The organism is Leptospira noguchii serovar Panama str. CZ214, from assembly GCF_000306255.2.
GTDB classification, from domain to species: Bacteria; Spirochaetota; Leptospiria; order Leptospirales; family Leptospiraceae; genus Leptospira; species Leptospira noguchii.
This window is the reverse complement of the sequence record NZ_AKWY02000034.1, coordinates 173,015-288,357: the sequence shown is the minus strand read 5'-3', so window position 1 is coordinate 288,357 and position 115,343 is coordinate 173,015. Positions and strand designations below refer to the sequence as shown.

103 protein-coding genes and 6 pseudogenes (2 of these 109 running past the window's edge) are annotated in these 115,343 nt (G+C 34.6%); 6 read left to right on the top strand and 103 right to left on the bottom strand.

From position 1 onward, the window contains the following. The 5 genes from LEP1GSC059_RS18630 to LEP1GSC059_RS24440 all read left to right on the top strand — a co-directional run. Nucleotides 1-660 carry the 3' portion of an LIC_12097 family sensor histidine kinase gene (locus LEP1GSC059_RS18630; protein WP_004429326.1) on the top strand. The gene continues 474 nt to the left of window position 1, outside the view, so only the last 660 of its 1,134 coding nucleotides appear in the window; its start codon lies off the left edge, out of view; its stop codon occupies nt 658-660. Further along, nucleotides 660-1,652: a response regulator transcription factor gene (locus tag LEP1GSC059_RS18625; protein WP_020981229.1), complete on the top strand. Its 993-nt coding sequence runs from the start codon at nt 660-662 to the stop codon at nt 1,650-1,652. The genes LEP1GSC059_RS18630 and LEP1GSC059_RS18625 overlap by 1 nt, the downstream gene beginning before the upstream one ends. An 801-nt stretch (nt 1,653-2,453) precedes the next feature. After that, nucleotides 2,454-3,878, top strand: coding sequence for an SBBP repeat beta-propeller lipoprotein, LipL53 family (locus LEP1GSC059_RS18620; protein ID WP_020981234.1), 1,425 nt, complete (start codon nt 2,454-2,456; stop codon nt 3,876-3,878). 517 nt (nt 3,879-4,395) lie between these two features. Further along, complete coding sequence (locus tag LEP1GSC059_RS24445; protein WP_020981257.1) at nt 4,396-4,911, top strand: winged helix-turn-helix domain-containing protein; 516 nt, start codon at nt 4,396-4,398, stop codon at nt 4,909-4,911. Beyond that, nucleotides 4,895-5,407, top strand: a complete 513-nt coding sequence (locus tag LEP1GSC059_RS24440) for an IS630 family transposase (protein WP_155243474.1) — start codon at nt 4,895-4,897, stop codon at nt 5,405-5,407. Before LEP1GSC059_RS24445 ends, LEP1GSC059_RS24440 begins: the two co-directional genes overlap by 17 nt. 72 nt (nt 5,408-5,479) lie before the next feature. On the opposite strand, the gene LEP1GSC059_RS18605 is transcribed toward LEP1GSC059_RS24440, so the two are convergent. The 70 genes and pseudogenes from LEP1GSC059_RS18605 to LEP1GSC059_RS18245 form a co-directional block, all read right to left on the bottom strand. Then, nucleotides 5,480-6,559, bottom strand: coding sequence for a hypothetical protein (locus LEP1GSC059_RS18605; RefSeq protein ID WP_002178688.1), 1,080 nt, complete (start codon nt 6,557-6,559; stop codon nt 5,480-5,482). Beyond that, nucleotides 6,556-7,812, bottom strand: a complete 1,257-nt coding sequence (locus LEP1GSC059_RS18600) for a nicotinamide-nucleotide amidohydrolase family protein (RefSeq protein WP_002178780.1) — start codon at nt 7,810-7,812, stop codon at nt 6,556-6,558. Before LEP1GSC059_RS18600 ends, LEP1GSC059_RS18605 begins: the two co-directional genes overlap by 4 nt. Beyond that, nucleotides 7,812-9,572, bottom strand: coding sequence for an arginine--tRNA ligase (gene argS, locus LEP1GSC059_RS18595; protein WP_002178561.1), 1,761 nt, complete (start codon nt 9,570-9,572; stop codon nt 7,812-7,814). Before argS ends, LEP1GSC059_RS18600 begins: the two co-directional genes overlap by 1 nt. Before the next feature lie 173 nt (nt 9,573-9,745). Continuing rightward, nucleotides 9,746-9,991, bottom strand: a complete 246-nt coding sequence (locus LEP1GSC059_RS18590; protein WP_002178517.1) for a hypothetical protein — start codon at nt 9,989-9,991, stop codon at nt 9,746-9,748. Further along, nucleotides 9,975-10,757: a DNA repair protein RecO gene (gene recO / locus LEP1GSC059_RS18585; RefSeq protein WP_002178870.1), complete on the bottom strand. Its 783-nt coding sequence runs from the start codon at nt 10,755-10,757 to the stop codon at nt 9,975-9,977. Before recO ends, LEP1GSC059_RS18590 begins: the two co-directional genes overlap by 17 nt. Beyond that, nucleotides 10,730-11,155 (bottom strand): rRNA maturation RNase YbeY, encoded by a 426-nt coding sequence (gene ybeY, locus LEP1GSC059_RS18580; RefSeq protein ID WP_085976773.1) that lies wholly within the window; start codon nt 11,153-11,155, stop codon nt 10,730-10,732. The genes recO and ybeY overlap by 28 nt, the downstream gene beginning before the upstream one ends. A 68-nt stretch (nt 11,156-11,223) precedes the next feature. Continuing rightward, the gene (locus LEP1GSC059_RS18575; RefSeq protein WP_017214763.1) at nt 11,224-13,638 is read right to left on the bottom strand and encodes an HD family phosphohydrolase; all 2,415 of its coding nucleotides are present in this window, start codon (nt 13,636-13,638) and stop codon (nt 11,224-11,226) included. 4 nt (nt 13,639-13,642) lie between these two features. Then, nucleotides 13,643-14,524 (bottom strand): annotated as a pseudogene (locus LEP1GSC059_RS18570) (PhoH family protein). A 109-nt stretch (nt 14,525-14,633) separates the two neighbouring features. Continuing rightward, nucleotides 14,634-16,439, bottom strand: coding sequence for an aspartate--tRNA ligase (gene aspS, locus LEP1GSC059_RS18565; protein WP_017214761.1), 1,806 nt, complete (start codon nt 16,437-16,439; stop codon nt 14,634-14,636). 32 nt (nt 16,440-16,471) lie between these two features. Next, complete coding sequence (gene dnaB / locus LEP1GSC059_RS18560; RefSeq protein WP_002178824.1) at nt 16,472-17,800, bottom strand: replicative DNA helicase; 1,329 nt, start codon at nt 17,798-17,800, stop codon at nt 16,472-16,474. A gap of 17 nt (nt 17,801-17,817) precedes the next feature. Continuing rightward, nucleotides 17,818-18,267, bottom strand: coding sequence for a 50S ribosomal protein L9 (gene rplI / locus LEP1GSC059_RS18555; RefSeq protein ID WP_002178506.1), 450 nt, complete (start codon nt 18,265-18,267; stop codon nt 17,818-17,820). Nucleotides 18,268-18,276: 9 nt separating this feature from the next. Next, nucleotides 18,277-18,588 (bottom strand): 30S ribosomal protein S18, encoded by a 312-nt coding sequence (gene rpsR, locus LEP1GSC059_RS18550; protein ID WP_002178577.1) that lies wholly within the window; start codon nt 18,586-18,588, stop codon nt 18,277-18,279. An 11-nt stretch (nt 18,589-18,599) separates the two neighbouring features. After that, nucleotides 18,600-19,049: a single-stranded DNA-binding protein gene (gene ssb / locus LEP1GSC059_RS18545; protein ID WP_002178655.1), complete on the bottom strand. Its 450-nt coding sequence runs from the start codon at nt 19,047-19,049 to the stop codon at nt 18,600-18,602. Next, complete coding sequence (rpsF, locus tag LEP1GSC059_RS18540) at nt 19,042-19,317, bottom strand: 30S ribosomal protein S6 (RefSeq protein WP_002178481.1); 276 nt, start codon at nt 19,315-19,317, stop codon at nt 19,042-19,044. Before rpsF ends, ssb begins: the two co-directional genes overlap by 8 nt. 60 nt (nt 19,318-19,377) lie before the next feature. Further along, entirely contained in the window at nt 19,378-20,577 is a 1,200-nt protein-coding gene (locus LEP1GSC059_RS18535) for a CapA family protein (RefSeq protein ID WP_002178575.1), read from the bottom strand. A gap of 571 nt (nt 20,578-21,148) precedes the next feature. After that, nucleotides 21,149-21,583: a TA system VapC family ribonuclease toxin gene (locus LEP1GSC059_RS18530; protein ID WP_017214759.1), complete on the bottom strand. Its 435-nt coding sequence runs from the start codon at nt 21,581-21,583 to the stop codon at nt 21,149-21,151. Between the two features lies 1 nt (nt 21,584). Beyond that, the gene (locus LEP1GSC059_RS18525; protein ID WP_020981174.1) at nt 21,585-21,839 is read right to left on the bottom strand and encodes a type II toxin-antitoxin system HicB family antitoxin; all 255 of its coding nucleotides are present in this window, start codon (nt 21,837-21,839) and stop codon (nt 21,585-21,587) included. Between the two features lie 1,225 nt (nt 21,840-23,064). After that, entirely contained in the window at nt 23,065-24,459 is a 1,395-nt protein-coding gene (locus LEP1GSC059_RS18520; RefSeq protein ID WP_017214758.1) for a DASS family sodium-coupled anion symporter, read from the bottom strand. A 40-nt stretch (nt 24,460-24,499) separates the two neighbouring features. Continuing rightward, nucleotides 24,500-25,348, bottom strand: a complete 849-nt coding sequence (locus LEP1GSC059_RS18515; protein ID WP_002178900.1) for a glycosyltransferase — start codon at nt 25,346-25,348, stop codon at nt 24,500-24,502. 210 nt (nt 25,349-25,558) lie between these two features. Continuing rightward, the gene (locus tag LEP1GSC059_RS18510; protein ID WP_017214757.1) at nt 25,559-26,470 is read right to left on the bottom strand and encodes a glycosyltransferase family 2 protein; all 912 of its coding nucleotides are present in this window, start codon (nt 26,468-26,470) and stop codon (nt 25,559-25,561) included. A gap of 4 nt (nt 26,471-26,474) precedes the next feature. Continuing rightward, the gene (locus LEP1GSC059_RS18505; RefSeq protein ID WP_020981253.1) at nt 26,475-27,449 is read right to left on the bottom strand and encodes a glycosyltransferase family 2 protein; all 975 of its coding nucleotides are present in this window, start codon (nt 27,447-27,449) and stop codon (nt 26,475-26,477) included. Nucleotides 27,450-27,996: 547 nt separating this feature from the next. Further along, on the bottom strand, nt 27,997-28,881 hold the full coding sequence (gene rfbA / locus LEP1GSC059_RS18500; RefSeq protein WP_002178630.1) for a glucose-1-phosphate thymidylyltransferase RfbA: 885 nt from the start codon (nt 28,879-28,881) through the stop codon (nt 27,997-27,999). Beyond that, nucleotides 28,882-29,931: a dTDP-glucose 4,6-dehydratase gene (gene rfbB / locus LEP1GSC059_RS18495; RefSeq protein WP_017214755.1), complete on the bottom strand. Its 1,050-nt coding sequence runs from the start codon at nt 29,929-29,931 to the stop codon at nt 28,882-28,884. Then, nucleotides 29,928-30,848 carry a dTDP-4-dehydrorhamnose reductase gene (gene rfbD, locus LEP1GSC059_RS18490; RefSeq protein ID WP_017214754.1) on the bottom strand — a complete coding sequence of 307 codons (921 nt, stop codon included), beginning with the start codon at nt 30,846-30,848 and terminating at the stop codon, nt 29,928-29,930. The genes rfbB and rfbD overlap by 4 nt, the downstream gene beginning before the upstream one ends. 3 nt (nt 30,849-30,851) lie before the next feature. Continuing rightward, on the bottom strand, nt 30,852-31,412 hold the full coding sequence (gene rfbC, locus LEP1GSC059_RS18485) for a dTDP-4-dehydrorhamnose 3,5-epimerase (protein WP_002178814.1): 561 nt from the start codon (nt 31,410-31,412) through the stop codon (nt 30,852-30,854). A gap of 291 nt (nt 31,413-31,703) precedes the next feature. Beyond that, on the bottom strand, nt 31,704-33,452 hold the full coding sequence (locus LEP1GSC059_RS18480) for a glycosyltransferase family 2 protein (RefSeq protein ID WP_020981200.1): 1,749 nt from the start codon (nt 33,450-33,452) through the stop codon (nt 31,704-31,706). A 766-nt stretch (nt 33,453-34,218) separates the two neighbouring features. Further along, a complete protein-coding gene (locus LEP1GSC059_RS18470; protein ID WP_020981233.1) occupies nt 34,219-35,040 on the bottom strand; it encodes a glycosyltransferase family A protein in 822 nt (273 codons plus the stop codon). Between the two features lie 290 nt (nt 35,041-35,330). Next, a complete protein-coding gene (locus tag LEP1GSC059_RS18465) occupies nt 35,331-36,128 on the bottom strand; it encodes a glycosyltransferase family 2 protein (RefSeq protein WP_017214752.1) in 798 nt (265 codons plus the stop codon). A gap of 103 nt (nt 36,129-36,231) precedes the next feature. Beyond that, the gene (locus LEP1GSC059_RS18460; RefSeq protein WP_017214751.1) at nt 36,232-37,323 is read right to left on the bottom strand and encodes a DegT/DnrJ/EryC1/StrS family aminotransferase; all 1,092 of its coding nucleotides are present in this window, start codon (nt 37,321-37,323) and stop codon (nt 36,232-36,234) included. Between the two features lie 2 nt (nt 37,324-37,325). After that, nucleotides 37,326-37,751, bottom strand: a complete 426-nt coding sequence (locus LEP1GSC059_RS18455; RefSeq protein ID WP_002178492.1) for a sugar 3,4-ketoisomerase — start codon at nt 37,749-37,751, stop codon at nt 37,326-37,328. A 231-nt stretch (nt 37,752-37,982) separates the two neighbouring features. Beyond that, entirely contained in the window at nt 37,983-39,005 is a 1,023-nt protein-coding gene (locus tag LEP1GSC059_RS18450) for a hypothetical protein (RefSeq protein WP_017214750.1), read from the bottom strand. A 410-nt stretch (nt 39,006-39,415) separates the two neighbouring features. Further along, nucleotides 39,416-40,309, bottom strand: coding sequence for a TIGR04325 family methyltransferase (locus tag LEP1GSC059_RS18445; protein WP_036057972.1), 894 nt, complete (start codon nt 40,307-40,309; stop codon nt 39,416-39,418). A 339-nt stretch (nt 40,310-40,648) separates the two neighbouring features. Continuing rightward, nucleotides 40,649-41,590 (bottom strand): glycosyltransferase family A protein, encoded by a 942-nt coding sequence (locus LEP1GSC059_RS18440; RefSeq protein ID WP_017214748.1) that lies wholly within the window; start codon nt 41,588-41,590, stop codon nt 40,649-40,651. A gap of 3 nt (nt 41,591-41,593) precedes the next feature. Then, nucleotides 41,594-42,943, bottom strand: coding sequence for a flippase (locus tag LEP1GSC059_RS18435; RefSeq protein ID WP_017214747.1), 1,350 nt, complete (start codon nt 42,941-42,943; stop codon nt 41,594-41,596). Nucleotides 42,944-43,085: 142 nt separating this feature from the next. Continuing rightward, nucleotides 43,086-44,330, bottom strand: a complete 1,245-nt coding sequence (locus LEP1GSC059_RS18430) for a DUF1229 domain-containing protein (RefSeq protein ID WP_020981311.1) — start codon at nt 44,328-44,330, stop codon at nt 43,086-43,088. A 71-nt stretch (nt 44,331-44,401) separates the two neighbouring features. Continuing rightward, nucleotides 44,402-45,667 carry an exopolysaccharide biosynthesis polyprenyl glycosylphosphotransferase gene (locus tag LEP1GSC059_RS18425; protein ID WP_020981251.1) on the bottom strand — a complete coding sequence of 422 codons (1,266 nt, stop codon included), beginning with the start codon at nt 45,665-45,667 and terminating at the stop codon, nt 44,402-44,404. A gap of 3 nt (nt 45,668-45,670) precedes the next feature. Beyond that, nucleotides 45,671-46,858 (bottom strand): glycosyltransferase family 4 protein, encoded by a 1,188-nt coding sequence (locus tag LEP1GSC059_RS18420; protein ID WP_017214744.1) that lies wholly within the window; start codon nt 46,856-46,858, stop codon nt 45,671-45,673. Nucleotides 46,859-46,867: 9 nt separating this feature from the next. Then, entirely contained in the window at nt 46,868-47,998 is a 1,131-nt protein-coding gene (wecB, locus tag LEP1GSC059_RS18415) for a non-hydrolyzing UDP-N-acetylglucosamine 2-epimerase (protein WP_020981182.1), read from the bottom strand. Continuing rightward, nucleotides 47,995-49,101, bottom strand: coding sequence for a UDP-2-acetamido-2,6-beta-L-arabino-hexul-4-ose reductase (wbjC, locus tag LEP1GSC059_RS18410; protein ID WP_020981201.1), 1,107 nt, complete (start codon nt 49,099-49,101; stop codon nt 47,995-47,997). The genes wecB and wbjC overlap by 4 nt, the downstream gene beginning before the upstream one ends. 6 nt (nt 49,102-49,107) lie before the next feature. Further along, on the bottom strand, nt 49,108-50,142 hold the full coding sequence (locus LEP1GSC059_RS18405) for a polysaccharide biosynthesis protein (protein ID WP_017214742.1): 1,035 nt from the start codon (nt 50,140-50,142) through the stop codon (nt 49,108-49,110). Nucleotides 50,143-50,165: 23 nt separating this feature from the next. After that, a complete protein-coding gene (locus LEP1GSC059_RS18400) occupies nt 50,166-51,296 on the bottom strand; it encodes a glycosyltransferase family 4 protein (RefSeq protein WP_020981176.1) in 1,131 nt (376 codons plus the stop codon). 76 nt (nt 51,297-51,372) lie between these two features. Then, nucleotides 51,373-52,677 (bottom strand): O-antigen polysaccharide polymerase Wzy, encoded by a 1,305-nt coding sequence (locus tag LEP1GSC059_RS18395; protein WP_017214741.1) that lies wholly within the window; start codon nt 52,675-52,677, stop codon nt 51,373-51,375. A gap of 321 nt (nt 52,678-52,998) precedes the next feature. After that, nucleotides 52,999-54,989: pseudogene (locus LEP1GSC059_RS18390) on the bottom strand (DUF1420 family protein). Between the two features lie 336 nt (nt 54,990-55,325). Then, nucleotides 55,326-55,614: pseudogene (locus tag LEP1GSC059_RS24925) on the bottom strand (IS5/IS1182 family transposase); the annotation flags it as partial. A 147-nt stretch (nt 55,615-55,761) separates the two neighbouring features. Beyond that, nucleotides 55,762-55,989 (bottom strand): annotated as a pseudogene (locus LEP1GSC059_RS24435) (IS5/IS1182 family transposase); the annotation flags it as partial. 1,039 nt (nt 55,990-57,028) lie between these two features. Next, nucleotides 57,029-57,766 carry a class I SAM-dependent methyltransferase gene (locus tag LEP1GSC059_RS18370; RefSeq protein ID WP_017214737.1) on the bottom strand — a complete coding sequence of 246 codons (738 nt, stop codon included), beginning with the start codon at nt 57,764-57,766 and terminating at the stop codon, nt 57,029-57,031. Nucleotides 57,767-58,604: 838 nt separating this feature from the next. Then, nucleotides 58,605-59,549 carry a glycosyltransferase family 2 protein gene (locus LEP1GSC059_RS18365; protein ID WP_017214736.1) on the bottom strand — a complete coding sequence of 315 codons (945 nt, stop codon included), beginning with the start codon at nt 59,547-59,549 and terminating at the stop codon, nt 58,605-58,607. An 82-nt stretch (nt 59,550-59,631) separates the two neighbouring features. Beyond that, nucleotides 59,632-60,195 carry a KdsC family phosphatase gene (locus tag LEP1GSC059_RS18360; protein ID WP_017214735.1) on the bottom strand — a complete coding sequence of 188 codons (564 nt, stop codon included), beginning with the start codon at nt 60,193-60,195 and terminating at the stop codon, nt 59,632-59,634. Between the two features lie 12 nt (nt 60,196-60,207). Beyond that, complete coding sequence (locus LEP1GSC059_RS18355) at nt 60,208-61,800, bottom strand: hypothetical protein (protein ID WP_020981216.1); 1,593 nt, start codon at nt 61,798-61,800, stop codon at nt 60,208-60,210. A 77-nt stretch (nt 61,801-61,877) separates the two neighbouring features. Then, nucleotides 61,878-62,654, bottom strand: coding sequence for a cytidylyltransferase domain-containing protein (locus LEP1GSC059_RS18350; protein WP_017214734.1), 777 nt, complete (start codon nt 62,652-62,654; stop codon nt 61,878-61,880). Continuing rightward, nucleotides 62,651-63,394 (bottom strand): SDR family NAD(P)-dependent oxidoreductase, encoded by a 744-nt coding sequence (locus LEP1GSC059_RS18345; RefSeq protein ID WP_017214733.1) that lies wholly within the window; start codon nt 63,392-63,394, stop codon nt 62,651-62,653. The genes LEP1GSC059_RS18350 and LEP1GSC059_RS18345 overlap by 4 nt, the downstream gene beginning before the upstream one ends. Nucleotides 63,395-63,421: 27 nt before the next feature. Next, nucleotides 63,422-63,940 (bottom strand): annotated as a pseudogene (locus LEP1GSC059_RS18340) (phytanoyl-CoA dioxygenase family protein); the annotation flags it as partial. Nucleotides 63,941-63,991: 51 nt separating this feature from the next. Beyond that, nucleotides 63,992-65,064 (bottom strand): IS3 family transposase gene (locus LEP1GSC059_RS18335; RefSeq protein ID WP_420323973.1). Its coding sequence is split into 2 segments (ribosomal slippage): nt 63,992-64,815 and nt 64,815-65,064, totalling 1,074 coding nucleotides; the frame shifts between segments, so codons are not numbered across the junction. Nucleotides 65,065-65,337: 273 nt separating this feature from the next. Continuing rightward, nucleotides 65,338-66,132, bottom strand: a complete 795-nt coding sequence (locus LEP1GSC059_RS18325) for an SDR family oxidoreductase (RefSeq protein WP_017214729.1) — start codon at nt 66,130-66,132, stop codon at nt 65,338-65,340. A 3-nt stretch (nt 66,133-66,135) separates the two neighbouring features. Then, nucleotides 66,136-66,918 carry an HpcH/HpaI aldolase family protein gene (locus tag LEP1GSC059_RS18320; RefSeq protein WP_017214728.1) on the bottom strand — a complete coding sequence of 261 codons (783 nt, stop codon included), beginning with the start codon at nt 66,916-66,918 and terminating at the stop codon, nt 66,136-66,138. A gap of 4 nt (nt 66,919-66,922) precedes the next feature. Continuing rightward, the gene (locus LEP1GSC059_RS18315) at nt 66,923-67,852 is read right to left on the bottom strand and encodes a putative sugar O-methyltransferase (RefSeq protein ID WP_017214727.1); all 930 of its coding nucleotides are present in this window, start codon (nt 67,850-67,852) and stop codon (nt 66,923-66,925) included. Between the two features lies 1 nt (nt 67,853). Next, complete coding sequence (locus LEP1GSC059_RS18310) at nt 67,854-68,273, bottom strand: CBS domain-containing protein (RefSeq protein WP_017214726.1); 420 nt, start codon at nt 68,271-68,273, stop codon at nt 67,854-67,856. After that, the gene (kdsA, locus tag LEP1GSC059_RS18305) at nt 68,257-69,135 is read right to left on the bottom strand and encodes a 3-deoxy-8-phosphooctulonate synthase (protein ID WP_020981237.1); all 879 of its coding nucleotides are present in this window, start codon (nt 69,133-69,135) and stop codon (nt 68,257-68,259) included. The genes LEP1GSC059_RS18310 and kdsA overlap by 17 nt, the downstream gene beginning before the upstream one ends. 9 nt (nt 69,136-69,144) lie before the next feature. Next, nucleotides 69,145-70,788, bottom strand: a complete 1,644-nt coding sequence (locus tag LEP1GSC059_RS18300) for a polysaccharide biosynthesis PFTS motif protein (protein ID WP_155243473.1) — start codon at nt 70,786-70,788, stop codon at nt 69,145-69,147. 95 nt (nt 70,789-70,883) lie between these two features. After that, on the bottom strand, nt 70,884-72,188 hold the full coding sequence (locus LEP1GSC059_RS18295) for a DUF4910 domain-containing protein (RefSeq protein ID WP_017214722.1): 1,305 nt from the start codon (nt 72,186-72,188) through the stop codon (nt 70,884-70,886). Between the two features lie 300 nt (nt 72,189-72,488). Beyond that, complete coding sequence (locus LEP1GSC059_RS18290) at nt 72,489-73,436, bottom strand: acyl-CoA thioesterase (RefSeq protein WP_017214721.1); 948 nt, start codon at nt 73,434-73,436, stop codon at nt 72,489-72,491. Then, nucleotides 73,433-74,998: an AMP-binding protein gene (locus tag LEP1GSC059_RS18285; protein ID WP_017214720.1), complete on the bottom strand. Its 1,566-nt coding sequence runs from the start codon at nt 74,996-74,998 to the stop codon at nt 73,433-73,435. Before LEP1GSC059_RS18285 ends, LEP1GSC059_RS18290 begins: the two co-directional genes overlap by 4 nt. Then, nucleotides 74,988-75,392 (bottom strand): VOC family protein, encoded by a 405-nt coding sequence (locus LEP1GSC059_RS20905; RefSeq protein WP_017214719.1) that lies wholly within the window; start codon nt 75,390-75,392, stop codon nt 74,988-74,990. The genes LEP1GSC059_RS18285 and LEP1GSC059_RS20905 overlap by 11 nt, the downstream gene beginning before the upstream one ends. A gap of 6 nt (nt 75,393-75,398) precedes the next feature. Continuing rightward, on the bottom strand, nt 75,399-75,641 hold the full coding sequence (locus tag LEP1GSC059_RS18275) for an acyl carrier protein (protein ID WP_017214718.1): 243 nt from the start codon (nt 75,639-75,641) through the stop codon (nt 75,399-75,401). Nucleotides 75,642-75,658: 17 nt separating this feature from the next. Then, nucleotides 75,659-76,459 carry an AAC(3) family N-acetyltransferase gene (locus LEP1GSC059_RS18270; RefSeq protein ID WP_017214717.1) on the bottom strand — a complete coding sequence of 267 codons (801 nt, stop codon included), beginning with the start codon at nt 76,457-76,459 and terminating at the stop codon, nt 75,659-75,661. Next, a complete protein-coding gene (locus LEP1GSC059_RS18265) occupies nt 76,437-77,690 on the bottom strand; it encodes a class I SAM-dependent methyltransferase (RefSeq protein ID WP_020981199.1) in 1,254 nt (417 codons plus the stop codon). Before LEP1GSC059_RS18265 ends, LEP1GSC059_RS18270 begins: the two co-directional genes overlap by 23 nt. Nucleotides 77,691-77,830: 140 nt before the next feature. Beyond that, a complete protein-coding gene (locus LEP1GSC059_RS18260; protein WP_017214714.1) occupies nt 77,831-78,343 on the bottom strand; it encodes a GNAT family N-acetyltransferase in 513 nt (170 codons plus the stop codon). A 35-nt stretch (nt 78,344-78,378) separates the two neighbouring features. Then, a complete protein-coding gene (pseI, locus tag LEP1GSC059_RS18255; protein WP_017214713.1) occupies nt 78,379-79,425 on the bottom strand; it encodes a pseudaminic acid synthase in 1,047 nt (348 codons plus the stop codon). A gap of 51 nt (nt 79,426-79,476) precedes the next feature. Continuing rightward, nucleotides 79,477-80,028, bottom strand: coding sequence for a GNAT family N-acetyltransferase (locus tag LEP1GSC059_RS18250; RefSeq protein WP_017214712.1), 552 nt, complete (start codon nt 80,026-80,028; stop codon nt 79,477-79,479). Between the two features lie 48 nt (nt 80,029-80,076). Next, nucleotides 80,077-81,426, bottom strand: coding sequence for a transposase (locus LEP1GSC059_RS18245; protein ID WP_420323988.1), 1,350 nt, complete (start codon nt 81,424-81,426; stop codon nt 80,077-80,079). Between LEP1GSC059_RS18245 and LEP1GSC059_RS24920 the strand changes: the two genes are divergently transcribed. Further along, on the top strand, nt 81,339-81,533 hold the full coding sequence (locus LEP1GSC059_RS24920; protein WP_420323987.1) for a hypothetical protein: 195 nt from the start codon (nt 81,339-81,341) through the stop codon (nt 81,531-81,533). The genes LEP1GSC059_RS18245 and LEP1GSC059_RS24920 overlap by 88 nt on opposite strands. Before the next feature lie 267 nt (nt 81,534-81,800). Here the strand turns inward: LEP1GSC059_RS24920 and LEP1GSC059_RS18240 are convergent, their stop codons facing one another. From LEP1GSC059_RS18240 to LEP1GSC059_RS18075, 33 genes and pseudogenes are all read right to left on the bottom strand, one after another. Beyond that, nucleotides 81,801-82,739, bottom strand: coding sequence for a glycosyltransferase family 28 C-terminal domain protein (locus LEP1GSC059_RS18240; RefSeq protein ID WP_020981230.1), 939 nt, complete (start codon nt 82,737-82,739; stop codon nt 81,801-81,803). A 52-nt stretch (nt 82,740-82,791) separates the two neighbouring features. Continuing rightward, nucleotides 82,792-84,822: an aminotransferase class III-fold pyridoxal phosphate-dependent enzyme gene (locus LEP1GSC059_RS18235; protein WP_020981175.1), complete on the bottom strand. Its 2,031-nt coding sequence runs from the start codon at nt 84,820-84,822 to the stop codon at nt 82,792-82,794. After that, the gene (locus LEP1GSC059_RS18230; RefSeq protein WP_017214709.1) at nt 84,819-85,688 is read right to left on the bottom strand and encodes an aldo/keto reductase; all 870 of its coding nucleotides are present in this window, start codon (nt 85,686-85,688) and stop codon (nt 84,819-84,821) included. The genes LEP1GSC059_RS18235 and LEP1GSC059_RS18230 overlap by 4 nt, the downstream gene beginning before the upstream one ends. 15 nt (nt 85,689-85,703) lie before the next feature. Continuing rightward, nucleotides 85,704-86,876 (bottom strand): UDP-4-amino-4,6-dideoxy-N-acetyl-beta-L-altrosamine transaminase, encoded by a 1,173-nt coding sequence (gene pseC / locus LEP1GSC059_RS18225; RefSeq protein WP_017214708.1) that lies wholly within the window; start codon nt 86,874-86,876, stop codon nt 85,704-85,706. Between the two features lie 11 nt (nt 86,877-86,887). Then, nucleotides 86,888-87,769 carry an SDR family oxidoreductase gene (locus LEP1GSC059_RS18220; RefSeq protein WP_201028152.1) on the bottom strand — a complete coding sequence of 294 codons (882 nt, stop codon included), beginning with the start codon at nt 87,767-87,769 and terminating at the stop codon, nt 86,888-86,890. Nucleotides 87,770-87,811: 42 nt separating this feature from the next. Then, nucleotides 87,812-89,053: a TIGR04372 family glycosyltransferase gene (locus LEP1GSC059_RS18215; protein WP_017214706.1), complete on the bottom strand. Its 1,242-nt coding sequence runs from the start codon at nt 89,051-89,053 to the stop codon at nt 87,812-87,814. A gap of 17 nt (nt 89,054-89,070) precedes the next feature. Then, nucleotides 89,071-90,849 (bottom strand): ABC transporter ATP-binding protein, encoded by a 1,779-nt coding sequence (locus tag LEP1GSC059_RS18210; protein ID WP_020981137.1) that lies wholly within the window; start codon nt 90,847-90,849, stop codon nt 89,071-89,073. Nucleotides 90,850-91,135: 286 nt separating this feature from the next. Further along, the gene (locus tag LEP1GSC059_RS18205; protein WP_017214703.1) at nt 91,136-91,330 is read right to left on the bottom strand and encodes a hypothetical protein; all 195 of its coding nucleotides are present in this window, start codon (nt 91,328-91,330) and stop codon (nt 91,136-91,138) included. A 108-nt stretch (nt 91,331-91,438) separates the two neighbouring features. After that, complete coding sequence (locus LEP1GSC059_RS18200) at nt 91,439-91,942, bottom strand: CatB-related O-acetyltransferase (protein ID WP_235592100.1); 504 nt, start codon at nt 91,940-91,942, stop codon at nt 91,439-91,441. A 193-nt stretch (nt 91,943-92,135) separates the two neighbouring features. Beyond that, nucleotides 92,136-92,837, bottom strand: coding sequence for an acetyltransferase (locus LEP1GSC059_RS18195; RefSeq protein WP_017214701.1), 702 nt, complete (start codon nt 92,835-92,837; stop codon nt 92,136-92,138). Beyond that, nucleotides 92,830-93,915 carry a DegT/DnrJ/EryC1/StrS aminotransferase family protein gene (locus LEP1GSC059_RS18190; RefSeq protein WP_017214700.1) on the bottom strand — a complete coding sequence of 362 codons (1,086 nt, stop codon included), beginning with the start codon at nt 93,913-93,915 and terminating at the stop codon, nt 92,830-92,832. Before LEP1GSC059_RS18190 ends, LEP1GSC059_RS18195 begins: the two co-directional genes overlap by 8 nt. 1 nt (nt 93,916) lies before the next feature. Beyond that, on the bottom strand, nt 93,917-95,167 hold the full coding sequence (locus LEP1GSC059_RS18185; RefSeq protein WP_017214699.1) for a class I SAM-dependent methyltransferase: 1,251 nt from the start codon (nt 95,165-95,167) through the stop codon (nt 93,917-93,919). A 2-nt stretch (nt 95,168-95,169) separates the two neighbouring features. Continuing rightward, nucleotides 95,170-95,694, bottom strand: coding sequence for a WbuC family cupin fold metalloprotein (locus tag LEP1GSC059_RS18180; RefSeq protein ID WP_017214698.1), 525 nt, complete (start codon nt 95,692-95,694; stop codon nt 95,170-95,172). Further along, the gene (locus tag LEP1GSC059_RS18175; protein ID WP_020981225.1) at nt 95,691-96,902 is read right to left on the bottom strand and encodes a methyltransferase domain-containing protein; all 1,212 of its coding nucleotides are present in this window, start codon (nt 96,900-96,902) and stop codon (nt 95,691-95,693) included. Before LEP1GSC059_RS18175 ends, LEP1GSC059_RS18180 begins: the two co-directional genes overlap by 4 nt. Next, entirely contained in the window at nt 96,899-97,783 is an 885-nt protein-coding gene (locus LEP1GSC059_RS18170) for an NAD-dependent epimerase/dehydratase family protein (protein ID WP_017214696.1), read from the bottom strand. Before LEP1GSC059_RS18170 ends, LEP1GSC059_RS18175 begins: the two co-directional genes overlap by 4 nt. Continuing rightward, on the bottom strand, nt 97,776-98,486 hold the full coding sequence (locus tag LEP1GSC059_RS18165; protein ID WP_020981272.1) for a class I SAM-dependent methyltransferase: 711 nt from the start codon (nt 98,484-98,486) through the stop codon (nt 97,776-97,778). Before LEP1GSC059_RS18165 ends, LEP1GSC059_RS18170 begins: the two co-directional genes overlap by 8 nt. Before the next feature lie 23 nt (nt 98,487-98,509). Next, nucleotides 98,510-99,943 carry a TIGR04372 family glycosyltransferase gene (locus tag LEP1GSC059_RS23790; protein ID WP_020981249.1) on the bottom strand — a complete coding sequence of 478 codons (1,434 nt, stop codon included), beginning with the start codon at nt 99,941-99,943 and terminating at the stop codon, nt 98,510-98,512. A gap of 253 nt (nt 99,944-100,196) precedes the next feature. After that, nucleotides 100,197-100,624: pseudogene (locus LEP1GSC059_RS18155) on the bottom strand (NUDIX hydrolase). 364 nt (nt 100,625-100,988) lie between these two features. After that, a complete protein-coding gene (locus LEP1GSC059_RS18150) occupies nt 100,989-102,089 on the bottom strand; it encodes a Gfo/Idh/MocA family oxidoreductase (protein WP_017214692.1) in 1,101 nt (366 codons plus the stop codon). An 18-nt stretch (nt 102,090-102,107) separates the two neighbouring features. Next, complete coding sequence (locus LEP1GSC059_RS18145) at nt 102,108-102,797, bottom strand: class I SAM-dependent methyltransferase (RefSeq protein WP_017214691.1); 690 nt, start codon at nt 102,795-102,797, stop codon at nt 102,108-102,110. Between the two features lie 35 nt (nt 102,798-102,832). Then, nucleotides 102,833-103,807 carry a glycosyltransferase family 2 protein gene (locus LEP1GSC059_RS18140; RefSeq protein ID WP_020981159.1) on the bottom strand — a complete coding sequence of 325 codons (975 nt, stop codon included), beginning with the start codon at nt 103,805-103,807 and terminating at the stop codon, nt 102,833-102,835. A gap of 6 nt (nt 103,808-103,813) precedes the next feature. Then, entirely contained in the window at nt 103,814-105,055 is a 1,242-nt protein-coding gene (locus tag LEP1GSC059_RS18135) for a class I SAM-dependent methyltransferase (RefSeq protein ID WP_017214689.1), read from the bottom strand. Next, nucleotides 105,055-106,725, bottom strand: coding sequence for a hypothetical protein (locus tag LEP1GSC059_RS18130; RefSeq protein WP_238323712.1), 1,671 nt, complete (start codon nt 106,723-106,725; stop codon nt 105,055-105,057). The genes LEP1GSC059_RS18135 and LEP1GSC059_RS18130 overlap by 1 nt, the downstream gene beginning before the upstream one ends. Before the next feature lie 19 nt (nt 106,726-106,744). Next, on the bottom strand, nt 106,745-107,869 hold the full coding sequence (gene rfbG / locus LEP1GSC059_RS18125; RefSeq protein WP_017214686.1) for a CDP-glucose 4,6-dehydratase: 1,125 nt from the start codon (nt 107,867-107,869) through the stop codon (nt 106,745-106,747). 3 nt (nt 107,870-107,872) lie between these two features. Further along, complete coding sequence (gene rfbF / locus LEP1GSC059_RS18120; RefSeq protein ID WP_017214685.1) at nt 107,873-108,655, bottom strand: glucose-1-phosphate cytidylyltransferase; 783 nt, start codon at nt 108,653-108,655, stop codon at nt 107,873-107,875. A 219-nt stretch (nt 108,656-108,874) separates the two neighbouring features. Further along, a complete protein-coding gene (locus tag LEP1GSC059_RS18115; RefSeq protein WP_017214684.1) occupies nt 108,875-109,540 on the bottom strand; it encodes a class I SAM-dependent methyltransferase in 666 nt (221 codons plus the stop codon). Between the two features lie 6 nt (nt 109,541-109,546). Continuing rightward, nucleotides 109,547-109,981 carry an NUDIX hydrolase gene (locus LEP1GSC059_RS18110; protein WP_017214683.1) on the bottom strand — a complete coding sequence of 145 codons (435 nt, stop codon included), beginning with the start codon at nt 109,979-109,981 and terminating at the stop codon, nt 109,547-109,549. 3 nt (nt 109,982-109,984) lie between these two features. After that, on the bottom strand, nt 109,985-110,377 hold the full coding sequence (locus LEP1GSC059_RS18105; protein ID WP_017214682.1) for an LIC12192 family sporadic carbohydrate cluster protein: 393 nt from the start codon (nt 110,375-110,377) through the stop codon (nt 109,985-109,987). After that, nucleotides 110,374-111,168: a sporadic carbohydrate cluster 2OG-Fe(II) oxygenase gene (locus LEP1GSC059_RS18100; protein WP_017214681.1), complete on the bottom strand. Its 795-nt coding sequence runs from the start codon at nt 111,166-111,168 to the stop codon at nt 110,374-110,376. The genes LEP1GSC059_RS18105 and LEP1GSC059_RS18100 overlap by 4 nt, the downstream gene beginning before the upstream one ends. Nucleotides 111,169-111,403: 235 nt before the next feature. Beyond that, nucleotides 111,404-112,200, bottom strand: a protein-coding gene (locus LEP1GSC059_RS23290; RefSeq protein WP_202900251.1) for an IS5 family transposase whose coding sequence is annotated in 2 segments (ribosomal slippage) — nt 111,404-111,855 and nt 111,855-112,200 — 798 coding nt in all. Because the reading frame shifts where the segments join, the coding sequence is not laid out codon by codon here. Between the two features lie 522 nt (nt 112,201-112,722). Next, on the bottom strand, nt 112,723-113,655 hold the full coding sequence (locus LEP1GSC059_RS18085; protein WP_020981179.1) for a transketolase family protein: 933 nt from the start codon (nt 113,653-113,655) through the stop codon (nt 112,723-112,725). Between the two features lie 8 nt (nt 113,656-113,663). Then, the gene (locus tag LEP1GSC059_RS18080; protein WP_017214678.1) at nt 113,664-114,458 is read right to left on the bottom strand and encodes a transketolase; all 795 of its coding nucleotides are present in this window, start codon (nt 114,456-114,458) and stop codon (nt 113,664-113,666) included. A gap of 11 nt (nt 114,459-114,469) precedes the next feature. After that, nucleotides 114,470-115,343: the 3' portion of a phosphotransferase gene (locus tag LEP1GSC059_RS18075; RefSeq protein ID WP_017214677.1), read on the bottom strand. It continues 743 nt past the right edge of the window; only the last 874 of its 1,617 coding nucleotides appear in the window; the start codon falls outside the window, past its right edge; its stop codon occupies nt 114,470-114,472.

Here is a 115,343-nt window from a genome sequence, read left to right as displayed (position 1 = left end):
GGTGTTGCACACGAGCTAAACAACCCTCTTACTGGTATGAGTTTAACCCTTCAAAGTCTTTTGAACAATCTTACTTCAATGGATCCTGACTTTTTTCGTAAACGTTTGGATATGATGAAAGAAGATCTAACAAGAGCCGCTATGATCGTCACCGATATTATCAGTTTTGCAAAACCGGATCGACTAGTAACTACAAGCGCAGATATTTATGAAACCATTCAAAAAGCAAGAGAGAACGTGATCTGGGTATATCCAGTGCTTTCTAAAAACATTTCTTGGGAAATTCTATGCGAACCCAGAACCACGTTTCAGTTTAATCCAGTAAAACTAGAAAGACTTTTTATCAACTTATTTAAGAACTCTTTACAAGCATTCGATTATGGAGAAGGAAAAATTCGAGTGGAAGTTCGTAAAACCAGAAACATGGTACATATCATTGTAGAAGACAATGCGGGAGGGATTCCGGACAATCTAATCGATAAGATATTTTCTCCTTTTTTTACCAAAAATAAAACCGGAATCGGTACCGGACTTGGGCTTTCCATCTGCCATTCTATCGTTCGAGAACACAAAGGAGAATTATCTGTCAAATCCTTTGAAAAGAAAACAAGGTTTAGAGTTTCTTTACCTTTTACACAATATCAAGAGCACATTTCCTGATGTATAATATATTGATCGTTGAAGACATCCATTCGATCCGGGAAGCGATCAAAGATTTACTCTCCTCTACCTACAATATTTTTGACGCTGAAAATTACGACGGAGCGATCGACATTTTAAAAAACGAAAAAATCCATCTAGTCATCACAGACATTCGTATGCCAGGTAAAACCGGACTAGATCTGATCAAAACCATCCAACATGAATTTCCTCACGTTCTCTACACTTTGATGACCGCTTACAACATCAATGACTACATCAACTTTGCATATAAACATGGAATTTGGAATATCATTCCAAAGTATTCTTTTCTAGATATTAAACTGATCTCCGTAATGGTTCACAAACTTCTTACTAAGGACATATTCGGAGTAGAAAAATATTTCGGAACCGATTTTGTAATTCAAGAATCAGAACCAGAAGATAAAGATTTTTCGGTTCCTCACCCAAACGGAATCGTCTTTAAAAGAATCTATTCAGACGAACAGAGAAATTTTATCTGCAATCGAATCGCCAAGTTTTTGATCGAGAAAGGAGCGCCTAACGCAATCAATCAGATTTTAGAAGAATTAACTTCCAACGTTATGATTCGAGCTCCTATAGATTCGAAAGGAAATTATAAATACCAATACGAACTTCCTTCCCGTGATCTTGTAATTCCTCTAGAAAACATTCAACTCGCTGAGTCTGATTTTTTCGAAATTGGTTATGGAATTGCCGAAAACACTTTTATCATCGTGATCCGAGATCATTTTGGTTCTTTAGATAAAAAAGAAATTTTAAAACGTTTGGATCGTCATATTACCGTCGACGAAAACACAGGATTTCCTCCGGGACTCGCAGATTCCCACGGTAGAGGTTTATACATTTGTAGGGAAATTTCTGATCAGTTGATTTTTAATATAGAAAAAGATGCCAGAACAGAAATTATCGCCTTACTCGATAAACAAGGAAACAAAAGTTATAAATCTCTTTCTATCTACGAAGTTTGAACGATTTTCAAATTCATCTAACTTATGTTTAACGTTAGAAATTAAACTTTTATAAAGAAGTTGTTTTAAAATCTAAAAATGTAGGAACTACTTTATTTTTAAATTTTAGATAGGAAAAGATTCAATACGAAAATAAAAAAAAGTTCACTCACTTGATTTTACTGTTTTTACTTAAACAACTTGAGTCTGGCGCCAGGAATCTGTTTCCTAAAATTTTATTTTACCCTCTGAAAAAATAGATGTGGGAACTCTTACAAAACTTCGAATATTGCCATAAACACTAAAAATGTGGGAACTAGCACAAATCACAATTTTACAAATCAATTCTGAAATTGTAGGAACTGCTACTTTTAGAAAATTCTTTTTCATTTTCTTTTGCCGAACTCACATTCAATACCAAAAACATGATTGTTTCTAAGTTCAATTTAATCTTTTTTCCGATAAAACAAACTTTTACGAAATTGATTTATAGACCGAACCTACGCCAACTACCATAACTTATAAAAGACTACCCAAAAATTTCCTACCAAAACAACGTTTTACGACAAAAATTTACGGCGTCCTATTTTATAGAGATCAATAAGCAGCTTTCGTCAATTCAATTATAAACGATGACTAAAACGCAAACGTTAAGTGTTTATTTCTTTAAAATACAAACATTACATTCCTTGAGAAAATTAAATCTACTCTTTACTTAAGTATATTAAAATAGGATAAACTACCCTATTTCTAATTAAACTTATATCCCAAAAATTAGCCTACACCTTATTTAGTTACTGTAAAATCTTAGGAGAAATTATCTTGGTGCGCTTTTTAATTTTTATTTTATTTTGGAATTGTTCACCTGCCAAGGCGCTTGGGATACCAGCCCCCGAAAACATTGATTATTGGATTCATTATCTACTGAAAATCCCGGATTTTCTTTTACAGAATAACGATCCACTTCAGCCAGATTCTCAATCGGATTTAGAATTAAATTGTACCTTGTTAATCGGAGCTGAACATGCCCAAACCGAAAGTAAAGGTATCGCCGTTGATCAAAACGATTTTATCTACGTAGTCGGCGAAACCAATGGAGGTGTTTACATTCCGAAACCAATCGGAACAAAAGATCTTATCTTAGGAAAGTATGATCCTTATAAAAATACAATCTGGACTCAACAAATTGGGGCTATTAACGTTAAATTGAATGTCAGTGCCATGACTGTCGATCATAACGGAAATGTATACGTTACCGGTAGTACGGATAATGAAGGATTCTTTTCAAACCCACTTCGTAGTAGAGAAGACATGTTCTTAATTAAATTTAATTCGGATGGAACCAGAGGTTGGACTACACAAGCCGGCCCACAGGAAAAAGAATCCAGAACAACTCCGACAAATATTTCTATAGATACATCTGGAAATATTTTTGTAGTCGGATTTTCAAGCGGACCTTTTGGAGGTCCAGAATTAGCGGCAAGCGGATTTGTAGCTAAATTTGATCCCCGTGGAAATGAAGTTTGGGTTAGACAGCTTTTCATTCAAAATGTTGAAATCTTCACACAAAGTGTCGCCTTCGACAGAGTTAGAGATATTTATGTAACTGGTTGGGGAAATGCAAATTTTGAAACGGGTCTAAAGATTGGCCGCGGCTCAGAAAATCTTTTTATTTTCAAATATGATAACAATAATGGAAATAAACAATTTTTCGCTCAACTTAATTCTAATTCTCCCTTAAGATCAATCCAAAGTAATGCTATAACAGTTGATACTTTAGGAAACGTTTTTGTAGGTGGAAGTAGCACTGCAGATTTTGGATCGGGGGCAGACGGAACGTCTCATCTTGCAACACTAGTGAAATACAATTCTTTAGGCATTCTTCAATGGATCCAACAATTAGGCCCGGCACAAAGCCAAGATCCTCAAAATAATTATCTTACTATTACTTCTTCTCTAGATACAGACGATAAGGGAAATATCTATTCAGTAGGTACTACAAATGGAAATATATTAAATGTACACCAACACCCTACCGGTATTCGAGATCTATTTTTTACGAAACACGATCCTTCTGGAGAATTAATCTGGTCACGACAACTAGGTACTCCTGATAGACTTAAAATTGGTAATGGAATAACACATGACTCAAATGGAAATTTATATTATGTAGGGAACACAAACGAACATCTACATGGAGAAGCCGCTGTGCGTGACATAGATATATTCATCGCCAAACAGAAATGATTACTTATTAGATTCTTGTATATTAGTAATTAATCAAGTGATTATATTATCTAGTATTACCTAATAAAGTATCAAATTCGATAGTTTATACTTCAATCCTGTGAATTCAGGTAAGAAAATTCGAGAGCACATTCGGCTGCCGGGCGCGCCCCAGTCAATAACCTATATAAAAGAAACGCAATACGATATTTCTTCTTTAATTTCAATTCATTATAGAACGCAATCCGTCGAGCGATCATAGAGACCTCTGATTTTGAAAGAGCGTTCTGCTAGGTTCCTACGCTTCGCTTTCGCATGGTTTTCTATCAAACTTACGTAAAATAGCACTTTATAATAATCTTCTATGCACTTAATTTTATAGAGATGAGTAAAATACAAGATATCCTTATAAATTTTAAACAATAAAAAATTTATTCTAAATTACGCAATTTTATGAAAATCCTTACATTACTGACAATTGCATAATATATTACCAAAAAGAAGTACCCAAATAATCTAATAAAAAAAGACTGTAGAAATGGGTAATATAGCGGGAGTGAAACGAGATTTCAAAGGATTAGAGAAACGTCGTTTAAAAGGCCTGAAGCTGCGAGGGGAAGGGATTAAAAGATCTGAAGTGGCGCGTCGTCTGGGAGTGACTCGGCATGCAGTAAGGCAGTGGGAGAAACAAGTAGAGGAAGGAGGCGAAGAATCTGTTCTTTGGAACGGTCGAGCCGGTAGACTTCCTCGCTTGACGGAATCGCGAGTAGAAGAACTCACGAGCATGTTAATCGAAGGTCCAATGAAACACGGCTTCGATACTCCGATTTGGACTTGTCGTCGTGTAGCAAAGTTAATAGAAAAGAAGTTCTGTATCCACTATCATCCGGATCATGTATGGAAAATATTACGTAGAATTGGTTTTAGTGTACAAAAGCCGATTCGACGAGCTAAAGAACGAGATGAAAAAGCGATCTCGAATTGGAAGAAGCGTCGTTGGCTGAAAGTTAAAAAAAGCCCAAAAAGAGCGAAGAAAGATAGTTTTTATCGATGAAAGCGGTTTAACGCAAATACCTACCGTGTTTCGCACATGGGCCCCCGTAGGACAAACGCCTGTTCTTACACATGTAGGGTCTTGGAAAAAGATTTCCGTAATCGGAGCAATTACACAAAGGAATTTATATTTTCAAATATTAAAGGGAGCGGCTAAACAAGAAGATATTATTTGTTTTCTTAAGTCCCTACTTCGCAATATCCCCGGGAAATTGATCATCATCTGGGATCGAATCAATATTCACCGTTCCTTGGCAGTCAATGAGTTCATTAACTCTTTGAATGGTAGAATAACAATTGAATTTCTACCTCCTTATGCTCCAGAACTAAATCCTGTCGAATATGTTTGGGGGAAATGGAAACGATATCTTCTTCCTAACTTTTGTCCGGAATCCTTTGAAACTTTGAAAAAAGAAGCTAAACGTTCATTAAGAAAATTGAAACGTAGAATTAATCCTGTTAAATCATTCTGGAATCAAACTCGGTTGTCTATTTAAATTGGTGATATATTATGCAAATGTCAGTAGTTAATTACAAATTCACACTATAAGGTCAAGATAACTTCTAAATCAAAGATTTCGGTAGAGAAATAGTTCTTTTTTTGTCTCCAACACTACCGAAGCGTTTTTACCGGAAGGGAAAAAACGCACCGGCAAATCAGAACCACGGATCTTTTCTTTTTTTAGAATTTTCCCAGCTTCATCAATAAAAAGGATTTCTTGATTTAACTCTGCGGCAAACCAACTTCCATTGTGGTATACCGCTTGGTATACACTATGATTATAATTTCGTTTTAAATTCAGTTTTTTTTGTCCAGAAATATCATAGAGTTCTAAACCATTTGGATTCGAGACGAGCACTTCTCCCGTATTAGAAATTGCTAAATTAACTTTATGAGGATAAATTGTATCTAAATCAAAAGAAAAAAATTCATCTCCCTTCTCCCCCAAAACTATCACCTTATCTCGGTTTGTATTCAAAAGATGAATCGCAATTTTACTTCCATCCGGCGACAAAGATATACTCTTAGCAAATACTGGATTTTTTTCGGAACCTAGATTTTTTTTGATCTGAATTGTACCTTTCGAATCTAAAATGAATAATTCTCCTCCCGAAAATAAAACTCCAGTTATCGGAGAGACAGACGCAAACGTATAATCTGTCAAAAATCGGCCGTCTATTTTTCCCTCTCCAGTAGTATTTCCATTGATGTCAGAAAGTAGAACCTGGTTATGATCCCCTGCAATTAACAATACAAGATTCCCGGAAGGTGAGATTCTAGGATAACTTCTATATTCTTTGGTCCAAAGTATTTCTCTCGAGGGAGAATAAAAATTCACTTCAGAACCTATCTTTTTATATTCTATATATCCTTTTGTATTGAGGGGATATTCAATTTTTATTATATCATCGAACACAACCCCGTTTGAAGAAGATAATGTATAGTAAGAATTTTCGTATTTATATCCGTTGATCTCGTCTTCCGGATTCCATAAAAATCTTGGATCGGGGGCCATTCCCGCATGAACCGATTTAGAAAACGCCCATACTTTCTGAATTCCGACCGCGGTATGGTATGGATTTCCTAGAAGATAAAAAAACAATATTAAAAAAAATAAACTGAATCCAGTTATAGACAACAGTTTCATGGCAACCTCTTCAAATGATTGTATAAAAGATAAATTCCAGTATGAGCCGCAAATTCTCGAAAAGAACTTCTGGGAAAAGGAAAGTAATGTTCGTAAGTTTCCGTTTTTCCATTTTTTTGTCCGACCCCAAAATAAACAAGACCCACTTTTTTTTGTGGAGTTCCTCCGCCCGGCCCTGCAATTCCTGTAACACTGATAGAATAATCAACCCCAAGAGCGACTAACGCTCCTTCAGCCATTTCTTTTGCGGTTTCCGCACTAACTGCCCCAAAGTCTTTTAAAGTATTTTTTTTAACTCCTAAAAGACCTTCTTTTACTCCGTTATCGTACGAAATTACTCCTCCATAAAAGTAGGCTGAAGATCCAGGTTTATCCGTGAACGTTTTTGAAATCAATCCTCCAGTACAACTTTCTGCCGTTCCTATGGTAATTTTTTTTTCGATCAATAGCTTAGGAAGTTCTTCAAACACATCCGGTGTAGATTTAGAGCCATATACTTCATCCAACTTTTGGAGTAGAGAATCAACTAACGCTCGTTTGTCGGATTGAAAAGTTACTCGGATATATCCCCTTTTTGCAGCTACTCCCCATACAACTTTTCCGCTCGTCACAGACTCTTCTTGAGATATAAATTCTTTTTGAAATTGAGATTCGCTCATCCACCAAATAAATCGAAAACCAGAATGTAATTCTCGTGTGGAATATTTCTTTAAAATCCAAGTAGAAAATTCCTCTCTAAACATTTCGGTCATTTCTCCCGGCACTCCTGGCATACATCCTAAATGTGCGTTTTCTCCGAGAGATACTATAAAACCTGGTGCAATTCCAACGTTATTGTTTAAAATCGTAGAACCTTCCGGTACGGATATTTGACGAATCGCAGTTTGCATTGATTCTTGAAAATTTTTTCCACGTAGTTTATAAAATGCCTCTATCCTTTGTCTTGCAATTGCACTTTCCACAGACAAAACTCCATTTAACTTACAAACCACTTCCAAAGTATAATCGTCTTCCGTTGGTCCTAATCCGCCTGTCATAATCAGTAAAATAGGATTCTCCTTTGTTGAAAGAGAGACTAACGTTTTTAATTCTTCTAAAATGACTACAGGATCGTCCGGTAAAACGACGAATTTAGAAACGGTAAATCCAATTCCAAAAAGTTCGTTTGCAATCCAAGAAGAATTTGTATCTTGGCTTCTACCCGATGTAAGTTCAGAACCGGTGGATAATACTACAATTTTAGGAGAATACATCAGTTCTCTTTTTCCATCCTTTCCGGCGCGGAGACTCCTATCAATCGTAAGCCTTCTGCAAGTACATTTTTGGCGGCAAGACAAATTCTAGCCAATCCTAAACGTATCTCCGGTGAGGCGTCTTTAAGTCTATTATCTTTTGCTAAATAAAAACTCGTAAAAGTTTTTGCAAAATTTTGCAGATAGTTCGTAACTCGATGCGGCTCCATAACATTCGCAGAATCGAATATTTCTTCCGGAAACTTTGCAATCCAAAAAAGAAGCCTCTTTCGTTCTTCAGACATTTCTAATATAGCTGCAGCTTCCTTAGAAGTTTGATTGCCCACTTCTTTAAAGATGGAACAGATCCTAGCGTGAGCGTATTGTAGATAAAAAACCGGATTTTTATCCGACTCGTCTTTAGCAAGATCCAAATCGAAATCAAGCGGGGCATCCAAAGAACGCATCACAAAAAAATAACGTCCCACGTCTTTGCCGTGTTTTCCTAAAAATCCGATAAGATCGCTCATCGTTTGAAAGGAACCGGCGCGTTTACTCATTTTTACCTTTTGTCCAGATTCTAGTAAATTGACCTGTTGAGAAATAATTACTTTAAAATTTTCTTTTTTATATCCAAGAGATTGTACTGCTCCGGAAAGTCTGGCGATATATCCATGATGATCCGGCCCCCATATATCATAAATTCTATCATATCCACGTTCAATTTTATCTTTATGATAAGCAATATCCGCAAGCAGATATGTAGGCCTTCCATCTTCTCGAATGACCACCCTATCCTTGTCATCTCCGTATTCAGTAGAACGGAACACTTTTTTTCCGTCTTCTTGAAATATCTTTCCGGATTTTTCCAAATCTTTCATTACAGCAAGAACTTTGTTCGTCTCGTGTAACGTGCGTTCGTTGAAATAGTTATCAAACTCTACTCCAAACGCATCCAAATCCTTTCTTTGCCAAATGAGATTATTTTCTACCGTCCAGATGGAGCATAACTCTGCGAGTTCCTTGTATTTTTTTTGTTTTAACAAACTTTCAATCGTTACGTTTTTTTCTGGATCCTTTAACAAAATACTTGCAATATCTTTAATATATTCGCCTCTATATCCTTCGGCAGGAAGTATGTTTTTTTCCAGAACGACTTCAATCGGAGTATCATCAGCCGTTTCTTGTTGAGTTCCTTCTTCTCCTTTTAATTCTCGAATTCTAACTAAAGTAGAAACTCCTAATAAAAAAACCTGGTTTCCATAGTCGTTGATATAAAATTCTTTATCCACATTATGACCAATCGCTTTTAAAAGAGAAGCCATTGCATCCCCATTTGCAGCCGCTCTTGCAGATACTATATTGAGCGGGCCAGTCGGATTTGCTGAAACAAACTCTAAATTGATTTTAAGCGGAAGATCCACTTTCGGATAATAATTTCCAGAAAGAATGGAGGTTTCTATATAGTTCAAAAGAAATGAAGTGGAAATTCTAAAATTTACAAAACCAGGTGGAGTAAAATCTACTTTTTCAAATAGATCCGTTCGCTTTTGTAGTATCTCTACCAATTCTTTAGACACTTGAATTGGATTTCTTTTTAATAATTTAGAATTTTCTAATGCAAATGAAGTAGAATAATCTCCAAATTTTTCGTCTCTCGAGTATTCGATTTTAATTTTGAGAGTTTCTTTTTCAACGTCTGGAAATGAACTAATTAAAAAATCAACACCTTCTTCTAGTGTTTTGAATACGATTTGTTTGAGTGTTTCATTTTCTTTCATTGTAGGTGATTTAATCTTTTATTTTCCTATTTTAATATTTTGAAATATAAATAACGTGTTCAGAAAAAAGAAAAAATTTCCAGTCGAGTTCATTCGTTTTAATTCTTTTATCAAAACCAAACTTATAAAACGATTTATAAAGTTTTATAGAAAACATTATTTTTAATAAGCTATTATTTACTTTCGTAGAAAACGTTTTTCTTCCGTAAATTTTCCCAACTTACTTCTAATTCTCTAAATACCATTTTTTTCAGATCCATCGTAGAAACAAGTATTGATCTTTTGCCAAGTTCCTCATTTTTTTCCACGACCAGAATTTGAACCGGAACTTTTTGATCCCAACGTATATCCAGTATAGTTAAGAACAAAAGCACACAAAAATAAAAGATAAAAAGTATCGTCTTAAGAAAACTTTCCAAGATTTTCTCCAAGCGCCTCGTATAAAGTCGGCGCAGATTTTAATTTCTTTCTTAAAATTGGTTCGAGCATTTGATTGCAAATTCTGTCTAAGTCCAAAATGTTTTCAACGGATATTTCTTTTTCTTTTAAGTCCCGAAACTTAAGTATTAAAAAAGTTTGAATCCATTGCACCCAGCCTAAATCGTTTTTATCTCCATGAAGACAATTTCCGCAGATCAATTCCAGTGGAGAAGTCTGTAAAGTGACAAATGTCATCTCTTTCAACTCAGCCCCGCAAGAGTGACATATAAGTTCCTTAGAAAGAAATCCTCCAGATACAAGAAGACGTAATTTAAAAAAAGGTAATATCAAAACGGAAACGCCGTTCTCTTCTAATTCTTCTAAGGCTCCAAATAATAAACGAAACTCTCCCGGATGTTCCGCTCCATCCGGTGTAAATGAAGACGCAAGTTCTACGAGATAAGATACGAGTACGGTTCCTAAATAACCGGACTTTGCGCGGTCAAATCGATTGATTAGAGAAATCTCTTTTACGTTATGTGTCTCTTTGTTTTTAGAATGATAATAATCCACGTCAGAGAGCGAACCCGGCTCCACAGAAGCGATTGGTCTAGTTTTACTTTTTCGAATTCCACGAACTCTAAAATTTTCTACAGAACCGGTCTCCGGAAGCAAACGAATCAGCGCATCTCCTTCCTGAATCGTTTTAGATTCTAATACAATTCCTCGGGTTTTTTTCAGAGCCCCTGGAGAATTTCCAGACATTCGTCTTCCTTCAATTTCATAATGTGTTCCTCTTTCTCTCCCCGTTCATGATCATAACCTAATAGATGTAAAAAACCGTGAACCAATAACCGATAAAACTCATCCTTTTCAGTATGACCAATTTCCTTTGCTTGTTTTTGAAGGGTATCGATTGAAATAACAATTTCGCCTAACGCAATCGGTGGAAGCGTCTTTTGATTAGAACTGACATTTTTCGGAAGTATCTTTTGTAAGGGGGAAAGATCAAACTCCAAAGGAAAGGAAAGTACATCCGTAGTTTTATCTTTTCCACGACGCAAACGATTGATTTCTTTCATATCTGAATCTCCAACGAGTAAAAGACTCAGCTCACATCCAGAATCACTCAGTTCTTTTCGAAAAAGAATCTTACAATTGATAATTACTTCTGATTCGTTCCACCAAGAAATTTCCCCATAGTCATTGGAGATAAAAACTAAATCAGAAATCAGTTTCTTCTTCCCGAAACGTTTTTAATCTGTTTATGTCCGTTCTCCATCGCATTCTTTTTTTCTAATGCTTTGGTGGCTTCCATACTAGGATATTTAGGTCTAGAATGCAGACTGGACAACAATACTTCTTTAAAAGAAGCCTTGACTACCTCCAAATCACCAAGAGTCAGCCCACATTCGTCTAACTGATTTTCAGCGAGTTTAATGCCTATAATTTTAGTAATCAGATTATCTAAAGATTCTGGAGTGATTTCATCCAAAGAACGAGAAGCGGCTTCAAGAGAATCCGCAATCATTACGATAGCGGTTTCTTTTCTCTGTGGCTTAGGCCCTGGGTATTGAAAATCCTGTTTTTTTAATTTCTTTTTTTGAGTCGGCGAAAGTTCGGACAAAGCTTTATGATAAAAAAACGCCATCGTGGAAGTTCCGTGATGCTCCGGAATAAAATCGATTACTTCTCTTGGAAGCCTTGCTTTCTTTGCCATCTCGATTCCGTCTAACACGTGATCGATGACAATCTTTGCCGCAAGCGCAGGATTGTTTTTATCTATGTTTTCCTTTTTGGGAATCAGATGTTGATTCTCTACAAAAAAACCTGCGTTTGGAATTTTACCTATATCATGAAAATACACTCCTACTCTCGTTAAAAGCCAATCCAAACCTAAATTTTGACAAGCACGTTCCGACAGAGCAGCTACCATAAACGTATGTGTGTATGTAGAAGGGGCTTTAGTAAGTAAATCCTGTAACAACGGATGTCCAGTATCTGCCAACTCCATCAATTTAAAACGAGTAGGAACATTGAATAAATATTCATAGATCGGAAGTAAAAACTGCGCGGCAGTAGAACAGGCAAAACCATTGATCAGGCAAAGAACATATAATTTGAATATATTCGATTCGACTAAATCCTTAATCAAAGAACCGCTTGGAATCGCCACCCAATAGTTACGAGAATCAAATAGATAACCGCTAGAAGCGATGATAATTTGAACCCCCGAAATATACAAACCTGCCTTGATAAAATCGATCCGCTTTTTTAGATTTCTACCGTAACTAGCGGACACAATACAAGAAACAAACCCCAACATAAACGAAGTAGGATTGTAGTGAGAAGCCATAAAAACAAAAAAGGAAAGATAAAATCCAATAGCAATCGAAAGTTGTTCATCGTAAATAAAACTGATGATCAGACAAACCATTCCAACAGGAACAAACAGAGCAAAATAAAAAATAGAATCATATTTAGTTTCGAAATTAAAAAAGATCTTAGAAGCAACCGTACAACTCAGTACCAAAACCCAGATCAGAGAAAAAACGATCACGTTACTCGAAACGTCGTTCAAACGTTTTGGGTTGTATTTTTTAAGAAAAATATAGATGATAACTACAAATACAGTCTGAATAAGTAAAATCGAAACGATCGAAGCAAAATTCGCTCGTGTTGCGTAAGTATTCACAATCTGCAATTTTTTGAATATTTCAGGAGTGATAATTTCTCCCGATTTAACGATCACTTCTCCGGCCAAAATCCGTGAATTGATTGGCTCAGCCCTGTCTGCGGCAAATTGTTTGACAGAAAGTGTTTCGTCCGGGTTATAAGAACAAGAAGGATTAGAATAGATATAACTTAAGGAAATTTTTTGAATGATCGGAAGGATTTCCGAGTCCATACGAGAAAGTTTTTCCTGAGCCATACGATTGAGTATATTGACGGTCTCCGAGTCTCTATATAAAAATGACCTAGGAACAATATAAGCACCTTCTAAATTAGAAATTTGCTCTTTGATTCCTTGATTGCGCACTCTCGCGCCCGAAGTTTTTAAAGCAGCGTAATCCGGAGGTAAATCTCGCAATATACAAAAAGAAGAAAATACTAAATTAGAATATTGTTGAATAACATCCTTGAGTTTTCCTTTGCCTGGAATTTTATATAAAAGCTCGATCTCTTCTTTGGAACGATTTTTCCATCTAGGAATAATTCCCAAAAGTTCAGAGTAAACCTTACCTTCGGCACTCGGCTTGAAGGAACGGAAATTCTCCATATCCTCTTGAATGGAATTATTGATCTGACCTTGCAAAACCCCATAGTCTCGATCAAATACGAAAGGAGCCGATTGATAAGCGGAAAGTTTTTTGGCCTTGGTTTTATCCTCGTCTTCGTAGACAATTTCTTTTGCAGAAACGATCTTTTCAGGTGCAGTTTTACCTTCCGAATACAATCCATCCGGAGAAAGATCCATTTTATCTTGACCAAAAAATGGAATGGCGAGCATCCAAGTTACTGTTAAAAGAGTAATAAGAACTAAAACGACTTGAAATCTTCGTACAAACCAAATCGAACGGACCCTAGTCAGGGTATCCGTAATCCAAGCCATAGCAGACTCTACCTGTTCTCCCGGACTGGACATACGATCACAACTCCTCAAATTTACGAACGATTACTTCCACAAGAGGATGTCTGGTAATGTCTTCTTTGCCAAAAAAGACCATTCCAATTTGATCCGTGTTTTTAAATAAAGTCACCACTTTTTCCAGCCCAGAACGTCCATGATCCAAATCAATCTGAGTAGAATCACCGGAAATACACATCCTAGAATTTCTTCCTAAACGAGTCATAATCATTTTAAGTTGAGCCAGAGTACAATTTTGAGCCTCGTCCAAAATGATAAACGCATTGGAAAGAGTTCGGCCTCTCATAAATGCAACAGGAGCAATTTCTATTTTAGTTAAAGAAATATACTCTTGGGTTTTTTCTGCTCCGATACATTCTCCCAAAGCGTCATAAACCGGACGTAAATAGGGGTCTACTTTTTGGTTCAGATCCCCAGGTAAAAAACCTAAATTTTCACCCGCCTCAACTGCGGGTCTAGTTAGAATGATCTTATCGATAGTGCCGCTCTGTAAAAAACGGCAAGCGGTTGCAACAGAAAGAAACGTTTTTCCAGTACCCGCAGGACCCAACGCAAACGTGATCAAATTTTCCTGAAAGGATCTGAAATAAATTTCCTGATTTCTAGTTCTAGGAAAAATATGTTTCCCTCGATATGTAGTAAGAATTTTATCGCTCGGTTTCTAAGGAGTAATTCTTTCGGGTTCAGTTTCCCTGGCCTTCTTTTTTCGAAGCTCCTTACCTGCATCTTTTAGAATATAAGCAAAATCGAATGAATCGATAAAATCCCGATCGGGACGTTCTATGTAATTGGCTTCTAGTTTTTTAAAAAAATCGAATGCAAATTCTACTTTTGCAGATTCACCCTCGATCTGAAATCCGTTACCTCTTGGGATAATATCCAACTCGAGCTGTTTTTCGAGAATTTTGACTCCTTCGTCGTTGATACCACAGACCTTACGATACAGATCCTGATTCTCGAAATTGAACTGTTCTTTGCGCGTAGAAATAAGCTTATACCTTTACGAGTTTGATCTTCAATTCCTGAAGTTGTTTTTCCTCAACTGGAGAAGGACATTCACTCATCAGACAAAGACCCTTTTGGGTTTTAGGAAAAGAGATCACGTCTCGAATCGATTTTCCTTTGGTGAGAAGCATGAGCATACGATCGATACCAAACGCCAAACCTCCGTGAGGTGGAGCACCGTATTCTAAAGCTTCGAGTAAAAATCCAAACTTTTCCTTGGCTTCTTCTCCATTAATTCCCAAAACCTGAAACACTTGATTTTGAATCTCTCTAGAATGAATCCGAATCGAACCACCTCCGATTTCTACTCCGTTCATTACAAGATCGTATGCTTTTGCAGTGGTATTCCCTGCGTTTTTTTGTAAGGTTTCCATAGATTCAAAAAATGGAATACTCTCATCCGAGGGAGAAGTAAAAGGGTGATGGAGCGCGTCCCAACGTTTATGATCCTTGTTCCATTCGAACATAGGAAAGTCCACGATCCATGTAATGTTGATTTCATTTTCTTTGGGAGTTTCAAAACGTTCTGAAAGTTTTAATCGAAGAGCGCCTAACGAATGATTGACGATCTCTCTTTCATCTGCCCCGAAAAAAAGCATATCTCCTTCTTTAGAACCACATAACTTGGAGATCGCCTCTAATTCTTCTTTTTTAAAACGTTTTGTAATAGTGGATTCCAAACCTTCGGTTCCGTGTTTCATATATGCAAGGCCTTTGGCTTTGTAATCTCTGTTTAACCATGCGGTATAATCTTCGATTTCTTTTCTAGAAATGATAGATCCGCCTGGAACACAAACAACCTTAACGGTTCCACCGTTTTTTACCGCGCCCGAAAAAACGTTAAAGTCGCAGTCTTTTACGATTTCGGAAACGTCCACGAGTTTCATACCAAAACGAAGATCTGGTTTATCGGAACCGTATTCTTCCATCGCGGTTTTATAAGTCATTCTCGGAAATGGAATGTTCAACTGAATATTAAAAACTTCTTTATAAATCGTTTCAACAAGCCCTTCAATTTCGGAAAGAATTTCCTCCTGACTAACAAACGAAAATTCCATATCTAACTGGGTAAACTCAGGCTGTCTGTCTGCTCGTAAGTCCTCGTCTCTAAAACACTTTACGATCTGGAAATAACGTTCCATTCCCCCGACCATCAAAATTTGTTTGAAGATCTGAGGAGACTGAGGAAGAGCGTAAAATTGATTTGGGTTGAGTCTAGAAGGAACCAGAAAATCCCTCGCACCTTCCGGAGTGGACTTGTTTAAGATAGGAGTTTCAATTTCTACAAACTTACGTTTGTTGAGATAATTACGAATTGCGAATATAAATTCATGTCTTTTGATCATCCGGTTTTTAAGTTCTTCTCTTCTAAAATCCAGATAACGGTATTTTAACTTTAGTTCTTCGGAAACTTCGTCAAACTCATCTAAAGAAAACGGAGGAGTTTTAGCAACATTCAAAATCTCTAATTGATCCAGAACAACTTCGATGGTTCCGGTTTGCATTTTAGAGTTGATAGATTCTAATTCTCTTTTTTTGAGAGTTCCACTGACCGCCAAAACGTATTCGGAACGAACCTTTTCCGCAAGAGAAAAAGAATCTCCCAAAAGTTCCTTACGGGCCACAACTTGAATGATACCTGTTCTATCTCTAAGATCGATAAAGATCACACCACCTTGATCTCTAAAACGAAAAGACCAGCCGTAGAGAACGATCTTTTTACCTTCTTGAGATTCGTTTAATTCTCCAGCCCAAGAACGATTTTTATAATTTTCCTGAATCCAATGTTTCAATGATTTCCGTTTCCTATCACAAACTTATAAAATTAATCTATATTATCAAATCTGCTAAGCTCTGGCCTAAAAGCAAGATGAAAAGAACCGATAGGACCGGAACGATTTTTAGCGATGATGATTTCGGCCTTACCTCGCATCTCCGGACTGATTTCGTCCTCCCCTTTTACTTTTTCTTCTCGATAGATAAAAGAAACGATATCCGCGTCTTGTTCAATTGCACCTGACTCCCGTAAGTCGGAAAGTTGAGGTTTTTGATCCTTGGATCTTTGTTCCACCGCACGAGACATCTGAGAAAGAGCAATGATAGGGCATCTGGCTTCTTTTGCCATTTGTTTTAAAGAACGAGAAATGGAAGCTACTTCTTGTTGGCGACCACCGTCTTTATTTTTAGGATCACTCATAAGTTGTAGATAATCCACTACAATCAGACCTATCTTTTCGGTGGTCAAAAGTTTACGAACTCTACCTTTAAAATCGTCAATCGTCAAACCACCAGAATCGTCTATGTAGATCGGAGCCGAAGTAACACGAACAATAGATTCTAAAAGTTTAGGAGCATCGGCGCGAGTAAGTTCCGATTTTTTGAGCTTCATCGATTCTACTTGGGAATCGGCGCAGACCATTTTAAGAAGAAGTTCGATCCGACTCATCTCTAATGAAAATATGACCACAGGTTGATTGTACACCAAAGCAACGTTAGACGCTATGTTTAAGGCAAATGTAGTCTTACCATTACCGGGACGAGCAGCCAGAATCATAAGCTCGTGCTCTTTTAGACCGGAAGTGGCCTCATCTAACTTAGTGAAATTGGTGCGAAGACCGGTGATCTGTCCCCGATTTTTCATGATTTCCATGATGTAATCGGAAAGAGCCGCCTTATCTGAAGAAACGGGTAAAAGACCCTTGGCGTCTATGTTTCTAGAAACTTCAGTTAGATTTTTTTCAACCGTATTAAAAACGGATTCGTTGTCTCCAGGTTCTTTGCGGATTAACTCCAAAGATTCCTGAAGAATCTTGGCATACATTCTTCTTTCAGAAAAACGTTTGATCCTAACCGCATAATAAGCAAGTGGTTGAGTAACTACAGTATCTCTGTAAAGAGAATAGATATAATTGAATTCTTTTTCTTCATCTTTAAGAAGAGAATTCTCTTTGAGAAAATTTAAAACGGAAACAGGATCGATAGTGATCCGTTTATCTACAAGATCTCCGATTGCTCGATAAACTCTTCTATGTAGATCCACATAAAAGTCTTCTGGAACAATCGGAATGTCGATTAAATTGTCTGCTCCTTTAAGAAGCAGGAATCCTAAAAAGGCTCTTTCGGATTCCGGTTCATATAAGGAGTCGGACTGCATGGTCCCTTAAATAAAAATCACTCTTCTTCTTTTTTAACGTGTAGAGTAATCGTAGGTTGAATTCCTTCTGCAAGACGGATCTTGATTTTATAAGAACCTAGATTACGGATTGGCTCAGCGATTTCGATTTTTCTTTTATCCAATTCAAAACCGCTCTTTTTCAGAACAGAAGCTACGTCGATCGGAGTTACGGCTCCGAACAATTTTTCTCCTCCACCGGTTTTTACTAGAATCTCGTACTCTTTACCACTCAAATTCCCGGCCACGTCTTCCATCGATTTTTTACGTTTCTCTCTTTTGAGTTCACCTAACTTCTTTTGGTGAAGAGCCGCCTTTGTATTTCCTTCATTAGCACGAACCGCAAGTCTTTTTGGAAAAAGGAAATTTCTAGCATAACCGTCTGCAACTTCCTTTAGATCTCCGGCGTCTCCTAAATTGATAACGTCTTTTTGTAAGATCACTTTCATGTTCGTACCTCAGTTTACCTTGTAAGGTAAAAGACCGATACTTCTCGCTTTGCGAATTTCTCGTGCAAGAACCCTTTGATAACGAGCGCTGGTCCCGGTAATTCTTCTAGGAATGATTTTACCACGATTGGTGATAAACCTTTCCAAAAGTTCGATATTCTTATAATTGATTTGTTTTGCAAGTTCTGGATCTGCAGTAAAACGGCAGACTTTTTTCTTGTATTTGTTTTGTTTTCTCTGCGGCTTACCTTCCATTTCTGCGGAAATGTCGCCTTGTTCCGATCTTTCGGAACGTTCTTCTTTAATTTCGTTCTCGCTCATAAATTACCTCATTAAAACGGTATGTCGTCGTCACCACCATCTGCGGCGTTATAGTATTCCGGAGAGGATGGATAAGAATTTCCTCCAGATACTGGAGGAGAAGAGGAAACAGAAGATCCGCTCGAAGAATCGTCTTTAGAACCTAGGAGTTGAAAATTCTCCACAACTATTCGAATTCGAGACGCTTTTTTGCCTTCTGGAGTTTCCCATGTATCTTGTTTCAATCTTCCTTCAATAGCAATCTGCTTTCCTTTTTTGCAGTATTGTTGAATGATATCAGCCGGTTTTCCCCAGACTTCACAATCGAAAAAGTGAGACTCTTCCCTTTTTTCTCCGTTAGACACATAGGTTCTACCATTTGCTAAAGAGAAGTTTACCAAAGAGGTTCCGTTGATCGATTTGAATTCAGGGTCGCGCGTAAAACGCCCGACCAGAGTCACTCTGTTAATATCATTAGCCATGAAGGCGAACGACCATAGAACGAAGAATGTTTTGATTGATTAAAAATTCCTTTTCCACTTTTTCAATGGCGTTTGGATCTGCGCTACATTTATAGTGGTGGAAGATTCCTTGCTCTTCATGTTGAATCGAATGCCAGAGTTTTCTTTGGCCCCAATCTTCTTCAGCTGTGACACTCACGGAATGTTTTTTCAAAGTTTCCTGAATTTCAGACTTTGCAACTTCCCGAGAGCTCACACGTGTAATCGTGGTGAGTTCGTAGTTTCTCAAAAGTTTCTCCTATGGGTTTAATAGCTCGTCTGCAGTTTGCGACGAGCAGAAGATTTTAGCCTATTTTTTGTGTTTAGAGACCGGGGTCAAGGTAGAATTTGTCGGAAGATCTAGAAAGGCTCGATCTCCTTCTACTCTGAGTTTTGTTCCCAATTCAGCAGAAAGAACTGCAATTTCATGTAAGAACTCCCGAGCTTCTGAACCCGTTACAGGTCGGATCTTATGATCTTCTTTTTGGAATTTTCCGAAAATTGGAACCAGTTCAACACGTTCCAATCGATTACGACGGATATGCAAAAGTGCAATTAGATTGTGATTTAGATAAGAATTTCTACTTCCAAAAATCAAATTCCCTAAAGAATATAAGATCACTCCTTCTTTATATACTTCCACACCTTGTGGAATATGAGGATGATGACCAATTACTATTTTTACACCGGAGTCGATCAGGGCCCTTGCTATTTTTCTTTGATCCGAAGTAGGAAACGGAGAATATTCCACACCCCAATGTAAAGAAACAATACGAATCGAAGTGGGATAATTTTTAGGAAGAATAGTTTTTTCTAAAAACGTAGCTTTCAACGAAGGAAATAAAAAAGGAGCCACACCAGATCTTGTAGAAGTAGCGTAGTGAGCTTGTTCAGCGATTGCGGTCACGGAATGAATTCGTAGGTCTGAACCTTTTAAATTTAGATTTAAAGGTTCCAAAACTTCAGGAAGTTTTTTTCCCGCGCCTACAAATAGAATATTATTTTTATTTAATATATCTAAAGTCTCGTTCATTCCTTGCTGCCCATGATCAAAGGAATGATTGTTTCCTAAAAATACCATATCCACTCCCAAATATTTGAGAGAGTTTAAATCTTTTTCGTGGGCTGTAAATATATAAGCCTTTTTAGATTCTTCCGTTTTAGAAGCAACTACAGGAGTTTCTAAATTGATCATCCTAAAATCTGCTTCGTTAAAAAGTGATCTAAGGCCTTCTACTGGCGCAATTTCTCCGTGTTTACGAATTGTATCTCGGATACCCCAATTGAACATAACATCTCCTCCGGCAAGTAGCTTGAGAAGTTCCGGGTCCTGATTGTGGTCTGGATGTAAAACGGAATCAATCTTGTCTTGAAGTATCCCAAAAGTAGATGAGGAATCGACCTGAGAATTTTCGGTACTAGACTCCTTTAAAAATCCAGGAAGACAGGATAAAAAGAAAAAGATAAAAATTGGTCCTAAAGAACGTTTAGAAACTTTTTTTGTTATCATAACTTAAACTGTAGAATTCAAAAACGAACATACTTTCATTGAAAACCTTCTGTTTTACACATTCGTATATTCTTGTATTAGAAATTCAATTTCCTACCTTTCTATTTTGAACTTTACCACCTAGACAATCCCATAAACTTTTTCTAAAAATTAGAACGTAGGACTCCTTCAAAAAAACCATAAACTTTGGTTTAAACTCAATTTGCGAACATTGATACATTTTTGTAAAACTGACAGTTCATTTTGATGAACCAGAGTAGTAAAATTTTAAAACACTGAGAGTAAACAATCAATCTTGTGCGAGATCTGTAAAATGAATTTTTATCTCTAAGAACGAGCATAAGAACCCCAATTTTACGCAGGAATTCGTTATTAATTAGAATCGTTGAAAAATAATTCCCTATCTTTGTCTGTTTTATTGAAATGGATGGTTGAAATAGTCTTGTTAATCCACTATGAAATATTTCAACAACTCTATTTTTAAAAATCATTTTTAAACACTGGTTCTTTTTGAAATTTATTCTAAAAGATCTTTATTAATTCAAATAATAGAATATACTAAAATATAAAATTAAGCGGCAATCAATTCTAAATGTTCTTTTCCACGATCAACTGAGTCGTAAGGAATTTTAGAATCGAAAGTAGCAAACTTGACTTTATGATGAACACTTAGAGCCAATAGATAAATGTCCGTAATCTGTTTAGAACTAACAGAAACTATATTGAGATAAAATAAAGAAGAATTGATAGAAATATTATCCGGAATAAAGCGATGCCCGTTTACTTTTAAAAGAGAATGTAAAATGGCAGAAACAACCTCAACTCCACCGGGGCTTCCCGGATAAGAGGAGTGACTCATAATTCGAACCAAAGCATTCTGAGTAATCGGACAAGTAGCCCAACCGTTCCTTGCCTTTCGATCAAACCATTTCCAGGCTTTTTCATGAAAAACATGATTGGAGTCACATAAAGAAATCAAAACATTTACATCTAAAAGATATTTCATTTTAACCTTCTTCCTCCTTGATTGTATTGATAACTTCGTTGGTTACCTTAACACCTTTCTTTTTAGAAAGAACGGGCCATCCATAAGAGTTCGTGACAAATTTAGATGCAGTCTCTTCTTTTTTAATAGCCTCTTCTACTTTTAAATTGTGTTCTAAAGCTTCGATCACAAAAGCACGCATGGAAATTCCTCTTTCGGCGGCTTTTATTTTCGCTTTTTTATACAGTAAATCCGGTATTTCCAGTGTAGTTTTCACATTTTTACAGTCCCATAAATATGGGAGATTGCAAGAAAAAAAAAGTTATAAAACTTTTTTGAGAGTTTTTAAGATTCGTTTTCAAAATTTAAAGTGAATTTTAATAAAATAAATTTCTTAATTTTATAATAATCGCCAAACAGAGATTTCATGCATAAATTTGACGTAGAAATGATTTTTTTGGAATTTTATAAAAGCTCTATTCAAAATCTTTAAAGTAGTTATATTCCGAAAATACTTTATCTTTGTTTAAAATGCCGATTTCAATCGTTTTAGGATAACTTAACTTCTATCATAAATTCTCATATCTAAACAACTCATATGCAAATTTAAGGTCCCGGTAATTTCTATATAATAGAGTTGTTATGAATTTGAAGACGATCTCTATTTTAGAAATCGAATTTTAAATATCTTATCAGAGTTATTGAAAAATTTTATAATTCAAATCAACAAAACTGCTTTAATCTACCGTTTCCATGAAACAGAAATTGATAGAGAATTAATTTTCCAACAACTTTATTTTATAGCTTTGGTTATAAAAAATAAAGGTATAAGAATTTTATGATTCTACTCAAGAGTTAGAGAATAGAGTGCCTCGAACTTTTATCGCAAATACTCATTTAAATATAAAATATTGCGAGTTCGTCTAAAAAAACTATCTAGCCTGACGTTATAGTTTCATAAACATGTGGAAACTCATACAATTTTTAAGTCAATAAACGTTTTGAGATATTTAATTTGCGGGAACTACCACAATTACATTTTACAGATAAATTTTGAAAATGTGGGAACTCATACCAAAAGTATAATCACAAAGAATACTAAATCATACAATACGACGGGCTCTGTAGGTACAACCATATTTCATTACTACTCGAACATATGAAAATAATATTACCATGAACTATTTCAAAAATTGGAATATACAAACTTCTTTAAAAACGGCCAACAATTCCAGATTAGACGCAACTTTTGAGGACTTCCATATTTTTGTAAAATGAACGTTTCGAGTATCATTTTCATGCGTCCGAGTCAGTCGAGTAGTAAGATTTAATTAACAACTTGTCTTAAAACCACAAATAATTTTTTAGAAATTTTTAATAAGATGCAGTATTCCTACAAATTAAATCTCAATGGAGAACCTTCGAGCAGTTCTCACATTGGACGGTTTTTGGGCGAGCTTTTAATTCATTCTAAGATTTTTAGATAGGTTTTTAAAAGAAAATTATAAAAATATAAAGTATCCAACCAAGACCAAAATCAATCCCAAAATTCCAATCGGTAAACCAACCTGAATCATATCTTTAATTTCAAATCCTCCAACAGAGTATGCGATCGCATTTGGAGGAGTACTTACGGGAAGAGACATTGCCAAAGAAGCAGAAAGTGCAATTCCTAAACACACTTCTAAAAGATACACGTTCGATCCGGGAAGAAGAATCGCGGAAAGTGGAAACGCAAACGGAACCAGAAGATTTGTAGCCGCAGTATTGGACATAAATGTACTTAATAAAAGAGCTAAAACACAAAGTAAAAACAACACGCTTGCTGAATATTCTGGTTTTATAATAGGTTTTAAAAATTCAGAAAACCAAAATTCCATTCCACTCTGTTGAAAACCCACTCCAATTCCAATTCCACCTGCTATCAAAAGTAAAACGGACCAATCTAACGAGTTGATATCTTTCTCATTTAAAATTCCGAACACTGGAAATAAAATTAAAGGAAGAAGCGCGATCACTCCCGCTGGAATTCCGTGTAAATTTTCTGTAAACCAAAGAAGAACCGTTCCCAAAAAAATCGCTGAAGTTATTTTGAATGAAAAAGATTTCGTTCCTCCTTCAGGCTCTTGAAACTCCACTACTAATTCAAAAAAATCTTTTTGCGGAAACAACTTCATAAGAAGCAACCAAGCAAATAAAATTAATACGACCACAACTGGAATCGCAAAAAACATCCAAGTCCCAAAAGAAACGACAATACCTTGTTGTTTTAAAATTCCCATCGCTATTATATTGGGAGGAGACCCAATTGGAGTTCCTACTCCTCCTATATTCGCCGCAAACGGAATTCCCAGTATCAAAGCTTTTCGAAAAGGTTCTTTTTCAGGCAACAATTGCAGCATAGGAAAAGAAAGAGCTATCATCATTGAAGTGGTCGCCGTATTGCTCATCCACATCGATATAAATCCGGTAGTGAACATAAAGCCTAAAAGCACTTGATGACTTCTAACTCCGAATCTACGAATGATTCTATTAGCAAGAAAACGATCCAAACCTGTTTTTACACAAGCTTTTGCTAATACAAATCCTCCTAAAAATAATACGATAGAAGAATCTGCCAAAGAAGAAAGAAAAATTGCAGCAGACGGGTTTTTATTTATAGGAAACTTAAAATAGGAAACACCGATAGGATTTGCAAAGAAAATAATTTCTAAAAAAATTACGAGAATCGAAGTGGCGTATCCAGGGATAGGTTCAAGAACCCAAAACACAGCAGCCAAAACAAAAATACAATTCATAATGGCGACATTTATAGGAAGCCTAAATCGAACCTGAATAAAAAATAGAATTCCGATAGAAAGTAAAGTCAAAACTATCGAAATTAGATTACGGTTCATTTAGATATATTAAATATAAAAAGTATAATTTTATAATATTTTAAATTAATTTCCAACCGAATTTCATAAAAAAACGGATTGCAGAAATGATAAAAAGTCTTACGTGCAAAAAACCTTTTTTAGACGAATTTCCACCCTTATGATAAATTTGAATCTTCGGAAAGTAATCCTTTCGTTTCAAACGCATAGAAAGATCAAAATCTTCAAAATACAAAAAGAATCTCTCGTCAAATCCTCCGATTTGTTTTAAAGATTTCGTTCTTGCAAAAATAAAACAACCACTGATCAGAGATACATTTTCTTGAGTTTGATTCCAATCCTTTTCCTTTAGGTCGTATTGATCTAAATACTTTCGAAATACTTTTTTTAAAATACTCGGCGCAAAAGATCTCAAAAATAATACAAAGACGGTGGGATAAGATTTTACTAAAAATTGTATATTCCGTTTTCCATCAGAATCACCCTCCCAATCCCAAACCGAAGGAACTACCGCGTCGCAATCTGGATGTTCTTCCAAATAACGAACACATAAATCCAATGTTTCCGGAATCATTTTAATATCCGGGTTGAGAACCAAATGGAATTCCATATTTGATTTTAAAATAGAACGGTTGTTGGCTACTCCATATCCAGGGTTTTCAGGAAAATGAAAATATTGAAATTTGATTCGATCTTTAAAGGAAAACTTTTTTTCTAAATCATTAATTATATTTTTTACTTCTTCTCCAAATTGTGGAGTATTATCTAATACTTCGATTTTATATAAAATTGATTTTGAAACATTAGAAATTTGATATGTAATTGAGTTCAAAAGAGACAAAAGTAATTCTTTAAAAATCGATACATTCGGTTTATATAATACGATTGAAATGGTAACTCCAAATTCCAAAATTTAATCCTCAAGTAAACTTTATCAGTTCAATATTTTCGAGTTGTGGGAAGGGAACTATTTAACAATTTGCGGATTTTACAGTTGAATTTAGAAATGTAGGAACTCACGCTTTTAGAAAATTCTTTCTCATTTTCTTACGACGAACTCGCGTCATTTTATTTTCAATTCTCAAAAATTCACAAATACGTATTTGAACCTAGATTTAATCTAAGTTGTGGAAAAAGTTTTACCGACAAGATGTTTATAAAAAGAAGATTCTCTCCCGGTAATCCCATCGCGAATTCCGCAAAGAATATGAAGATACGTCTGATATTTAGAATTAGAAAAAATAGGTAAGATCAAAAATCGAAAAATTGTCTTTAGAATTACTTCCAATTTAAATCGAAATGGAATATGTGACATTTTACAAATATACACTCCATTTCTAAAAAGAAAATACCACCTAAAAGGCGAATGAATTGCAACTTTAAAAACTCCGAATATACGTTTAGAATCGTTTCCTATTGAATGTTTCATTTTTACATCGGAAACAATTTTATGAACGTAACCTTTATTATTGGCGCGAAAACACCACTCGTAATCCAAATAGTCTATAAAAAAATCCTGATATAACAAACCTACTTCTTTTAAAACTTCTAATGAATAAAAACTTCCAGAAGTTATTAGAAACTCTGCATTCAAAATTCCAATTTCGTTTTTTAAAACTCGATAAATATTACGATTTTTAATTGTATCAAATATATTAGGGCCATAAGAAGCAACCTTCTCGTTTGGAAGTTTTTGATTCTCATATTCCTTAATTTTTTGAAGAAATACTCGAATAGCTGAAGTTTCCAAAAAGCTATCTTGATCAAACAACCAAACGTGCGTATATAAATTCAACCGGGCGTATTCAATTCCTCTGTTGAGAGCAAATCCCAAGCCCAAATTTAATTCGTTTTCTATAAGAAAATTCTGTTTTTCAATTTTAGAACGGATTGCAGACACGTTATTAGATCGGTTATCTACAATCAAAACTGGAATTGAGTTCGAATTTAGATTTTGTACATTTTTGTAAGTTAAATTTATATCAGGATTAAAAGTAACAATGACAGCTAACGGGGAAAATTTTTCTGACATATCTCTATTTTTTACGAAAAGGGGTAGCCCATCCTCTGCTCATCCACATTAAAATTTCGTCAGACTGATAATTTTGAACATTACGAATCTCTAATCTTTTACGAATGATTCCAGGTAACATCCTTAAAAAACCAAAAGGTACTCCTAATATTTTAGGACTCGTAAAAACTGCATGAAAACAAATACTTACTCCAAAAAAAAGTATATGATGAAATATATAACGTAAAATATAAGATAGCGGCATATTTTTCCAATAAACGACTAACGCATTTCTAAGACCATAATAAAGTGAAAAAGCACTCTTTTCTTCGGTAGATCCAAATCCGTGATGATAAACTTTAATGTTCGGACTAAAAAGTATTCGTTCTCCCGTAAGTCTGGCACGAAAACTTAAATCCACGTCTTCCATATAACAAAAAAAATCCGAATCAAATCCGCCTAGTCTTTCATATACTTCCGTTCGAATTGCCATCGCACCACCACATGCGGAGAAAATTTCAGATTCTCTCAAATACTCTTCAGAAAGAACTCTTTTATAACCCCTTCTCCATGCGGCCCCAGAAACGTGGTAAATATCTCCGGCCCCGTCTATTAACTCTTTTTCCTCTTGATTGTCTTTAAGCATTAAAAAGGAAATGATAGAATATTCCTTTCCTTTAGATTCAAGCGTCTTCTCGCATTCAGAGAAGAAATTGTCGCTCAGACGAGAATCTGGGTTGATCAGTAAGGTCCAATCTGACTTAGGCGCTACTTTGATCGCTTCGTTGTTTCCACCTGCAAAACCTAAATTTTTAGAGCTAAAGTGGATCAATCTTCTATCTTTTTTAGAAAGCAGTTTGAGTTGTTCTTGTGTGCCGTCTTTGGAATCATTGTCCCAAATTATCCAAGTCCAATTGAAAGGCAACTCCATGGTTTGGTCTAATGCAGAGATATATTTTCTAGAATTGTATGTAATTGTTATAATATTATAATATTTCATTTATTAGAATGAAGCCGTTTTTCAAACTCTCTGTTTAAACCTAGAGCTATATGACAAAATACCCGATTCAACAGTTTATACTTCAACTTAAGAAAATAGCGCGATCAACAAATTGAAGAACAAAAAATTTTCCTAAATTCAATTTATTATAGAACACGATTGTCGAACGACCCTGAAAACTTTTTGCATTGAGTTTAAGAAACGAGACTCTGAACTTGAAAGAGTTTTTTACTAAAACTAAAGAGGATTGTTGTAGAATGTTTCTTATATACAATTTATTGACCAGAACGAAGAGCCCGGTCGACTACCTATGATAAACTAGATTCGCCTGATTTTTTTTACATTAAATACAAATTATATAGAGCAAAATGATTTTTAAGCGCTGCTAAAATTATACACTGTTGCAAAGGAGAATATTAAGATTATATCAAATACCCTAAATTCAAAAAGTAAATACTTGTTATACGATCAAACAAGAATCAAAAAATGATATACTGATAGTAAAATTAAGAAGCAATTAGTTTAAAATGTATAGTCCCTATGAAATTTAGTAAATCTTTTCGTGAATTACTTTTACAAGATATTCTCCATAACCTGTTTTTTTAAGAGGAACTATCAATTTTTCTAATTGAGATCGATCTATAAAACCTTTTCTAAAGGCAATTTCTTCCGGACAAGCAACTTTAAGTCCCTGTCTTTTTTCAATCGTTTCTATAAATACAGACGCCTCTAAAAGTGATTCGTGAGTTCCAGTATCTAACCAAGCGTATCCTCGTCCCATCACTTGAACGTTTAAAATTCCTCTTTCTAAATAAATCTTATTTACGTCCGTAATTTCCAATTCCCCTCTTGCAGAAGGTTTAATAGACTTGGCTATATTCACAACTTCTTCATCATAAAAATATAATCCAGTGACTGCGTAATTGGATTTCGGTTTGGTAGGTTTTTCTTCGATCGAAACCGCACGTCTTTCGGAATCAAACTCCACTACTCCATACCTTTCCGGATCATGAACCGGATACGCGAACACTGTAGAACCGTTTGTCCTTTTAGAAGCGTTTTCTAAAAGAATAGCAAGATTATGACCAAAATAGATATTATCTCCAAGAATCAATACAGACGGATGTCCGTTGACGAATTTTTCTCCAATCCAGTATGCTTGCGCCAATCCTCCTGGTTCAGGCTGAATCGCATACTCTATGGAAATTCCCCATTGTTTTCCATCTCCTAACAGTTCTTTATACATAGGAGTTGCTTGAGGTGTAGAAATTAAAAGTATTTCTTTAATACCCGCTAGCATAAGCGTTGTTAGTGGGTAATAAATCATCGGTTTATCGTAAACTGGTAAAAGTTGTTTGGAAACTACGTATGTGACCGGATAAAGTCTTGTTCCGGAACCACCTGCGAGTATAATACCTTTTCTAGATTTCATCTAACGTTTCTCATACTGATTTTGATAATATTTTTTATATTGACCCGAAAGGATTTCCTTCCACCAAAGTTCGTTGTCTAAATACCAACGAACAGTTTCTTTCAGAGCTAATTCGAATGCGAATTTAGGTTTCCATCCCAATTCTTTTTCAATTTTAGAAGGATCGATTGCGTAACGAAAATCGTGTCCCGGTCTGTCCTTTACATATTGAATCAATTTAGAATGTGGGGCCCCCGAAGGATGTAACTCGTCCATGATAGAACAAATAGAACTCACTATGTCTATATTCTTTTTTTCATTTCTAGTTCCTATGTTATAGGTTTCACCTGGCAAACCTTGAAACAAAACAAGTCGTAGAGCCTCGCAGTGATCTTTAACATATAACCAATCCCTAATATTCTTTCCGTCTCCGTAAACTGGGAGAGGTTTTCCTTGTAGACAATTTAAAATGATCAAAGGAATTAACTTTTCTGGAAAATGATAAGGCCCGTAGTTATTGGAACAATTTGTAGTCACTACCGGCATGTGATAAGTATGATGATAAGATCTTACGATATGATCTGACCCGGCTTTAGAGGCCGAATAAGGTGAGTTAGGTGCATAAGGAGTTTCCTCTGTGAAATATCCGGTATCACCTAATGTTCCAAATACTTCGTCCGTGGATACGTGAAGGAATTTTTTTCCTTCATAAGATTCCTTCCATTGTAATCTAGCAGCATCCAAAAGATAAAAAGTACCAAGCACATTTGTTTTAATGAATTCTTCCGGACCCAAAATAGAACGATCTACGTGGCTTTCCGCCGCAAAATGTGCTACGAAATCAAAGTTATGTTTCTGAAAAATTGAAGATACATCTTCTTTATTGGCTATATCTGCCTTTACAAAAATAAATCTTGGATCTTTTTTCCAAGATTCTAAACTTTTTAAATTTCCAGCATAAGTCAGTTTATCAAATACGACTACCTGATATTCTTTGGTTTCGTTTAAAATGAGATTCACAAAATTGGAACCTATAAACCCAGCTCCGCCAGTGACTAAAATTTTTTTCATACTTTTTTTCCGAAAATTTCTGCAAGTTCTCTTAAACAAAGGGTTAAATCTTCCCTCCAATTTGGAACACTGCCGAAAATTTTTCGAGTTTCATCTAAATCTAAAATTGAATATCTAGGCCTAGGGGCAGGTGTAGGATAAGCTTCCGTAGGAATTGGAAAAATAGGTTTTGAATTCTCTATTAGAGAAAAAGAATATGAAAGATCTCGAACCGCGAGCGCAAAATCGTACCAACTAGCAACCCCTGAATTAGAAAAATGCATAACCTTAGGATAAGATTCTCCCTTTAGAATTCCAGAAATTAATAATATTACAAAATCCGCAAGTCGACCCGCCCAAGTAGGCCTGCCTAATTGATCCTCGATCACTTTTAATTCTGTACGATTGGGATCTTGTAAAAGTTTTAAAATTGTTTTTGGAAAATTATTTCCATGCGACGAATATACCCAGCTTGTTCGAATTATATTTGCTTGTTTAGAATTCGCAAATGTATCTTGAATCCACTTCTCTCCTTCTGCTTTAGACAATCCATAAATTCCTTTTGGAGAAAGTGTAGAATCCGGTTTCCAAAAACGAATCGTATCTCCGATCGTTTTCGAATTTGCATCGAATACAAAATCAGTGGATATATAAATCAGATGAATTTTTCTTTTTAGACATTCTTCCGAAATTTTTTTTACAGATAAGGAATTGATCTTGTAAACGTTCTCCGAGTCGGACTCCGCCTTATCCACTGCAGTATAGGCTCCACAATGAATTAAAATTTTCGGAGAATCTTTTAAAATTTTTTCTATAGAATCAAAATTAGTAAGATCCCATTCTTCTCTACTAAATCCTATAGATTCCAAATTCGAAAATTTAAATCTTTTGGCCAACTCCCAACCCAACTGACCATTTTTTCCAGTATAATAAATCATATTCTAATATACGAATGGACTTTTAAAGTCTGCAAGAAAAGGAGTTACTTGATCCCTTTGAGACACTATAAATTCAGAATCAGACAACCAAGTCTTCCAAGGAATGCCTAACGCAGGATCATTCCAACGAATCCCTACCTCATTTTGAGGATTGTATTCCTGAGTCACCTTATATAAAAAATCCGTTTTATCTTCTAAAGTTAAAAATCCGTGAGCAAATCCAGGAGGAACCCAAAATATATTTTTATTTTCCTCAGACAATTCCACGGAAAGCCATTTTCCATAATTAGGAGAACCTACCCTAACGTCCACTACCACATCCATCACCCTACCTCTTACTACTCGGACTAACTTTCCTTGTTCGTAAGGAGGAACTTGCAAATGCATTCCCCTCAATACTCCTCGAGAGGATCTAGAATGATTATCTTGAATAAAATGAGCAGGTATATTTTCTTTTTCGAAGATAGATGTTTTAAAGGTCTCCAAAAAAAAGCCTCTTTCATCTCCAAAAACCTTGGGTTCGATTAAAACTGGACCTTCTATCGGAAATTTTTTAAATTGCATAATACTTTAACTTATTTCAATTAACAGAGCTGTTTAAAAATTAAATTTTCTTAATAAAAAAAATTATTATTTAAAGTTTTATTATTTTTAAGATTATTTTTTGAAATAAAAAATTCAATAGAACTGTTGAAAAATTAATTCTCTATCAGTTTTCCGTTTTATAGAAACGATTGATTGAAGAAATTTTATTAATCGCTACTATGGAATTTTTAAACAACTCTAAATTCTAAAAATCTTTTTCTTTAAAACTAAAACACTTTAATAATTCCTAATGTTTAAGTATTTTTTTCATTAGATAGACCATTTTTTTTTCCAATACCATTTCAGGAAACTATGATTTAATCCCTTTGGAATCATGTCTTTCCCAACCAAATCAGAATGTGAAGAATAAAAATCGTCTACATCCAAAAAAACTCCCCATTTCATTATGAGTTTTTTACGATCATTTACACTTTCTAAAAATTTCGGATCTAATTCTTTAAAAATTTTATGATCAGAAATCGTCTGAATAAACTCTGAAAACGGATTACTAACCAACCTAAAACCTATTTTTCGAAGTCTCAGACATAAATCTATATCCCAATAGTATTTTTGAAAAGACTCGTCCAACCCGTTAATTAAACTCCAATTTTTTTTCGAAATCAACAAACAGTTTCCAGATATAGCAGAAACATTTTTTTCAACCCATTCTCCAGACCATATTTTTGTTTTGGATAAAGTAAGATTATTTCCGGACTTTCCAATAAATCCATTTTTTCCAAGAATTAGCGAAGAATAAATCAGTTCTCTTTTTTGATTCAGAACGATAGGTGAAACCGCTCCTATTTCGGAGAACTGTGCGTGTTGTAATAATTCGTAGAGCCAATTCTGGCTGTAAGGTTGAAACCCAGGATTCCAGAAAAAAACAAAATCTCCTTCTGTTCTTGCAACCACTCTATTCAACTCTCCAGAAATCAGAGAATTATTTAATAATTTATAATATTTTAATTTTATATTTTTATTTATCTCAACCTGATCCAATATACTTTGCTCCGGAAGCCAAAGTTCAATCTGAATGTCTAAAGAAAGAGAAAGAAAATTTTGTATACTTTGTTTGAAAGACCCTAAATTTAAGCTTTCGTAATTCCACACTACCACTGATACTATATATTTTTTTTTAAATTTACGAAGAACGTGATAGGTAAAAGGATAATTTCCAGGAACAATTTTTTCAACTTTTTCTTTTTTATCATTATAATATTCTAAAATAGCTTTCTTAGAACTTGCCTCACATACTTCCGCTTTTTTTCTAGAAAAACTTCCTCCATGAAGGCGCCATATATATAAGAAATATGGTAACCTTTTAATTCGATCGGTAAATCTAGATGCCCTAAGAGCGAATTCATGATCCTGGCTCCCGTCATATCCTTCTCTAATTCCACCCATTTTATATATTAAGTTTTTTGAAATTACTACAAAATGGCAGATATAATTATGAGAGATTAATTTTTCAGGTGAGAATTCCGGTTTTACAGAAAGTGAAAAAATTCCTGGAATTTTAGATTGAAATATTTCATCGGAATAAAGAAACTCAGGTCTATTTTTTTCTTCCTGCAGTGTGTTCACGACAATTGATAACGCATTTTTTGACAAACGATCATCGTGATCTAAAAATGCTACGTATTCTCCCTTAGAACATTCAAAAGCTTTTTGAGTTGTTAAACTAATTCCTCCGTTTTTATCAGAACGAAAATATAAAATTCTAGAATCGTTTTTGATTCTTTCTTTCAGATAATTTCCTGGATTTTCGTCCGGAGAAGCGTCGTCTACAAGTATTAATTCCCAATTTGTATATTTCTGTGAAACGACCGAGTCCACCATTTCCTTTAAATGATCAAGCCGAGTATTGTACACTGGAACTAAAATACTCAACAAAGGAGAATATACAAACTCAGATGATATTTTAGGTTCCTTGTATATTCCAAAATAATATTGATATTGTCTTAAAAGATATTTTAGCTTTCGATAAAACTCATCGATTTTTAAAGTTAACGTTAACATTTTTAAATATATTAATACATTCTAATTTTATAATTTTTTATTTTTACTGACATTATATAACATATGTCCAATATTCTACACTACTTAAGAACCAAGCAATAAAATATCTGATCTGATAATTTAACACTTAAATCATGTACATTCTACGCAAGAAAATCGGGGCGAATCCGGCGTTGCCGGACCGCGCTTTCAGCTCCAGTCAATAAATTGTATGAAAGAAACGTTATACAATATTCTACCCTTAATTTCAATTTAATTATAGAACACGATCTGTCGAACGACCCATGGGGAGTGAGACGCTTTAGTTCGAGAGAGCGTTTTACTGAGTTCAATTTTGATTCTAAAATCCTATTCAACTTGTGGGGTTGGTTATGGCTTCCTATGGGGTGAGGCGGGAAACTCAGCAACACCGCTTTCTATGGGGCGCGGCGGGAAACTCAGCAACACCGCTTCCTATCATAACCAACCCCACAAGTATTTGGATCTCAATATTAAATCTGTGGGAATTACGACCAATCCTCTGTAAAACTAAGTTCCCACCCTTATTTTTGGGTGGGGGCGGAGGTGGAGAAGTTCGGAAGACTTTTCTCTATCAGAAAAATATACTTTTTGCAAGTAAAAAGACTTATTCTTGTCGGAACACTTGAAAAATGTGTGTTTTTGAACTCAGCAACACCGCTTTCTATGGGGCGCGGCGTTATATAAGAATTTTATGTTGTACTAATTTATAACGCAGGAACGCCCAAACTTTTTTTATTAATGAGTCTCACTTTGCAAAAAACTTAAGACAACGAACTAAAAATTGTACAATTCCGTAAATGATTGGATTTTTAGTCAGTATTAAAAACTGTTCTTCTAATTCTCTTGCTTTTAAATGACGTATAAACAAAACTTCTGCGTTTTCAGTATATAAACGTCTATGATTGTTAAATAACTGCAAATAAAGCGGTAAATACGTTTCCATTGATCGACTAGAGCGAGATATGTGGCCTCTTCTATAATAAAACATTACCCGCGGTATTCTATAAACTTTCCTTCCCTTTTCAATCAACGAAAGCCAAAAGTCATAATCTTCCCATTCGTCTTTCATGTTTTCATTAAATCCGCCAACCTCTTTCCAATCCGATTTTCTAAATACTGCAGATACAAATATACAATTATCTAAAAGTATTTCCGGAAAACTATATTCAGGTAGATTCCATTTTCCTTTTATAGAACCAAAAAACTCTGCTTCACAATATACAATTCCTAAAGACGGATTTTTTTCATAAACAGAGACTGCTTCTAAAAGATAATCAGGATGAATTGTATCATCCGAATCTAATGGTAAGATGAACTCTCCTTTGGCTGCTTCAATTCCTACATTTCTGGCTACGGCTGGACCAGATCGGTCAATTTTAATTACTATATATTTTTTTTTGAGTTCTTTTAATTTTTCAATCGTATATTCATCGTTAGATCCATCGTCTACAATTATAACTTCCCAGTTTTTATAACTCTGTTCGAATATACTTTGAAGCGTTTGTTCGATGTATTTTCCGTAGTTATAACACGGTATAATTATGGAAACGATAGGATTATTATTCATTTTTAAAATAAAATTATTAAAGAATTAATTCGCCACTTAGTTTTTGTTTTATGGAAATAGTCAATTGAAGCAGTTTTATTGATCGTCACTATAAAATTTTTCAATAATCCTAATATTCAAAAATAGAAATATTAATTAATAATAAAACTGAATTTAAAAAATTTCTAGATTAATACAATTTAGAAGAACTTCGGCGTCTTTGTAAAAAACACGGTTTATTTTTTTATGTGTTTTCGTTGTAAATTGGATTGGGTAATTGTTTTAAATATTTTTTAGGTTTGTGCCAAATTTTATCTTTTTGGATTTAGAAATCTATAGAGCTTAAAAAGTATCTTCCAAATGAAAGTATCAGATAACTTTTCAAGTAGATAATTATTCAATTTATAAACTATGTAAGCCCAGATTGGAAAATACTTTCTTTTAATTTTTTGATATTCTTCTGCGATCCGTTTTCTATTTTTCGGTTGAGCGCTTACTCCATTAAAATCGTATAAAGTAACAAATACAGGAGCGTGTTTTATTTTTATATTTTTATTAAACCAAAATCTGTGAAAAAATTCAAAATCAGCAGCAAATAAATATTCTTCATTATAATATCCGTATAAATCGAAAAGGGCTTTACGAATAAAAGCTGCTTGATGGCATAAAGACTTTATCGACCAATAAAAATAATTCAATCGATCAGGATATTTTCTTTCAATAACACCATCATTTTTAGAATCTATCAGTATATTTCCATATACTAAATCAATATCTTGTTCTAAAAATTTAGAAATTTCCAATAATACATCTTTTTGTAATAAAGTATCTCCCGCATTTAAAAAGATGAGATACTCCCCTTTAGAAAGGGAGATTCCTTTATTTTGTGCATTATAAATTCCTTTATCTTTTTCATAGATAAATTTTTTAATTAAATCCAGATTTGATTTCAAATATTCAAAACTTCCGTCCGTTGAACCTCCGTCTACAACTATTAGTTCGAAATTTGTATAAGTCTGTAAACGTATACTTCCTAAAGTTTTGCGCAATCCTTCTAAATTATTTAAATTGATAGTGATTATTGAAATTTTTGGTTCCCTGGGAAACATGAATTTAAATGGATCTTAAGACTTTCTAAAACTAAATTTTAAATTTATCTAATATTATTTATAAGACATTTAAGTTTTATGAAATATTTATATTTAAAAATTTTTAAAATCTATTCATAATTTCTACAACTTTATAAATATCTTCTTTTGTATGAAAAGTTGAAACAGGAAGACTAAGAGTTGTGCGATGAATCTCTTCTGAAATTGCAAACTCGCTCTCTGTGTATGAAATTAAATCCTTCAGGGCTATTTGTTTATGAGGAGGAATTGGATAATGAACTTCTGTTTTTACACCGTTTTTTAACAGATACTCTCGCAGTTCGTCACGTTTTGTATGACGAACATTAAAGATATGATATACGTCGTAAACTTCTTCGCTAACCATTGGTTTTATAAAATCTTCTTTTAGGTTTTCCAGATAAATTTTTGCCAAACTTCTCTTATGTTCGTTCATTACATCTAAATATTTCAGTTTGATATTTAAAATTGTTGCTTGTAATTCATCTAAACGAGAATTATATCCAACTAAATCATTTTTGTATTTGATTGAAGAGCCGTAGTTTCTCAGTTTCCGTATCTCGTCGTGATACAAATCGTTATCAGTCACAACCGCACCCGCGTCTCCGATGGCTCCCAAATTTTTAGTAGGATAAAAACTAAATCCGCTCATTTCTCCAAACGTTCCGGTTTTTTTACCCTTATATAAGGCTCCATGAGACTGCGCGCAATCTTCAACTAAAAATAGATCATTTTTTTCTTTTATCTTTAAAATAGAATCCATTTCGCAAGGCTTACCATACAAATGTACAATTAGAATTCCTTTTGTTTTAGAATTTATTTTTTCTTCTATCTTTTTGGGATCGATATTATAGGTTCGAATATCCGGCTCAACTAAAACGGGTTTCAAATTTGCATGCAAAATTGCTAATATAGAAGCTATATAAGTATTTGAAGGAACTATAATTTCTGAGTTTTTTTCTATACCTAACGCTTTCAAGGCGAGTATCAGTGCGTCTAGACCATTTCCTACTCCAATACAATGCCTATTTCCATTGTATTCTGCAAATTGATTTTCGAAGTTAGAAACCTCTTTTCCTAATACATACCATCCGCTTTCTATGGTTTCCAAAAGTTTAGTTTTATACTCTTCAAAAAAACGAATATTTGTTAAACGTAAATTTTCGTATTCAATCATATTTAATCTTTATCAACCAACCTGATAAAGTCCGAATAATTTCTTATATAGTCGTCTTCTCTATAATAATCTGAAGCGACAACAAGAAGGATACAACCGGAAGAAAAATTCTCCATAGTATGCCAAAGCATCTTTCCTAAAAGAACTCCAACATTATCCCTGTTCATTAAAATTTCCTGTTTCGTTTTCCCATCATCTAATTTCAATGTAAAACTTCCACTAACACAAAAAATCACCTGCTCAATCTCTTTATGAGCGTGTTGTCCTCTTATACTTACAGAATTTTCTAAATTATTAATATAATAAATTCGTTTTATTTCAAAAGGCACATCTTTAATACCTTCTAGTATAATTAAATTCCCATCTCTATCGTCTCTGACTTTTTTTAGGTCTATATAACCTGAATTTTTAACTATAATTTTATCCATAATAATACCGTTTCTAAACTACACGAAACTCGAGTTGAATGTTTTAAGCCGTATCAGAATAAAATTTTATTTTACTCAGAACCTGTGCCAATAATGGCGTGTAATCTAAAACGCGATCTATCAAACGCCTATAAAAGTAAAACATTTTTCATAAAATTGTAAGAACCCTTACAATACTACGATTTCCGTGAAAACTAACATTTTACCTAAAAGATTCAAGATACTTTCTTTTCAAGCTTCTGGATAAACCTTTAAAAGAGAACGCCGAGCAATTTTTAGAACTTTTTTCAAAACTACAAAACCGTAAAGTAAAATGTTCCAAAAAACTTTCTTTAAAAAAGAATATGAATAAAAATTTCTTTTTTCAATCATATTACATATTTCCAGAATATTCAAATTTTTTAATTTTAGATTATAACGAGAAGCCACTTTAATTAATTGTTTTACATAAATTTTATAAATAACTTTTAAAGCGCTATAGTTCAATCCGTAATCGGAAATCCCGGTTCCAAAAATATTTCCTGCATAAAATTTAAACATATGAAAATGGTAAAATATAAGAGGATTGTCATCGACCAAAACCTTTCCGTCTTTCAATCCAATTTTATATTTTTCTACATTCCAAAGGGCAACTCCTGCTTGTTCGTTTTTTAACACACATACGTTTTTATAAGTTTGCGGCCATACGTCTAAATACTTTTGATCTCCCAAACGTCCTTCTTCTAATCGATTATAACACCATTCCAGACATTGTTCTCTCCAACGGTTGAGACATTGTATTCCAATCTCGTCTCGTTTAAAATATACCATTTGAACATTATAAATTCCATTGACTTCGAGATGTTTAAGACGATCCGGAAAACGATGTGGTATGATCATTACAGAATTTTTTCCGATTTCATTATAAACTGGTTCCACATCGGAAAAAAAATATATGTCTGAATCCAAATAGGTTATATGATCTATATTTTGATTTTTAGTTAAAACATAAGAAGGTAAAACTGGCGAGAGGGTCCAACAATATTCCTGCCAGGTTCGGTTTCCTTTTGCCACTAAAACGTCTTTGGACTCAACATCACCTAACGAAAGTATTGTAATATGATCAAAAGAATTTTCTTTGAAAAAAGCATAAGTTCTATCGTCCATTGCAAGGACCCAAAGATGAAAATCTCCAAAATAAAGTCGAATAGATTCATATAAGGATAATCCTAGAGGCAGATAATTGAAATCAAATAAAGTGCAAAGATATTTCATTATTAGCTATTTATTCTCAAAAGATATATAAAAATTTCATTAAATACTAATTTAATGTGAGTTCGACACAATCAATACAAAAACGATTTTTATGTTGAGTTTCCTAAACCAATCCGTCAAACGCTCACAGAAACGAGACACTGAGTCTGAGAAAGTGTGGCTTGAGTTTAAACACGATCCTTAGAGAACCACAATTACTTGAATCTGAAGATAAAATCTGTTGAAAATACAACAACCTTTCTTAAAAAAGTTAGCTTTGCCTTGATCTTGTTTGGGGAGCGGAAGATTCGACGAGGTTTTTCTATCAAAAAATGATACTTTTTACAAATAAAAAGACTTACTTTTGTCTGTCGGAATATTTGAAAAATTTGTATTTTTACTGCTTCTTAATTCAAAACATTCAAATTTACTTATAAAGATTCTCTAAGTTCAAAAATCATTCCTTTTTCTCTAGTTGATACACCTTCTAGTTCATTCGTAGCTTGTAAATAACTATCAAAATCTGTAACCAAGTCATACTTTGCCTGAAATAGAGAAATAAATTCATCAAAATTAAAAAACCAGGCTGGATAAGAGGCTTTATAAATTTCCGAAGGAACACGCTGAAGTGATACAATAGATTTAGGTAAATCTATAAAATAAGTTCTATCTATTATAATATACTGAAATTCGTATTGAATTATTTTTTTAATTAAAATAAACGGATCTTTTATATAAGGAAAAGAACTAGAAGCTAAAAATACGTTAATTTTCCGATTTTTATCACTAACGCAGGATTCGATAGAATCATAAAAACTTAAAACATCATCTTTAAAATATTTTTTACCTACCTGAACAAAATTCGGTTGTTCCACTATGTTCCAGGATAAATGTTTTATCCCTTTTAAAAAGTTTCGATTTTGATAATAACTACTTCCTAAAGAACCTCCAAAATCTAATATATTCAGTTTTAAACTGGACATGGTAGCTGCATAAAGTAGCCCAGAAATCAAAGGCCAAGAATATTGAATTTTGTCAAAAACAACCGAATCCCTTTCGTAAACGACTTCTCCTCGTTTTACTTTTAGTAAAGATTGTTTACACTTTTCTAAAATTAAATCGGAATCATAAGAACCACAGAATTGAGAAGCCTCTTCCCAAGTTTTATAAATTCCATTAAAACCGTCGTTAAAAAGTCCGTTGTGTCTTTTGAATTTGACCCATTTATGAAATTGCTCTTTTACGAACTTTAATAAACTCCAAAAGATGGAGGGTAAAAAATTATATGCGATTTTTTTTATGTAAATTTTAAAAATTGAATTCATAAAAAAATTTAGAAATTTTACTTTTATATCGTTTAGAAGAGAACACAAATTGGATCTTTTTCATACTCGAACTTTAAACGTTACAAATCTTTAAAGTTTTTCTTAAAATTTTTAAACAATGGTTCACGAATTTTGAATAAATTAAAAATCCACAAATTCTTATAATTTTTATGACATTACCGAGACAGTGATTTTACAAAGGATTTTATATTTATTTTTTTGGACTTTATATAAAACTTTTTGTCGTTTATAAAAACAAAATACATTTTAATTTTTATAAATATATTATTTCTACAAATAAACTTTAGAATAGATTTTTCCAATTCAACAATTTGAATTTTACGGCAAACTAGTTTTTCCCGGCCAAACCCTTATTTTCATATGTTTTAGAAATTGTTTCAATCGAACAAAAATTCGAGTTTTCAAATCCGATCGATTGAGTTTACGAAAATAATCTCTATATAAATTTCTAACGAAAACGTTCTCTTCGATTTGAATCGTTTCAATCCGAATCGGGGTTGAACTCAAGTCTACATCATACTGGTTCGTAACTTCGCAATGTGTTCCGGAAGCGTCCAATCCAATGTTAAAGACTAAAGATCTTGCTGGATACAATGTTAATTTATTTTGCAAAAAGGTGGAGGCATACCATCGTATCGCCCAGGAATTGTTTTTACCCGCAATTTGATCTTTTAACATTTGTGTATAAGGGTAAGATCCTTGCATATCAAATTGGTAAATTAGTTTTTCTGAAATTAGTTTATTTAGAAGTTTTTGTCCATCAGCTTCAAATAAATCCCAACCTCTTTTCCAAGTTGCCCAACCCCAACAATCAGCACCTCTTAAAAAATACGTTTCTGGGGTTTTTGCAGCAAGCGGCAATCGATAGGCATGTATGGAAGCTACCTGAGTTAAGTTTTTATAATATTCTAATCCATGATTTAAATAAGTCAAAAAATATTTTGAAGTTACCATATCATCTTCTAAAACTATAATTTTTCCATGTTTTGTTACTAGTTCGGTCACTCCAGATATAATGGATTTTGCTAAACCTAGATTAGTTTCATTTTCATAAACGATAACTTTTTTAAAACCGGTTGCTTTTTTGACAATCGACCTAACTTCTCTGATCTTGTCTATATTCGTATTGAGTTTAGGCCCATCGCAAAATACGAATAATTCCGATTGTTCCGCACAATCGTTGTTTGATAAAGAATCGATCGTTCTTTTTGTATGTTCCGGTCTATTATAGACAAAAAGTGCAATCGGTGCCAATGCCATCTTTCAACCATCCTTAAACAATCGATTTCTAAGTTGGTTGAAATGACTCAGTGTTCTCCAAAAAAAGATCGATTCCAATTGTATAAAAAATATTTCACGAGTACGTTTGAAAAATAGATTAAATAAAGTACTGGCTATAAATTGAGAAATGACTGTAGCAACAGCGGCTCCTTTAATTCCGTAGAGTGGAATTAAAAAATAATTTAGAACTATGTTCGCCAAACAACCGGATATACTTTTATACAATTCTCCCTTTGGTAAATTTTCAGTTAGATAATAACGGCTACTTGCCACTCCTAAAAAAACAAAAATTCCAGCCCAAATATGAATAGCTAATATGTCACCCGCTTCCGAAAATTTTTCTCCGAAAAACATTCGAATGATCGGATCAGACAAAAACGTCATTGGTATTGCTATCATCAAAGCTAGTAAAAACATAAAAGAATGTAAAAGACTTAATCTTTCCAAGTATAACTTTTGACTAAATTCTTTTGCTTTTAATATTGCTGGAAATATTGATGACGCAATCGTCATTGGAATAAAATACCATACTTCACTAATTTTAACAGCCGCGGTATATACTCCAACCGCTTCGTCTCCCATCATCTGACCGATCATAATCTGATCAATCCGCATATATACAATTACAGCCAATCCTGAAAGCAACAACATCCAACTATCTCTCAACAATGTTCGTGCTTTTTTCCAATTTGCGTGAAGTATAGACAAAGAACCATCATGATATTTATATAATAAAGAATAACCAAATAAACTAATAAACGATTCAATCAATCCAACCCATATAAACGCGAACACACCAAGTCCGTTTAAGATCAACAATACCCGTATTCCAGAAAACACGAGAAACAATCCGTTTTCAAGCCACACAAAGTATTTGGATAAAACTTGAGCCTCATACCAATATTTTATTACTCCGACCGCACGAAAAATGAGAGTCAACCCGACAAGAAATACCATCCAAAATAGATCCGACTGATTTGGTCTAAGAATCGGAATGAGTAAGATCGCTCCTCCATATGCAAATACTCCCGCGATAAGTTGCAATAAAAATGAGGTGGAAATGATCTCTTCTTTATGGGCTTTCTCTTTAATGAGTTCTCTTACGACAACCCCATCGAGTCCTAAATTTGTAAAACTACCGATCAACGCGATATATGCGATTACATAATTTAACTTTCCATAACTATCAGGACCTAGATAACGAGCTATCCAAACTCCTAAAAACATTCCCATACCCATTCTGAAAATTTTATCAAAAAAAAGCCAACCGCTATTATGCAGTATATCTTTCAAATTTGGATATAGAGTATAGAGTTTGTTGAGTAAAATCACGTGTTTGAATTTTATTTTTCTAAATTAACGTCTTTATTTAAAGGAGAAGTTTGTTATAAAATTTTACTAAAACGGAGCATTCAATTTTTAGTATATTTTATTTTAAGAATTTAGTTTACTTTATAACTTTTGAAACAAACTTCTAAATTTCAGGGGTTTGATCATTTACCGTTGTAATCAGAGCTCCCAAACCTGTAAACAATGCCATCATCTGCGATTCTGAGGATTCCCAAGGTATTGTTGTCATTAAATAGGGAATAAAACAAATATAAAAATGAAAATACCGGAATGATCTAAGATCTCTTTTTAAGGAATTTTTTAATGCAATTATAAAAATAAAAAACGAATAAATATACAATATCAAAGCGGTGATAGGACCAGAAGTTTTATGAGAGTCAAAAAATACGTTATGATACCAAAAGGTATATTCAGATCCAATTGTTATTTTAGGATATACAAAAAAATCTTTTTTAACTGTATTCCAATAATCAATATGGTGATTCAATTTCTCGGAATAAATTCCGTTCATAATTCTCTGACCAATATATGTTTCTTTTAAGAAAAGATAAATAGAAGAACCAGAAATTAATAGAGTTAAAAATCCAATGATAAACTTATAATATACGCTTTTATTAGGAATCGAATAAATTTTCCACAATCGAACTAAAACTAATACGATTATATTTGTAATGATCAGAAAAAAAAAGGTTCGTGCACTAAATAGAAATGAAATAGAAAGACTCATTAAAAAGACGAATATAAAAAAAACGTTTTGCCGTTTTAATTTTTTATCTACTTCTAAAAGATAACCGTTAAAACAAAAAAGAACGATAGGCAACATACTAGCCAAGATGGTAATCCCCGGTGAATTATATTCCATTTTATAAAAAAAGTGGTATGCTTTTCCGTAATAAGGAGGTTCTAAATAAACTAAAGTCGCAATGGAATTGGTGATTGCAAACACAAACATTCCCAATGCAATTCCTATAAAAAAAAGTTTTTTTTGTTTTAAACTTGGAAGCGCAAAAATAATAAAAAATGAAAATAAAGCTGGAAACGCCTTAAAAATATAAAGTATAGGATTCAACTTACCATTCAAATGTTGAGGCATATTTGGAGTTTTATAAAAAAAGAAATAAGTTAATAAGAAAGAAACAACTAATAACAGAGAGAAAGTTGAAGAGATATTCCACTTTGTATTTATTAATAATAAAATACTAATTATAAAAGACAATCCTATAACAAACAAAGAAAGGCGCCCATTTATAGTTCCAAAACCTATTAAAATCGCACAAATCCAACAAATAGCGGGAAGAGAAAAAAAACGAAATTTAAATAGATAATCTGTTATAATTGACACGCTTTTTAATGGGAAGTGAGCGCTCATAAATTTTTTCTCAATTTCATAAAATAGAATACTTTTTTAAAATCGGATAAATTTAACATACGTTAAATTTTCTATCGTGCCCCAAAACCGGTTAAGATCGTCTTAACGGTTTTAAAAGTAATTAACATATCCAACCAAAATGAAAAATTTTTTATATAATAAAAATCGTATTCTAACTTTACTTTCATTCCATCCACTTCAGCGGCATATCCCTGCTCTACTTGTGCCCAACCGGATATACCAGGCCTAACAATATGTCGATAAGCAAAAAAAGGAACATCCTTTTCATACCATTCTGAAAGTTCCATGGACTCGGGCCTGGGTCCGATAAAACTCATATCTCCTTTTAGAACATTAAAAATTTGCAATGTTTCATCAAGTCGATATTTTCGTAATACCTTCCCAATTTTAGTAATTCTTAAATCATTTTCCTCTTGAGTAAATCCTTTTCCTTTTTTCTCAACATACATCGTTCTAAATTTATAAAGAGTAAATATCCTTCCGCGATACCCCATTCTTTTCTGAGAAAAGATGACCTTTCCTTTACTTTCTAAACGGATAAGTACCGCTATTAAAAACATAAAAGGAAAAAAAATTGGTAAAAAGAATAAGGCAGCTATAAAATCTATGAACCGTTTTACTGTTTCATAAAATTTAGAAGGTAATAAAGAGCCGAATTCATTTTCAGAGAGGTAAGTAATTTTTACTCTCCCTGTCAATGACTCTATAATTTGTTTAGTATGATAAACAGGTATTCTAGATAAAGTGCACCTTGCTAAAAACTTTTCCCATTCGGGAGTCAAATTCTTTGCACGTAAGTCTGCCACCACTGCATCAAATCTTTCTTTTCCCAAGTCAGGTTTTTTCAAAAAAACAAACTGAGTTCCATGAGTTTCTCTAAACTCCAGAGCTTCTCCAAATGGAACCAATGCAAACCTTTGCAAGCGATATCGATGTCCTATAAAATATCCTATATAACACCAAGATAATGTAGCAATAAAACCCAACAAAATGACTTGAATACTGTATTCCGCTCGATTTATTAAATTAAATGCAACTAGGATTCCGAATACAATTGCAGTTGTAGGTAAAATGTAAGCAGAGGATTGAGCCCCGGGATATTTTAATAATCTCCTTAAGGAAATAAAGGTAATATTAAAAGCAATTAAAACTCCCATCGCCGAATTGAAGCTATTTTTATCAATACGATTCCAAAAGTCAAATCCCCATAACGGAACTATAGTAATACAAGAAACGAATAAACTACCTGCAGTTAATTGAAAGAGCGTACTTAAAAGTACTAGTTCATGAATTCTAGAATGCCTTCGAACGTACATAAATTAAGAAAGAACTTTTAAAACGGTCTCCGCAGCGTTATCAACGGAAAATTTACTCTTAAGAAGTAAATTTGCATTTCTACCCATTTGTTTTCTAGTTTTATCATCTAACAATACAAGTGCGTTTTTATAAAGTTTTTCAACATCACCTGCAATTGTGACCAAACCAGATTTAGAATCTTCTAATATATTTTTAAGATCATTTCCAGGATTTACGGCACCTAAAATTGGCTTTTCCTGGACCATATACCCTAAAATTTTGCCTGGAAAATTATGCGTTTTATGACCAAAGTGCAAAGTAAAAAGCCCAATATCAAACTCGGCTAGCATAAGTTTAAATTCTTCTTGAGACACAGGATCCAAGAGAATCATATTATTTAATTCTAAATCTTGTATTGACATTTTAACTAACTCAACTTCATCCCCTGCTCCAACTAACAAAAAGACAACATCTGTATGAGTTCTCATTTTTTCAGCTAAACGAACGATATTCATCATATCTTGGGCTTTACCAATATTTCCACCATAGAAAAAAACAATCTTTCCTTCTAAGTTTAACTTTTTGCGATAAAAGTGGTTTTTATTTAAAACGGGAGAATCGGTAGCCCAGTTGTAAAGAAGTTCAATATTCTTAAATTCAGGAAATTTCTTAGAAAACCATTCTATATTTGCAGGGGATTGTATTCCTATTTGATCTGCTGCTTTGTAATTTAGTTTTTCATAATATTTTAAAAAACATGCTATCAAAGACTTTTCACGAATCATTCCATTGTCAATAATCCATTGAGGAAAAAAATCTCTTAAAATTAGATAAGAAGGGACTTTCCATAAATTTTTTAAGCGAAACACTAGATTTCCCCAAAAAATAGAAGGAGAGTAATAAATGATTAGATCATGGCGATTTTGAATAAAATATTTTTTTAGATATTTCCAAGCCCTTCTGGAAAGTATAAATTCGTTGATAAGACGTTTTAGTTTTGAAACGTTTTTAATTTTACCCGATGAAAATTGTAAAATAGAAACTCCGTCTAAAGTATCTTTTTTATAATTTTGTTCCAAATCGGTTCCAGGTGTAATAACTGTTATCTCGTTTCCTTTCTCTTTTAATTTTACCGCCAATTCATGCATCATCTTAGCAGCGACTTTTGTACTTTTAGGAAGGTAATCGTCAACGATGATACAAATTTTCAAAATAGAATCCTAATATTTTTTCCAAACAACTCGGTTCACATAATCTGTATAACTATGAATGATTCGGACAACTTTTTCCGAAACATTTGGCATACTATAATCGCTAACGTTACGTAAAAGTTTTTCCTCACCTCTAGGTTGTTTTTCTAAAATTTGGAGAGCTTGTAATATTCTTTCTTTTTCCAAACCTACCATCATTACACTTGCTTCTTCCATTCCTTCTGGTCTCTCATGCGCTTCTCGAATATTCAAAGCCGGGAAATTGAGTATAGAAGATTCTTCTGTAATGGTTCCGCTGTCAGAAAGAACCGCTTTGGCAGATAACTGTAGTTTATTATAATCTTTAAAACCTAAAGGTTTTAAAAGTTGAACCAATGGATTAAAAGAAGTATTCGCCACATTGATTTTTTTTTGAGTTCTAGGATGAGTCGAAATAATAACTGGAAATTTAAATACTTCAGCTATTGTATTAATAACATCCACCAATTTAGCAAAATTCTTATCTGAATCTATGTTTTCTTCTCTATGTGCGCTTACGACAAAATATTTTCCTTCTGAAACTTTCAATTTTTCTAAAATATCTGATTTTTTAATTCCTTCCAAGTAATAATTTAAGACTTCAAACATAGGACTTCCTGTCTTGATTACCATATCAGAGGGTAAACCTTCTTTTAAAAGATATTCCCTAGCAATACTACTATAAGTTAAATTAATATCGGCGGTATGATCAACGATTCGTCTGTTGATTTCCTCAGGAACACGTTGGTCAAAACAGCGATTCCCCGCTTCCATATGAAAAATAGGTATCTTTCTTCTTTTAGCGGGAATTACCGCCATACAACTGTTCGTATCTCCTAAAACCAAAACAGCATCTGGTTGAACTTGAGCAAGTAATTCGTCCACTTTAATAATAACATTTCCGATAGTTGCCGCTCCTGAGGCACCTGCGGCATTTAAAAAATGATCTGGTTTTCTAATTTCCAAATCATTAAAAAAAATCTCATTAAGCTCATAGTCATAATTTTGACCGGTATGAATCATAACATGATCAGAATATTGATCTAGTTTCGCAAGAACTCTAGATAGACGAATAATTTCCGGTCTTGTGCCTATAATTGTAGAAACTTTTAATTTTTTCATAAATCAATTTTACAGGAGTATGTATCGGGTTTAGATTTATCGAAAATTTCACTGGCCCAAAGCATTACGACCATTTTTTCCTGACCTACATTGGTAATATCGTGTGTCCATCCGGGTATAGATTCTACAACCTGCGGACTATCTCCTTCCGTAAAAGTCTCAAAATATTCATTTGTTAGAATATGCCGAAAACGAAATTTTGCTTTTCCAGTAATAACAAGAAATTTTTCAATTTTACTATGATGATAATGCTCCCCTCGCGTTACACCAGGATAGGCCGTAAAAAAAGAAAACTGACCTGTATCCTGAGTTTTAAGCATTTCTACAAATACACCTCTTTGATCTTTATACTGGGGAATGGAGTATGAAAAGGAATTGGTATCTAAATAACTAGTAAATGTAGCGTACAAAGCACGTATCAAACCAGTTCCTACATTAGGAATTATTAAATCTTTACGGCTTTGTTTAAAAGATTGTAATATTTTATAGAGTTCACCTAAAGTTATTTTATAAGTAATAAGGTTTTGATCAAAGTTTTGAGACGAATTTTTTAAAACACTAATAAATTTATCTACTACATCATCGACATAGGCTAAGACTATATTTGTATCCGGATCGTTAATTTTTACAGGTAAATCTCTGGCAATATTATGACAGAACGTAGCAATTACAGAATTGTAATTAGGGCGACACCATTTCCCAAAGACGTTTGGTAAACGAAAAATAAAAACAGGATTTCCATTTTCAGATTGTAAACGTTTGAGAAAATCTTCAGCTTCTAATTTACTCTTTCCATATGCGTTATCCAATGTCGCTTGAATCGAAGACGAAAAAAGAATAGGAGTTTTTTTATTTTTTTCTTTTAATAAACTGCAAATAAATTCAGTTAAATCCGTATTTACTTTTTTAAATTCCAGATTTTCTCTAGGGCGATTCACTCCGGCCAGGTGAAAAATAAAATCTACTTCAGAAATAAATTGTGATAATTCCTCTTTAGTAGATTCTTTGAAATAAGAAAATATTTTAAATTCTTTTCTCTCTTTTAGATGAAGAATTAGATTTTTTCCAATAAAACCATTTGCACCCGTTATTAAAATATTCATGATAACTTAATCAATTACTTCTGCTGGTTTTCCTTCTATCACATTCCTAACAAATTGTAGCTTTAGCAACATTTCCTTCATTTCTTCTAAACTTAATCTTTTAGTATTATGCGAATTATAATCTTCTAATGTAGAAATCTTTTTTTCTCCCTGATCAAAGAATTTACCATAATTCAGATCTCTTAAATCAGGTGGAACTCTATAATAATCTCCTAAGTCTTCTGCATTAGCCATTTCTTCACGACTTAAAAGAGTCTCATAAAGTTTTTCACCGTGACGAGTACCAATAACTTCAACAGAATGATGAGGTTTATTAAGTAATCCTAATAAAGCTTTTGACAAAATCTCAATTGTTGCCGCCGGAGCTTTTTGTACAAAAATATCGCCATTATTGCCATTTTGAAATGCATACAATACAAGTTCCACCGCGTCTTCTAAAGACATCATAAACCGAGTCATATTCGGATCTGTTATTGTAATCGGTTTCCCATTTTTAACTTGTTCTATAAAAAGAGGAATCACAGATCCTCTAGAGGCCATCACATTTCCATAACGAGTTCCACAAACCATCATATCTGATTTTTCGATACTTCTAGACTTAGCTATCATAACTTTTTCCATCATAGCTTTTGATATACCCATTGCATTGATAGGGTAAACCGCTTTGTCAGTACTCAAACAAACTACCTTTTTGACATTACATTGAATAGCCGCTTCAATTACATTTCCAGTTCCTAATACATTTGTTTTGACCGCTTCTAATGGAAAAAATTCACAAGAAGGAACTTGTTTTAGGGCAGCAGCATGAAACACATACTCCACTCCTCGCAAAGCAGTTCGAACTGAATCTAAGTCTCTAACGTCTCCGATAAAAAACTTCAGCTTAGAATTATTATGTTTCTTTCTTAAATCATCTTGTTTCTTTTCGTCTCTGCTAAAAATCCTAATTTCGCTAATATCACTATTTAAAAATCGATCTAAAACTGCTTTTCCAAATGAGCCTGTTCCGCCCGTTATTAAAAGAGATTTGTTTTTAAACATTCAATTCAACTCCGCTACTTGTTCTACCTATTTAAAACATCATGAAAAAATTCGAAAGTAGAATCTGCAGTCTTTTTCCAATTATAAGCTTTACTTCTTTTATATGCGTTTCGAGCTAACTTCGTTCTTAGATTAGGCGACTCTATCAATTTACCTAAAGAATCGGCTATACTGGTTGGATCCTCAGGATTAAAATATAAAGCATTGTCCAATAATATTTCTTTCATAGATGACATGTTTGAACAAGCGATCGGCAAACCTGCAGCCATTGCTTCTGTTACGATTTGCCCAAAAGTTTCACAAGAAGAAGCAAAAACGAAAATGTCAGCAGAATGATATTTTTTTTGAAGTTTTTCATGAGCTACTTGGCCTAAATAATAAATATAATTTCCTGAAGGATCGTATTGGTTCATTTTGTTGATCAACAGTTTTAAACTTGGTTCGTAAGCGGAACCTACAAATTCAATTGAAACGGGAAATTTTAAGTCACGCAATATAGCAACAGCTTCAGAGACATTCCACTGATGTTTATACATATCAATTGTTGAAACATATAAAATTTTTAGAGGTTTTGAAAACGTGTATTCATTTATTTTTTTTTGTTTTTTTGTTTCTTTTAAAAACCTGGAATGAATGCCATGAGGTATAATTGTAGTTCTATTTAAAGATTTCTTAATAACTTTTTGTACTAAATCTTTTGCATACTTTGTTAAAAAAATAATACCATTCGCCTTTCGAAAAGTTCCAGACTGTAAAAAATAAAGAATTATATTTCGGACAAGCTGCCATGATAACCCATAACGTTTCATCTCTTTCCATTCAAAAGGTAGAAGATTTTGATTGATAGTAACGAAAGGTCTAAAATTTCCTAAATAATATCCGCCTGGTATAAATAATAAATCACAGTCTTTTACTTTTTTTCTAAGTATAAATTTCTGCCAATAAATCCTCCAAAGAAGAGATTTATCTAAAAAAGGCTCATGATTTTTTTTCAGCCAATTTCGATTTTCTAATTTGTTTAAGATTTTTTCTCCGCCCCATACTATTACTTTTTCAAAACCAAAATGAGTCGGATTAGCTGCTTTTAAAAGTTCAACTAAATGAGCAACTCCTCCCCCGCTATAAATATTTGAGGCGTCAATTCCTAAAATCATTGTGAAAAGTTAAATAAAGTTATAAAAATAAACTAATATTAATAAATATAAGAATTCTAAATTACTTAAACTAGAATTAATCAGTTTCATCATTTCGAGAAAAAATTTTATTTTTAATTCTGATAATTATAAAATTAGAATAATACAATAAAATACTCAAAATTATGGTGAATTCAAATATGTATTTAATCAGTGTATTCGGAAGATCTCTAAAAAAGAAAAAAGGAAGAAAAGAACAAATTGCTATATAAATACCAGACAAACTCTCATTTCTTTTTAAAAAATTCAAACCTAGAGATAATAAAAACATAAAAATCATAGAACCAATCAATCCAAAGTTTGCCATCAATTCTACATAGTTATGAGTTGTTCCTTGAAATACGCTGATTGATTTTCCCATCTCAGTTATGGCCTGAATATATTTAAATTTTTCCGGAAATATTATAGAAGGAATTATTCCAATGATATTACCTAATAAAGGAATCGGAAATTCAATAAAACTGAATTCGTTTCTAATCAAATGAGAAATTAAAGTCATTCCTACATATCCAGGTTCCATAAAAAAGCTCTGAATAATTTTGAAAAAGGTGACAGGATTCTGGGCGCGAATATGGCCCCAAGCAGAATTGAAAACGGCTAAAATACATATTATCAAAAGGATTGGTATAAGCCTAAAACCTTTAAGTACCTTTTGCAAAATCAGTATAATAGAAATTACTGATAAAGTCAAATACCCGCGATTTCCGGTAGAATACATTAAAAATCCAAACAATATAGAAATGATTAAGTATTGATTAAAAAAAATCCTTACCCTATCTTTCCACTTTCCTGAAATATCGTAAAGATCAACTCGACTAGACGCATGAATACAAAATAAGACTATCAAAGAAACATTTACGGATATAAACCACCCTCTTTGCAACGGCCACTCCGAAATTGCAGAATATCCTCTAAACAAAACTGGAAACATATATTTTAGAGATATAATGCCAAATAATACTAATCCATAAAAAAATAACTGAATTGGTGTCTTAGAAAAATTGTATTGTTTTTTTAATAAATTCCATTTATGGGATTGTTTTCTAAAAATGATTTCTCCTAATAAAAACGAAAGGATTAAAAGTACAGAAGTTATTAAATACCAGACTTTTGCTTCGTAACTTACTCGCTCGTAGAATTTTAAAACAAAGTCATAATTGGCCAAAAGTGATTGTTCTAAATTATTTGTTTCATAAGCAATGAATGGCAAATACCAATAATAAATAAAACCTAGAATAATTAGAAAGTTATGATCTATCTCTAATTTCGATCCTTTAATGTTAAATTTTATGATTAATAGTAAAAGAAATAGTATTATAAAAAGAACAAATTCAATAATCATAGGAAAACTCTTCAAAATAGAATGCTAAATCAAATAGATGACATGTAATTTTTTTCATTAGGTAATGATAATATTATTCTAAATTCTTGTATTTTATTGCTTAATTATAGAGGTGTTCATATCTTAATTTTTAAAATTTCGGTTTATAAATAAATTAACTTTTTGGTAATTTTAAAACTTAAAATGATTCATCACATTAGATAAAATTTAGAAATTGATATACTATGAGTCTTATATATCACAATTAAAAAACAATAATTTTAAAATTATTGTTTTTTAAATATTTAAGATATATTTCCACTATGCAGCTTAAAATCTTTATTAGAGCTTAAGAACAGAATTTGAACATTGTGATAACTTATTAATTCTGAATTCTGCAAGTATTGCTGTAAAATGATCTTTTTGAGCCAAAGGATTTCTCATTGCAATCTGACTTTCAGTTCTGCCAATTACATTCCCTATACATCCAAAAAATGGACTGTCTTTAGGTATATCTCCCAAAATCAAAATATGCGTTGTATTTTCGTCTTTAATTTCTTTTAAATAAGGACTTGCAACAGCAGAATTAAAATCCACAAATTTGACCCAGTCTAAAGATAGAGTTTTTCTTTGAGAAAGTGCAATTGATCTATGCTGCGATAATAATACAGCATCCTTAGGCAGCACTGAACCGGCCCACTTCATCAAGTTATATCCATTCGCATACTGATTCATTACTTTTTCTCTAGATTGAATCGAAAAAACACCCGGAAACATTTGATAAATACCTAAAAGAAGAATACTAAATGTTAACCCTGCCTGCAAAATTACTAAAAAACCTATTATATATTTAGCAAACTTGAAATCTAGAATTTTAACTGAATCTAGAACAATTAAAGAAATTAAAATCCAAATAAATGGTTCTAAAAAAAATCTAGAAGCTTTTTGTCCTAATAGAATGCCTAATATTATAAAAATAATTACTATAAAGTTTAATACAAACGTTTGCAAATTAGCAGTAGGTTTTACAAATATGACTAAAAATAATCCTGAACCAATTATAGTAGTAACAACTCCAAATGTATTTGGTATTAATAAAGATAGCGGAAAGTCTAATGTACTATCTTTGTAATTGCGAAGCACAGATTCAAATAATCTCACTCCCGGCATGAACCAGGTAAAGGTGCAGTCAACGCATCAATCATCGAACTATCAAAATTTTTTGCCTTCCAGAATACAGAAGGAAAAATTATTAAGATCAAGAGGAATATCCCAATTAAAACTCCATAAATATATAATCTTACAGAACCTAGTAAAACGAGAGAACAAAAGCCAATTAAAAACGCTGACAAAAAAAATGAAAATTTTGCCTGAGTAGCAGACATAATTAATATACAAATAAGAATAAAAATCAATAATTTATTTTTATCTGTTTTTGCTTTAGAAACAATTTCTAACATTAATACTACGGCAAAAGAAGTCATACCAATTTGAAGTAACTGCGGTTTCGACGAACTGACTAGAAAAACTAAAACCGGAGATGAAAGAAATGCTATTATAATGATTTTCCTCCATACTGAATCATCATGTAATGAGCTTTTTTCCACAAAAGAATAAAATGCTAATATTCCATAAATCCCTAAAAGACCTGAAAACTGAAGTAAAGAACCAAATTGTTCAGCTCCTATAGCAAGACCAAGCGCATTTAAAACCTCTCCACTCCCAGCCAATCTTCCATGAAACCAGCTTAAAAAAACAGGCATCTTTCCTTGATTTAAAATTTCAATTGCAACTCCAATATGATAGTCTAAAGAATCAGCATTTGTTATAGGACAGAGAGCTAAAAATCCGTAAGCGATAAGTAGTAGTTTTATAAATAGATTTAAAAATTTATTTATATCAAATAAGGCAAACTTGTTTATGAGGGGACATTTTTCTTTGAATAAGATAAACAATCTTTTTTGTTGTTGAAGATCTGATTGTATGTCAAGGTTTTGTTTTAAATTATTCAAAATATTTTTATTAGTTTTTATTTTTTTTATAAAACTTTTTATGTTAATAAGCCCTAAAATTACTAAAAGAAAAGCTATACTTTCCATAAAAGGACGGGGAGTAAAACCAAATAATGCTAAAGGATAAAGAGAAATACTCAATAATAAAGCTCCAGTTAGTGGAGCTTGCCACCGTATCCAAGTATTTTTAATTTTACCTAAGTGATTTTCGAATACTTTTAGAATATAAAATCCTAAAAAATCACAACCAAATATTAATAAAATAGAATATATAACAGAAAGAGGAGGATATGCAACATTTGTGTCTAATCCGAATTTCATGCTGAAAAATATACGTCCTTGAATTAACTAAAGAAGAAAACTATCCCCATTTTTTTAAACGAAAATCGAAGGCAATTGGAAATTAAAATTAATAAGAACACAAAAATTTACGTTTTGAATTCCTGCTGAGAATCATAATAGAGTATCCGACATTCTTTATTGAAACAGGATTTTGTGATTAAAATTTACAGCATTCAATTTTATAGGAATCAATATCATAAAATTACAACCCTTAAAAAATACCACCACTGAAAAAAACAAACAAAAATGACTTAAAATATATCAAAACAAAACACAAATAAAAGACCTTAGTCGTCCCTGAAAAAGTGAAAGGAATCAAATAGCGAAGATGAAAAAAGGAGAAATATAAGCTTTCAAAAATAAGGATAAAAAGCTCGAATGAGCTTAGAGAAATTAAACTTAGCAACAGCGAATAAAGTATTGATACGATCTTCTTCTTTACCTTTGAGAAAATTCCGAATCGTATTGTGATCGTATTTCAGACGAGAAATAACCAATTCAATAGCAGATCTTCGATCCATCCCCAACGAGTCATTTTATTTCTGCTTTTATTGGAAAGATGAACTTGCACATCCTCGGGATGATGATCGCCTTCTTTGTAACCCGTCGAGCGCCAATAGAAGCGAATGCTGAGTTCAAGAATGGTTGAACTATAAGGATCCTTTGAAAAACATTTGGAGTTTGTTAAAAAAAGACATTTTTATAGGGACCCTACTAAATTCAGACCGAGTCGAAATTTTAAAACATTCACATAGACTTTCTTCGGTCGGAAACCAACAATCTTTTCCATCTGATTGATGGCATCTTTCAAAGCATGACCATCATACGGATTTCGATACCATGCTTGAACTCCAACAATCCAATTGGATTTACTGGTGGTAACTAAACTTATTTTACAACCAAACTCATATCTCTTATAAGATTTACCTTTAGAAATACATTCCACTTCCGGAGAATGAATGCTGTAGATTAGATTTGTTGAAAAATTAATTCGCCACTTAGTTTCTGTTTCATGGAAACAGTCGATTGAAGCAGTTTATTGATCGCCACTATGAAATTTTTCAATAAATCTAATTTAAATACATAATTAAAAGGCAAAATGTATATGTTACAAAACAAATAAACATTAAAGTAAGCCAATTATTAATAGCTTACAGCTTAAGTTTTCGACGAGATCTAGATAAAACAATAATACTTACAAGCTAACACATAAGAAAAAAGAAAAACTTTTTTCTATCTGCGAAAATGAAAATGAGGTTTTGAAAATTACTTTAAAACACGATTTCTTTGCATACCAACTTTACACTTGTGTAAAAATAATAAGTACAAACAAAAAAAGAATTTCGAATATTACTTTTTTTTAAATTTGGCCATCAACCCAAAAAGTATTTTTTATTTTTAAAAATTAATCACAAATAAGAATTATAGCTGCAAAAATACCTAACATCAAACCTACAGCTATTTATAATAGGTAAGACAAATAATATAGGCAGAAGTCTTAAAATTGTTCTCGGAGCAGTGTTTTTTGAACGAATACCAGACACAATGGCTGCTCCGTAAAGAAGACCAAGCACGTTACCCACATAAAGATTTTGCAAACCGTATCCAAATATAAAGACCAGAAAAAAAGCAACACTTAGCGCAGCAAAAATTTGAATCCATTTACGCCAACCCATTCCTTCAATAAAAGTAACAACTCCGGATAAGATTAATAAAGACTGTGCCCAGTAAGTATTTCCTCGGACCAACCAATAAACTTAATTAACAAATACTGAGATAGAGCCATGGATATATCTTTAAAAATAATGCACTTTCAGCTATTGTAAATGAATTCTGAAAAAATATTTCCGGTGCAGTAAATCCCTAATGTGAAAACTCATCCCATTCAGAAAATAAAGACTGAGAAACTTTAATATAAAAGAAAAAGCTAAAAGAAAAAAAATGACTAATCCAGGATCAAAAAAGCGAATAAATAATTGCGACAGATTATTTCGCGTTGTATAAAGACTTAAAATTCCTCATATATTCAAATTAAGAGCCTTAGCCTTTGCTAATACGATCAGTGTTTCTCCTCCCAATAACCTAACACCTAAGTCTTTATGAATCCAATAGAAAATTTTTCTAGGGATTGACATCATCCTTGTCTTTAAAGATCGACTTGGAGAAAACAACGAAGCCTGAGTATAATTCCAATGCAAGATCTCGTAACCAGAATCTTTAAGTGTTTCCAAAGCTAAATCTTTAGTATAATAGTGCAAGTGACCAACTTTTTCGCGAACGTTTAGCAAAGGAGTATTCCTTAATACAGATAAAGCACTTAAATCCAAAGGAATATGAAAAACAAAGTATTTCGCAAATGTTAAAGACTTTTCAAGAAATGTAAACGGGTCTCTTACATGTTCGAAGACGTCTAACATCAAAATCAAATCGTATTTCTTTTTATTCAACGAATGAAAATCACCTAGATAAAACTTTAAACGATTTTTCAGAGAATTATTTTTTATATTTTCTTTCCAAAAAGGCGCAAGTTGTGGCGAGATATCAAAACCAAATAACTGAGCAAAGACAAATTCATTCCCTATATGCAACAAATTATCTCCAGTGCCGCAACCAATCTCACATATTGTTTTTGGCTTCATATCAAACTTTCGAAGAATTGCATTTACTTGTTCTACTTTCCAAGGAGAATCTTCTCTATCCCAACCTGGATTTTTTTGCAAATAGGATCCGTCAGTGTATCTTTTTTCAATTGCCATTTTTTATTTTTTCAAACTTTCTAATTTATAACCTTCATTATTTTGAATATTTAATGGTTGAAAAATACCATCAAACAACATCTCAAAGAAGATTTTAAAATATGGTAAAACTTTAAGTATTTACAAGAAATTGAATATACCTAAAAATCAATTTTAATGAATTTTTTAGCTTCATGTTCACCAGACAATAAGTTTTTACAGAAATTTGATCTTACTATAGATATATAACAGAGTGTTGTTATTTTTTATCTCTAAAGCCAATTTTTATTACAATGAAAAGCGTTTTAGTAACAAAGAAACCATTCTCATAGTAAATATCATGAATTTTAATACAAACCCTCATTTAGAGATAGAAACTTAGGTATTCTATTGTCCTGCTTTGAACAGTAAGAACCATTAATCTTTAGCTAATCTCTAAGGATCAACCCCAAAACTTTTAAATTATTACTGAGTATGGCATAGATTGTCGAAAACTTAACTTTTAAATGGCGATTCATACATAAATTAAAGATAATTTATTACACAGACATCAATAATATTCCAATGCAACTAAATCTGTAGAACTATAATCCAATACTTTATTAGAAACTTCTAAAATATTTTTGTTTATGACTTTTGAGCTTTTGGAACAAACCGAGTAACAATTCAACAAACATAAAACTACATCTCAAATTAAAAAAAATACTCCGTTACTATATATCACCAGCAATTCCTTTTGCAATCTAAACTTTTACAAATTTGGTTTAAGGTATTTCCAATTTCTTTTCTGAGTTACAACTTTTCATAATTCTAAAGAAACAAAACATTGTAAAAAAATTAATCAGACTTTTAAAAATCTCTAAGATACAATATCCGACAATTCTCTTTTTTTTAAGACTGAAATAAGAGCCAAACAAAGCCCTTTAATTCTACCAAACTCCATACCAAGCAATTTAAATTTAAACAAAATAAAATATTTTAGTATATTAACCAATGCAATTGCAAATAAAGCTATCGAAGATTTTAAAATGCTTAAATCTGAATATTGCGAAACAAAAAAAATCATCCAAACTGAAAGAATTTCACCTCGATACCAAAGTTGAGAAAAAGTAAGTTGACTCATTATTACGTCATCATGAATCACTTTTGATTCAGCACAAACATACATTGGATTCATCTTTCCAATTGGGTAACTGAAAATCAGATCCTCACAAGGGGCCCATTTAGCATCAATACTCTTCTTATGAATATTTGCAATTAATATATCCTGTCTCCAAGTAGTCGCCCCCCCATTTAACCATTCCGTTTTGATATTCTCTGTTACATTTGTAATAGAAGTTGGAAAACCACTTTTTAAAACAACTCCTGGTCGTTTTGAACTGAGATAAAACAAAATTTTCCAAAAACTGGATCGATGGGTTTCCATATTTGTAATGTTAAATCCAATTCCCGCGGTTTCAGGCTCTACCTGATTCCAAAATTTGATAATTTTTTCAACCGCATCGGATTCTAAAATGATATCGTCATCTAAAGTTGCGACAAGTTTAGTCTTTTCATTTAATTTCGAAACTCCCATCTTCCTTTGTCGAATTTGCCCTGCCGGTTCGCAATAATAATATTCAACCGGAAGTAAACTTTCGAAAGTGCGCACCAAAGCGGATATATCGGCTCCACTTGCAACGATGATAACACGACCGACTTTTTCCGTTTGTTGGGTTAAACTTTTTAGTAAATTAACGATTTTATGAGGACGGTCTTTGGTTGGAACTAAAACACAGATATCCTTGCTGATATATCGATTCATTCTTTTTTAGTTATATTCGAATTAGTGCAAAGTTAAGAAAAAGAAAAGAATTCTTTTCTTCGAATTTTTCATTTCAAAAAACTTAGACATTGCTCTTTGCGATTCCATTTGCGTAGTCATGAAATTTTCCTTTCGCTTCTAAAACAAGATCAGCGAACTCTCGAACTGCCCCGTTTCCGCCGGCCGATTTCAATATTAGATCGGACTTATTTTTCACTAATAAATGTGCATCCGAGGGGCAAACGAAAAGTTTTACCAATTGCTTAACTGATAGATCATTCAGATCGTCGCCTATGTAGGCGACTTCATCCTTACTTACCTTTAACTGATACATTAATGATAATAACGATTCCTTCTTGTTCTCAATTCCGATATAACAATGTTCTATACCCAACGCTCGCGCTCTCGTTGCAATTATCTCCGAAGGATTTCCGCTTAAAAAAGCTACAGTTGCTTCTTGGTGTAGAAGTTTTATTCCCAACCCATCTTTTACGTCGAAAATTTTAAAAAACTCTCCGCTCTCATTATAATATAATTTCCCGTCGGTTAAAACACCGTCGATATCAATAATAACTAATTTCAAGTTTTTAAGAATATCCTCGTTTCGAAAACGAATCCGAAAAATTCTTTTGAGCAGTTTTTTCATTGGGGATTATTATCAGCCGGAAAGAAGATAATTCACGGCAAACTTCCTCAATTCCTCGGTTTTATAAGGCATCATATATTGATAAATATACTCCCTTAGCATTTCCTTTTGCGAAACATATTCTTGAGGATTCATTTTTTCAAAAAAAGAAATCCCGTCCAATAAGGAATTTGAATCGTAAAATTCTTTTTTTAACGCGCTACAATATTTTAGCGGATCGTCAGAAAACCACCAATCATCCTTAAAACGTAATAGTGGAATTCCCATAAAACCCGCATACAACGCTGATGTAGAACCTTTATAAATTACCAGATCGGCTTGAAGTAAATCTTCTTCCAAAGATCGATTTTCAGAAACAATCACCTTTTGAAATAGCGGATGTTTTCGAACGGAGGTAAAGGAAGAATTCGAAATCGGATAAACGGGATGACATCGAACGTAGACTTGTTTATCCGAAGTATTTAGAATCGTCGTCATCGCTAATTCCAAAAGTTTCGGCATAGTATTCAAGCCTTCTAACAAAATTAAAATTGAATTTATTTTCTCATTCTGGCCGTTTCTATTTTTGATATTGAGAAGATTTGGCCCTCTCAAATCATATCCGACTTTTATCGTACTCCGTTCATATCCGTCGTGTTTTAGCAGAATATCTCTTGCATTCGGACCGGTAACTATAATCTCCTCTGGACTAGGTTTCAAATGCCATTCATCACGAAATAGCGCGTATTTTCTATGTGATTCTAAAATTGAACAATGAATAAACCCTACGTTTTTTTTTACTTTACTGGAATTTTCCTGGCAAGCTCTGTCAATCGCACGTTCCCACGAATTATTTTCGTAGGTATGAATAACAAAAGTTTTCTTATTTAGTTTCAAAAAATTCGTAAAGGATAAATAATAAGCAAAACTCCAGATTCTTTTTAAAAAAGATTCCCTAAACTCCCTCAAAATAAGTTGAGACAATATTTCTGTATACGGCGAATAGGACGAAGGAAGCTTTAATTCATTAAAGTATTCGTATATAACATTTATAATCCATTTTAAATACGAGCCGAAAGAAAAGTATTTAAACAAATTCGCAATTTCTAAGTTTTCCCGATTGCAAATATTCGATTTCCATACTATGCCTGGATCGGCGGGTCCCAAGATTGCTACTTTAGCGTTATACCCTATTAAAACGGAGGGTAATTCCCCGAAATAATGATCAAAAACGTTGTTTATATCAAAATTCGCCTTTAACGGATGTAATGGTCGAATAAAAGCAAAATCAAAATCCTTTCTTGAAATTAGAGCTACAAACCAGATGTTCCGGATTGAATGGTAAAGCAAAATTAACGCAAGTCTAACAAAATTTAAAAATTCTTTATAAATCGCTAATTTTCCGGAGTGTACGTTATGATAGAACGTCTTAGACTCGGATAATTTCTTTTTCTCAAAACCTTTTAAATTCTTAATGATTCCGACGTAACGATCCTGAACATCCGTACCAAATCTTTCTCTTGACGAAGAAGGCGTAAACCACCATGAAGAATCTTTTTTAAACAACTGATTACACAGATAAATGTAGTTGTCGTATTCCTTCTTTGCGTTTTCGTAATTATCCATATTTAAATTGGATTCAATATTACGGGTTAATTTAACAATTTAAAAAATCTAAATGAACGTATTTGCATTTCGTTCGGTTAAAATTTTAAAACCGAAGACAAATAGCGACTTTGTAATTCCGAAGTTTTAAGTTTTTGTAAAACCTCATCCACCTCACCAGGCTCGTTGATCGAAGGTAAAGTGTGTTCTAACGGAACTGAAACCAATTTAAACTCATTTTCTACAATTCTCATCTGTTCGATGAATTCTATGATTTCGAAATTTGCAGATTCCATTTTAGCCAACTGAATCAGAAAATTCTTTTCATAGGCGATGATCCCTAAAATCTTTCTTATCATTTTTTGGGTATCTTCAAATTTACCGTAACACGGGGATCTTCGAAAGCAGAATTGAATTCTACCCTGCGCATTTACAAAACATTTTACGAAAGAATGACGATCCAATTCTTCCGGATGTTCAATCGGACCGGTTGCATTCCATGCGACGGTATCGGAAATATCTTCTTGAATTCTCTTCACAAAAAACGTCAAATCTTCCGGAAGAAGTAAGGGCTCATCCGCTTGTAAGAGAATCACATGGGAACATTCCACCCTTTCTATCGCCTCTGCAACTCTGGTAGTTCCATTCTTATGCGTATTTGCAGTCCGAATAACTTTCCCCCCGAAACTTTCGATAAGCGATTTTATTTCATCGTCACAAGTTGCAACGATTACATCGGAGAAAGCACCAGATAATACGGCTCTTCTTCGAACGTGTTCGATCATCGGAAGCCCATAGATCTCAAATAAAACCTTTTTAGGAAAACGGACGGATGCTAAATGCGCCGGAATGACTGCGATAATTTTTTTCTTCATTGTGGGAACACCCCGCAATCCACGTTTATATTTTGACCTGTAATCGCCGAAGCAGCTTCAGAGGCAAAAAACAAACACAAAGAAGCAACCTCTCCGGAAGTCGGTAAACGTCCTAACGCTGAATTTGTTTTTGTAAATTCTGATAAAAATTTTTCGGGGTTTCCTTTTGCAGGGGAATCGGGTTGGTTCAATGCCTCCAACAATCCATCCGTTGAAACTAAAACCGGACAGATTCCATTAACTCGAATCCTTCGAGGGCCTAATTCCTTTGCGAGAGACTGAGTTAAGCCGTTCATCCCAAACTTAGAAGCAACGTATAAAGAGTTATTCGAACTTCCTCGTTTTCCCGCAAGGCTCGAAATATTAATGATGGAACCTCCCTCTTTTAGGTGAGAGGAAGCCACCTTTGAACCCCAAAAAGCTCCTTTTAAATTTGTAGAAATCATCAAATCGAAAAACTGTTCATCAATTTTTTCAATGGGTCTCCACTCGGAAAATCCCGCATTATTGATATACACATCGAGTCGACCGGTCCACGTAAGCGCCTCATCGGCCAATTTTTTATGATCGGCTTCGTTTCGAACATCTGCTTGAACGAAACGCACCTTATCGCCTAATTGAGAAAAATCCGTTTCCGAACGCGCTCCTACGATGACGTGATAGCCTGCCTCTAAAAAAACCTTCGTAATACCTAATCCGATTCCTTTATTTCCACCCGTGATAATAGCCGTTTTTGCCATTTTAACCTATATATCTTAATTTAATAATTAGCTTTTTTGAATAAATGACTTTGGTATATATTCTTTCTGTCTCTTCGAGAGACTATGAAACAGTTTTTTATCTATATTATAATACTTACTTTCCCAACTTGAATAAAAAGGATGAGGAACAAAAACGGCGAAACCTAAATCTCGAATTCCTTTTGTAGGAATTGTCGCTCGATGAAGTCCTCTGGTATCTTCCAAAATAATCGTTCCAGCTTTTACAATGGACTTGATCCTTCGATAATCATCCTTAGGATAAATGGAATCGACTTCTTCTTCGGAAAAATACGGTTTTCCGTCCAGTTGCCGATCAATAACCGAACCCGCAATGTATTCGTGCGGACCGTTTTCAATTTCACAATCCGTCAAAAAAAGGAAAGCTTTGAGTAAATGATCCGGATGATTTCTGTCTCGATGCCAAAAATGATTCATTACTTTATATTTTGCCGGAAAATTTCTTCGTATATATGCTTCAGCCAAATAAGGTCTAACTCCCATATACTGTTCAATTAATTCAAGAACTGTTTTGAGATGCCCCCGTTTTTAGTGCCAGTGTAATGAGTTAAAATCCTCTTAAGCAGAGCACCTTAAATATACTTCGGGAGTTCGTCCCCCGAGAGAACTATGTGGCCTCTCAGAATTGTAGAAGTTCCTCCAATCTTCGACAAGGCGTTGTGCTTCTTCAATATTTTTAAACCAATTTTCATTCAAACATTCGTTTCGCATCTTACCGTTAAAACTTTCGATGAAAGCATTTTCAGTCGGCTTTCCGGGAGTCGTAAAATGAATATCGATTCCTTTCTCCTGTGTCCATTTCAAAAAAGATCTTGAAGTAAATTCCGGACCGTTGTCTACGACGATTTGTTTCGGAAGACCGTAAACTTCGATTACTTCATTCAAAATTCTTACAACTCTCTCGGAAGGAATTGAGAACTCCGGTTGAGTCGCTATTGCTAAACGACCATAGTCATCGATTATATTCAAGATTCTGAATCTTCTTCCTGAATAAAGCGAGTCCGACATAAAATCCATCGACCATCTTTCTCCAAACGCTCCCGGTAAAAGTTTAGGAACCGTTGGCAAAGGCAATCGTTTGCGCCTTTGTTTGATTCGGTATTTCAAGCCCAATTCCACATACAATCGATAGATTCGTTTGTGATTCACTCTCTCTTCTTTTCGTATAAAATCATGGATTTGCCTGTAACCCGCTCTTTTATGTTTGTATGCCAATTCCCGGATGCGCTCTTTGAGTTCCTTATCTTTATCAAAGAATTTGAATCTGTTTCGAAAGCCGGTTCGAGATTCTTTCAGAAGACGACAAGATTTTCGTTCGCCAAGTTTTGGTTTGATGAGCATGATCGCTTCCTGTTTCTGTTCCCGGCTTACCACTTTTTTTCAAGTAACATCTTGATCGCTTCGTTTTCCAAAGCCAATTCTGCGTAAAGCTTTTTCAGCTTGCCGTTCTCTTCTTCCAAGGACTTCATTCGCTTTAATTCACTCAGCTCCATTCCGCCGTATTTCGAACGCCAGCGATAAAATGTATTTCCGCTGATTCCATACTTTCGACAGATTTCAGGGGTCGAGACCCCTGACTCCGATTCTTTCAACACTTTGTGGATTTGTTCTTCGCTATATCGCTTCTTCATTGCTTCCTCCAAATTTATTATACATCAGGAGGATTTTCACAATTTCAGCTGGTCCTTAATTCGGGGGCTAGGTCAGTTTCATTTAACCAAGTTCGAATATAGGTAGGATCCTGCGACAAAAATATCTTCAAACTTGATGACGCAAATTCTTTGATGACCTGATCATAACTTTTTATATCGGATAGTTCAAAAGTAATTCCTCTCCGAGCAATTTCATGATATTTTAATTTGTTATATTCTAAAGTAACCAAGAATCATGTATGTGATTTTCATTTAAATCGTCATGCAGGAGAAACCGCCATCAACCGCGATTTCCGCACCTGTTACAAAACCGGAAGCATCCGATGCAAGCCAAAGGATCGCACCGAGTAATTCATTCGGTTCTCCGAAACGCGCCATCGGCGTATGAGTAAGAATTGATTTTTCTCTCTCGGGGGAAATAAAGTTTTTTCGATTCCATTCCGTTGGAAAAAAGCCGGGACGAATGGCATTGACTCTTACACCCTTGGTTCCCCACTCTCTTCCTAAATTTTGGGTTAAGTTTTTGATTCCCGCCTTTGCGACGGAATATGTAAATGCTTTTGATAACGGGGGACCGGCAGAGGCCGAAGAAACATTGATGATCGATCCCTTTCCTTTCTGTACCATGTATTCTCCGAAAACTTGGCATCCTAAGAAAGTGCCGGTTATCTGAGAATCCAAAATAGAATTCCATTCTTCCAATGATATCTCGAAAAAAGGACTTGGTCCGTTTATTCCCGCCCCGTTAATCAGAATATCCAAATCACCGAATTCGGATAAGATTGCTTTTAAACAGGCTTGGTGCTCTTCCTTTTTTGAAACATCCAGAGCAAACGTTATAGGTTTCGCATAACCCTCCGCTTTAATTTCATCCGCTACCTGATCCGCTTTTTCCTTGCGCAAATCAATTACAACGACCTTACATCCCGCCCGAGCAAATCCTTTTGCCATCTCTCCGCAAAGATGCCCGCCACCGCCAATCACAGCCGCGACCTTATTCTCCAAATTAAATAAGTTTGTAATATAATTATTTTTTGATTTTTCCATCGTTCAACTCTTAAAAGACGACATCATTGTTTTCATGGATTCGGCCCATTTCCAAAGTACAAAAAGATCGGATCCTAAAATTGAGTACGTATACCCTTGATCGAAATGTTTTTCCAACGCATCTTCAGTTACGTCCGCAATTTGCGAACCGCAACTTTTTCCATATTTTTCACAGGCAAGAATTACTTTTTTAGAAGCTTCTAAAACTAACGGATGTGTTGTTTGCCCAGGAACTCCCAAGGATCCAGACATATCATACGGGCCGATCATAACACCGTCAACTTCTTCGAAAGCAAGCAAAGCTTCAATATTCTCCACAGCTTGAATCGATTCTATCTGAAGCATCAAGATGGAAGATTCATTCCATTCTTTTACATATCCATCGAATGTAAATCCATACTCTTGAGCTCGATTTACACCGAAGCTTCTTTTTCCCGTAGGAGGATATTTATTGATATCAGCAAGAAATCGAATTTCTTCTTTCGTTTGGACCATAGGATACAATATTCCGTCCGCACCAGAATCCAATAACGGTTTTGTCCAATCATTGGAATGTGAAACCGGTCTTGGCAAACAAATACATCCTTCCGATTGACTCGCAGCAATAATCCGCTGTGCCTGTTCTAACGATATGGTAGAATGCTCCATATCAATCGCAATAAAATCAAACCCTGCTTTCGCAAATGTTTCCGTTATGGAAGGATGAGCATAGGATACCCATCCTCCAAATACTCTTTCCCGATTTCTGAGTTTATTTTTAATTTCTTTTCTTTTTTTTGGAATCATAACTTTAATTTAATTTTACTAATCTGTGTCTGATCGGTCCGTCATATCTTCTATAAAAGGGAGGTCGTAAGGCGTAATATTCTTGGTGCCAAGAACATAACTCATCTATTAGAATTTCATCAGATTCTTTCCATGGATATTTTTTGAAAATTATCGCGGTTCCATCTGGTAGTGTTTTCTCTTCTCTATTACAACAATAAAATAGAATCTCTTTCTCTCTGGATATAATTCTCATGTCTTCAAAATACTGTTGAATAACTTCATGATTCATTTCTTGCATAGAAGCAATGTTGATAATTAAATCAGCTGGAATAGATTGTAGAAACTTTTGATTGGATGCTTGAATTGCAATAAAATCTGCAGTGCCATTGAAAATGTTTTTTAAATCCTCTTTTTCAGTTAGCAGGCAATAATTAAAGTTATAGTAACTTGAAATTCTAGAAAAATATTCTAAATCTACAAATAGAGTTTTAGATAAATTTATCGAAACAACTTTCTTTACAAATTTACTTACGAGTAAAAGCGAAGCCATAGAAGCAAATCCATCACCAATAACTACGGCTACATCTATATTTTTATAATTCTTTATATGATCTTTCAAAAAAGCCAAAGTTATAGTTTGCCTCAGTGCATCCAAACTATAAGCCCGATTTTGAAGATTCAAAATTTCAGACATTTTAGCATCTAAATCTTTAAATCCACTATATCTTTTTGCTATTTTTCTAAAAAATCTCTGAAAATAAGTATGAATAAGAATCTTGGCCCAAGAGTATTTTGTTTCTACATCCCCAAAGCCAATTATTCCATCGATTCCACCATCCTCATTCACATCAAAATCTTGATGATATTTTTTCCAATGAGAAGAGGTTACATTTTCATCATCTTTGAGATTTTTTATGAGTATTTTTTTAGATTCTACCCCAAAAAAAATCATTTTATTCCCCTAAAATAGAACTAATAGCAGGATGCAAATGTAACAAGCCTACAAGACTAAGATTATCATCTACTACTGGTAAATCCCATACGTGTTTCGCCCCCATCAAGTTCACACCATCAATTAGTTTGGCATCAGGGTTAATACATATTGGTGATTTTATACAGTGTTCTAAAGCATCATCAACGAAAAGTGCTGAGAAGGGTTTTTGAACTTTTAATAGTTTTCTACGAATATCTCCATCCGTCACAAGTCCTAATAACTTTAAATTAGAATCAACAATACAAGCTATTCCTAAATTAAACTTTCCCATCGTTTCTAATGCTTCTTTCAGAATTGTCGTTTCATTGAGTATAGGAAACGAATCTAATTTTAGCATAACTTCTCTTACTAGTTTATTACGATTAATTTCTGTGGACATTGTCTTCTCCCCACTTTGCTAAAAGTTCCAATCTTTGTTCGTGCATATGTTTTGCTTGAAAAAGAATTCTTTCCAAGTATTGAATATCAAGTACGGTGTTGGCATCCGATTTTGCGTTTTGGGGATCATTGTGAACTTCCATAAACAAAGCGTTGATTCCGCAAGCTGCTGCCCCTCTTACTAAATGAGGAATGTATTCTCTCTGACCGCCGGAAATATTTCCCATAGAAGTAGGAAGTTGTATTGAATGTGTAGCATCAAAACAGACCGGATAACCAGTTTCCGCCATGATCGGAAAACATTTGAAATCGTTTACAAGCATGTTATATCCAAAAAAAGTTCCACGATCCGTAAGCAAAATTTGATGATTTCCGTTTGCTTCGATTTTCCTTACCGAATTCTTCATATTCCAAGGACTCATAAATTGTCCTTTTTTCAGATGAATCGGTCTTTTTGTCAAAGCGGCCGCTCGTAAAATCGACGTTTGGCGACAAAGGTAAGCCGGAACTTGAACCAAATCGCAGACTTCACCGGTGGCCGCTCCCCATGAAGCATCGGAAAAATCGGAAGTAACGGGTATTCCAAATTCATCTCTTACATCGGCCAAAATTCTCAAACCATCGTCCAATCCAAGACCGTGAAAACTATCCGGCGCCGAACGACAATCTTTGTCATAACATGCTTTTAAAATCCAAGGAATTCCAACACGATTGCAAATTTCCTGAATACGCTTGGCCATCATAAATGTGTGCTCTTTAGACTCAATAGCACAAGGACCTCCAATAAAGACAAGAGGCAGGGTTTCACCTATTTTTACTTTTGATACATTTCCGTATCCAACTTCGATCATTTTTGGTTTCATATAAGTTTATTAATTTATCCTGTTTTGATTACAAATATTCGCTTCTAACCAATTTTTTAATTCCTTTTGACCAGATATGATTGGTATTCCATGTGCTGCTCTGTCATCTTTTTGTATTATTCCACTGGGGTCATAGTATATAGAGGGTTTGCCCAACCCTTCGGCAATCAATGCTGTAGAAGTAAATGGCATAGAAATTACTAGTGAACATTTTTCACACAATGCATATGCGGATATTTCTGAATCAATTGTATGAAAATGAGGGTGTAGATCTAACTTATTCAAAAAATTTCTGTATTTTGGATGAGCGAGTTTTCCTATTTTTCTCTTTCTTTTCAAAATCATATTTCCATCCATTTTGGAAATAGATTCTAAGATATCAGAAAGGAACCGAATAGATATTTCTGGAATATAATATTCTAAGTCCATTCCTAGAATTCGATACCGAGAACTACGTACCGGTTGTACATCAAAAACAGCAATACTAGGATTGTTGATCTTTGGTACCTCGACGACGCCACCTTGAAACCAAATTGATCCAACAATACTGATATTTGCGTAATTCCCTACTGCTTGGCGTACAAAATCTGCCTGGTATTTATCCCATACCAAATAATGAGGCCAAGACATTGCCTTCCAACCATGATTAATGGGCGGATAACCATTTTGCTTTTTAAAAGATTCTGAATTAGTAGAATAAAAATAGAAGGTGATTGCTGACCCTAGTTGTTCGGCTTCATACGTCCAAAGGGGACGATAGATCCAACCGGAAATATTAAACAAATAATCCTGTGCTAGTAAACCAGCAGGTAAATTGCGTACCTGAGCTGCAATTGCAGCCTGATTTAACAACAACGCATACCACCAACGACCGTGAAGGCAATGCAACACTGCAATCAAACTGGCACCTAATCCCCAAAAGAAATACCTAACAATTGATTGTATACCAACTAGTTCAGGTAATGGTGCCTGACGTGGCAAAATTGGGATACCTCCTACTACAGTAGGCAAAGCTTTCGTTACTCCATGGTGAATAACTTCAAGATCAGACGCTCTACCAATCCACTGTAGATACCAAGAAATGATATTATAACTTTCTCCACTATTGATCTTTTTAGGCAGATTGTCTATACCTAGATTTGCAAAGTAAGCGTAACGTTTCTGATATAAAACTGTTTTTTTTCCTGAAGTTATTCCCGCAAATGTAATTGCCCCAATCTTTATTATACCATAAAGCAAAAATATAACAACATACAGTTGCCAAAGAAGCGCAGATCTGAAATGGGCAACCTTAAAATCATATTGCATTAATATTTTACGCCATTCCTTAGGCAGCGGGAAAATTACTCGTTTATTATCTTTAGCTAAAGACAGTAACAATGCCCGATTAAGTTTGATATCTCCAACCCGAACAAGTAAATATTGCCTTATAACGATTTCTCCCAATCCTGCCCCAGATCCAATCACAAACGATGAAATAGTCTGGTTGTTCTGGTTTAAGTTGTGTTCGGTTAATGCTTGCTTAACTATTTCAATTAGGTTTAGCCGACTCGTTTGTTTTAACATTCGGTAACCGCGCATCATTTGACGCAACCTGCTTTGCTGGCGCTTTTTCATGACACAATTGAATATTGAACTTAATTTTCCGATCAAAAATTAGCCCTTATACTTCTTAGGATCTCAATGAATAATGTTTTATTCAATAAAAAGGAAGAACTATATTTTCTTTAGAAATATGCTTCTTCATCCTAATTGGTCTTACGTCCAAGTAAAAAAGATTTCTTCATTAATAATCCCTTTTGAGCAAAAGCATCAGTCCAATAAAAAAAATGACTAATTGGAATTTGTCGCAAATTCGCTAATTCAATTACTGAATGCACGCCATCTATACTATACATCACATCAAAAAAAGATTCCCAAAGTGGTATTAAAGAAGGATCATCTCGCCAATTTGGATATAAGCCATACCCAGATAAAAAGATCGGTCCTGGCTGATTCAAAACCGGAATATAATCTTCTTCAGCTAAATCGATAATTTCCTGAAGTAAATCTCGCGCTTCTCTGATCCGTTCTACGTCAATTAGCTCAATATTATCATCACTAGTATGGTATTCTGGATAAGGAAATCGCGTTAATGAAAAAGTTGGGATATCCACTCCTGGGCTATCCAATACTTTTTCATCATTGCATGCACTTTTTAAGAAACTCACAATTTTGTTTGGTAAATTTGAATTTGTTAAAACGTCTTCGAGAATTTTGTCCCAGTAAGTATCCCCCCGTCTTGTTCTCTGCCCAACCAATGGACCATTAGTGCCGAGCATCTCACTAAAAAAACCTCCGATTGAAGTATTTATTATTTCCGGGTGATTGGATAAATACGCTATGCTGCCAATCGTTTCCGGCACTACCATTATCAAATAGGAATACTTACGGCGCTCCCTAGCTAACAATCGTGAAGCAATATCCAATGTTACTGCGACTCCGGTCAAAGAATCATTGACCTGAGTTGGATGACAAATATTTGAACAAATCACAAATGTTTCTTCTGAATCACCAGGTATAAGTAGGGAAAGAGTATTCAGATTCCCATCATCGAAACGACTGTTAATTTCAACTTCATAGGTATCGCTAGTAAAGCGGCTTAACCAATCATGAGGGATAGAAAAACCCCATACTGGCTCGTAAAAACTGAAAACAAATGGGATTGCCTGAGAGCGCTCTGGGATTGTATGAAGATGTTTAAGTAGCTCTTCTCGCTCTACTGTCCCTTTAAATGGCTGAGAATAATTAATTACATGGAGCGGATTCCATGCAACATCTACCAGAGTCTCGCCATTCGCTCTAATCGTAGCACCATCTAATTCCCAACGGCGCGGAATAGTCCAAGACCAAGCTTTGCTTCCAGACGGAAAACCTTCAATAAAGGCACCAGGCAAAAATTCTGTAAGCATTTGCAATGCCTTATCGGTATCATTATTTGCAATCGTTCGTGCAAGAGGGGTTATTTTTCTTAGCAGGGACATCATGTCAATTTTGTCTTTATAAAGCTTCATACGTTATTAATCTTTTCCAATACAGGCCCTTATTCTTAATCTAAAGTGATTTTGAACTTCACACAATTCATGATAGAGACTATATAAAAAGTAAAGGGTAATTCCTCACAGAAAAGACTTGAACATACAAAAAGTATTAACACAACTCACCGACAATTGAACTATGCAGGTTTTATTGACTCTTTCTATACAATCTCTGTAGGAAAAACATCACTTTGCATAGTCCAAAGTATTTCCAGTCTTTTGCAAAGATAAACAGATTATAATTTTTTGAAGCGTTGTCCATTGCAAAATTCATTTTCAATTTTTTAATATTACACAATAATTGCTTTGACACCAATTCATTAACTCCGTAGGCGTAAGAACATCCATAGGTATATTGATACCGCCTAACTCCAAGGCATAAACGATCCATTCCACACAATTCATATCGCTCGGGTTTCTAGATCTTAAGTTTCTTAATCGACGAACGAAATCAGGTGCTTCCTCAGTCAAATGCCATCCTTTAAATTTCTTTTCTTGCTTAATAATTTCCAATGTAAGCAAACCCGGCTGTTGTAAAAAAGCCAAAGCATCTTCCGGAGTAGGTATTTCAATATCAAAAAAAAGACGCTCCCCTTTCGGTAATGAAGATCCATCCCATGAAATGATACGAGCACCTAACAACGAAAGATCAGCCAAACCATAATTCGGAATGGAAATGCCTACATGGTTTGGTTTCCCATTAACCGTAAAAATGACGATCTGCCATCGGTTTGAAATACTAGATTGAGATTGCTCCAGACCACGGAATATTTGGTTACTATTACTGCTATTTTTTTCAAATCGATCAGCCAAACCAGGCACAAGAAACCGTTTAGCTTTCATCATTGAATCTATATCCCAAAAGGCAGATTTTCTTGTAAATTTCGAAAATGCTGTCCCTCGTATATCGCAGACAGCACGAATTGAAGTACCACTACGAATGCGATGAGTGATAGTAATAAAGGAGGAGCAGACTGTGACAAAACCAGACCACACTTCCCATGACTCGCCTTCTAATAACTCCTTTCTGTGCTCGATAAAAATCCGCCCTGCCACTAAAGTAATTTCAGAATCAATTTCTAAAGATACAAGGCCAGATTGCTGAAGAAGTATGTTCGTGCTTTGGTCAAAAAGATTCATGTACGAAGATACATTCATATGACCATTCTGATCGATCCACTTTGTCAGGACAACGCCCGACATTGTTAATAAAAATCCCTTCATTCCTCAGAATCTCGCGCTTTATGACTAACGATTTCCTTAACTGCTTTTCGGTCTATTTTCGCATTGGCATTTCGGGGGAGCATATCTATTATAATAATTCGTTTTGGTACCATGTAAGCTGGGAGAATAGCCCTGAGATTTTTTTTGATTAAAAATATATCCAATGCTCTATTCATTTCCTTTGGCTCTAACGCCAACCACAACTCTTGATGACTTTCACCAACATCAAATACAAAACCACAAGCAAGATGAATTCCTGGAAGCGAAACAGCAGCAGTCTCAACTTCACCCAAATCAATTCGATAACCTGCTACCTTAACAGTTGAACCAATTCTACCAACAATGAAAAGATTACCGACATCATCAACATATCCAAGATCCTGCGTACGAAAAGCACGGTGACCCTCGAGTTCTATATAAGCCTGATTAGTCTTTTCAGAATCACCTATATATCCACGTGTAACACAAGCCCCAAGCATACAGATTTCACCCCTTTGATTTGGCTCATATAAAATCTTCGATGACTTATCTATCAGGCGAAATTGCATTCGAGAGTGAGCTTTCCCAACTGGTGCAGGGCGACCTTCCCGAAGAGGTTGAATATCTAGATGTCCGATTTTGTGCATTGTATTTACGATTGATGTCTCGGTAGGTCCCCATACATTAAAAATATCGACTGCAGGTAAACTCTCCATCCAACGAAGAACATGAGCAGGAGGGAAAAAATCCCCTCCTGCGATTATGCGTCTAAGTCCTGTTAGCCTAGAATCATTGATAATACCGTTGCGAAGCAATTGTGAAAAAAATGTAGGTACAGCGAAAATTGATGTTACACGAAAAGTAGCCGTTTCAGCAACGACTTGAGTCACATCGGATGGATTAGAAAAAATGGCAAGTGGGATATCGAAGTAAAGAGTTGTTAAGACATCAAACATTGAAATATCAAAGAAAAAGTTAGTAGCACATCCAATCACATCCATTGGGTACCAATCCAACATATCTATACTCCAAAGCAGAGTATTTTCGATGTTACCATAATCTGCAACAACTCCCTTGGGAACCCCGGTCGAACCAGAAGTAAACAAAACGTAAAAAAGTTGGTTTGAATCTGGTTCCATAGGTTGCGAAGGCAAACCAGATTCAATACTTTGTGGAACTGGAATCATATGACGAAGATTCGGAAAGGCTTGTTCACTTTTCTGACGTTCTTCTACTGTACCTAAAAAAATGACAGATTGAGCATTTAGAGAAGAAAAGCAATGTGCTAACCGAGAAGAAGGCTGTTGGGGGGATAACGGCGAAAAGCCCCTTCCTGAAATCAAAGCACCCAAAATAGCTGCAACAGTTTCGCCTGTTCGATCTACAAGAATTGGAACAATGGGAGTTTCAGCAGAGTTAACAGAAAAGGATCTGAGTGCCTCTGCATAACCTTGGGCACGCCAGAGCAATGAGCGCCAAGTCCACACTTGCTGGAAATCGCTGATAATCGGTTTCTCTGGATCTCTAACCGCAGCCTGCCAGATTCGGTTCCATAAAGTAATCTCAGTTCTACTACTTTTCAACTTTTACAAACTCCAATATTAAACCTTTAACAGCGATAAACAAAGTCCGAATTTTGCCACCAAAAGAATCAACGTTAATTTGATATCGCCCCAATACAAAATTTCCAGGTCGAGATGTATACATAGTTTCTATAGTCTCAAGATCTTCAGTAGTCATTGCCAGATGATGTAATCCAATACTGAATTTTTTGGCGAATTTGGCCGTACTCGCATCTTCAGCCCGCGGTTCCACAAGCTCAATCCATAAGTTGTTTTCAGGTAGATGAATGAAATGGAGATTGTTCTTTTGGTTAGTATCAAAAATCGTTTCAGTAATATTTAAACGACTCAGTCCAAGCGCAGCAAGAGCTTCATCCACATCTGTAACAACTAATCCAAGATGATGAATTTTCATTCTACTTCAATTAGTTATTAATTTCATTAAGGTATCGAAACGTCTTGCTGCACTAAATGTAGCTGGGTTAGTGAGGTCGATCTTTTTACCAAAATTTTGCTCTATAAACACTGCTAAACTTACCAAATCCAGAGAGTCAATGATTCCTGTCTCGATAAAATCAATCTCTCGAATCTCTTCAAGTATCCCATTCCCTTCACGTTCAACAAAAAATTGAGTTAGCTTTTCCTCTGCATCTGTAAATTTCAAAATTTTTCCTCTCCCACTTAACTTTTATACCCAATAAAATTCGATTTTATAAAAACACGAGGATCTTTATAAAATAAATCTAATAAGCAATCGATAGTCTGGTCATACCAATAAAAAGAAATATTACTCAACTCTATATCAGAACCAACTTGATTAATAAGTTTCTTGTCATAAAGCTTCGCTGTTGCTTTCGAGAAATCAAATTCAAAATTTTCACCCGGTAAATCTCTTCGTCTCAAGAAAGCAGAATAATCAGTGCCGATATAATGCTCTCCTCTAAAAACTTCGGTGCGAAAAGCAGTGTGTATTCGATATGTTGCCCCACACATATGCTCTACATAATGCAGTGCCGTATTGCCCATTGATACGGGGCGTCCAATATGAAGAAATGCTGCTCGTTTCCCTTGCAGTCTTGCAAATACACTATCATAACCAAATGCACTTTTGCCAATATTTTCGATAAAACCAGCTTCTGGCCCAAATGCTGCATAAGAAAATAGGGGATGTTCAGAGCGTTTAGCACCTAGTTGTTCAAGAATCCATTTATTCATCGCACCGAGGTTAGTACGTGACCCTAAAACATCGAATCGACCTTCAGCAGTATAGGTAAATGTTGTTAAAATAATAGTTTTCCCACGATCCAAAAAAGGCGCAACAATTGCATTACAAAACTCATTTCTATTTTTGTAGATAGTTGCACTATTACCAAAATATCTAAAATCAGTATAGATATATAAAATATTAGCGTCAAAAGCGCCAACTGATCGATATGCCTCATTAAGCATTTGTTCGAAATCAGTTGGAAGAACTATTGCCATAAATAGTAATCACCTCAACTTGCATTCCCACCAAAAAACGTATCTGTGCAACCATTTCATTTTCAAACTCCGCCGAAGAAACCAGCAAGCAATCCACTGATTTTAAAGTATTTTCATCCGGCTTTACAATTGGGATACCACACATAAATTTTCCATGCTTATTTGGGTTATTATCAAATATCTTACTCCAAGGAATATTTTCCTTTGCCAATAGTTCCAATACATCCATAGTATGAGGACCTGCTCCAAACAAACCAATGATTTTCTGAGATTTTTTTAGTCTCCGCAAACGTTGGCAAATTGATGCAAATAATGAATGAAAACAAGCGTCATTTCGTATTTTGTTTTCCAGATAAACTTGCTTTGCATATCCAGGAAAACTGTCCAATTCCATCGATTGCCCTGCAACACTTACTGCTCTCAGAACAGAATAAGCAAATCCAGAACCCACTGGATTTGCGTTAAATCTCTCACAAATAAGGGGACTAAATCCAGACGACCTTAAGTAGCTATTCAATATTTGGTTTGTAAAATAAAGCAGATGCTCATGATGATAAAAACGGGATAGAGATGGGGCTATATCCTGACTATCCGGTACCTCAATATACATAACTCCGTTTGGTGCCAAGATATTTCGAATTTTCTTTAAGCATTCTAAAGGATTGCTCAAATGCTCTAACACATGACGCATAACAATCAAATCAAATTTAAGGTCTCCAAATTCTGTTACTTCTAATGTTGTTTCAAAGAGTGTTACATTCGGGAGTAGCTTTTTTACTTGCTCAATATATTTTTCTGAGAGTTCGACCCCAAAAAGGCTTAGTTGGTTATTCGCTCGCTTATTAAGATTTTGTAAAAAAAAACCTTCAGCACAACCTATTTCAAGAACCTTCATACCTTTTTCTAAAGGTCTAATTTTCTCAATTAAATTTATCTGCATTTCTATAAGCAATGCAAACGGTGACCCAATTTCAATAGATTTCCGTGGAATCCTTGATTGCTTGGAATAATATTCAAATAATTTTTGCTGTCCCATTCGCGGATTCAAAAATGTAAGACCACATTGCTCACAACTGCAAACACCAATTGTAATGATCATTTCATCTGCACTGGTTAGAAATATTCTATGCTCATTTGCCGGTTCTAAGACTGTTAAAATATCATTCTTACAACCAGGACAAACAGCAACATATTCAATGTCGCCAAATGAGTCTTTTAAGTTATCATTCATATTAATACCTTATCAAAAAACTGAAAAGAAAGTAATTTAGTTGTAATTAGCCTTAGTGCTACTCTCATGAAAAGGAACTTCCTATCAAAAATATATCCATCTGAATAAATGCACTACTGGATTTCTTAATAATTAGAAAACTACAAGTGCCAAACCATCGTTAAATTTTCTGCTGAAACAGTCTGAATTAACGTTGTCAATTCTTCGACAAAACCAGTTTTTTGATATGCTCGAATTGCTGCAATATTGGCGCGATTAAGACCTAAGACAATTTGCTTAATATTACAGAATTGGCATAACCAATTTGCACTTGCCGAGATAACTTCTGTAGCTACGCCTTTTCCTCTGTAGTCAGCTTCGCCAATAAGGATACCCATAATAGCATAGCCTAATACTGAATTAACGGGTTCGTATTTGATATTTCCTATATGTAGTCTAGTTTCTTTTTCAAAAATTCCAAGAAACAAAGTATCCATTTGAGCATTACGCTTTAACACATATTGTCGAAGTTCATCAAGATTGAGCTTAGCAGTAATGTATTGACTCGTCACTTGATCATTTAACCAAGTGACATATCTTTCACTAACATCACAAACACTAAGTGGTCTTAGAATAAAACGGTTCGTTAAAATCTCAGTAAATGAGGACAGCATCAATATAACCTAAATCTTTTTATAACTTTGTATTTTCAGTCTAACAATCCCCATTTCAGTGCTGTTCCTCGTTTCAAATCCTGATTTACTCGCTTCCCAAGTACTATTTCCAAATACTTAGGAGGTAATCCATATCCCGGACGAATACTTCTCACATTCTTTTCGAAAATCAAATCTCCTTTTTTCATATCTTCAACTACGTACAAGGAACGTCTAAAAACCAAAGATGCTTTCTCTTTTTCAGTCGCATCATAACTTATCCTCCCTAAAGCTTGCCAAGCTCGTTCAGTTTCAATAACGAGCGCTTTCATTTCGTCTGGCTCCATAGAAAACGTAGAATCAACTCCACCTTCCACTCTACTCAATGTAAAATGTTTTTCTATTACGGTAGCGCCTAACGCGACCGAAGCAATAGCAACTCCGATCCCCAAAGTATGATCAGATAAACCGACTTCGCATTGAAAAAGATCTTTCATATGAGGAATTGTCACGATATTCGTATTATCGGGAGTTGCAGGATAGGTGCTCGTGCATTTAAGAAGAATCAGTTGATCATTTCCTTCCGACCGAACTGCGTCCACCGCTTCCGCAATTTCTTGAACATTGGCCATTCCAGTGGAAATAATAATAGGCTTTCCGGTCTTAGCTACTTTTCGAATCAATGGAATGTCTATATTTTCAAAAGAAGCAATCTTATAAGCAGGTGCATCCAAAGTTTCTAAAAAGTCCACCGCCGTAAAATCAAAGGGAGAGCTAAAACAAAGAATCCCCTTTTCTTTCGCACGTTTAAAGATCGGCTCGTGCCATTCCCAAGGTGTATACGCCTTTTTATAAAGTTCGTATAAAGTTTCACCTTTCCATAAACTTTTCGGATCTGAGATTAAAAACTCGCCTTCTTTTTTATCAATCGTGATCGTATCGGCAGTGTAAGTCTGCAATTTAATCGCATGAGCACCGGCAGCCGCAGCGGCATCTACGATTTCAAGTGCTCGATTCAATGACTGGTTGTGGTTCCCTGACATTTCCGCAATGATAAACGGTTTTTGATTTTTTGAAATTTGTATATTAGCGACTTTGATCATAACTTTTGTAATGAAAGGTCTGTGCCGAATTGATAACCATTTGACGACCGCCTATTTTTCTTCATTGAAAAAATATTTTGGATTAAAGCATCCTACGAGAATTCTATCTATTGGCTGCCCATTTTCTAAGTAATGTCCTTTTAAATTCCCTTCTATTACCCATCCTGCCTTCGTATATGCCTTTATCGAAGAAATATTACTTTTATACATACCACCGAACAATTTCCTAATATCAAACTTATCAAATGCTATTTTATTTCCGAGAGCTATGGACTCTGATGCCAAACCTTTACCATGATAATTTTTGTTCCCTAATAAAACAACTAGATCAGAAATTTTATGCACATGATTGATCGGACCTAATTTAACCGTTCCTATGCATTTATTATTTTCTTTATAGAAAATCCCAAATGTATAAGAACTTTTGCTCTCTTCTCCTTCTTTAATGCTTCTCAAGAGCTCTTCCTTATCTATTTTTCTTTTCAAATTCGTGTAATACTTCATTAATTCTTCATCTTGAAACCAGTCCAACATTTCACTATCCACATCGGCTACTTCAATTTTACTCAGATATACATTATCACCAATAATTTTTTCCTTCATCTTTTATTCTTCTATATTAATTAGTCGTTCCTGAAAAAGTGCAAATGATCAAATTGCGAAACTGAAAGAAGGCGAAATATAAGGTTTCAAAAATAATACAAAGAAAGCTCGGAGGAGCTTGCTAAAATTACACCCGGCAGCAGCGAAGAGAGCATTAATACAATCACCTTCTTTGCCTTTGAGAAAATTTCGAATCATTTTGTGATCGTGTTTCAAATGAGAAATAACCGCTTCAATGGCGGATCTTCTATTCATCCACATCCTTTCCCAACGAGTCATATTCTTTCTGCTTTTATTGGAAAGATGAACTTGAACATCCTCAGGATGATGATCTTTTCCTTTGTAACCTAAGTCCACATAGACCTCCTTCGGTCGAAGACGAACAATCTTTTCCATCTGGTTGATGGCGTCTTTCAAAGTATGACCGTCATACGGATTTCCATGTAAGGCTTGAATTCCAACAATCCAGTTGGATTTACTCGTGGTAACTAAACTTACTTTACAACCAAACTCATACCTTTTATGAGATTTTCCCTTAGAAATACATTCAACTTCCGGAGCATGGATACTATAGATTTTATTTTTGCTATTTTTACTTTGTGTTAAGATTCGTTCGGAGATTTCTAAAAGCGATTTAAGTCGTTCATTAGGATTTTCTACTTTTCGCTCTATATCCCGTTTTACGCAGCCCAAATACGTTTTTAAGCGTTTCGTTTCCTTATTCGCTCGTTTTATTTGTTTTGCATGAAAGTAGCGACCTTGTTTAATGAATACTAATTTACTCTTTCGTTTATAACTTTGTCTTAATTGGATCTTTGCTTTGAACACTTCTTTCACTAAAATTTGTCGCATTTTACAGCGCGTATCAAAACTCAGATCTATTTTATTAGGAAGATTAAGCTGCAAGGTTCTGCCCTCACCAGTTTTTCTTACGAAAAAAACTGGTGAGGGCGGGTTCTTATGATACAGTCTTGCATCCGTCGGAAAGGAGATCGCTTTCTCTTGCACGGTTGTATCTACATTCACTCTGCGAAATTCTTGATCTTTTATCTCCCCTTCGCGTTGCCCTAACAAGATCGTCTCTTCTAAAAATTTCTCTACTCCATCCGAACCAATTCGTTTTCTCCACTTTACTAAACTCGTTGGATCACAAGGTAAATCGTGTTCGAAATATTCATTCCCGCAGAAATATTGCCAATACGGATTCTCTAAATAACCTTCTACTCTTTCATCGGACACGTTATACGCATGCCTCAAGTAATGCAAACCAACTAACAAGCGGATTCGTAATCCGGGTCTCCCGGTTTTCTCTGTGTAATTCTTTCCGAATTCTTTCTCAAATTTTTCCCAGTCTATCTTGTTCGACATTTGATACAATGGATGTCTATGATCCAGGATCTGGTCTAATCTGTTGCGAAATAGTTCGCCTTGATTTTCGTGTTTTGAGCTTTCTTCTGGTTTCATTTTCACCGGCTTTTACGTGCTTTCTCGATACTTTCTGGTGATTTTGTTTTTGACTCGATCCATCTGGATAGCGCTTTATTTGAAATTATACGTGAATTCTACACTTTTTCAGGGACAACTAAATAATTCTTATACTTAGATGACTTCCTTGTTTTCGTGTTAATCTATACAGACTACTGCAGCTATATTCAACTCTCTAAATAGGCTATTTGAATTCTATGACTATCTATTCTTTTAAATCTTTATACACTATAGGAAAAACCGAAAGCAATAACGTTAATTACGATTACAACTGTTCCATTTTTCCATTAACTTAGTAATATTGCATTTAACCTCTGCAGCAAATGATTATTCTGCAAGTGAGTAAATTTCTCACGTTGAAAAATTCTTTGATCTTTTGATTCCAGCTTACATAAAATTTCAGATAATTGATTTAAAAATTCAACATTATCTTCATATCCTAAAAGATTATAAATTCCCAATTCACTAAATCTTCGAATATTTTTTTCTTGATTTTTCACAACTTCTACAATTACCATCGGTATGTTACATTGCACCAATTCATAAGTTGTTTGACCACCGGCAGTAATCGCCAAATCTACAGATAACAACAACTCTCGCATTGTATAGGCATTCAAATTTTTATGAAAATAAGTATTTTTATCTTTATAATTTAGTATTTCATCTAAATTTTTGAAAGCCGGGCCTATTACGATTTGTTTTTTCTTATTTGGATATTTATCCTTTAGCAAATTTAAAATTTTAGGAACAATATTTAAACGATCTTCCCCACCGACAGTAATTAATATAGATTCAATATTTTCTCGAAGATCGGGAATTACAAATTTTTCTCTAAAGGGTTTACGTAACAAAACGTATTCAGCACCAGAAAAAATTTGATTTCTATAAGTATTATATTCTATATAATTTCCTCCAAATCCAGGATTTAAAATTGTGGAACCGAATGGATAACTAATTCTATTTGTATCATCAATCGATATTAATTTTTTTACTTTTTTAGAAATGATTTCATAAATATTTGCTTCTGCTAGATAAGAATCCACAAAGGCAATTGAAATATTATGCTTATCTAATATCTTTTTTAAAATCACTACATTCTTCCAATCAAAGACATGGACGGGAAAATTGGCATTTTTCTCCGTTCCCGTTCCATCTGAATGTAAAATCATTTCAACCTTGTAGTTTAACTCAATTAAAACTTCTGCGAGCGCTGTACAACGTCCCAAGTGACCAAGTCCAGTATGAGATAGGCTTTCAGTGAATATGCATATCAAGTTTTTAATTCAATCTCTTAAATCCTGCGTGACATACAGGGCCTTTTAGTAAAGAAAGGATATCTCTTCCTTCCTCACATTCACGAATCGTTTTAAAAATAGGATCCAGGTATTCGAAGTATTGATCTATAATTTCTTGAGTATGTTCGGTGCAAATATATACGCTATTTCCGGCCAAAAATCCTTTTTCGAGCATTTCTTGAGTGATTAGTGTTTTGTATTCCAGAGAATTCTTACTTTGAATCGTAAAACCAGCCAAGGCAGGCAATCCCCATAAATCAATCGAAAGCGCGTATTTCTCTGCTAAACGTTTCCAACGATCCTTGATCGAGTTTCCAATTTTCGTAATCGTTTCCCACGATTTCGTTTTTTCCATTATTTCCAACGTCTTGAGAGCCGCGGTCGGTCCGATTCGTTCCGTCCAAAATGTACTGCTTATAAAAGTGGATTGAGCCGCTTCCATTATGGACCGTTTTCCTATCGTCGCAGTAATTGCATAACCATTCCCCAGAGCCTTTCCGAACATCGCCATATCCGGTTCGACTCCGTACAACTTATGAAGCCCTCCGAATGTTTGCCGAAAACCGGACGTACATTCATCGAATATTAGAATTATATTCCGTTCGGTAGCAAGCTTGCGAACCTTATGTAAAAAATGATCTTCGGGTCCTTGATTTCTAGAAACCTCCATTTTGATAACGCCAATGTCATCATGCTGGTTTACTAAATTTTCCAATTCGTTAAAACGATTGTATTGGAATGGAAAGACAGTACCTTTTAAATTCTTAGGTACTCCATTCGGATCCAAACCTGGCAAAAGATGTCCAGACAAATGATCGTCTTCCGCTAAATTTGCAGATAGATACCAATCGTGCCAACCGTGATATCCACAAATCGCCACTTTATCCTTCCCGGACGCGGCACGTGCGATCCGAATTGCAATCGCATTTGCTTCTCCGCCGGAACGCGCAAATCGAACCATTTCCGCCCAAGGATGAATTTCAATAAGTCTTTCAGCCAAATAAACTTCTTCCGGACAATTGAAGGTCGACATATTTCCTTGTTCGATTGTACGACGAACGGCATCGTCTACTTCTGAATTTCCATAGCCAAGAATATTCGTTCCGATCCCCATAATACACATATCGATATATTCGTTTCCATCCAGGTCCCAAACCTTGCAGCCTTTCGCTTTGCTAAAATAGGCAGGCCATTGTTCTGGTAAAAACATTTCAGCCCTTTTCGAAAGAAGCATATTACCACCCGGGATAACTTTTTTAGCTCGCTTCCACAATTTTTGTCCGGTTCCCATATTTGCCCCTTCGTTCCGAACGATATGATTGTTTATTGAAAATATCTCCGGCTTCATTTTATATAATTCCAAAACTTCAAGCCAACCGAATTTGATATCGGGATGAAAGTGATCGAAAACTTTCTTGATAACCTCAAAGTCCGACGGCTCATCCACTGTCCATCTTAGATCAGAACGATTTTCATGATATTCTAATGAAGATTTTTTGAATTCATCGGATTCGCGGATCCAAGGAGTAACGTGTTCCCGATAAAAAGTTTCCTTTTTTTGCAACCAATTTTTTTCAAGACTTTGAAAACTAAAAACTTCAATATCCAATCCATCCGGAAACGTGGGTGGACTAGCATTCGAACAATAGTCAACTTGATCTCTGAAAAATTTTTCGATGACATCGTCCACTAAAACCGCATCGACCAAAGGACAATCACCTGTAATTCTTACGACTACGTCCGCTTTTTTTTCCTTTGCAGCTTGATAATATCGATCAAGAACATCACTCTCGCTTCCCCTAAAAACCGAATATCCTTGTTTTATGATCGTTTCTGTTAGAATATCATTTGCCTGAGAAATCGAAGTGGCTAGAATAATTTCGTTTATCAATTTTGATTCGGATAATCTAAAAAACAGTAACTCAATCAACGAATTACCGTTTATTTTTTGGAGAACTTTATTCGGAAATCGAGTGGATCCTGTACGAGCTTGAACGATTGCTAAGATTTTCAAAGTAAATTCCAATTGGAAGGGTGAATCAACATTTCGTCATTTTTAGAGAAATGATCAGGTACGTTAATAGTTTTAGTGGAATTCATGATTTGAATAATTTCATTCAATTGAAGTTCCGATTCAATCCCGATCACAAATTTGTCCACATTCGAAAAAGACTTTATAAATCCTATGCAGGCTTCTAAGGCAGATAAATTCGATTCAGACAACCATTGATCCCATTTTTTCCAAAGACCTTTCCATAGATCGAATTTTTTCGGTCGGGTGAGCGGAGTCATTAATAGGAGACCTTGAAGAAAAATGGATCGAACATGAATTTCACAACCGCCCGATTTTAATTTTTCCAACCATCCTGAAATTTCCAATCTCCGATCCAATACGTTTAACGGCGCTTGTACGATTTCCAATTTCAATCCTTTCGGAATTCTCTCCAACTCATCGGGAGAATAAATCGAGATTCCAAATTTCTCTATAATGCCGGAATCTTTCAATTTATTAAAAATATCTAATAAATGGGATCCATATTTTGAATATAAAATCTCAGGTCTGTGAAGCAATAAAGCGTAGAGTTTTTTAATTTTTAAACGAGATAGACTGTTTGTAAGCTCCGTATGAATCTGCTTTTCCATATCCGTCTCGGATAACTGTCCGATTTTAGTAACGACTCGCCATGATTCCACGCCGATATCACCTAACACTGTCTCACTATTTCCGTACAAAATAGCCGTATCAAGGGTGTTAATTCCAAACCTTTGAGCGGATGTCATGATGTTTTTAGACTCGTTAAACGATACCTGACCATTTTGATTGGAAACACCGTAGGAAAGGCCAAATTGGGCCGTGCCGATAGCGATTTTTGAAAACATTGAATTGAGTCGTTTTTAGAATAAAGTTTGGTGACCGATCGGAGTGATCAAGACACTCTTTATAAAATCCAATTCTTTAGAAGTTAGTCCCGGAAACATCGGTAAACTAATCGCTTCCGAATAATATTTTTCCGACTCAGGAAACTGAGTAATATCATACTTAAATTGTTCGTAATACGGCTGTCTATAGATAGGAATATAATGAAGATTGACCATAATTCCACTCGATCGAAAGCGTTCGAAAATTTCCCTATGACTGGCCGCCATCTTTTTTTTATCGATACGGATTATATATAAATGAAACGCGGAATAACAGTCCTTATTTTGATAAGGCGTTACAACGGGTAGATCTCGTAAAATTTCATCATAGTAATTACGAATGACTTGTCTCCTTGAAACAAACTCATCCAATCGATTCATTTGGCTGCTTCCCAATGCGGCCTGAATATCCGTTAATCGGTAATTATATCCAAGTTCCAACTGTTGATAATACCACTGACCTTCGGGCAGACGTGTCATTTCCGCAGGCGTTCTGGTTATACCGTGGCTTCTCAGACGATACATTTTATTTACTAGTTCAGGATCGTTGGTTACGGCCATTCCCCCTTCACCCGTTGTTATTATTTTAACAGGATGAAAGCTAAACACCGATATATCACTAAATTCACAAGATCCTATCTTCCTACCCTTGTAGGCTCCACCAATTGCATGCGATGCGTCTTCAATGATTTTAAAATTATATTTTTTGGAAAGAGTATGAATTGCTTCCATATCTGAACTTTGACCGGCGAGATGAACAGGAATCACTACTTTCGGTAATGTTCCTTCAATTTCCGCTTTTTCCAACTTTTCCTTTAAACAATCGACACTCATATTATAAGTTTTCGGATCGATATCGACAAAGTCTACGCTTGCACCGCAATACAACCCACAATTGGCACTGGCGACAAAAGAAATGGGACTGGTCCATACACGATCGCCCGGCCCTACTTCTAAGGCTAAACAAGCAATGTGTAAAGCAGAAGTAGCACTATTCGTCGCTATTCCAAATCGAGCGCCTGTATATGTGCAAACAGCCGATTCAAATTGCGGAACCGCCGGTCCTTGCGTAAGGAAATCAGAACGCAGAATTTTTATCACCGCCTCAATATCTTCTTCAGAAATGGATTGTTTACCGTAAGGAATCATAATTGTCCGACTTAATTATTCAATGTAGCAATGCTAGTCCGAATATCGGACATAGGTTGTCCAAATAATTTTTGTATTTTTTCGGTTGATAGACTCATATCTAGAGGTCTCCGCGCATAGAGTGTAACGTCTTTTATCGAAATCGGATTAATAAGATTGATTGATTTATCGAGCGTTTTAGCGATCAAGATTGCAAATTCAAATTTCGATATTCGTTCGCCTCCAACGACATGATAAACGCCATCCACTTGTTTTTGAATTAATCTTAAAATCGTATCAGATAAATGAAATATAGAAATCGGTGTAAAAAAAACATCGGCAAAAGCATTAATTTTTTCATTCCGATTTAGAGAATTGATAATCCAGTCTGAAAGAGATTGTCTCCATTTCAAACCCGGACCAAAAAAGTTGGTTCTAAGAATCAACGATTTTGGATTTGCGGATAATACGGCCAATTCCGCTTCCGCTTTGGTTTTACCATATACGTTTAAAGGACAAAAAGGTGTTTCCTCTTTAATCATAGCCTTGGTTCCATCCCAAAGATGATCCGTGGATATATGAATCATTTTTATATCTAACTCTACTGATATTTGAGCTACTAATTGACTAAGATCAACGTGAATTTTTTTTGCTAAAGATTCATTTTTTTCACACTCGTCAACGTTCGTTAAACCGGCGCAATGTATTACGTATTTTGGCCGAACCCGATTGAATAAGTTTTTTACGGCTGCAAAATCCAAAAGGTCAATTTCAATCTCTTCTACGCCACTCAAATTCAAGGAATGATTTTTTCTAAGAGAAATAACATTGTAATTATTTCCTAAAAAATATTTCGACAGGTAATTCCCAAGCAAACCGCTTGCACCTGTGATTAATACTGTATTTGGTTTCAATTTTTTATTTTGTGAAGAATGGAATTTAGCTAATATGTTTATTTAAATAAGAAAATCATACTTATTACTTTTCAACCAAGTTGCTCCGATTCTACATTTTGGATGAATCCAATCGTGTCTCTTGGTGTAATCAGGCCATTCCTTCAAAATTTCCCAAAACTTTTTTTGTCGCTGAATGTCTTCAAGACTATCTACCCAATTATCTTCAACTCTCTGCCAGCATTCTTTTGTAGCATCCAATATTTCGTCAGAGGATAAATCTTTCACTATAATTCCAGCTTTCTCATAATCATCTGTTCGGGCATAATTATGCTTCAAATGCTCCCTCCAGGTAAGCGCTTTCCCAGTTGTTTTCCAAAAAAGATGCTTGGGTATATTTAAAGAATCGCACCACGACCAAATATGACTCAACGGTATAAAGTTTACAAATAGTATAGGTTTGTTGTAAAATTCAGTAATTGAATCCAATCCACTTCCCGTACTAATACAGAGATCGCAGTTAGCAAATAACCAGATATCCAAAAGTTCATTTTTACTTAGGTGAAATGCATAATCAATCACCCTTGAATGGTTCGTGGGAATAGGTTTAGCCATAACACTTCCCATTCTGAGTACCCAGATCCCCTGCCCGGCCAACCATTCCACTGCCGGCACATAATCAGAAATGTCCGTATCTCTATAGCTATGGTAGTCCCAATTTTCATTTTTCAACAAGGGGGAAATTTGTAAATAGGAACTATCGCGAACTAACAAGCAAACGAATTTCTCGTGATCCTTCCAACCTTGTGCCCGTAACCAATCTTTTGCTTGTGTTACCTCTTCAGGAAGGAATTCAAATGGAATAACATTCATTTGCTTTAACTTGCCTTGTATATCCCTCGTTGTAGGCTTTAAGATATGGTCCTGTCCGCCCGATATTTTTTTGTTCCAATGATCTAAATAATAAACACTCCAATGAATTTTTAATTTTCGCCTTGCCATTCTTTCCCATTGGCGATTTGAAACTTTCTCTGAAAACCAAAAAAGGTCGACTGTATTAATCGGCTGTTCTTGTAGAGAAGTCCAGTACATCACGGATTGTGCATTAAAATGGCCAATCCGAGTGGAGTCTATAATTCCAAAACGAACTAGACAATATGGTTTTAACTTGCGAATAATTAAAACTAAAGGAATTGCCCAAAAGGAAGTGGAAAGTAATTTTATTTTGTTTATAATTCTTATAAATATATGCGTTCTGGAATTTTTACTCATCTTACGTGCCAGTGCTCTTACGTCTTTTTCCAAATGTTCTCAATTTCTTTTTATATTTTATCAAATTCAAACAATTCATTATAAGTTCCAATTCTGGCGATTTTACCCGATTTCAATTCAATGATCCAGTCACAATTACGAACCGTCGTCAATCTATGTGCAATCAAAAGGATTGTTAAATCTTTCCCCAAGTTGTCAATTGCTTCCATAACGGCATTTTCGGTTTCACTATCTAACGCGCTTGTGGCCTCATCAAATACAATCACAGATGCATTTTTATACAACGCTCTAGCAATACCGATTCTTTGTCTTTGTCCTCCAGAAAGGCGAATTCCCCTTTCTCCAACAAATGTATAATAACCTTCTTTTAAGGAAGTGATATGCTCATCGATTTGAGCTTGTTTAGCGGCAAGTTTTATTTTATCAAAATCAATGTTATCTAAACTCGTACCAAAAGCAATATTCTCGGCGATTGTCGCATCGGATAAAAATATACTTTGCGGAACATGTGCAATATTCATTTGCCATGTCCTCATCGTTTTAGCGTTTATATTTTTTCCATCCACGTTAAGACTACCGATAGTGGGCTCCAACAATGCCATCACAATATCCAAAAAAGTACTTTTACCACTTCCCGTGTTTCCGACAATTCCGATTCGTTTACCTTTTGGAATCTCAATGTTTAAATCTTTTAAGACCCACGGACCATCGGAAGAATATTGAAAAGACAAGTTCTTAACTTCGATCTTATCAGAAAAAACTATAGGTTCGGTTACGGATTGGTTCAAATACACAGGCAAGGGCTGATCGAGTAAATTTAAAACATCCCATAGAGTGGCTTGTCCTCCCTTTATGTTAACCCAGGCATTATAAGATTGCTGAAGAATCGGTAATAAGCGTTGCGCACCTAAAGCTAAAGAACCTAGAATTGGTAGAGCCGATGTAATTCCTCCGAATGATTTAGAAAGAAAGTAGGCAAATCCTACCATCATAACCATGCCCATTGATTCCATAATATACCTGGGACTTCCAGCTATGAAACCGCTTTCGGCATACGCCTTTCTTAGTTTGTGATCGGATATTTGATAGATGTTACAGTAGATATCCTGACTTCCATCCAAAAGTACGTCTCGGATTCCGCCCAAACCTTCTTGCAACGATTTGTATACCTGCGTATATTCGAGTGTGACAATTTTTCCGTTCTTTTCGACTCTCTTCTTAACCACAACTGAAATCAAAGCATACAAGAACCCAAATCCTGCAAAGGCCGAAATGGAGATCACGGGATCGAACAAAACCAATGTCGATAGTATGGAAATGCTCATAATTGACGAGTTGATTAACGTAACAATGGGAAGTATGATCTTACCAACTAATGAATTAGTCTTCGCTGTAATTCCGCTAATAACTTCGCTACTATTTCTTGCAACATGAACCCTATAAGGTTGATATAATGTTCTTTTATAAATATCTATACTTAAATCCGCGCCTGAAGCATACGACAGTCTAGTACTTACCCAAAGAAGAAGTAATCGCATGAGCATAGAAATAAAAACTGCAACGATAAAAAATACAGTAAGTAAAAAGATAAATTGTTCCGTATTTTTGATGTCTATTAGTTTAACCACAAACTGGGGAATAGGCATTTTAAATAATAGCTCAGGTGAAGTTAAGACCGTTAGAAAAGGAACTAAAGTCCCTATACTAACTACCTCAGTAAACGCCGTGAAAACAACGAGAAACATTAAAAAAAAGTATTGTTTACGCCTTTTAGGCGTAAATTTATTCCATAATCGAAAAATAAGATTTGTTAAATTATTTGAGTTCATGCGTGAAAAAATACGAAAATGTATTGGCTGTCAGCAATCCTATTTTTTACAAGAAGCCTGGTATCAATAGATCTCTGCAAATAATCGAAAATCGATTTTTTTTCTAAGAACCGAATCTGTAACTCGATCATCGGATCCGCTTGGATTACTTGAGAGATTGATCCGCTAAAACTTAGAATTGTTAGATCATCGAGGCATTCAGAAATTTCTCGTGCGGTTTATTCCGAGTAAATACATCGAATGATTCTAACATAGAACTTGATAAAGCACGATTGCCCTTTCCGAATTATCCGAGGTCCGAGTCGATGATCCAAAATCCCTTTGATTTTCTTGTATCTTTCCCATATCGAAAATTGCCGGGCAAAAGCTCACATCCAAAATGATACGCGATTTCCTCTTGAATCGTTCGTTTGAACAGAGATTTCGTGGATTGTATTAAAAGATCTTCTTCAATAATTAACTCTTCGGAGTTCTTTGCCAAGAGTTCGTAAAAAATTCTTCAATTCTTAAGTTTGCTTATATTGTTTTTTCATTGTTAGTTGATTCTTTCACAAATCATTTACACAATCAAGATAGCGACCGAACAGATTCAAAAAATTTTATTTTTCTTTCTTTCTTCAATGATTTCTAATGCCTTAGAAATATCGGAAAAAGGAACACCGGAAAGTTCCGTCATGCTTAACTTCCACCATTCACTTTCCTCGATCCGATCGATTATCTCTTGGGAAAACCTCTTCCGAATCGGTTTCGCAGGATTACCCGCAACGATAGAGAATGGTTCTACGTCTTTCGTTACAATAGCTCCTGCTCCAACAATAGATCCGTTTCCTATTTTTACACCTTTGATAACAACCGCGTTATCTCCAATCCATACATCGTTACCTATTATCGTTCGAACACTTCTCATTTTAAAATAGATTTCCGGATCTTCTTTATAGGCGGTTTCGCCGTACGATGCAGTAGTATCACGATATCCAATCTCATGAGAAGTTAAAAAATCAATCGGATGTGAGAAGGCCCCAATCGAAACTCTAGCGGCAAATGTGCAATAGTTACCTACATTCGAATCGGCAAGATATGAAAAAAAACTCATTGCCACATATCGACCAATTTCACTCCGATTTATACAACTACAAAGTCCTAAGAAATCATTTCCTTTCAAGGAAGAATTCATTATCTTTGAGAAGAGAGCTAACTTTATGTTGCTTTCTAAATTCATCTCATTCTCTTTGTCGTTAAAGATATATTCTATATTCATAAATAACTGCAGTAATCAAAAGGTTTTCCTACTTTTGAAAAAGTTTATTTAAATTCCTTCCGGGAACACCTACAATTTTAGAATTCAAATCTACATCTTGAATCACAACTGTACCAGCCCCAAGAATTGATTTTTGGCCAATTTTAATTCGATTAATTATAACGGCTCTTGTGTGAATAGTGCAGAATTCCTCGATTAAGACGTTACCTGCTATAGCCACCCCTGGATCAATGGTTACGGATTTTTCGATTTTACAATGATGATCAATTTGAGTACCGATATTAATAATTACTCCATCATCAATTTCTGCCCGATATCCTATTGTGCAGTTTGCGTGAATAATAATATTTTTTCCTAAAATACACTCGTTCAATAATAGAGAAGACGGATGAATCGCATTGATCAATTCTAAACCTATATCTTTTGCTTTTTGAATTTCAATCCACCTTTGCAATGAATCAGGAATTGTCACAAGAGCCTTGGTAATTCCTTTTTGAATTAAAAACTCAGGCCAGTGAGGGTCACAAACGAGAGGAACACCTTTAAATTTTCCGTCTTCTGGATAGTCAAACCGAGAAACATGCCTTTTCACCTTTCGAATTTCGGGTAGCTGATTCTCCGGATGAATAAAATAAGCCACCCGTCCAAGACCTGCCTCTTCAAACCATGAATGAATTTGACCTGCGGATCCTTCATGCCAGCCAACAAATGCAACTTCATTTTCAGCCATAAATATTTTTGATTGTCTCGATTACTCTTTTTACGTTTTTAATTTCTTGTGTAGGGCCACTTGGAAGATAGATTCCATTTAATCCATATTTTCGTGAATTAGGAAAATCTCTATTATTCTGTGGAAAATAAGAAGCTTTATCTAAATCAGGATAAAAAGGACGAGAATCAATTTCGACTTCCGCTAATCGCCCTATAAGATTTTCTCTGTCCTGAACTACATATTCGGTATATATCGGCACCTCACCGGATTCAATGCATACTTTTATCGGTGAGATCGGCGTATCTTTCAATCCAATTAGATATGTATTATATATTTCCTTTAAGTATTCGATTCTCTCAGGCAAACGTTTAAGCTGTTCAATTCCTATAGAAGCAAGAATATCTGTAAATCTAAAGTTAAATCCCGGCATTATCCATGCTTTAGGATCTTTTACATTCTCAACACCATGAGTTCGAATAGACTTCAATTTATAAGCTAAATCAGGATTATTTGTAACCGCAAAACCGCCTTGTCCGGTAGCTATCGCTTTTGCAACGGAAAGCGAAAAACATCCTATGTCCGATTGAGTTCCAAGATATCCGGAAGAATTTTTGGAACCGATCGCCTGCGCCGCATCTTCTATTACAAATAAATTATGCTTTTTTGCAATCGTGTTCAACTGTTGCATTACAACAGATCGTCCGTTCATATGAACCGGCATAATTGCTTTTGTTTTTGTTGTAATACATTCTTCTATTTTAGAGACATCTAATATAGGTCGATCTTCTTCCACATCTACTAATACTACTTTTGCTCCGAGCAAATATGGAGCATGAGCCGTAGCAATCCATGTACGATTAGGAACAATTACTTCATCTTCTGGTTTTATTCCAATCGCCATTAAAGAAAGGAGTAAAGCCGTACTTCCACTAGATGTGGCTACTACATACTTAACCCCTAAATATTCTGCAATTTTTTCTTCAAACTCTACTGTAACCTTACCCTGGCTTATGTTTTGATTCCGAAAGGATTCAATAATTCGATTGATTTCTTCTTCACCGAAAGAAGTTCGCCACCAAGGAATGGAATGATCCATATTATTCAGACCCTAATATACTCAATTCCGGAAGTGGAATTAGGAATTTTCCACCATTCTTTAAAAATGCTGCATGTCTTTCTATAATGCTTTTCTGATGCTGCCATGCCAATACAATAACAATATCCGGTTTATCCTCATATAATTTTTCGGAGGGAAAAACTGGGATATGATATCCCGGAGAATAAAGTCCGTGCTTTAACTGATTATCATCCACAATATACTCGAGAAATGGTTCAAGCTCAAAATGATAAGTCAAAGTTGTTGTACTATGGGAAGCGCCGATTCCAACGATTCGTTTTCCCTGAGATTTCAGTTCATTCAGTTTTTCTAAAACTTCTTTCTTTGCAGAATCCAATGTAAAATAAAATTTTTCATAAACCGCATTATCCCTCATACCAAACTTATGTTCTTCATTTATCAAATTAGTTACTGACGAATCTTTTTTTCGTGAACCGACTTTCAATTGCCCTATGGCGCGAATAGATCCTCCTTTTGGTAGAGTCTTAGTAACCTGGATGAGATCGAGATTACACATTGAAAAAATATTCTTCAGTACCTCAACGGTAAAATAGGAAAAATGTTCATGATAAACATAATCAAACATTTTTATTTTCATTTGCTCAGGATGATACCCTGTTTGAACAACAAAAATACCATCTTGAGTTAACAATTTTGAAACCGATTTAGTAAAACTAATTAGGTCATCTACGTTCGCATACATATAATTAGCCGTAACCACACTCGCAGGTCCGTGCTCTTTCACAATTTTCTCAGCGACCGCATCCGTAAAAAAATCATTAATCGTAGGAATACCAGAATTACAGGCTTGAATTGATATTGCACGAGCCGGCTCTACACCCACAACTTTCATGCCTATTTTTTTAAATGAAGCCAACATAGATCCATCATTACTACCCAAATCCACAACTAATGAATTTTCAGGAATATTATACGTTGTAGCAATTTCTTTAGCATATTCATCATAATGATCCCTTAAACCTACGGTTACTCCGCTGACATAAACATAATCAGCGTAGCTGATTTCAGGACTTACTATATGAGGCAAATGTAAATACCCGCATGACTCACATAGAGCGAGTTCAAGCGGATAGGTCGGCTGAGAAAGTTTACTTTGTTCTCGATTTACAAATTGATCCTCAAGAGGCGTATCTTTAAACTTAATGACAGTTGTAATCTTGCCTGAACAAATCCGACACTGTTTATCCTGTCTTAGAACCTGCTTTTCCATAGTTACTTTTCCTTAATTTGCGATTCAATTTCAGTGATAAATTTTTCTACTTCTGGATCATTTTCTTTCGGAGCCCAATCCGGAAAAAATGTTTGTTCTCTAAGAAAAGGTCCTTCTGTGCTTTCATGAAAAACTAAAAATTCAGATCGAATGAATAAAGAATGATAAATTGGAGTAGACATTCTGTAATAGAATAGTTTCCCAGAATTCATATCCCCCATTCTAATTACTTTTAGAATTGTTCCATTTTCATTAAAGAGCACAACATCAACTTCCCCTTCTATAATTGCCATCGATTCTGCTTTCTCGAGATGTTTATGCGGACGAACGTAACATTCTTTTGTATGGATAATAAACATTTCGTGCAAACGATCATTGGAAGTTTTATGAGCGCAGAGCCGAACCCTTTGACGAGGGTTTAAAAGGGCTAATTTTTTTAGATCTTCTAAATCTTCTTTGTCTATGACGACTATATCTTCTTTAGGATACAACACTTCGTCGTTTTCTTTATGTATCGATATTTTCATAGGACTAATAAGTCTTTATCTCCCCCCGGGAAGATAGAAGCAAATGTTCCGCCATTGCTAATAAACTTTTCATGATTTTTAATCACTTTGGGTTGATTTTGTGGATTCAAACTTAAAAGACAAAATCTAATGTCCTTCGTATAAAGAACCTCGGATCCAACGATTTCAAGATCATTAATAGGCATTAGTAAACCTTTTTTATTTTGGTTATCGTCAATTACATAATCAATCAAATCGGCTATATCGGCTATAGACAAGAAAGCGATTGAAAGATGACCTGCACCAAACATCGCAATGGAACCTTTTTCTTTTTTTATTTTTTCGAGTTTTTCCCGAATTATTTTTTTTCTATGATTTAGATTTTCAACAAAACTATATGCCCGTTTGATTTCTTTCTCTAATTCGTTGGAATCTACTGAAATTGGATTAAATTGTTTAGATAGCTTAACAATGGCTACGAGTGAATTCTCAAGTAAATATGGTACCGATTCAAAATGTACGATTTCAAATCCCGATGATAGAAGTAAATTTTTAAAAGTAGAACTCGTAAAATAAAAAACATGTTCTTCCCAAATCGTAGTCCAATCTCCCATTTCTAAAGCTCTTTCACAATCTGGCAATTCCCAAACTATATACCCATTTTCATGAATCAAGTTCTTTGCCGCATCTAAAAACTCAAGTAGCTTATAAGAATGTTCGACAACATGACGAATAATGAATATATCAGCCATCCCATATTTTTTTTTCATTGCATTCGTAGTATTCATAGTAAACGAAAACTGGTATGTTTCTACATTTGCACATTTATCGTATACGCCTAAGTCTAACTCCGGATCGATTCTCCAAGTATTTCGGTATCCTTTATTTCTTAAACGATCCAGTGTGGAATCATCTTTAAAGCTATAAGCTCCAAATTTAGAATTTTGATTTATACCCGGCAGATTAATCATAGTATTCACCATATCATCTAGATGGGCTTCGGGTTCGAAACAAGTTAGCCAATCGTATTGTGGCTTCATTTCTTCGATTGGAAAAGGCTCGGCTAAATGAATTAAACCTGAGTCTTTAGAAAGTCTAAGTTTTAATGGAAAATTTGGCGCCTTGCTAGAACGATCAGGCGCTAAAAATCGATTTGAAACCGGTTGAAGCCCAAAATCTATCAGCAATTCACCTGATGTTTCTAGGTTGTTAAATTGAGATGGATTCATTTTGACACATCACCTATATGATTCATTAATTTAGATAAGCCGTTTCGTAATGAAGTAAATTTGAAATCTGACGGTAGAATAGATTTTATTTTTTGTGGATTAAATGCGTTATCCGCTTTTTGTTTACTTCTCTCACGAATATTAACAACGAGGTCTGGAATCACTTCCTTCAAGATAGAAATAATATCTGCAAAACAATATTTTTCTCCACTTACTAAGTTAAGTTCCCCTTCAAAATTTGTATCAATCAAATAGGAAACAATCCGGCAAACGTCTTCAATGTAAATGAATTCTCTTAATTCAGTTCCATCTCCCCAAAGTGTGATGGGGTTCCCTTCCTTTGCCGAGGCGGAAAAGCCGGATGGCCCATATGTTTTAGCTTGATCACCAGGTCCATAAATAAGTGGAGGACGAAGAGATACTAGGGAAGTTCTTTTATTACTGATACATGTTTTCACCAAAAGGCGTTCGGACGTATATTTGTTGATCCCGTAAAAAGATGTGGGATTAACTTGCGTATTTTCACTGATATTTGTGTTTTCAGTTTCTTCTCCATAAACAGCAGCAGAACTAAAATAAATAAGACGTTGTATCGGATTGGATTCAAGAAGTTTGCAAACATTTTCCACTATCGTAGTATTCTGATGAAAGGCGTCTAACGTATCTCCAAATTGACGTTTAACCGCTGCTGCAAGCACAAGACAGGTATCAGGTGTAAAATGTAAAGCAAGTTGAGATGCGCTATTAAAATCGGTTAGATCTATATCAGGTAAGGAACAACCGATTACTTCCTTATTACCTAATTTTGATAAACTTTTCTCTAAACTGGAACCAATGAATCCCGAATGGCCGAGAATGATAACTTTTTCGATCTTATCCATTGTGGATCGGTGTTATTTTTTTATTACCCGTTGCCAATATAAAGATATAATGACTCATTGGAGAAAACCCTGTATGCAATACCTCATCGTTCATCCCAAATAAAAAAGTATGTTCAAAATACTTACTTAGTAATTTTTTCAGATCTTTTCCGGTTTTACAATTGATATGTCCCTCTTTACTTAACGGAGAGGCATATGTCTGCGATTCCAAAGACGGTGCACCGCAAATAAACGCACCTCCAGGCTTAATAGAACTGCAAATATTTTGTAAATAAATTTCTTCTTTTTCATTAGGAATGTGTTCGATAACATCCAAAGAAAAGGCGGCATCGAATAATCCGCCAACTTGATAGGGACCATCTAAAATATCATGAACGGCTAACGTAACATTAGTCCAATCAGGATCTAAATTTCTCTTTCCTTCTTCAATGAAAAGCGGATCAAAATCTAATGCATGCAGTTCGCCAACTTCCGGATGGAGAAGACGACTTGCAAACGCGTCTCCGCAACCAACTTCGAGAACGCGATTATAACCGGAAAGCATCTTTGCTGCAAATTTATGTCGAGCAAGCGTAAAAACCAAAACCTTAGGATCGATTCTCCACATACTGCTGGAGCGATAGCTCATTTTAATAGGACCCTTTTCTTTTTGCATTTCTACTAAAATTTTGTACTGACTCTCTTTCGTTTCCGAGCTTCCCATAGGTCTCTCTTCCTTCATTGTTCTCAAATTAATCCTTTTTTAAAGGAGTTCTTAATAAATTCCCTACCGATTCTACCTAGATCTCCGTAACCGCTATATTTTCGATACAATTCGTTTAATTTTTCTTGCATTTTCTCATCTTCCCCGGAATAGGAAACGTTATCCGACAAACGCTCAAGCATCTCAGTCACGACGTCGTTTAATTCTTCGGGCGAATTCTCCACAATCTTGACGCCCTTCTTTTCGTATCCGTGAGATGTAAATATTCTTCCTAAGTCAGTAGACAAAATTTCTTCGAAAGACGCATAACGATTTTCATTTTTTAACCAGAGATGTTTAGGAATAAAAAGACAATTACTAGCGTGTGGACGACCCGAAATAGGCATGAAATTTGTCATAATCGTCGGCACCCCGAAAAGAATCGGATTTAAAATTGGTCCGGAGGACACTCCAACAAAAAATCGACATTGTGAAAAAAGAAAAATGTCCATTCGATTTGATCGGATATCGCTATACGCGTAATCAAAGACGCCTTCCATAGGAGGAATTTTTTTCATCTTTGGGTCACCCACTCGTATCACAAATCCCCCAGCACTTACGATAGACTGAATGGCGAGTTTATAATTATCTATATCTGCATTACGATAACCATCAAAATCGTCTTTTGCTAAGTGCGATCCTAACTTGTAACCTGCGTCTCGAACATGGAGACTTACAAACCAAGTATCTCTAGATATTCCGACTTTAGCAAGCTGATCCCATCCGAAATTTTTATCTTCCGTGGTAAGTTCGAATAAGGGTTTTCGTCCTTCTTTCTCCCATTCTTTCTGAACAACGTATTTTGCATGTTCTATATAAATCGGGTTATCGTTTATAATTGCTGTAAAAGCAAAATCTTCTTGTAAATAGTTTTTAAACGGCTTTAAAGTTTCTATGGCAAAATCATCATTTACCACGGTAATGTATTTCTTCCAATAAGAAAGCATAACCGGATTCGCCACTGTATCCATAGATTTCAGGAATAATAAAATTTTAGTGTTTGGATGAAGACCTAACATTCTGGCCTTAACATGCGTGTCCAAATATCCGTGCACATTATAGTTGCTAAAGAGATTATCCGATGAAATAGAAATATTCAGAGAATCAAGTTGATGTTTCTTCGCAAACATAGTCTGCACATCTAGAAATTCCCGCATCGTACTTTGTATACCTTGAATATTATGACTAATTAAATATGATGCGTAAACCGATATTCTCCATCTAAGAATACATTCTGGATGGATTTTAAAATATCGATCAAAGTAAGATAGAAATTCTTTCGATACTTTCATAGGATCATATTTTCGATTTCGTTTCAGCAAAATTAGAATATTTTCATAGGCCCATTCTGTTTTTGGAAAAAAAACAAGAATAGCTTGATAGATCCTTTTCATCACCGGATCAATGATGCGAATCATTAAAGATTTTATTTTCCTTACAATATGTAATGGAATTTTTAAAATTATGGCCAACCATCTCGGAAATATTTTCTTTATTTTTTCTATGTTAAATGCCATAATGATGAGGATAAAAATATATTTGGTAACCGAATATATGCAAAATATGAATTATGAAATTGAATTCGAAATATTATAAATGACTTACAAACAGCAGATTGCATCCTGCATTTATACAGAATCGAATCACATCGCGCAAGTGAGATGAGAAAATTTATACGGAGGGGAATACCGTATTTAAAAAATTTTCAATCTTGGAAATATTCCCCATAACACCCGGAACGAGAGGAAGGCTATGATTTAATTCTCTAACAAAAAACCAATTCATAGCCATACCTTCATTCAATACAAAGCCCTCATAATTTACATTACAATAAACAGACAAACAATGGTTAATCGCTGGCATTTCCCCTCGCCATTCCCACTGAAATAATTCTTCCCCGATGATGCCCGGCATACAACCAAGTTCCTCATGTAGTTCACGTTCTAAAGCCTCTTTCAAACTTTCACCCGCGCCTCGACCTGTCCGCCGAAAAAAGTCCAATGCCCTTGAAACGTAATACCAGGCGTATAATCACGTTGTTGGAGTAGGATACGAGAATCGTTCCGATATATAAGTGCTTTAACTGCATGCCGTGTCATGAACGCAATCAATTCCGTGTATAGAAATATTAAATCCTCTTATTTTTAATCTGCTCCCCACCATTTCGAATTTGTCCTGTTTCGAGTCCAACCGAAGTTCCGAATATTTTATGAGTTCTTAGATCACAAATGTTTTCTTAAAATATTCTTTATATGCTTAATCTATTTCGAAATAGCTCACTTTGATTCTCGTGTTTTGAGCTTCTTCTGATTTCACTTTCACCACGTTTTATAGTATTTTTGCATCCTTTTTCAGGGAAGACTAAATAGATCATTTCTCTTATATAATGATCTGAAATTGTTTCAAAATAATTTAAGATATAAATGTTTTGTTTTTAGATTTCTTCTAATTCTAAAAATTAATCTACGGTGATCCGATTACAAATTTGAGAAAGGATTCTTTCCAATTATTCCGAGTAAGAACAGAATCATAAAAAATCTCATCTATTGCATATTTCAAATCTTTATGATTCTGTTTTTTCCCGGATCGATTACTAAGCCATTTAACAAGTTCGCTACGATAACTTCGAAATGCCATATCACTGAATCGACAAGCCTCAAGACCGAGACTTGGATCAAGACGATGGTCCTTGCTTTCACCGTTTGTTGCTATTTCAAAAAAACTTTCTAACATAGCCCTCAAGGGACCTGATTTTTGACCCCAATACGGATCGCCTACTTCACTCAAATCTCCGTAACGAATCAATCCAGGTTCATTTGAAAAATCGAGGGTAATAAGACCATTTTTCATCGTATCAACTTCAAGTATCCGGAGTCGTTCATTTGAATTACGTTCAAGAAGTATTATATAAGATGTAAGCCCCGCTAGTCCGCGAATTGTAACTCTACTTCCACCGTTTTCAACGATGCTATCCTTAATACTTATTTCTTCATCAGTTAAAGATCTCATAATACCGAGAATATGCGGAATTATATCGTGAATGAGCGATATGGAAGAATCATAATGTTTAACTTCACCATAACGTTCTTCATTTATAGGATCGGACCACACAATTTTAATTTGTTTAAATGGAGAATTAGTTCGAACAATTTGTGCATAGTTATTAAGATAATTCGCATATAATAACACATGAGCACAGTATAAATTCGCTCCATTCAAAGAGGCGAGGTTCAGTAAAAACTCTGCGTCTGCTTGATTCGTAGCGAGCGGCTTTTCAACTAGAGTAGGAATTCCAGCAAGTAAAGAAGACACAGCCGCAGCAAAATGATTCCTTGCGGCATTTGCAATTATAACAGCATAAATTGAATCCCTATAATCCGGCCAAGTATTATAAACCGTAATTTGTGTGATTTGTTTTTCTTTAACCCAAGATTTTAGACCATCCGCATTCTCTAACGAATGCATAGAAATCATGTAGTTTTCCGGAAGAAATTCACAAAGAACACCCGCTATCGTCCGTGCCCAACGACCCCCTCCGACAATAGCTATTTTTTTCCGATCCATATGATCCTTTATTTTAGATTATTCTAATTTTCGCGCCGAAGCAATATACTGAGCTCCAAAAGGTATCCAAGAAAAAAGTCTATCTATTTTTCGAAAAAATGCGTGATCAAAGGGCATAAATAGAGTATATCGAACCTTAGTCCTATCCGCTCCCGCATTTCTGAATATTTTTTTCGACTTCCAAGCTGTTAGGAGATTTGCATCTCGATCTAATTCAATGTTTTTCACGATATATAAAGTAGCCGGATTTAAAGGATTATGCTCAATAATTAAAATTTTTCCTCCGACACGAACAACTCTCAACATTTCTTGCACGAACTTATTCCATTGTAATTTAGGTACATGGTGCATAACGCAAATTGCATAAACACAATCAAATGTATTATTTTGAAAGGGGAGAACATTGCCGTCGTAAGTATCGTAAATTACATTTGGATTTCTTTCCTTCGCAAGTTTAAGAGATTCAGCGGAAATATCAACGCCGTGTAATTCATTCACCATTTCACTAATCTGGCTATGGCCAAGTCCGATTCCGCAGCCGATATCCAAAACTTTTAAGGTCTCTAAATTTCCTATTTCACTAAAACTATCTCGAAGAAGACGAATCTTATCCTGGACAAAAAAATCATGATTTTTTCCGACAATGCCGGTGTATTTTTCGATTTCCGCCTGATAGTGTTCAGTATTCGAATCAAAAATGTTCGTCATAATTTTAAGTTCTCGCTAGAAAGAAAATATATCATTTAAAATTTCCTAATTACTTTTTCTTCAAAATTTTTATCGATATTTATTGAGCTTTCAATCACCACTAAAGGTCGGTTCTGTAATTGAATATAAATTCTTCCAAGATATTTACCGATAATAGCCAAGAAAATCGCATTTAAACTAATACTAAACAACAATAATAACACTATCGTTGCAAAGCCGCTCGGCCACGAACTACCGAAAAAAATTGCAGCTATAAAATAATAAGAACCCAACGCTATCATTGTAAGAGCGATTATGGAACTTATATATCCTGCCAAACGCAAAGGCAAAAGCGACATAGAAAATATTCCATCGATTGCTAGACCTAAAAGTTTTCTAATCGGAAATTTACTCTTCCCAAATTTACGTTCAAATCGATCATATTCAACCCCAATTTCGTTAACCGAAAAGGCTGATACCAAACCTCTTATATAAGGTTGATTTTCATTAAGCAAAATGATTTTATTAAGAACTGTCCTATCTATAAGCCGAAAATCTCCTGCATCTCTACTAATTTTTTCTTCCGAAACCTTAAGTATAAACGCATAAAAGATACGCCGAGCCCACGTTAGTAGAAAATTTTCGATTCTACGTCTGCGGATTCCAACCACGACGTCGTGTCCTTGCTTCCAAAATTTTAAAAAAGTGGAGATCATTTCAGGTGGATCCTGAAGGTCGCAGTCAATTTGAATAACCGCATCACCGTTTGTAGCTCGGTAGCCCATTAATAAAGAGCTTTGAAATCCATAATTTCGATTAAATCTTAAAACTTTAATATTAGAATCAATAGCGGCTATTTCTTTTAAACATTCAAAAGTCGAATCCTGGCTATGGTTATCAGTGAATATAATTTCAAAATCATATTGTTTTTCATTTAAGATAACTTTTTGTATGGCATCGTAAACAATACGAACATTGTCCTCTTCATTATAAACGGGAATTACAATCGATACTAGTTTTTTTTTTCTCATATATTTTCAATTAAAATCTTCATTTGATACGAGCGGCAAAACATTGCCCGTAAATCCGATCTGCCGTAAATAACTATTAATTTCTGTTTGAATATGCCAGGCGAGATTTACAATCGGTGAAGAATCTTTAGTATTTAATTCGCTATCCGATACAATAGGAATTCTTGTTCCGGGAATATAACACCCAACTTTAGGCGATCGCGGTTGTTCATAAACTGCTAATATTTCTTCATTCGTTAATTTTAATAACTCAAGTAGAATTGCTGCCCTACCGGGAAATGCTTTGGCCCGAAGGGGCCCGTAAATTTCAATTAAATCGGAAATTTCCTTTTGCTTCTTCGTTCGCCAATTTGAAATATTCACGGACATTTGTACAAAACTAGCTTCAAATCCCTCTTCCTTTTTCAAAATTTCAAGATCATTTATCTCTTTAGCCGATAATTTGGAATTACGGGAAATAAAAACTCGGATGTTGCCGCCGTATCTTTTTGGAAATTCAAAATCAACAAGGTTCGATTTCAGTGATTGTGCAATCCTTTGAAAAGAAGAATAACTATAAGTTCTTGGATGTTCGTGATAAAATGTATCAAATTGATTTCCGTCCAGAACGGATCCTAAATAATGATTTTCAATAACTAAACAGCTGTCTTCACTCAGTAGAATATTTAATGCATCTAAAACATTTCCTAAATTTTCAATATGCGCAAAAACATTTGTAAATGTTATTAAATCAGGTTGTCCATATTTTTCTTTAAAACTTTTTGCAATATCACAATCAAAAAAACCTTGTAAAATTGTATGACCTTTCAAATGAGCTTCTTGCGCCGCCCCCGTCGGTTCGATACCGTAAGTTAATGCGCCCTCTTCTCTAAAAATAGAAAGTAAACTACCATCATTACACCCAATATCTAAAATCTTTTTGCCTCGAAGATTTCCAAACTTTTGATTGCAAGAGTTTACCAATTCAGCCATTCCATTTAAAACATCCTTAGTCAATGAAGATCTGTAATGATAGGTTTCAGGAAAAAGAATTTTTTTTGGAATTTGATACTTCTGATGAGCAGTTTTACAAACTGAGCAGAAAAGAATTTCTATGGGATATTTTTTGACTTCAGTTTTTTCATTTATGGAAACTAAATCGTCACACATTGCGTGACTTCCTAAATCTATTACAGAAAGTAAATTTTCGTTATTACAAACTTCACATTGAACGATTGTGCTAAGATTTGGTGATTGCGTCAGTGACATTAACATGTTCCTATTGGGATTCTTTTTTTAAGGCTTTTCTTAATTAAAAATATCGATAAAAAAATACACAATGCCACAAGAACCGTGGCCGAATCTGCCACTGTATGTCTTTGACTATAAAAAAGAATCGATGGAATCATACTTACTATGAAAGAAAGAAGGATCATTTTGGCAAATATTCGCAACTCAGATTCTACTTTCCGTTCAAGTAATATACTCAAATGAAATAACTTTACCAAAATAAATAAATGTAAGGAAAAAACCGTTAAAATAATAAACAAAATATTCGGAGACTGATAGATACTTTTGATAAAAAACTGCACATAACTTAAAACGTTCATAAAAAACCGAATCGGCTTGATGAACAAATACATATATCCTACATCAATCGGGCGTTTTCGTAATAAATCGAAGTAGACGTTACGTAGAGTGGTATCATAAAATTGCCATTTAATATTAAAATGGCCTTCCTTAACGATGTCCGTACCAATTTGATCTGTAGAGCCATTTTCCCTAAGATATTTCACGGCGGCGTGAAAGCCATTCATATCTGCGGGTTCATTTCTTATACCTTGTACGAATCTCTTATAAAAACTAATTTCACTATCACACTCTGGAATATGATAGAAGCCTTTGAGTTTATCACTTAAGGAAGTTTTCGAGCATACAAAATCACTTCGTAATTTAGGATCGCTTACAACTCCAATAAAAAGCGGATGCCACAAAACATGCGTCTGAGTCCAAATTTCTTTACTATATTCTTTATGTAATTCCTGATGCGGAACGTATTTCACTAAAAAAAATAATAAACTTACCAACAATGGAATTCGAAAGTAAACGAAAATTACTTTAAAAATCCTGTAACTGAATATTTTTTTACTAAGTGACCAACCTCTAAATCTCCAAAGGTAAATACAGAGCATAATCGTTGATGAAATGAATAATGCGATTAACATCCATAAAGAAGATCCTCTCGCTAAAAAAACAAAAAGAAGTGGGGCCGTCTGTAGAAAAATCAGAAACCATTGGCTGAATGTTATTTTAGTCTGCCTTGAAGCCAACAGAATGTGAAAGAATGGTATTATTCCTAGTATTGGAATAAAACGATAATTATAAATCGAAAGCAATTGTGCCCCAACGGCAGGATTACAAATCACGATAAAAATAATGGAATTTACTAAACACCAAAGTAATATTAACTGCGAAATTTTATTTCTGTAAGATACTAAAAAAATGAATGATGAAAAGCCAAAAATTAAAAACCAAAACAATGAAATACTTTGAGTTTTTATTCCAAATAATTGAAAAGATAAAACAACAAAATAAACGTAAGTTTGTTCATTTATATACCCGTGCAGATGGTCAAAGTTAATAATTTTTAAATAGGATGCCTTAAACAGTGCTGCATTAATTTCACTAAGATACTTCGTATAATCATCGATAGTTACAAGATCAATTGTGCTTACATTGGGAATTTGTTTGAGGGCGGTTAGAATTTGTTCCAAACCGGCATAACCTTCCACGCCGTACAATTGTCGACTTATTGCAATATTCATTACCATAAGATGATCAATAAAAGGCTCGCCGACTACGCCCAATCGATCATCAAATACTATCAATAATCCAAGTAGAATTACGGAAACAGAAATGGCAAAATATAGAATTTTCAAAATTCTTTTTTGATTTTTTTCATTTGTCATAGCTATTTTCAAACTTCCGGTATTCTTCTATTTGTTTTAAACAAATTTCTCGAATATTCTCTTTTTCATTATAGGCTTTCATCCAATCTACGATCTTTTCCAATGCGTCATCGGTGGACCATCTCGGTTTCCAACCTAATCTTGAAACCGATTTTGAAATATCAAGCTTGAGAGTTTTTGCTTCGTGCGGTTCTTTCTCGTTACTCTTAACAACAACTTTTGGCCCTTTTAAATTCTTACTTTTACATATTTGCTCAAATTTAGAGATTATCTCAAATACGGTTTTGGACTCCTTGTCATAAGGACCGAAATTCCAACTTTCAGAAAATGAATCTCCATCTACATAAAGTTTATGGATCAACATCATATAACCATAAAGCGGATCCAAAACATGCTGCCACGGTCTTATAGAATCCGGATTTCTAACCTGGATTGTCTTACCTTGAATGGTTGAACGAACAATATCAGGTATCAATCGATCGGTTGCGAAATCCCCTCCGCCGATTACATTGCCTGCTCTTGCCGTTGCGACAGATACACCCTGTTGATTTCCATGTTTGACCTGAAAAAATGATTTTCGATATGATAACGTTACTAGTTCAGAGCATGCCTTACTACTCGAATAAGGATCATAGCCGCCCAATGGCTCATTTTCTCTATAAGGCCATTCCCACTCTTGATTCTCATATACTTTATCTGTAGTTATGTTTAATACTACTTTTAGATTTTCTATCGAACGTGCTGCGTCCAATATGTTAACGGTTCCCATAACATTAGTTGCATACGTTTTTACTGGAGATTCATATGATTCTCTCACAAGCGGTTGCGCAGCCATGTGAATAATTATTTCAGGTTTTACAACCTTAACGGCTTTTGTAAGAGAATCTACATCCAATATATCTGCGAAAATCGATTTTTTTAAAAGTGTTTCAACATTCGCTAATTTAAAAAGAGACATTCCTTCCGGAGGGGCCAGCGAATATCCGGTTATCTCTGAACCAAGTGACGCCAACCACAAAGATAGCCAGGACCCTTTGAAACCTGTATGACCTGTTATAAATATTCTTTTTTTCTTAAAAAATTCTAAATTAAAATATTCAACATTTGCCTTCATCTTTTACCAAATTTTCCAAGGAGCACTTCCGGATTTCCATAGATCCTCGAGATAATTTTTATCTCTCAACGTATCCATCGCCTGCCAAAAACCCAAATGTTTAAATGCTGCTAGCTGACCGTTTCCGGCCAATTTTTCGAGCGGTCCCTTTTCTAAGGGTAAATGATTCGAATCATTTGGAATATAATCAAAAACTTCAGACTCAAATACGAAAAACCCACCATTAATCCAATTGCCCGGACTTTTAGGTTTCTCCTCAAACCCTCTTACAAGTGATTCATTACCTGAAATATCCAAAGCCCCCCATCTGCCGGCCGGTTGAATGGAAGTAACCGTCGCAATACGTTTATTCTTTTGATGAAAAGCGAGTAAATCCTTTAAATTGACATTAGCCACACCATCTCCATAAGTAAGCATAAATGTTTCGGACTGAATGTATTTTTCTATTTTTTTTACACGACCACCCGTCTGAGTTTCTAATCCCGTATTTACCAGTGTAACTTTCCATGGTTCCACCGTATTACCGTGTATTTCCATTTTGTTATTATCTCGAAAGTCAAATGTTACATCCGACTCGTGCAAATAATAATTTATGAAATATTCTTTGATCGCATATCCTTTATAGCCCAAGCATATGATAAAATCATTAAAACCAAAATGGGAATAAATCTTCATTATGTGCCAAAGGATCGGCTTCTCACCGATTTCGACCATCGGTTTAGGTCTTAAATGAGATTCTTCACTAATGCGAGTCCCAAATCCACCGGCAAGAATTACCACTTTCATCAAACGCCTCTTAAATAAGTAATAAATTAGAAATCAAAAGATAATCGATTTATTTAGACATTTTTTTTCGTAGATAAATTCTAAATATAACGGAAATATTATACTCTTTCATTGAATATGTGTTAGGTTAAAGATCGTAAAAAAGAGAATAAATTAATATCGTATTTTTACTTTCGAATACTAAATCGAATGTATTTTTCTTTTGATCCGTATACTTCTTTACTCGAAAAATATAAACTCGTAATCTCCAGTATAACCAAATTCATTATACAACCAAATCCATTCGGAAACTTCCAGTAAAGATTCCGCAGTTAAAGCCCAACATTCTAAATTAAAGAATTCTTTTTCGTTTCGATAACTTTCGAGCATCAGATAACCATTCTTTGCGACCCTTTCCATTTCTTTTAAGGCTGACTTTAACTCAAATAATTTCAAATTATGAAACGTGGTAAGCGATATTACTAAATCGAATTCCTTATCGCCGAAAGGATACGGATCCTGCGCCTTATATTGAAACAAATAGGGTTTGATTTCCTCTTTCGCATTCTCAAGTCCGTAAGTTGAAGAATCAAAACCAACGACCTCAAGTTTAGGTTCAATCAATAACATTTCGTAAAGCAAAAAACCTTTCCCACATCCCACATCTAAAACCTTGGATCCAGGTTTAAGATTATAATCTTGAATCAAAGTCTCCGCAACTGGCTTCCATCTACCCGGAATATATTTGTATCCACCGTAGCCGAAACGACGATCCCCATCCCAATAATCAAAGCCGTATTTTTTGGCCTTGATCATACATTCTATTTTATGATCCTGCATACGAGCAAGATAATCTCTCTGAGTCGCTTTATGAAGCGGTGTAACTATACTTTTCAGTTTTCCCATTTTTAATCATCTATTGAGAAAAATTTTATCTAAGAAATTCTTAATATTATAAAGATTTTCACTAACACCTGGAACCAATGGAAGTTTTTCATCCAACTCTTCCCATAAAAACCATTTCATTGCTAAACCTTCATTTAAAGTAAGAACGTCTTCTTTTACTTCAAAATGAACCGGCAAACAGTGATTACACGTAATTTGTTCACCTCTCCATTCCCAATGAAATAGCTCTTCCCCAATACTTCCCGGAATACATCCAAGTTCTTCTTCCAACTCACGGCTCAATGCATCTTTAAGATTTTCACCAGACTCAACCTGCCCGCCAAAAAAAGTCCAATAACCTTGGAAAATAATGCCCGGTGTAAAATCACGCTGCTGTAATAAAAGACGACCGTCATCTCTATAGATTAACGCCTTAACAGCATGGGCAATCAAGTTATCCATAAATTAATAATTGAAACAATGAGGTAAGATCAATTTGATTTTCCAGAGATTTTCGATTCGCTCTGCATCTTCTTTATCGCTTAACTTTAGACCTTCCACGGCAAAATAGCAGACTTTTTGAGAGGAAAGAATACGATCATAAAAACGATTTCTATCTTCCAAATCCATCGGTAGTTGGAATAAGCTGTATAAAATCATTCCTTCTATACTACCTAATTCATCTAAGACTTGTTGTAAAATCAAATGACAACCTTCCATTGCATATTCAGTCGCGCTGAGTAAATAGTGAAGACCGTTTCTCTGACAATAATCTCTGATAACGATATTTTGAACGTGCTGCGGTACCCTTTCACCCAGAAAAGGCCTACTAAAAATATAACCTCTTACGCCCTTCATTTCACTTTTGGAAACTGATATTCCATTCCTACCTTTGAAGCCGCTCTCAATGTGATCGGTTCAAAGAATTCTCCGAGTTTTTTATCTCCATAAGGAGTAAAGACGGATTTAAACCTGCAATTCATAGACCATCTTGTGTCCAATTCTTCGTTCACTCTATTCCCATGAGGATAACCTTGATCAAATAAAAGTATTTCACCGTATTTAACTTCCAACCATTGAACGTCTTTCGAGATTGATTGAAATAAATCTTCACTGCTTATCCCAGACTGATTTTTAAAATCAGAAATTAACTTTTTAGAAGGATCGGGTGGAAGTAAATACATAGATTTTGTTTTATAACAATCCACAATCGGCAACCAAACTACAATCTCATAAGGAGAATCTCCAGACCATGTATCCGAATGAACTGGTAGAAGAGAACTATCGTCATTCGGAAATTGAATACTCAAATTCACTCTTAGCTGCATAGACAATTCATTACCAACTAACGTTTCTAAATAAGGTTTAGCTACTTTATAGTAATGATAGCGAAAGTCTTTTAAAGAATTCATAGATTGAATTACTTTTAAACGAAAAGAATTCAAATCACTTACGGAAACTTTTTTATGAATTTGATTGAGAAGAATATCCGACGATTCTTCTTTAGATAAACCTAAAATATTTCTAACTATATTCGCTATACTTTCTTTGATCCAATCCAACGAATTGAGATCAGCTGCTTTTTGAATGGTATAACCATCCCGAATATACTCATGTGTTATTTGCTGTTCATACTCAGATAAAAACATATTTTTTAAGCAATCCTTGCTTATTCTAAAACAATTTAAAATTGTATTATATTCAAAACTACTTATTCAATAAATGCGAGAACAATTATAAAAAAAATTTAAATGAATTAGAATTCTATACTTTAATTCATTGAAAACAACATTAGAGTTGTTGAAAAATTTCATAGTGGCAATTAACAAAACTACTTCCAATCAACCGTTTCCATAAAATAGAAACTAAGAGCCGGTCTCAAAACTACCTATCAAAAAAGTTAAAAGCAATGATAGAGCTTGCGAGATAAAGAGATGCAAGATAATTTTCAGATTTTCTTTCCCAACGAATTAGGATAGCCCTGAATCGATTGTGCCAACTGTTAGTTCTTTCAACGACCCAACGTCTAGGTTTTCCTTTATATTTACCGATGAGAGGCTTTTCACCTTTTTTCCGAATATGAGATTGAATGTTTCTTCTTTTGATTAAAACTTCTATATCTTTGAAATCATAACCTTTATCTAAACAAATATGTTTTGGCTTCTTTCTTCTTTTTCCGGAAAATATTAGGATTGAATTCAACGTATCTTTTACACCGTGTTTGTCATGAACGTTAGCTCCAGTCAATGTAATTGCCAAAGGAATTCCATTTCCATCTGTAAGAATATGCCGTTTAACACCTAATTTGGCACGGTCTGTAGGGTTTTTCCCAGTTAAGCTCCCCCTTTGGGAGCTTTAACCATTGCCGAATCCATCGAAGCCCAGTCCCATGCTATTTGATTCTTTACATCATAATATTTTAAAATAGATTTATAAATCTTTTTGAATACTCCTGCTCGTTCCCATTCTTGAAATCTTCTGTGACAAGTTTGGCCTGATCCAAACTCATTCGGAATGGCACGCCACTGACAGCCTGTTTTCATTCGATAGATGATACCTGACATTACTACTCGTGTTGGTACTCGATTGCGACCTCCTTTCGGATTTACTTTTTCTTTCGGGATTAATGGGGCTATTTGTTTCCAAAGTGCATCCGGTATCTCTGAATAATATTTGTCCATTTCACATTGATATTATTACCCTTTCTCTCTACAAACAGTTTTGAGACCGGCTCTAAGTAGAGAATTAATTTTTTAACAACTCTATTACTAACAATTTAAGCCATGAAACTTGTGAGCAGATTTCAAATTTTTTACACTAAACTTATACTAAATGTAAAATTTATCAAAGTACCTATGTTTTATTATTAGAGCCAGTCAACAAACGAAAACTATATATTAGAGTTGTTGAAAAATTCTATAGTTAAAATTAACAAAATTGCTTCAATCGACCGTTTCCATGAAACAAAAACTAAGTGGCAAATTAATTTTTCAACAACTCTAATATTAAAATAAAATTTTAATATTTCAATACATTAAGAAAAATTCAAGTTTTCTAGATTAAATCAAAATCATCTCAAAACACTTCTATTTTATATTTTTAAATAAAAATATAAAATAGAAGTGTTTTTATAAAGGACTTTAAATACAAAAATTGATTTTAAATTTTGAAAGATATAATTCAAAATCAAAAGTAAACCACTTTCATTTCTTAGCCCGAATCGTATCTTTCATTGTTTTCACTAAATTATCTTTGTTGATTCCAAAATGATTTAACAAAGATTCCTGACTTCCATACTTTTCTGAAAATTGATCGGGGAGACCAATTCTACTAATCTTTCCTGTCTCGTTTGGAATCTCATCATTGCAAAATTCGAGAACCGCACTTCCTAATCCACCAATTCGAGTATGTTCTTCTACGGTAACGATAGCAGAAACCTTCGGAATCCATTCTTTAAGGATTTCTCCATCTAAAGGTTTTACCGTATGCATGTGAATTACTCCACAATTTACGCCTTCGGTTTCCAATTGCTGGATTGCTTCTAAAGCAAGTTGAGTCATAACTCCAGTGGTTACGAATAAACCATCTTTACCTTCTTTCATAAGAATAGCTTTTCCAATTTCAAAGCCAAGCTCTGCTTTACTAACCACCTTATCTCCGCCTTTTGCCAGTCGGATATAAATTGGATGAGGCCAATCCAATGTCAAAGGCATCAACCTTTTCATTTCCTCCGCATCACACGGAGCTATAATTGTCATGTTTGGTAAAGCACGAAGAATTGCTATATCTTCAACTGCTAAATGTGTAGGTCCAAGAGGAGCATAAACAATTCCTCCTCCACTTGCAATCAAACGAACAGGAAGATTGTGTAAGCATAAATCCAAAGCAACTTGTTCAAAACATCGTCTCGTTAAAAATGTCGCGATAGTATTAATGTAAGGTATAAATCCTTCCATTGCCATTCCTGCAGCCATACCGATGACATGTTGTTCACTGACTCCTTCCATATAAAAACGATCAGGAATGCTTTGTTTCATTTCTTCCAAAACGCCTGGTCCAAGATCAGATCCAATGAAAACAACTCTATCGTCTTTTTGTGCAAGTTGATTTACAATTTTTAAACTAGTATTACGCATCTTAGCACCTATAAGCAAGCATACATTGCTTCTATTTCTTCTTTTGATAGTTTTGATTTGTGATGCCAATTAGGATTTCCTTCAGCAAAAGGAAATCCTTTACCTTTAACAGTATGGCATATAATCGCAGAAGGTTTATCTAAATGAAAAGGAAGTCTATTTAAAGTTGATTTAATTTCTGCTATATCATGGCCATCAATTTCTGCAGTTTCAAATCCAAAACTTTTCCACTTATCTACAAGTGGTTCCAAATCCAATACCTCTTTAGTCAAACCGTATGACTGTAGTTTATTATAATCAACCATCACTGTTAAATTAGAAAGCTTATGTTTAGCAGCAGACATCGCAGCTTCCCAAACGGAACCTTCATTGATTTCGCCGTCTCCCGTCAAAACGATAACTTTATAACTTTTCTTTCTGATTTTTCCGGCAACAGCCATTCCGACTCCGATAGGTAATCCGTGACCCAATGCTCCTGTCGAAGCTTCGACCCCTGGAATTTTTCCCCTCTCCGGATGACCTCCCAAACGAGAATCCGACTTACAAAAAGTTTTTAATTCATCAATTGGAATAAATCCTTTGTCGGCAAGAACCGCATACAATGCAAGACAACCGTGTCCCTTACTCAAAATAAATCTGTCTCGATCGGGAGAAGCATAGTTATCTTTGGAGATATTTAAATAACCGTCATATAAGACGTGCAAAATTTCGATCATGGACATGGAAGAACCCAAATGACCTCGTCCTCCTCCCTCCAATGCCTCTACCACAAGTTTTCTTAAACGTTTTGAAACTAGTTCCATAGGATTTCCCTTTACGCAATCTGCTTAATTCTGTTTAACAACACTTTAGATTTATTTAATTGAATATTCTGAATATCAATCAGTTTATCTTTTTTTCCTGGTATCGCGTTAATTCGATTTTCTAATTTTGTTTTCAAAAACTCATTTAAAAGAATTAAACACCAACGAATTCCATAAAGAGGGAAATACATTAAAAATCTATTTTCAATTCCAGAATCTTGATCAAAAATTTTAATCGAATTTTTTAACCAGACTACTCTTTCGTTTTCCGTAAGATTCATTCCAGGATGCCAAAGAAAATCCGAAATTAATTTCACAGGATCATCCCATCCAAAATATTCTAAATCATAAATATATAATATTCCGTCTGATCCAAGTTTAGAGTTATGAAAACCAAAATCGGAAGGACTTAAAATCAAGTATTGCTTTTCTAATTTTTTAAAGTAATCTTCTTTGTAAAAAGACTTTGCTCTTCCTAAAAAAAAGTTCAAAGTAGGCAACAGTTCATGTGTTAAAAACTGGTTTAATTCAGAATTATCTAAATGTTGAAGGTTAATCAATCGCCTTTGTATTTGCAATTCAAGTTCAGTACCGGATAAACACGATTCAGATGCATACTTAAATGTATCTTCTGGAACTTTATTTTTTATTTCTTTTAATTTTTGTATAAATTCAATTAACTGAAGAATTAGATCTTCTCGACGTTCATCTATCTCCTTACCTTCAATCCAAAGATATAATCCCCAATTCAATACATCATCCTTTCTAATTGGTTTTGGAACCGCCAAATTAAATTGATACAACATTGAACAACTTTCGTATTCTGTTTCAAGTCTCTTACGTGAATCCAATTGCAAATCTGGATAAATTTTTAACACATAAGAC

What these genes read in the sequence shown, in the direction of transcription:
- LEP1GSC059_RS18360 (WP_017214735.1), bottom strand. Translation starts at nt 60,195, where the DNA reads ATGAAAAAACTGCTCAAAAGAATTTTTCGGATTCGTTTTCGAAACGAG.
- rpsR (WP_002178577.1), bottom strand. Translation starts at nt 18,588, where the DNA reads ATGAGCGAGAACGAAATTAAAGAAGAACGTTCCGAAAGATCGGAACAA.
- LEP1GSC059_RS18295 (WP_017214722.1), bottom strand. Translation starts at nt 72,188, where the DNA reads ATGAAGCTTTATAAAGACAAAATTGACATGATGTCCCTGCTAAGAAAA.
- LEP1GSC059_RS18180 (WP_017214698.1), bottom strand. Translation starts at nt 95,694, where the DNA reads ATGAAAATATCGATACATAAAGAAAACGACGAAGTGTTGTATCCTAAA.
- pseI (WP_017214713.1), bottom strand. Translation starts at nt 79,425, where the DNA reads ATGATCAAAGTCGCTAATATACAAATTTCAAAAAATCAAAAACCGTTT.
- LEP1GSC059_RS18575 (WP_017214763.1), bottom strand. Translation starts at nt 13,638, where the DNA reads ATGTCCAGTCCGGGAGAACAGGTAGAGTCTGCTATGGCTTGGATTACG.
- LEP1GSC059_RS18290 (WP_017214721.1), bottom strand. Translation starts at nt 73,436, where the DNA reads ATGAAGGGATTTTTATTAACAATGTCGGGCGTTGTCCTGACAAAGTGG.
- LEP1GSC059_RS18165 (WP_020981272.1), bottom strand. Translation starts at nt 98,486, where the DNA reads ATGGGAAGCTCGGAAACGAAAGAGAGTCAGTACAAAATTTTAGTAGAA.
- rfbA (WP_002178630.1), bottom strand. Translation starts at nt 28,881, where the DNA reads ATGAAATCTAGAAAAGGTATTATACTCGCAGGTGGTTCCGGAACAAGA.
- LEP1GSC059_RS18110 (WP_017214683.1), bottom strand. Translation starts at nt 109,981, where the DNA reads ATGGATAACTTGATTGCCCATGCTGTTAAGGCGTTAATCTATAGAGAT.
- kdsA (WP_020981237.1), bottom strand. Translation starts at nt 69,135, where the DNA reads ATGAAACCAAAAATGATCGAAGTTGGATACGGAAATGTATCAAAAGTA.
- LEP1GSC059_RS18150 (WP_017214692.1), bottom strand. Translation starts at nt 102,089, where the DNA reads ATGGATCGGAAAAAAATAGCTATTGTCGGAGGGGGTCGTTGGGCACGG.
- LEP1GSC059_RS18200 (WP_235592100.1), bottom strand. Translation starts at nt 91,942, where the DNA reads ATGAGTTTTTTTTCATATCTTGCCGATTCGAATGTAGGTAACTATTGC.
- LEP1GSC059_RS18370 (WP_017214737.1), bottom strand. Translation starts at nt 57,766, where the DNA reads ATGGCAATTGAAAAAAGATACACTGACGGATCCTATTTGCAAAAAAAT.
- LEP1GSC059_RS18320 (WP_017214728.1), bottom strand. Translation starts at nt 66,918, where the DNA reads ATGATTCCAAAAAAAAGAAAAGAAATTAAAAATAAACTCAGAAATCGG.
- LEP1GSC059_RS18140 (WP_020981159.1), bottom strand. Translation starts at nt 103,807, where the DNA reads ATGAGAAAAAAAAAACTAGTATCGATTGTAATTCCCGTTTATAATGAA.
- LEP1GSC059_RS18625 (WP_020981229.1), top strand. Translation starts at nt 660, where the DNA reads ATGTATAATATATTGATCGTTGAAGACATCCATTCGATCCGGGAAGCG.
- LEP1GSC059_RS18175 (WP_020981225.1), bottom strand. Translation starts at nt 96,902, where the DNA reads ATGAATCCATCTCAATTTAACAACCTAGAAACATCAGGTGAATTGCTG.
- LEP1GSC059_RS18480 (WP_020981200.1), bottom strand. Translation starts at nt 33,452, where the DNA reads ATGTTAACGTTAACTTTAAAAATCGATGAGTTTTATCGAAAGCTAAAA.
- LEP1GSC059_RS18310 (WP_017214726.1), bottom strand. Translation starts at nt 68,273, where the DNA reads ATGTCCACAGAAATTAATCGTAATAAACTAGTAAGAGAAGTTATGCTA.
- LEP1GSC059_RS18600 (WP_002178780.1), bottom strand. Translation starts at nt 7,812, where the DNA reads ATGTATTCTCCTAAAATTGTAGTATTATCCACCGGTTCTGAACTTACA.
- LEP1GSC059_RS18355 (WP_020981216.1), bottom strand. Translation starts at nt 61,800, where the DNA reads ATGGATAATTACGAAAACGCAAAGAAGGAATACGACAACTACATTTAT.
- LEP1GSC059_RS18350 (WP_017214734.1), bottom strand. Translation starts at nt 62,654, where the DNA reads ATGAAGAAAAAAATTATCGCAGTCATTCCGGCGCATTTAGCATCCGTC.
- rfbF (WP_017214685.1), bottom strand. Translation starts at nt 108,655, where the DNA reads ATGAAAGTGGTAATTCTTGCCGGTGGATTTGGGACTCGCATTAGTGAA.
- LEP1GSC059_RS18510 (WP_017214757.1), bottom strand. Translation starts at nt 26,470, where the DNA reads ATGTCAGAAAAATTTTCCCCGTTAGCTGTCATTGTTACTTTTAATCCT.
- rfbD (WP_017214754.1), bottom strand. Translation starts at nt 30,848, where the DNA reads ATGATTTATTATACTGGAAAAAATGGTCAGTTGGGTTGGGAGTTGGCC.
- LEP1GSC059_RS18100 (WP_017214681.1), bottom strand. Translation starts at nt 111,168, where the DNA reads ATGTTTTTATCTGAGTATGAACAGCAAATAACACATGAGTATATTCGG.
- LEP1GSC059_RS18405 (WP_017214742.1), bottom strand. Translation starts at nt 50,142, where the DNA reads ATGTTTAAAAACAAATCTCTTTTAATAACGGGCGGAACAGGCTCATTT.
- LEP1GSC059_RS18265 (WP_020981199.1), bottom strand. Translation starts at nt 77,690, where the DNA reads ATGAATGATAACTTAAAAGACTCATTTGGCGACATTGAATATGTTGCT.
- LEP1GSC059_RS18505 (WP_020981253.1), bottom strand. Translation starts at nt 27,449, where the DNA reads ATGAAATATTATAATATTATAACAATTACATACAATTCTAGAAAATAT.
- LEP1GSC059_RS18445 (WP_036057972.1), bottom strand. Translation starts at nt 40,309, where the DNA reads ATGAATTCAATTTTTAAAATTTACATAAAAAAAATCGCATATAATTTT.
- LEP1GSC059_RS18085 (WP_020981179.1), bottom strand. Translation starts at nt 113,655, where the DNA reads ATGCGTAATACTAGTTTAAAAATTGTAAATCAACTTGCACAAAAAGAC.
- rfbG (WP_017214686.1), bottom strand. Translation starts at nt 107,869, where the DNA reads ATGAAGGCAAATGTTGAATATTTTAATTTAGAATTTTTTAAGAAAAAA.
- LEP1GSC059_RS18190 (WP_017214700.1), bottom strand. Translation starts at nt 93,915, where the DNA reads ATGGATCATTCCATTCCTTGGTGGCGAACTTCTTTCGGTGAAGAAGAA.
- LEP1GSC059_RS18260 (WP_017214714.1), bottom strand. Translation starts at nt 78,343, where the DNA reads ATGCTGTCCTCATTTACTGAGATTTTAACGAACCGTTTTATTCTAAGA.
- LEP1GSC059_RS18430 (WP_020981311.1), bottom strand. Translation starts at nt 44,330, where the DNA reads ATGAGCGCTCACTTCCCATTAAAAAGCGTGTCAATTATAACAGATTAT.
- LEP1GSC059_RS18400 (WP_020981176.1), bottom strand. Translation starts at nt 51,296, where the DNA reads ATGATTTTAGGAATTGACGCCTCAAATATTTATAGCGGGGGAGGAGTT.
- LEP1GSC059_RS18345 (WP_017214733.1), bottom strand. Translation starts at nt 63,394, where the DNA reads ATGGCAAAAACGGCTATTATCACGGGTGGAAATAAAGGAATCGGATTA.
- LEP1GSC059_RS18230 (WP_017214709.1), bottom strand. Translation starts at nt 85,688, where the DNA reads ATGTTTTCAAAAATCGCTATCGGCACGGCCCAATTTGGCCTTTCCTAC.
- LEP1GSC059_RS18270 (WP_017214717.1), bottom strand. Translation starts at nt 76,459, where the DNA reads ATGGCAATAGTTCTTCCAACTGATTTCGAACAAATGCTTAATGAGGCA.
- LEP1GSC059_RS18170 (WP_017214696.1), bottom strand. Translation starts at nt 97,783, where the DNA reads ATGGATAAGATCGAAAAAGTTATCATTCTCGGCCATTCGGGATTCATT.
- LEP1GSC059_RS18080 (WP_017214678.1), bottom strand. Translation starts at nt 114,458, where the DNA reads ATGGAACTAGTTTCAAAACGTTTAAGAAAACTTGTGGTAGAGGCATTG.
- LEP1GSC059_RS18185 (WP_017214699.1), bottom strand. Translation starts at nt 95,167, where the DNA reads ATGGAAAAGCAGGTTCTAAGACAGGATAAACAGTGTCGGATTTGTTCA.
- LEP1GSC059_RS18530 (WP_017214759.1), bottom strand. Translation starts at nt 21,583, where the DNA reads ATGAAATATCTTTTAGATGTAAATGTTTTGATTTCTTTATGTGACTCC.
- LEP1GSC059_RS18425 (WP_020981251.1), bottom strand. Translation starts at nt 45,667, where the DNA reads ATGTACGTTCGAAGGCATTCTAGAATTCATGAACTAGTACTTTTAAGT.
- LEP1GSC059_RS18520 (WP_017214758.1), bottom strand. Translation starts at nt 24,459, where the DNA reads ATGAACCGTAATCTAATTTCGATAGTTTTGACTTTACTTTCTATCGGA.
- rfbB (WP_017214755.1), bottom strand. Translation starts at nt 29,931, where the DNA reads ATGAAAAAAATTTTAGTCACTGGCGGAGCTGGGTTTATAGGTTCCAAT.
- LEP1GSC059_RS18535 (WP_002178575.1), bottom strand. Translation starts at nt 20,577, where the DNA reads ATGATAACAAAAAAAGTTTCTAAACGTTCTTTAGGACCAATTTTTATC.
- LEP1GSC059_RS18250 (WP_017214712.1), bottom strand. Translation starts at nt 80,028, where the DNA reads ATGAAGGAAAAAATTATTGGTGATAATGTATATCTGAGTAAAATTGAA.
- LEP1GSC059_RS18605 (WP_002178688.1), bottom strand. Translation starts at nt 6,559, where the DNA reads ATGAAACTGTTGTCTATAACTGGATTCAGTTTATTTTTTTTAATATTG.
- LEP1GSC059_RS18395 (WP_017214741.1), bottom strand. Translation starts at nt 52,677, where the DNA reads ATGATTATTGAATTTGTTCTTTTTATAATACTATTTCTTTTACTATTA.
- LEP1GSC059_RS18440 (WP_017214748.1), bottom strand. Translation starts at nt 41,590, where the DNA reads ATGGCATTGGCACCGATTGCACTTTTTGTCTATAATAGACCGGAACAT.
- LEP1GSC059_RS18455 (WP_002178492.1), bottom strand. Translation starts at nt 37,751, where the DNA reads ATGGATAAAATTATAGTTAAAAATTCAGGTTATATAGACCTAAAAAAA.
- LEP1GSC059_RS18325 (WP_017214729.1), bottom strand. Translation starts at nt 66,132, where the DNA reads ATGGAAAAATCAAAAAATAATTATATTACAAACTTATTTAATTTGGAG.
- LEP1GSC059_RS18195 (WP_017214701.1), bottom strand. Translation starts at nt 92,837, where the DNA reads ATGGCTGAAAATGAAGTTGCATTTGTTGGCTGGCATGAAGGATCCGCA.
- LEP1GSC059_RS18365 (WP_017214736.1), bottom strand. Translation starts at nt 59,549, where the DNA reads ATGAATCGATATATCAGCAAGGATATCTGTGTTTTAGTTCCAACCAAA.
- wbjC (WP_020981201.1), bottom strand. Translation starts at nt 49,101, where the DNA reads ATGAATATTTTAATAACGGGTGCAAATGGTTTTATTGGAAAAAATCTA.
- LEP1GSC059_RS18105 (WP_017214682.1), bottom strand. Translation starts at nt 110,377, where the DNA reads ATGAAGGGCGTAAGAGGTTATATTTTTAGTAGGCCTTTTCTGGGTGAA.
- wecB (WP_020981182.1), bottom strand. Translation starts at nt 47,998, where the DNA reads ATGAAAAAATTAAAAGTTTCTACAATTATAGGCACAAGACCGGAAATT.
- rplI (WP_002178506.1), bottom strand. Translation starts at nt 18,267, where the DNA reads ATGAAAGTGATCTTACAAAAAGACGTTATCAATTTAGGAGACGCCGGA.
- LEP1GSC059_RS18210 (WP_020981137.1), bottom strand. Translation starts at nt 90,849, where the DNA reads ATGAACTCAAATAATTTAACAAATCTTATTTTTCGATTATGGAATAAA.
- dnaB (WP_002178824.1), bottom strand. Translation starts at nt 17,800, where the DNA reads ATGCAGTCCGACTCCTTATATGAACCGGAATCCGAAAGAGCCTTTTTA.
- LEP1GSC059_RS18115 (WP_017214684.1), bottom strand. Translation starts at nt 109,540, where the DNA reads ATGGGAAAACTGAAAAGTATAGTTACACCGCTTCATAAAGCGACTCAG.
- LEP1GSC059_RS20905 (WP_017214719.1), bottom strand. Translation starts at nt 75,392, where the DNA reads ATGAAAATTCATCATCTTGGATTAGTTGTTACAGATGTGGATGAAGCT.
- LEP1GSC059_RS18450 (WP_017214750.1), bottom strand. Translation starts at nt 39,005, where the DNA reads ATGAAATATCTTTGCACTTTATTTGATTTCAATTATCTGCCTCTAGGA.
- LEP1GSC059_RS23790 (WP_020981249.1), bottom strand. Translation starts at nt 99,943, where the DNA reads ATGATTCGCATCATTGATCCGGTGATGAAAAGGATCTATCAAGCTATT.
- LEP1GSC059_RS18315 (WP_017214727.1), bottom strand. Translation starts at nt 67,852, where the DNA reads ATGATTTTTTTTGGGGTAGAATCTAAAAAAATACTCATAAAAAATCTC.
- LEP1GSC059_RS18460 (WP_017214751.1), bottom strand. Translation starts at nt 37,323, where the DNA reads ATGATTGAATACGAAAATTTACGTTTAACAAATATTCGTTTTTTTGAA.
- rfbC (WP_002178814.1), bottom strand. Translation starts at nt 31,412, where the DNA reads ATGCAATTTAAAAAATTTCCGATAGAAGGTCCAGTTTTAATCGAACCC.
- LEP1GSC059_RS18145 (WP_017214691.1), bottom strand. Translation starts at nt 102,797, where the DNA reads ATGACGAACATTTTTGATTCGAATACTGAACACTATCAGGCGGAAATC.
- LEP1GSC059_RS18470 (WP_020981233.1), bottom strand. Translation starts at nt 35,040, where the DNA reads ATGAATAATAATCCTATCGTTTCCATAATTATACCGTGTTATAACTAC.
- LEP1GSC059_RS24445 (WP_020981257.1), top strand. Translation starts at nt 4,396, where the DNA reads ATGGGTAATATAGCGGGAGTGAAACGAGATTTCAAAGGATTAGAGAAA.
- recO (WP_002178870.1), bottom strand. Translation starts at nt 10,757, where the DNA reads ATGTCTGGAAATTCTCCAGGGGCTCTGAAAAAAACCCGAGGAATTGTA.
- argS (WP_002178561.1), bottom strand. Translation starts at nt 9,572, where the DNA reads ATGAAAGAAAATGAAACACTCAAACAAATCGTATTCAAAACACTAGAA.
- LEP1GSC059_RS18465 (WP_017214752.1), bottom strand. Translation starts at nt 36,128, where the DNA reads ATGTTTCCCAGGGAACCAAAAATTTCAATAATCACTATCAATTTAAAT.
- LEP1GSC059_RS18135 (WP_017214689.1), bottom strand. Translation starts at nt 105,055, where the DNA reads ATGTCACTGACGCAATCACCAAATCTTAGCACAATCGTTCAATGTGAA.
- ssb (WP_002178655.1), bottom strand. Translation starts at nt 19,049, where the DNA reads ATGGCTAATGATATTAACAGAGTGACTCTGGTCGGGCGTTTTACGCGC.
- pseC (WP_017214708.1), bottom strand. Translation starts at nt 86,876, where the DNA reads ATGATTCCTTACGGTAAACAATCCATTTCTGAAGAAGATATTGAGGCG.